The organism is Micromonospora sp. NPDC047730, assembly GCF_043204765.1.
GTDB lineage: Bacteria > Actinomycetota > Actinomycetes > Mycobacteriales > Micromonosporaceae > Micromonospora.
On the sequence record NZ_JBIDCU010000004.1, the window covers coordinates 166,164 to 281,506 of the forward strand.

General features: G+C 72.3%; 90 protein-coding genes and 1 pseudogene (2 of these 91 cut by a window edge). 34 read left to right on the forward strand and 57 right to left on the reverse strand.

What is annotated here, in order from left to right:
- The 13 genes from ACGF5G_RS12800 to ACGF5G_RS12860 form a co-directional block, all read right to left on the reverse strand.
- Positions 1 to 2,754: the 5' portion of a BTAD domain-containing putative transcriptional regulator gene (locus tag ACGF5G_RS12800; RefSeq protein ID WP_393262057.1), read on the reverse strand. The gene continues 384 nt to the left of window position 1, outside the view; 2,754 of the gene's 3,138 nt are visible here — the first part of the coding sequence; its start codon is at positions 2,752 to 2,754; its stop codon lies off the left edge, out of view.
- An 80-nt stretch (positions 2,755 to 2,834) separates the two neighbouring features.
- Positions 2,835 to 3,974, reverse strand: a complete 1,140-nt coding sequence (locus tag ACGF5G_RS12805) for a PucR family transcriptional regulator (protein WP_393262059.1) — start codon at positions 3,972 to 3,974, stop codon at positions 2,835 to 2,837.
- On the reverse strand, positions 3,967 to 4,755 hold the full coding sequence (locus ACGF5G_RS12810) for an ABC transporter permease subunit (protein WP_393262061.1): 789 nt from the start codon (positions 4,753 to 4,755) through the stop codon (positions 3,967 to 3,969). Before ACGF5G_RS12810 ends, ACGF5G_RS12805 begins: the two co-directional genes overlap by 8 nt.
- Positions 4,733 to 5,659 carry an ABC transporter ATP-binding protein gene (locus tag ACGF5G_RS12815; protein WP_393262063.1) on the reverse strand — a complete coding sequence of 309 codons (927 nt, stop codon included), beginning with the start codon at positions 5,657 to 5,659 and terminating at the stop codon, positions 4,733 to 4,735. Before ACGF5G_RS12815 ends, ACGF5G_RS12810 begins: the two co-directional genes overlap by 23 nt.
- 248 nt (positions 5,660 to 5,907) lie before the next feature.
- Complete coding sequence (locus ACGF5G_RS12820; RefSeq protein WP_393262066.1) at positions 5,908 to 6,591, reverse strand: potassium channel family protein; 684 nt, start codon at positions 6,589 to 6,591, stop codon at positions 5,908 to 5,910.
- Positions 6,584 to 7,945, reverse strand: coding sequence for a TrkH family potassium uptake protein (locus ACGF5G_RS12825; protein WP_393262069.1), 1,362 nt, complete (start codon positions 7,943 to 7,945; stop codon positions 6,584 to 6,586). Before ACGF5G_RS12825 ends, ACGF5G_RS12820 begins: the two co-directional genes overlap by 8 nt.
- 141 nt (positions 7,946 to 8,086) lie before the next feature.
- Positions 8,087 to 8,770: a response regulator gene (locus tag ACGF5G_RS12830; protein WP_393262071.1), complete on the reverse strand. Its 684-nt coding sequence runs from the start codon at positions 8,768 to 8,770 to the stop codon at positions 8,087 to 8,089.
- Positions 8,767 to 11,322, reverse strand: a complete 2,556-nt coding sequence (locus ACGF5G_RS12835; RefSeq protein WP_393262074.1) for a DUF4118 domain-containing protein — start codon at positions 11,320 to 11,322, stop codon at positions 8,767 to 8,769. Before ACGF5G_RS12835 ends, ACGF5G_RS12830 begins: the two co-directional genes overlap by 4 nt.
- A 92-nt stretch (positions 11,323 to 11,414) precedes the next feature.
- Positions 11,415 to 12,296, reverse strand: a complete 882-nt coding sequence (locus tag ACGF5G_RS12840) for a potassium-transporting ATPase subunit C (RefSeq protein ID WP_393262076.1) — start codon at positions 12,294 to 12,296, stop codon at positions 11,415 to 11,417.
- Positions 12,296 to 14,503, reverse strand: a complete 2,208-nt coding sequence (gene kdpB / locus ACGF5G_RS12845; protein ID WP_393262079.1) for a potassium-transporting ATPase subunit KdpB — start codon at positions 14,501 to 14,503, stop codon at positions 12,296 to 12,298. Before kdpB ends, ACGF5G_RS12840 begins: the two co-directional genes overlap by 1 nt.
- 20 nt (positions 14,504 to 14,523) lie before the next feature.
- Entirely contained in the window at positions 14,524 to 16,179 is a 1,656-nt protein-coding gene (kdpA, locus tag ACGF5G_RS12850; protein ID WP_393262081.1) for a potassium-transporting ATPase subunit KdpA, read from the reverse strand.
- Positions 16,179 to 16,268, reverse strand: coding sequence for a K(+)-transporting ATPase subunit F (gene kdpF, locus ACGF5G_RS12855; RefSeq protein WP_350704204.1), 90 nt, complete (start codon positions 16,266 to 16,268; stop codon positions 16,179 to 16,181). Before kdpF ends, kdpA begins: the two co-directional genes overlap by 1 nt.
- Before the next feature lie 876 nt (positions 16,269 to 17,144).
- A complete protein-coding gene (locus ACGF5G_RS12860) occupies positions 17,145 to 18,404 on the reverse strand; it encodes an RNA-guided endonuclease InsQ/TnpB family protein (protein WP_393262084.1) in 1,260 nt (419 codons plus the stop codon).
- Between the two features lie 42 nt (positions 18,405 to 18,446).
- Here ACGF5G_RS12860 and ACGF5G_RS12865 point away from each other — a divergent pair, with 42 nt between their 5' ends.
- The 5 genes from ACGF5G_RS12865 (at position 18,447) to ACGF5G_RS12885 (ending at position 29,407) form a co-directional block, all read left to right on the forward strand.
- Positions 18,447 to 21,344 (forward strand): AAA family ATPase, encoded by a 2,898-nt coding sequence (locus ACGF5G_RS12865; protein WP_393262087.1) that lies wholly within the window; start codon positions 18,447 to 18,449, stop codon positions 21,342 to 21,344.
- A 449-nt stretch (positions 21,345 to 21,793) separates the two neighbouring features.
- Positions 21,794 to 24,952, forward strand: a complete 3,159-nt coding sequence (locus ACGF5G_RS12870; protein WP_393262090.1) for a S8 family serine peptidase — start codon at positions 21,794 to 21,796, stop codon at positions 24,950 to 24,952.
- Positions 24,953 to 24,996: 44 nt separating this feature from the next.
- Entirely contained in the window at positions 24,997 to 27,432 is a 2,436-nt protein-coding gene (locus tag ACGF5G_RS12875; RefSeq protein ID WP_393262093.1) for a WD40/YVTN/BNR-like repeat-containing protein, read from the forward strand.
- Between the two features lie 374 nt (positions 27,433 to 27,806).
- Complete coding sequence (locus ACGF5G_RS12880; protein WP_393262096.1) at positions 27,807 to 28,559, forward strand: hypothetical protein; 753 nt, start codon at positions 27,807 to 27,809, stop codon at positions 28,557 to 28,559.
- 308 nt (positions 28,560 to 28,867) lie between these two features.
- Positions 28,868 to 29,407: a DUF1062 domain-containing protein gene (locus ACGF5G_RS12885; protein WP_393262099.1), complete on the forward strand. Its 540-nt coding sequence runs from the start codon at positions 28,868 to 28,870 to the stop codon at positions 29,405 to 29,407.
- A gap of 40 nt (positions 29,408 to 29,447) precedes the next feature.
- On the opposite strand, the gene ACGF5G_RS12890 is transcribed toward ACGF5G_RS12885, so the two are convergent.
- Positions 29,448 to 29,618 carry a hypothetical protein gene (locus ACGF5G_RS12890; protein ID WP_393262102.1) on the reverse strand — a complete coding sequence of 57 codons (171 nt, stop codon included), beginning with the start codon at positions 29,616 to 29,618 and terminating at the stop codon, positions 29,448 to 29,450.
- Positions 29,619 to 29,658: 40 nt separating this feature from the next.
- Between ACGF5G_RS12890 and ACGF5G_RS12895 the strand changes: the two genes are divergently transcribed.
- The 3 genes from ACGF5G_RS12895 to ACGF5G_RS12905 all read left to right on the forward strand — a co-directional run bounded on the left by ACGF5G_RS12895 (position 29,659) and on the right by ACGF5G_RS12905 (position 32,440).
- Positions 29,659 to 30,192 carry a M23 family metallopeptidase gene (locus ACGF5G_RS12895; RefSeq protein WP_393262104.1) on the forward strand — a complete coding sequence of 178 codons (534 nt, stop codon included), beginning with the start codon at positions 29,659 to 29,661 and terminating at the stop codon, positions 30,190 to 30,192.
- Between the two features lie 365 nt (positions 30,193 to 30,557).
- Positions 30,558 to 31,034: a DUF2231 domain-containing protein gene (locus ACGF5G_RS12900; protein ID WP_393262617.1), complete on the forward strand. Its 477-nt coding sequence runs from the start codon at positions 30,558 to 30,560 to the stop codon at positions 31,032 to 31,034.
- 65 nt (positions 31,035 to 31,099) lie between these two features.
- The gene (locus tag ACGF5G_RS12905) at positions 31,100 to 32,440 is read left to right on the forward strand and encodes a nicotinate phosphoribosyltransferase (RefSeq protein WP_393262107.1); all 1,341 of its coding nucleotides are present in this window, start codon (positions 31,100 to 31,102) and stop codon (positions 32,438 to 32,440) included.
- Between the two features lie 565 nt (positions 32,441 to 33,005).
- Here ACGF5G_RS12905 and ACGF5G_RS12910 read toward each other — a convergent pair.
- The 4 genes from ACGF5G_RS12910 to ACGF5G_RS12925 all read right to left on the reverse strand — a co-directional run bounded on the left by ACGF5G_RS12910 (position 33,006) and on the right by ACGF5G_RS12925 (position 38,566).
- Positions 33,006 to 35,186, reverse strand: a complete 2,181-nt coding sequence (locus ACGF5G_RS12910; protein WP_393262110.1) for an MMPL family transporter — start codon at positions 35,184 to 35,186, stop codon at positions 33,006 to 33,008.
- A gap of 166 nt (positions 35,187 to 35,352) precedes the next feature.
- Complete coding sequence (locus tag ACGF5G_RS12915) at positions 35,353 to 36,921, reverse strand: multicopper oxidase family protein (RefSeq protein WP_393262112.1); 1,569 nt, start codon at positions 36,919 to 36,921, stop codon at positions 35,353 to 35,355.
- The gene (locus ACGF5G_RS12920) at positions 36,918 to 37,391 is read right to left on the reverse strand and encodes a hypothetical protein (RefSeq protein WP_393262115.1); all 474 of its coding nucleotides are present in this window, start codon (positions 37,389 to 37,391) and stop codon (positions 36,918 to 36,920) included. Before ACGF5G_RS12920 ends, ACGF5G_RS12915 begins: the two co-directional genes overlap by 4 nt.
- An 11-nt stretch (positions 37,392 to 37,402) precedes the next feature.
- Complete coding sequence (locus ACGF5G_RS12925) at positions 37,403 to 38,566, reverse strand: amidohydrolase family protein (RefSeq protein WP_393262118.1); 1,164 nt, start codon at positions 38,564 to 38,566, stop codon at positions 37,403 to 37,405.
- A gap of 196 nt (positions 38,567 to 38,762) precedes the next feature.
- Here ACGF5G_RS12925 and sigJ point away from each other — a divergent pair, with 196 nt between their 5' ends.
- Entirely contained in the window at positions 38,763 to 39,680 is a 918-nt protein-coding gene (sigJ, locus tag ACGF5G_RS12930; protein WP_393262120.1) for an RNA polymerase sigma factor SigJ, read from the forward strand.
- Between the two features lie 358 nt (positions 39,681 to 40,038).
- On the opposite strand, the gene ACGF5G_RS12935 is transcribed toward sigJ, so the two are convergent.
- Positions 40,039 to 42,888 (reverse strand): DEAD/DEAH box helicase, encoded by a 2,850-nt coding sequence (locus ACGF5G_RS12935; RefSeq protein ID WP_393262122.1) that lies wholly within the window; start codon positions 42,886 to 42,888, stop codon positions 40,039 to 40,041.
- Positions 42,889 to 42,974: 86 nt separating this feature from the next.
- On the opposite strand from ACGF5G_RS12935, the gene ACGF5G_RS12940 reads away from it, so the two are divergent.
- Positions 42,975 to 43,748, forward strand: a complete 774-nt coding sequence (locus ACGF5G_RS12940; RefSeq protein ID WP_393262124.1) for an HAD family hydrolase — start codon at positions 42,975 to 42,977, stop codon at positions 43,746 to 43,748.
- 60 nt (positions 43,749 to 43,808) lie between these two features.
- Positions 43,809 to 44,525, forward strand: a complete 717-nt coding sequence (locus ACGF5G_RS12945) for a TetR/AcrR family transcriptional regulator (protein ID WP_393262127.1) — start codon at positions 43,809 to 43,811, stop codon at positions 44,523 to 44,525.
- A 49-nt stretch (positions 44,526 to 44,574) separates the two neighbouring features.
- Here ACGF5G_RS12945 and ACGF5G_RS12950 read toward each other — a convergent pair whose 3' ends face one another.
- Entirely contained in the window at positions 44,575 to 45,507 is a 933-nt protein-coding gene (locus ACGF5G_RS12950) for a diacylglycerol kinase (RefSeq protein WP_393262620.1), read from the reverse strand.
- A gap of 238 nt (positions 45,508 to 45,745) precedes the next feature.
- Between ACGF5G_RS12950 and lanKC the strand changes: the two genes are divergently transcribed.
- The 4 genes from lanKC (at position 45,746) to ACGF5G_RS12970 (ending at position 52,080) form a co-directional block, all read left to right on the forward strand.
- Positions 45,746 to 48,385, forward strand: a complete 2,640-nt coding sequence (gene lanKC / locus ACGF5G_RS12955) for a class III lanthionine synthetase LanKC (RefSeq protein WP_393262130.1) — start codon at positions 45,746 to 45,748, stop codon at positions 48,383 to 48,385.
- Positions 48,386 to 48,391: 6 nt separating this feature from the next.
- Complete coding sequence (locus ACGF5G_RS12960) at positions 48,392 to 48,511, forward strand: SapB/AmfS family lanthipeptide (RefSeq protein ID WP_357697056.1); 120 nt, start codon at positions 48,392 to 48,394, stop codon at positions 48,509 to 48,511.
- 72 nt (positions 48,512 to 48,583) lie between these two features.
- Positions 48,584 to 50,311, forward strand: a complete 1,728-nt coding sequence (locus ACGF5G_RS12965) for an ATP-binding cassette domain-containing protein (protein ID WP_393262133.1) — start codon at positions 48,584 to 48,586, stop codon at positions 50,309 to 50,311.
- Positions 50,308 to 52,080: an ATP-binding cassette domain-containing protein gene (locus tag ACGF5G_RS12970; RefSeq protein ID WP_393262134.1), complete on the forward strand. Its 1,773-nt coding sequence runs from the start codon at positions 50,308 to 50,310 to the stop codon at positions 52,078 to 52,080. Before ACGF5G_RS12965 ends, ACGF5G_RS12970 begins: the two co-directional genes overlap by 4 nt.
- A gap of 124 nt (positions 52,081 to 52,204) precedes the next feature.
- On the opposite strand, the gene ACGF5G_RS12975 is transcribed toward ACGF5G_RS12970, so the two are convergent.
- The 7 genes from ACGF5G_RS12975 to ACGF5G_RS13005 all read right to left on the reverse strand — a co-directional run bounded on the left by ACGF5G_RS12975 (position 52,205) and on the right by ACGF5G_RS13005 (position 57,925).
- Positions 52,205 to 52,780 (reverse strand): response regulator transcription factor, encoded by a 576-nt coding sequence (locus ACGF5G_RS12975; protein ID WP_393262136.1) that lies wholly within the window; start codon positions 52,778 to 52,780, stop codon positions 52,205 to 52,207.
- A gap of 148 nt (positions 52,781 to 52,928) precedes the next feature.
- The gene (locus ACGF5G_RS12980) at positions 52,929 to 53,534 is read right to left on the reverse strand and encodes a LuxR C-terminal-related transcriptional regulator (RefSeq protein WP_393262138.1); all 606 of its coding nucleotides are present in this window, start codon (positions 53,532 to 53,534) and stop codon (positions 52,929 to 52,931) included.
- A gap of 630 nt (positions 53,535 to 54,164) precedes the next feature.
- A complete protein-coding gene (gene tatC / locus ACGF5G_RS12985; protein WP_393262139.1) occupies positions 54,165 to 55,115 on the reverse strand; it encodes a twin-arginine translocase subunit TatC in 951 nt (316 codons plus the stop codon).
- 17 nt (positions 55,116 to 55,132) lie between these two features.
- Positions 55,133 to 55,420, reverse strand: coding sequence for a Sec-independent protein translocase subunit TatA (gene tatA / locus ACGF5G_RS12990; protein ID WP_393262142.1), 288 nt, complete (start codon positions 55,418 to 55,420; stop codon positions 55,133 to 55,135).
- A gap of 198 nt (positions 55,421 to 55,618) precedes the next feature.
- The gene (locus ACGF5G_RS12995) at positions 55,619 to 55,867 is read right to left on the reverse strand and encodes a hypothetical protein (RefSeq protein WP_357456897.1); all 249 of its coding nucleotides are present in this window, start codon (positions 55,865 to 55,867) and stop codon (positions 55,619 to 55,621) included.
- 10 nt (positions 55,868 to 55,877) lie between these two features.
- Complete coding sequence (locus ACGF5G_RS13000; RefSeq protein WP_393262144.1) at positions 55,878 to 56,930, reverse strand: helix-turn-helix transcriptional regulator; 1,053 nt, start codon at positions 56,928 to 56,930, stop codon at positions 55,878 to 55,880.
- Positions 56,927 to 57,925, reverse strand: coding sequence for a helix-turn-helix transcriptional regulator (locus tag ACGF5G_RS13005; protein ID WP_393262146.1), 999 nt, complete (start codon positions 57,923 to 57,925; stop codon positions 56,927 to 56,929). The genes ACGF5G_RS13000 and ACGF5G_RS13005 overlap by 4 nt, the downstream gene beginning before the upstream one ends.
- Before the next feature lie 124 nt (positions 57,926 to 58,049).
- On the opposite strand from ACGF5G_RS13005, the gene ACGF5G_RS13010 reads away from it, so the two are divergent.
- Together ACGF5G_RS13010 and ACGF5G_RS13015 are read left to right on the forward strand one after the other, a co-directional pair.
- On the forward strand, positions 58,050 to 59,012 hold the full coding sequence (locus ACGF5G_RS13010; protein ID WP_393262149.1) for a cation diffusion facilitator family transporter: 963 nt from the start codon (positions 58,050 to 58,052) through the stop codon (positions 59,010 to 59,012).
- A 131-nt stretch (positions 59,013 to 59,143) separates the two neighbouring features.
- On the forward strand, positions 59,144 to 60,229 hold the full coding sequence (locus tag ACGF5G_RS13015; protein ID WP_393262152.1) for a DUF3866 family protein: 1,086 nt from the start codon (positions 59,144 to 59,146) through the stop codon (positions 60,227 to 60,229).
- Positions 60,230 to 60,283: 54 nt separating this feature from the next.
- Here ACGF5G_RS13015 and ACGF5G_RS13020 read toward each other — a convergent pair whose 3' ends face one another.
- The 9 genes from ACGF5G_RS13020 to arc form a co-directional block, all read right to left on the reverse strand.
- Entirely contained in the window at positions 60,284 to 60,832 is a 549-nt protein-coding gene (locus ACGF5G_RS13020) for a carboxymuconolactone decarboxylase family protein (RefSeq protein ID WP_393262622.1), read from the reverse strand.
- A gap of 160 nt (positions 60,833 to 60,992) precedes the next feature.
- Positions 60,993 to 61,178, reverse strand: coding sequence for a hypothetical protein (locus ACGF5G_RS13025; protein ID WP_393262154.1), 186 nt, complete (start codon positions 61,176 to 61,178; stop codon positions 60,993 to 60,995).
- A 69-nt stretch (positions 61,179 to 61,247) separates the two neighbouring features.
- Positions 61,248 to 62,606, reverse strand: a complete 1,359-nt coding sequence (pafA, locus tag ACGF5G_RS13030) for a Pup--protein ligase (protein WP_350685647.1) — start codon at positions 62,604 to 62,606, stop codon at positions 61,248 to 61,250.
- Positions 62,607 to 62,953: 347 nt separating this feature from the next.
- Positions 62,954 to 63,784 (reverse strand): proteasome subunit alpha, encoded by an 831-nt coding sequence (gene prcA / locus ACGF5G_RS13035; RefSeq protein WP_393262157.1) that lies wholly within the window; start codon positions 63,782 to 63,784, stop codon positions 62,954 to 62,956.
- Between the two features lie 62 nt (positions 63,785 to 63,846).
- Entirely contained in the window at positions 63,847 to 64,686 is an 840-nt protein-coding gene (prcB, locus tag ACGF5G_RS13040) for a proteasome subunit beta (protein WP_172896527.1), read from the reverse strand.
- A complete protein-coding gene (locus tag ACGF5G_RS13045) occupies positions 64,605 to 65,048 on the reverse strand; it encodes an endonuclease VII domain-containing protein (protein ID WP_393262160.1) in 444 nt (147 codons plus the stop codon). The genes prcB and ACGF5G_RS13045 overlap by 82 nt, the downstream gene beginning before the upstream one ends.
- 264 nt (positions 65,049 to 65,312) lie before the next feature.
- Positions 65,313 to 65,528: a ubiquitin-like protein Pup gene (locus tag ACGF5G_RS13050; RefSeq protein WP_088993750.1), complete on the reverse strand. Its 216-nt coding sequence runs from the start codon at positions 65,526 to 65,528 to the stop codon at positions 65,313 to 65,315.
- A 104-nt stretch (positions 65,529 to 65,632) separates the two neighbouring features.
- Entirely contained in the window at positions 65,633 to 67,150 is a 1,518-nt protein-coding gene (gene dop / locus ACGF5G_RS13055; RefSeq protein WP_393262163.1) for a depupylase/deamidase Dop, read from the reverse strand.
- Between the two features lie 177 nt (positions 67,151 to 67,327).
- Positions 67,328 to 69,109 carry a proteasome ATPase gene (arc, locus tag ACGF5G_RS13060; protein ID WP_350685640.1) on the reverse strand — a complete coding sequence of 594 codons (1,782 nt, stop codon included), beginning with the start codon at positions 69,107 to 69,109 and terminating at the stop codon, positions 67,328 to 67,330.
- Positions 69,110 to 69,286: 177 nt separating this feature from the next.
- On the opposite strand from arc, the gene ACGF5G_RS13065 reads away from it, so the two are divergent.
- Positions 69,287 to 69,583, forward strand: a complete 297-nt coding sequence (locus ACGF5G_RS13065) for a ferredoxin (RefSeq protein ID WP_350685639.1) — start codon at positions 69,287 to 69,289, stop codon at positions 69,581 to 69,583.
- 53 nt (positions 69,584 to 69,636) lie between these two features.
- On the opposite strand, the gene ACGF5G_RS13070 is transcribed toward ACGF5G_RS13065, so the two are convergent.
- The 3 genes from ACGF5G_RS13070 to ACGF5G_RS13080 form a co-directional block, all read right to left on the reverse strand.
- Positions 69,637 to 70,209 carry a hypothetical protein gene (locus ACGF5G_RS13070; RefSeq protein WP_350704280.1) on the reverse strand — a complete coding sequence of 191 codons (573 nt, stop codon included), beginning with the start codon at positions 70,207 to 70,209 and terminating at the stop codon, positions 69,637 to 69,639.
- 81 nt (positions 70,210 to 70,290) lie between these two features.
- Positions 70,291 to 71,310 carry a tRNA (adenine-N1)-methyltransferase gene (locus tag ACGF5G_RS13075; protein ID WP_393262168.1) on the reverse strand — a complete coding sequence of 340 codons (1,020 nt, stop codon included), beginning with the start codon at positions 71,308 to 71,310 and terminating at the stop codon, positions 70,291 to 70,293.
- Entirely contained in the window at positions 71,307 to 72,458 is a 1,152-nt protein-coding gene (locus ACGF5G_RS13080) for a M50 family metallopeptidase (RefSeq protein ID WP_393262171.1), read from the reverse strand. The genes ACGF5G_RS13075 and ACGF5G_RS13080 overlap by 4 nt, the downstream gene beginning before the upstream one ends.
- Positions 72,459 to 72,540: 82 nt before the next feature.
- On the opposite strand from ACGF5G_RS13080, the gene ACGF5G_RS13085 reads away from it, so the two are divergent.
- From ACGF5G_RS13085 to ACGF5G_RS13105, 5 genes are all read left to right on the forward strand, one after another.
- Entirely contained in the window at positions 72,541 to 73,452 is a 912-nt protein-coding gene (locus ACGF5G_RS13085; protein WP_393262174.1) for a RecB family exonuclease, read from the forward strand.
- 295 nt (positions 73,453 to 73,747) lie between these two features.
- Entirely contained in the window at positions 73,748 to 74,944 is a 1,197-nt protein-coding gene (locus tag ACGF5G_RS13090; protein WP_393262177.1) for a sensor histidine kinase, read from the forward strand.
- 85 nt (positions 74,945 to 75,029) lie between these two features.
- Positions 75,030 to 75,719 (forward strand): response regulator, encoded by a 690-nt coding sequence (locus ACGF5G_RS13095; RefSeq protein WP_393262180.1) that lies wholly within the window; start codon positions 75,030 to 75,032, stop codon positions 75,717 to 75,719.
- 346 nt (positions 75,720 to 76,065) lie between these two features.
- Positions 76,066 to 76,833 (forward strand): ABC transporter ATP-binding protein, encoded by a 768-nt coding sequence (locus ACGF5G_RS13100; protein ID WP_350704290.1) that lies wholly within the window; start codon positions 76,066 to 76,068, stop codon positions 76,831 to 76,833.
- On the forward strand, positions 76,833 to 79,382 hold the full coding sequence (locus tag ACGF5G_RS13105; RefSeq protein ID WP_393262183.1) for an ABC transporter permease: 2,550 nt from the start codon (positions 76,833 to 76,835) through the stop codon (positions 79,380 to 79,382). The genes ACGF5G_RS13100 and ACGF5G_RS13105 overlap by 1 nt, the downstream gene beginning before the upstream one ends.
- Positions 79,383 to 79,433: 51 nt before the next feature.
- Here ACGF5G_RS13105 and ACGF5G_RS13110 read toward each other — a convergent pair whose 3' ends face one another.
- The 5 genes from ACGF5G_RS13110 to ACGF5G_RS13130 all read right to left on the reverse strand — a co-directional run bounded on the left by ACGF5G_RS13110 (position 79,434) and on the right by ACGF5G_RS13130 (position 92,818).
- Positions 79,434 to 80,087 (reverse strand): HAD family hydrolase, encoded by a 654-nt coding sequence (locus ACGF5G_RS13110; protein WP_393262186.1) that lies wholly within the window; start codon positions 80,085 to 80,087, stop codon positions 79,434 to 79,436.
- Positions 80,088 to 80,274: 187 nt separating this feature from the next.
- Positions 80,275 to 81,066: a neutral zinc metallopeptidase gene (locus tag ACGF5G_RS13115; RefSeq protein ID WP_393262625.1), complete on the reverse strand. Its 792-nt coding sequence runs from the start codon at positions 81,064 to 81,066 to the stop codon at positions 80,275 to 80,277.
- An 87-nt stretch (positions 81,067 to 81,153) separates the two neighbouring features.
- A complete protein-coding gene (locus ACGF5G_RS13120) occupies positions 81,154 to 82,254 on the reverse strand; it encodes a calcium:proton antiporter (RefSeq protein WP_393262189.1) in 1,101 nt (366 codons plus the stop codon).
- 104 nt (positions 82,255 to 82,358) lie between these two features.
- Positions 82,359 to 82,901, reverse strand: a complete 543-nt coding sequence (locus ACGF5G_RS13125) for a DUF899 family protein (protein WP_393262192.1) — start codon at positions 82,899 to 82,901, stop codon at positions 82,359 to 82,361.
- A gap of 251 nt (positions 82,902 to 83,152) precedes the next feature.
- A complete protein-coding gene (locus ACGF5G_RS13130; protein ID WP_393262195.1) occupies positions 83,153 to 92,818 on the reverse strand; it encodes a calcium-binding protein in 9,666 nt (3,221 codons plus the stop codon).
- Positions 92,819 to 93,135: 317 nt separating this feature from the next.
- Here ACGF5G_RS13130 and ACGF5G_RS13135 point away from each other — a divergent pair, with 317 nt between their 5' ends.
- The 5 genes from ACGF5G_RS13135 (at position 93,136) to ACGF5G_RS13155 (ending at position 95,706) form a co-directional block, all read left to right on the forward strand.
- Complete coding sequence (locus ACGF5G_RS13135) at positions 93,136 to 94,011, forward strand: alpha/beta fold hydrolase (protein ID WP_393262198.1); 876 nt, start codon at positions 93,136 to 93,138, stop codon at positions 94,009 to 94,011.
- 151 nt (positions 94,012 to 94,162) lie between these two features.
- Positions 94,163 to 94,636 (forward strand): hypothetical protein, encoded by a 474-nt coding sequence (locus tag ACGF5G_RS13140; RefSeq protein WP_393262201.1) that lies wholly within the window; start codon positions 94,163 to 94,165, stop codon positions 94,634 to 94,636.
- On the forward strand, positions 94,633 to 95,082 hold the full coding sequence (locus tag ACGF5G_RS13145; RefSeq protein WP_393262204.1) for a MerR family transcriptional regulator: 450 nt from the start codon (positions 94,633 to 94,635) through the stop codon (positions 95,080 to 95,082). The genes ACGF5G_RS13140 and ACGF5G_RS13145 overlap by 4 nt, the downstream gene beginning before the upstream one ends.
- A complete protein-coding gene (locus ACGF5G_RS13150; protein ID WP_393262206.1) occupies positions 95,066 to 95,374 on the forward strand; it encodes a hypothetical protein in 309 nt (102 codons plus the stop codon). Before ACGF5G_RS13145 ends, ACGF5G_RS13150 begins: the two co-directional genes overlap by 17 nt.
- Complete coding sequence (locus ACGF5G_RS13155; RefSeq protein ID WP_393262209.1) at positions 95,371 to 95,706, forward strand: YnfA family protein; 336 nt, start codon at positions 95,371 to 95,373, stop codon at positions 95,704 to 95,706. Before ACGF5G_RS13150 ends, ACGF5G_RS13155 begins: the two co-directional genes overlap by 4 nt.
- 110 nt (positions 95,707 to 95,816) lie before the next feature.
- Here the strand turns inward: ACGF5G_RS13155 and ACGF5G_RS13160 are convergent, their stop codons facing one another.
- Positions 95,817 to 96,650: a hypothetical protein gene (locus ACGF5G_RS13160; RefSeq protein ID WP_393262212.1), complete on the reverse strand. Its 834-nt coding sequence runs from the start codon at positions 96,648 to 96,650 to the stop codon at positions 95,817 to 95,819.
- Positions 96,651 to 96,688: 38 nt separating this feature from the next.
- Positions 96,689 to 97,693: an AraC family transcriptional regulator gene (locus ACGF5G_RS13165; RefSeq protein WP_393262215.1), complete on the reverse strand. Its 1,005-nt coding sequence runs from the start codon at positions 97,691 to 97,693 to the stop codon at positions 96,689 to 96,691.
- An 88-nt stretch (positions 97,694 to 97,781) separates the two neighbouring features.
- Here ACGF5G_RS13165 and ACGF5G_RS13170 point away from each other — a divergent pair, with 88 nt between their 5' ends.
- Entirely contained in the window at positions 97,782 to 98,615 is an 834-nt protein-coding gene (locus ACGF5G_RS13170) for an NAD(P)H-binding protein (protein ID WP_393262217.1), read from the forward strand.
- A 270-nt stretch (positions 98,616 to 98,885) separates the two neighbouring features.
- Positions 98,886 to 99,581, forward strand: coding sequence for a class I SAM-dependent methyltransferase (locus ACGF5G_RS13175; protein ID WP_393262220.1), 696 nt, complete (start codon positions 98,886 to 98,888; stop codon positions 99,579 to 99,581).
- A 34-nt stretch (positions 99,582 to 99,615) separates the two neighbouring features.
- Here ACGF5G_RS13175 and ACGF5G_RS13180 read toward each other — a convergent pair whose 3' ends face one another.
- Genes ACGF5G_RS13180 through ACGF5G_RS13195 form a run of 4 tightly spaced genes read right to left on the reverse strand, consistent with a single transcriptional unit; the run spans position 99,616 to position 101,889 of the window.
- Complete coding sequence (locus tag ACGF5G_RS13180) at positions 99,616 to 100,077, reverse strand: universal stress protein (protein WP_393262223.1); 462 nt, start codon at positions 100,075 to 100,077, stop codon at positions 99,616 to 99,618.
- A 5-nt stretch (positions 100,078 to 100,082) separates the two neighbouring features.
- Positions 100,083 to 101,327, reverse strand: coding sequence for an SLC13 family permease (locus ACGF5G_RS13185; RefSeq protein WP_393262628.1), 1,245 nt, complete (start codon positions 101,325 to 101,327; stop codon positions 100,083 to 100,085).
- A 14-nt stretch (positions 101,328 to 101,341) separates the two neighbouring features.
- Entirely contained in the window at positions 101,342 to 101,713 is a 372-nt protein-coding gene (locus tag ACGF5G_RS13190; RefSeq protein ID WP_393262225.1) for a DUF4158 domain-containing protein, read from the reverse strand.
- Entirely contained in the window at positions 101,710 to 101,889 is a 180-nt protein-coding gene (locus ACGF5G_RS13195) for a DUF4158 domain-containing protein (RefSeq protein WP_393262228.1), read from the reverse strand. Before ACGF5G_RS13195 ends, ACGF5G_RS13190 begins: the two co-directional genes overlap by 4 nt.
- Positions 101,890 to 102,072: 183 nt before the next feature.
- Here ACGF5G_RS13195 and ACGF5G_RS13200 point away from each other — a divergent pair.
- Positions 102,073 to 102,638: pseudogene (locus tag ACGF5G_RS13200) on the forward strand (IS5 family transposase); the annotation flags it as partial.
- A gap of 26 nt (positions 102,639 to 102,664) precedes the next feature.
- Here the strand turns inward: ACGF5G_RS13200 and ACGF5G_RS13205 are convergent.
- Entirely contained in the window at positions 102,665 to 103,699 is a 1,035-nt protein-coding gene (locus tag ACGF5G_RS13205; RefSeq protein ID WP_393262230.1) for a GlxA family transcriptional regulator, read from the reverse strand.
- A gap of 234 nt (positions 103,700 to 103,933) precedes the next feature.
- Here ACGF5G_RS13205 and ACGF5G_RS13210 point away from each other — a divergent pair, with 234 nt between their 5' ends.
- Together ACGF5G_RS13210 and ACGF5G_RS13215 are read left to right on the forward strand one after the other, a co-directional pair.
- Complete coding sequence (locus tag ACGF5G_RS13210; protein ID WP_393262232.1) at positions 103,934 to 104,758, forward strand: NADP-dependent oxidoreductase; 825 nt, start codon at positions 103,934 to 103,936, stop codon at positions 104,756 to 104,758.
- 61 nt (positions 104,759 to 104,819) lie between these two features.
- Positions 104,820 to 105,233 (forward strand): nuclear transport factor 2 family protein, encoded by a 414-nt coding sequence (locus ACGF5G_RS13215; protein WP_357696978.1) that lies wholly within the window; start codon positions 104,820 to 104,822, stop codon positions 105,231 to 105,233.
- A gap of 305 nt (positions 105,234 to 105,538) precedes the next feature.
- On the opposite strand, the gene ACGF5G_RS13220 is transcribed toward ACGF5G_RS13215, so the two are convergent.
- The gene (locus tag ACGF5G_RS13220) at positions 105,539 to 105,718 is read right to left on the reverse strand and encodes a hypothetical protein (RefSeq protein WP_393262235.1); all 180 of its coding nucleotides are present in this window, start codon (positions 105,716 to 105,718) and stop codon (positions 105,539 to 105,541) included.
- Positions 105,719 to 106,526: 808 nt separating this feature from the next.
- Positions 106,527 to 106,838 carry a hypothetical protein gene (locus tag ACGF5G_RS13225; RefSeq protein WP_393262238.1) on the reverse strand — a complete coding sequence of 104 codons (312 nt, stop codon included), beginning with the start codon at positions 106,836 to 106,838 and terminating at the stop codon, positions 106,527 to 106,529.
- A 423-nt stretch (positions 106,839 to 107,261) separates the two neighbouring features.
- Between ACGF5G_RS13225 and ACGF5G_RS13230 the strand changes: the two genes are divergently transcribed.
- Complete coding sequence (locus tag ACGF5G_RS13230) at positions 107,262 to 109,058, forward strand: glycoside hydrolase family 15 protein (RefSeq protein ID WP_393262240.1); 1,797 nt, start codon at positions 107,262 to 107,264, stop codon at positions 109,056 to 109,058.
- A 5-nt stretch (positions 109,059 to 109,063) separates the two neighbouring features.
- Here ACGF5G_RS13230 and ACGF5G_RS13235 read toward each other — a convergent pair whose 3' ends face one another.
- The 4 genes from ACGF5G_RS13235 to ACGF5G_RS13250 form a co-directional block, all read right to left on the reverse strand.
- Positions 109,064 to 109,507, reverse strand: coding sequence for a PPC domain-containing DNA-binding protein (locus ACGF5G_RS13235; protein ID WP_393262242.1), 444 nt, complete (start codon positions 109,505 to 109,507; stop codon positions 109,064 to 109,066).
- A 138-nt stretch (positions 109,508 to 109,645) separates the two neighbouring features.
- Positions 109,646 to 110,725, reverse strand: a complete 1,080-nt coding sequence (locus ACGF5G_RS13240) for an enolase C-terminal domain-like protein (protein WP_393262245.1) — start codon at positions 110,723 to 110,725, stop codon at positions 109,646 to 109,648.
- Positions 110,726 to 110,730: 5 nt separating this feature from the next.
- Complete coding sequence (locus tag ACGF5G_RS13245; protein WP_393262247.1) at positions 110,731 to 113,859, reverse strand: FAD-binding and (Fe-S)-binding domain-containing protein; 3,129 nt, start codon at positions 113,857 to 113,859, stop codon at positions 110,731 to 110,733.
- Positions 113,856 to 115,343: the 3' portion of a thiamine pyrophosphate-dependent enzyme gene (locus tag ACGF5G_RS13250; protein ID WP_357696970.1), read on the reverse strand. Its footprint extends 282 nt past the window's final position; 1,488 of the gene's 1,770 nt are visible here — the last part of the coding sequence; its start codon lies off the right edge, out of view; it ends in the stop codon at positions 113,856 to 113,858. Before ACGF5G_RS13250 ends, ACGF5G_RS13245 begins: the two co-directional genes overlap by 4 nt.

Sequence of the window (115,343 nt, forward strand, 5' to 3'; positions counted from 1 at the left end):
CAGAGCTGTCAGGACTCCGAGCTGCTTGTACGCCTCCTCGGCGTCACCGCTCCAGCGCGCGAACTCCGCCTTCGACAGCGCCAGCTCGGCCAGCGCGCCCGGCCACGTGACCCGTTCCGCGAACCGTTGCGCCTCGGCTGTGGCGGCCGCGCTGGCATCCTCATCGCCCAGCAACCAGTACAGCCGCGCCTGTCGCGATCGCATCCGGATGACGTCCTCGATGGCGCCGACTTCGGTGACGACCGCGATCGCCTCTTCGTAGTGCTCGCACGCAGCGGCGAACTCACCGCGTACGGCGATCAGCTCCGCCAGCTCGGTCAGGGCGAACGAGATCCCGAACCGTTCGCCGAGGGCCCGGAACTCGGTGAGCGCACGCTCGAAATGCGCGTCCACATCCCGCCCGTCCTGGCCGAGGATGATCCGCATCTTGCCGAGGTGCAGCCGGGCCAGTGCGCGTACCCAGGCGTCCTCGTGGTCCAGCAGTGTTTCCCAGGCGGGCAGGAGCGCGTCCGGCTCCCGCAACATGCGTTCCAGCGGGACGACGAGCGCCATCCCCGGGTGGCTGCCTCGACTGCGCCGGCTGAACTCGTACGCCTTGTGGATCCACTCCGCCGCATGGTGTGCGTCGCCCGGCCCGGAGTTCAGGAACAGCACCACGAGCGCGTACACCGTGGCCCGGATCTCGTCGGGCACCTCACCGGGCGTCTCGGTGGCCGCGGTGATCAGCTCCATGCCCTCGGTCCGGTGGCCGCCGAGCCACCAGTACCAGCCGGCGCCTGCGGCCAGCCGCATCGCCGCATGCGCCTCGCCGGCCGCGAGCGCACCGCGCATCGCCGAAGCGATGTTGTCGTGCTCGGCCTCGAGGAGGGCAAGCCATGTCACCTGGTCGGCGCGGCGAAGCTGCGGCTCCGCCTCCTCGGTGAGTTCGGTGAAGTGGACGAGATGCGCGTGGCGCGCCAGATCCGACTCCCCCGCCTCGGCGAGCCGGTGCGCGGCGTACTCCTTGATCGTGACGAGCATGCGGTAGCGCGGAGCGCCCTCGCCCTCGGCGACCAGCAGCGACTTCTCGGTCAGCGCGGTGAGCAGATCGAGCACCTCCTCCTGCTCGACCGCGTCGCCGGCGCAGACCCGCTCGGCCGCCTCCAGGCTCGCCCCGCCTGAGAACACCGAGAGCCTGCGCAGGACCGCTCGCTCGGCGTCGGTCAGCAGCTCCCAGCTCCAGTCGACCATCGCGCGCAGCGTCCGGTGCCGGGGCAACGCGGTACGGCTGCCGCCGGTCAGCAGGCGGAACCGGTCGTCGAGCCGGTTGGCGAGCTGGTCGACGGACATGGTGCGCAACCTGGCCGCGGCCAGTTCGATCGCCAGCGGCATCCCGTCCAGCGCCCGGCAGACGCGCGCCATCGTCGACAGCGTGTGGGCGTCGACGCCGAGATCCCTGCGCACCGCGCTCGCCCGGTCCCGCAGCAACCGGACGGCGGGAGAGGACGCGATCTCGCCGGGGCTGGCGTCCCCGTCCGGCAAGGCCAGCGGCGCGACCGGCCACAACGCCTCGCCGGTGATGCCGAGCGGTTCCCTGCTCGTCGCCAGGATCCGCAGCCGCCGGCACTCCCCGAGCAGCCGATGGGCGAACGCCGCCGCCGCCTCGATCACGTGCTCGCAGTTGTCCAGGATCAGCAGCGCCTCCCGCTCCCGGATCGCGGCGATGAGCCGGTCGATCAGCTCCACGTTCGGCGCCTCGCCGAGCAGAGCGTCCCGGAGGCCGAGCCCGGTGAGCGTCGCCTGCACCACGTCGCCGTCGGCGCCGACGGCGGCGAGCTCCACCAGCCAGACGCCGTCCGACAGGTCGTCGAGCAGCCTACGCGCGGTTTCCGTGGCCAGCCTGGTCTTCCCCGAGCCGCCCGGCCCGATCAGGGTGGTGAGCCGGTGTTCGGCGACGAGTGCGCCAACCGCGGCGACCGCGTCGTCCTTGCCGATGAAGCTGGTCAGCTCGGCACGCAGGTTGGTCCTCCGGCTTTCCTCCCGCCGTCCCAGCTCGCCCCGCAGCAGCGCGACGTGCAGTGCCGACAGCTCCGGTGAGGGGTCGACGCCCAGCGCGTCGGCCAGGGCTTCGCTCGTGCGCTGGTACACGAGCAACGCCTCGGTATCGCGACCGGTCGCGGCGAGGGCACGCATCAGCGCAGCGACGAGTCGTTCTCGCACCGGGTGCACGGCCACCAGGTCGGTCAGTTCCGTGACCAGCTCCGCACCGTGACCGAGGCTGATCTCCGCGTCGAACCGATCCTCCATGGCGGTCACGCGTAGCCTCTCGAGCCGGGTGGCCGCCGCGTCGAGCGCCGCGCTGTCGGGCAGACCGACGTCCTGCATGGCCGCACCGCGCCACAACGCGAGGGCCTCGCGCAGCCGCCGTACCCGCTGCGGGTCCTCGCCGTCGCGGGCCCGGCCGACGAGACGTTCGAACCGTACGGCGTCGACGGCGTCGGGCTCCACCGTCAACCGGTAGCCGTCCGTCTGCCCCTCGACCAACCCTTCCGGAAGCACCTTTCGCAGCCGGGAAACCAGGCGTTGCAGGGCGTTCGCCGCGTCAGAGGGCGGGTGTCCACCCCAGATCCAGTCGACGAGTGTCGCCTTCGGAACTACGTGACCTGGCCTGAGCGCGAGGGCGACCAACAGCCCGCGCAACCGCGCGCCCGGCACGTCGGCCAGGACGCCGTCGTCCGTGCGGACCTCGAACGGTCCAAGCATCCCGATCTGCACCTGGCAGATCTTGCCACGGGCGCTCGACAGGCTCACACCGCTGACACGGCGCAGCAGTCATGGAGTGCCGGCACGCCGACCTACCTTGCTGACACCCCCTCGGGCCAGCCGAGGAGTCGGGCGCCGAGCACGGCGGCGTGGAGTGTGAAGCGTTGGGTGGGTTCGTTGGGGTGGTAACCGGTCAGGTGGTGGATGCGGTCGAGGCGGTAGGTGACCGCGCGTACGGAGAGGTGCATCTGACGGGCGGTGGCGGTGTGGTTGCCCTGGTTGTCGAAGAGCACGGACAGGGTGTCCAGGTAGGGCTGCACGCCGCCGCGGGCGGTGGTGAGGGGACCCAGGACGGTGGTGACCAGGTCGGTGATCGCGTCGCGGTCGCGCAGCAGGACGGGGAAGACCAGCAGGTCGGCGGCGTTGAGGACGGGTGCGGTGAAACCGAGTTTGGCGGCGTGGTCGAGGGCGTTGCGGGCCTCGTCCAGCGAGGTGGCCAGGCCGCGCACGCCGGGGTGGGGGCGACCGACGGCCACCTGCCAGCCTTCAGCGCCGAGTTCGGCGAGGAGCAGGTGTGCCAGTTCGGCGTCGATGCCCCGTAGGCCCCCGGCGCTGATGCACACCAGGTCGCCTTCGCGCAGCGTGGTGAGGGTGTTACCTGCGCCGAACCGGGCGGCGAGCGCCGCGTCGACGCGGTGGATGAGGTCGGCGGTGAGGCGGGGCGTACGGGCGACCAGAACGGTGTGGGTGGCCGACAGGCGGATGCCGTAGCGGTGAGCGCGTTCGGCCAGGCTGCCGGGTTCGGCTCGGCCGGTGAGCAGGTCATTGACGAACGCGGCACGTTCGGTGTCGTGGCGAACCAGCTCAGCGCGGGCCTGGTCGAGGTAGCCGTCGAGGGCGGCCGACAGCACCGAATGTGCGGTGTCCAAGAGTGTCGCGACGCGGCTGTACACGGCGGTGGGGCTGTCGGCGGGGTCGAGGGGCGACGTGTTCCAGCAGACGCCGGCAGCGGCGAATACGCGGTCGACGAGGTCGTGCGGTTGCAGGTCCTCATCTGCGGCACGGGCGCCCAGCCGGGCGGCAGCCTCGCCCCGCTGGTCGCCGGCTGGGGCGCGCAAGAGGTCCTCGAAGCCTTGGGCCAGCCAGGTGTGAGCGCCCCTGGGCTGTTCCTTCTGGGCGTTGTGGTGGCCGCCCCGATACTGCTGGCGGCCACCACGGTCCGCTTCAGACACCGACGTCGCGGCGATCGAACATGAATACCCCGACGATCGTGGTCACAGCGCCGAAAGCCACGAGGGCGAGCAGTTGCACCGGGTGCCAGCCGGTGTGCAGCGGATCGGTGCCGATGAAGTAGTGAAACGGGGACAGCCAGCGCACCCATTGCCAGCCATCGGACATGCCGCCGATGGCGTTGGCCATGTACGTGGTGACGGCGAGCACACCGGTGACCGCCAGAACCGTACCCCGCTTTCCGGTGGCCGCGCCGGCGAGGAAGGCGACACCGGTGAAGCACCACACCAGGGCGATCAGGCCGACGCCGGCAGCCGCGACGTTGGACAGGGGAATGTCCATGCCCACCTGGGGAACGATGATCATCAGGAGGATCACCGGGATGGCCGCGACCAGCGTGATGGCGCTGCCCGTGGCCGCGAGGCGCTGTCCGGCGAAGGCGGCACGGGACAGCGGGTTGGCCAGCAGCAGTTCCATGCCCCCGTCCTCCTCGGGCCGGGCGATCGTGCGGGCGGTCAACGTGATCGCGCACATGAGGACCAGCAGCGGCCCGATCAGGCTGAAGATCGTCGCCTGCAGGTAGCCGGCCGGCGAGAGCATGTCGGCGATGCCGAGGAAGTCCAGCATTCCCTGGGGCAGGGCGTCCTGTTTCAGTTCCGCGGCTCCCTGGAACTGGCTGTAGAAGGAGGTGTAGATGACGGTGAAGAGGGCGACGCCGGCGGCCCAACCGATCAGCGCCCGGCGGTCGTCGCGCCAGGTCTTACGCACCAGCGCGGGAAGCATCGCCGGCTCCTTCCGAGTGGTAGTAGAACGACAGGAACGTCTCCTCCAGGTCGGGCTCGGCCGACAGCATGTCCACGACCTCGTGTCGTGCCGCCGCCTTGATCACGGGGTCGAGGCGGCCATCCACCGTGCACCGGAGCACCGGCCCGGACACCGCCACGTCACTGACCCCGGGGAGGACCCTGAACTCCGCCGGATCCACGGGATCGTCGAAGTGGATCTCCACCGATCGGACGGCCCGCTTGCCGAGCGACTCGACGCGTTCGACCGCGGCCAGCCTGCCGTCGCGGATGATGGCCACCCGGTCGGCGGTCTGCTGCACCTCGGCGAGGACGTGGGAGGACATGAAGACGGTCTGGCCGGCGTCGCGGGCGTCGCGGACCATGGCCAGGAACTCCTGCTGCATGAGCGGGTCCAGGCCGCTGGTGGGCTCGTCCAGGATCAGCAGCGCCGGTTGGTGCATGAACGCCTGCACCAGGCCGACCTTCTGCTTGTTGCCCTTGCTCATGGTGCGTACCGGGCGGGACAGGTCCAGGTCGAGCCGCTCGGCCAGATCGGTCACCCGCGACCAGGCCACGCCGCCCCGGGCGTCACCGAAGAACCGCAGCAGGTCTTCTGCCTTCTCCCTGCCGGGAAACGCCAGTTCGCCAGGTAGGTAGCCGATCTGCCGGTGCAGGGCGGCCTTGTCCCGGCGCGGGTCGAGCCCGAGCACGGTCGCGCGGCCGGAGGTCGGCCGCAGGAAGTCCAGCAGCAGCCGGATGGTGGTGGTCTTTCCGGCGCCGTTGGGCCCGAGGAAGCCCATCACCTCCCCGACGCGGACCTCAAGGGTGAGACTTTCGATGCCGCGGCGTTGGCCGTAGAACTTCGTCAAGTCCTCGGCGAGCAGGGCGAGGTCGTTGGTCATGCTCCACATCGTGGCGCTCACGCCCGTCCGGCATCCAGGGCCGCATTCGGCCGACATCGGGCAGGACAATTGCCGACACTCGGCAACCAGGAGGGGAAAGGCAACTCGGCGGGGATCCACAACCCACCGGAAACCCCGTGAACGTTGCCGGACGCAGCACCAACTGTCTGCTCATCCACCTGGCGACGAACGGCGACCTTCCACGGGCAGCGCGATCATGTGGGCCGACGCCCATTCCTGACCGGCTTCTAGTCACTGGTGGCGAAGCGTTCGACGTTGTCAACGGTGCCGACGACGAGGATGAGGTCGCCGTAGGCGAGGACCGTGTCGGGCGTGGCGTAGGTGAAGACGCGTGGTCTGCCGCCTGGTACGGCCGCCTCTGGCTTGACGGCCACGACAGTCACGCCCCACTTGCTACGGACCCGGGACTCGCGCAGTGGTACGCCGACGATGTCGCGGGGTGGGGTGGTCTTGACGACGGCGAAGTCGGCGTCGACTTCGACGTAGTCGAGGATCCGTCCGGAGAGCAGGTGGGCGACCCGTTCGCCCATGTCGTGTTCGGGTGCGACGACGTGGTGGGCGCCGACGCGCGTGAGGATGTTGCTGTGCTGGGCGCTGATGGCCTTGGCCCAGATGTCAGGGATACCGAGTTCGGACAACAGGCTGGTGGTGAGGATGCTGGCCTGGATGTCGGTGCCGATGGCCACCACGGCGCGGTGGAACTCGGCGACGCCGAGTTGCCGCAGGGCTTCGATGTCGGTGGAGTCGGCGGTGATCACGTGCGGAAGCTGCCCGGAGAGAGCCTGCACGACTTTCGGGCGGTGGTCGATGCCGAGCACCTCGGTGCCCCGATTGACCAGCTCCAGAGCCAGGGCGGTGCCGAACCGCCCCAGCCCGATCACAACGACCGGTTCGGTGGGTGCCTCAGCCAACGATCGTCCTCTCCTCGGGTAGCTCGAAGCGGCGGTTACGGTCGCGCAGCGCCAGCGCCGATGCCAGGGTGAGCGGACCGACGCGGCCGGCGAACATCAGCACGATCAGCAGTACGTCGGCCTCTGGTGGCAGGTTAGCGGTGATGCCGGTGGACAGGCCGACGGTGGCGAACGCGGACACCACCTCGAACAGCACGATGTCCAGCCGGTACGGGGTGATGGCCAGCAGCAGGAACGTGGCGGTGACCACGGCGCCGACGCCGAGCAGGGCGATCGCGAGGGCTTGGCGCTGGTTGCTGGCGGAGATGCGCCGCCGACCGACGTTGACGTGGATCTCGCCGCGCATCTCCGACCAGAGCACGAACGCCAGCAGCCCGAAGGTGGTCACCTTGATGCCGCCGGCGGTGCCGGCGCTGCCGCCACCGATGAACATCAGCACGTCGCTGGCGAGCAGGCTCTCCGGTCGCATCCCGCCGATGTCGACGCTGTTGAACCCGGCGGTGCGGGTCATGGCCGAGGCGAAGAATCCGGCCAGCAGCTTCTCCGGGCCGGCGAGCGGGCCGAGGGTGCGCGGATTGGAGAACTCGGTGAGGGTGAGAACGGCGGTGCCGAGAACGAGCAGCACGGCGGTCAGGCCGACGGTGATGCGGGTCAGCACCGACCACAACGCCGGGCGGCGCCAGCACTTGAGGAGTTCGAACACGACGGGGAATCCCAGCCCGCCCAGGATGACCGCGGCGGCGATGGTCAACGAGATCCAGGGGTCGGTGACGTAGCCGACGAGGTTGTCGGCGTTGGTGGAGAACCCGGCGTTGTTGAACGCCGACACCGCGTGGAACACCCCGTCGTACAGCGCCTCGCCGAACGGCATGTGGTAGGCGGTGGCGAAGCGCAGGGTCAGCACCACCGCGACGACGGCTTCGCTGACGAGGCTGAACAGCACGATCCGGCGGACCACCGCACGGATGTCGGTGAGGGTGAGGCTCTTCGTCTCGGCTTGGGCCAGGAACCGGGCCCGCAGGCCGAGCCGGCGGGACAGCAGCACGGTGAACAGCGTCGCGAGGGTCATGATCCCCAGCCCGCCCGCCTGGATGAGCAGGAGGATCGTCGCTTGGCCGAAGCCGGACCAGTAGCTGCCGGTGTCGACGGTGGCCAGGCCGGTGACGCAGACGGCGGAGGTCGCGGTGAACAGCGCGTCCACCAGGTCGGCCTGTTCGCCGGATCGGGTGGCCACGGGTAGTGACAGCAGGCCGGTGCCGACGGCCACCGCGACGCCGAAACCGACAGCGATCACCTGCGCCGGATGCCGCAGCCCGCTGCTACGCCGCTGCCATGTCGGTCGTCGGTTCAGCATGCGCCCGCCGCGCAGGTACGACGGCCATCCGCGGTACGTGCCCTCGGCGTTGCCCTCGGACGGGTCAGGGTCATGAACCGCATGCTCTCACGGCGCGGTTGCCAGCGACGTGGGACGGTCGCGGCGTCGCGTCCTGCCGGTTCAAGGCTGGTAGCGGTAGCCCATGCCGGGTTCGGTGATGAGGTGGCGGGGCCGGGTGGGGTCGGGTTCGAGCTTGCGGCGTAGCTGCGCCATGTACTGGCGCAGGTAGCTGGTCTCGGTCTCGTATCCCGGGCCCCACACGTCGTGGAGGAGTTGGCGCTGACTGATCAGCTTCCCGGGGTTGCGGAGCAGTGCTTCGAGCACTCCCCACTGGGTGGGGGTCAGTCTGATCTCGGTGCCGTCGTCGCGGGTTACGGTGTGGGCGCCGAGGTCGACGGTGTGCCGGCCGACCCGCGCGGTGGGGCTGGCCGCGTCCGCACCGGGTCCGTGCCGACGGGTGACGGCACGGATGCGGGCGAGGAGTTCGTCGACGCCGAAGGGTTTGGTGACGTAGTCGTCGGCACCGGCGTCGAGGGCGGTGACCTTGTCGTCGCTGCCGGCACGGCCGGAGAGCACGATGATCGGGACGGTGGTCCAGCCCCGGATCCCGCGGATGACGTCGACGCCGTCGAGGTCGGGAAGACCGAGGTCGAGTACGACGAGGTCGGGTGGGTGGCTGGCGGCGGCCCTGAGCGCGGCGGCGCCGGTGGCCGCGACGTCAACGTCGTAGCCGCGGGCGCGCAGGTTGATGCGCAGGGCGCGCAAGATCTGCGGTTCGTCGTCGACGACGAGGATCCGGTTCATTCCTGCGGGCCCTCCGTGGGTTCGGCCGGTGTGGCGGCGGGCAGCCGCAGCACCATGGTGAGTCCTCCGCCGGGTGTGGTCTCCGGGGTGATGCTGCCACCCATGGCCTCGGCGAGGCCGCGGGACAGGGCGAGGCCGAGGCCGACGCCGGTGGTGTTGTCGCGGTCGCCGAGGCGCTGGAACGGCAGGAAAACCTGTTCCCACTGGTCCTCGGCGATGCCGGGGCCGGTGTCGATGACGCGTAGTTCGACCTGGCCGGAGTGGGCGCTGGCGGTGATGGTGGGTGGCCGCCCGGGCGGGCTGTGGCGCAGGGCGTTCGCGACGAGATTGACCAGGACCCGCTCCAGCAGGCCCGGGTCGGCGGTGGCGGCCGGCAGGTCGGCGGGGATGTCGGCGGTGACATCGGCCGCCTGCGGGCCGAGTTCGTCCAGGGCCCGGGGCACGACGTCTTCCAGGCCGATCGCCGCGGCGGTGATGCCGAGGGCCCCGGCCTGCAGGCGGCTCATGTCGAGCAGATTGGCCACCAGCCGGCCGAGCCGGTCGAGTGACTCGTCGGCGGTGGCCAGCAGTTCGTCCCGGTCCTCGGCGTCGAAGTCGACGTCGCGGCTGCGCAGGCTGGACACGGCGGCCTTTGCCGATGCGAGGGGGGTGCGTAGGTCGTGGCTGACCGCGGCGAGCAGGGCGGTGCGCATTCGGTCGGCCTCGGCCAGGGGCCGGGCGGCGGCGGCCTCCTCGGCGAGGCGTTCCTGCCGGAGCGCGACGGCGGCCTGCGCGGCGAACGCCTCGATGATGCGCCGGTCGGCGGCCTCCAGCCGTCGGCCGGAGAGCACGACGGTGAGCCGGTCGTCGACGGGTACCGTCGTTTCGCCTGCGCTCGGGCTGCCGGCCGGCGCCTCGCCGACACTGGCCACGACTCGCCAGGCGTCTTCCTCCCGGTCCCGGCCGGGGCGCCCGGCGGCCTCGGCGACCAGTTCCAGGACGCTGACCGCGCGCAGCGCGAAGGTTTCCCGGAGCCGTTCCAGCAGCGCCGGCAGCGGGCGTTGCCCGCGCAGGACGTTGCCGGCGACGGTGGCGAGGGTCTGCGCGTCGGCGGACGCGCGGGCCGCCTCGCGGGTGCGCCGGGCGGCGAGGTCGACCACCCAGCTGACCGCCACGGCGACGCCGACGAAGACGCCGAGGGCGAGCAGGTTGTCCGCCTCGGCGATGGTCAGCGTGTAGAAGGGCGGGGTGAAGAACCAGTTCAGCAGCAGGGATCCGCCCAGCGCGGCGAGCAGCGCCGGCCAGAGCCCGCCGACGAGCGCGACGCCGACGACGGCGGCGAGGAAGATCAGGATGTCGTTGGTGAGGGTGAGGTCGGGCAGCGCCCTGAGCAGTGCGGTCAGGGCGGGCATGCCCGCGACGGTGAGCGCGAAGCCGTACAGCCGGCGTCGCCGGGACAGCGCGGCCGGCACCGTCGGTCCGGGCCGTCCGCGACGGACCTCGGCGTGGGTGACCAGGTGCACGTCGATGGGCCCGGACAGTGCGGTCGTGGTCACGCCGACCCCGCGGGAGAACAGTTGCGCGAAGCGGCCGCGGCGGCTGGCACCGAGCACGAGCTGGGTGGCGTTGACGCCCCGGGCGAAGTCGAGCAGCGCAGCGGGGATGTCGGTGCCGAGGACCTGGTGGTAGGTGCCGCCGAGGCTCTCCACCAGCACCCGTTGCCGGGCGAGCTGCGCCGGGTCGGCTCCGGCGAGCCCGTCGCTGCGGGCGACGTGCACCGCGAGGAGGTCGGCACCCTTGCTGCGGGCGGCGATCCGGGCCGCGCGCCGGATCAGGGTCCCCCCCTCGGGTCCGCCGGTGAGCGCGACGACGACCCGCTCGCGGGCTTCCCAGGTGGCGGAGATGCCCTGCTGGGCCCGGTACGCGTCGAGTTGCTCGTCGACCTTGTCGGCGAGCCAGAGCAGGGCCAGCTCGCGCAGGGCGGTGAGGTTGCCGACGCGGAAGTAGTTGCCGAGCGCGGCGTCGATCTTGTCCGGGCGGTAGATGTTGCCGTGGGCCATCCGCCGGCGCAGCGCCTCGGGGGTCATGTCGACCAGTTCGACCTGTTCGGCGGCGCGCACGATCTGGTCGGGGACGGTTTCGCGTTGGGTGGTCCCGGTGATCTGGGCGACCACGTCGTTCAGCGATTCCAGGTGCTGGATGTTTACCGTGGTGAGGACGGTGATCCCGGCGTCGAGGAGTTCCTGGATGTCATGCCAGCGCTTGGAGTTGCGGGAGCCGGGCACGTTGGTGTGAGCGAGTTCGTCGACCAGGGCGACCTCGGGGCGGCGGGCCAGAACCGCGTCGAGGTCCATCTCGGTGAACTCGGCGCCGCGGTAGGTGATCGCGCGGCGGGGGACGATTTCCAGTTCGCCGATCATGGCGGCGGTGTGCTTGCGGCCGTGGGTCTCGACGAACCCGATCACCACGTCCGTGCCGCGCTCGGCGCGGCGCTGCGCCTCCTCGAGCATGGCGTAGGTCTTGCCGACGCCGGGTGCGGCACCGAGGTAGATGCGCAGTTCCCCTCGTGGCACAGCAGGATTCCTCTCCACAGCGTGACCGGCGGGTCGGGTGACGGGGTGCCGGGCCGGGACCGTGCCAGCGTCCCAGCCCGGCGCCCTCGTGTTCAGCGTGCCGGGAATTGTTCGTCCAACGCGAGGTTCAGCTCCAGCACGTTCACCCCGGGCGAGCCCAGGAAGCCGAGCGACCGGCCGGTGGTGTGCTCCTGGACCAGGCGCCGGACCGCGGCCGGGTCCGCGCCGCGCTCCCCCGCCACGCGCGCCACCTGGAGCTGCGCGTACGCCGGAGAGATGTGCGGGTCGAGGCCGCTGCCGCTGGCGGTGACCGCGTCGGCGGGCACCGCGGGCTCGGCGGGGGCGTCGCCCCGGATGGGGACGATGGTCGCCCCGGCGGCCCGGTGGTCCTCGCCCGGCGTGGCCGGCTCGACCGGCACACCTTCGTAGCGGGCGAGGAACGGGGTGGCGGGTGCGGTCTGGTTGACGCTGACCACCCGGGTGACCGGGCCGGTCAGCCCGTCGCGGCGGAACACCGCCAGCACGGCCCCGACCCCGTCGGTCGTGCAGTACGGGCGGCTTCCGTCGACGCCGTTCAGCTCCCCGACGGCCCTGCTGCGTGCGCAGACCTGGGTGAGCAGGCTCCGCGTGCTGTCGTCGGGGTTGGTGGCGATGGTGTCGACGATGTCCTCCGGGCCGAGGTTGCTGGCCGAGGTGGCGGTGGGGTCGTAGCCGTCGCCGGCTGCCGAGGGGCGGGACTGGAAGTAGCGCGGGACGGGGTTGCCGTCGGCGTCGGTGAACGACTGCCCGATGAGCGTGCTACCGACAGGCCGGCCGTCCACCTCGATGAGCGATCCGTCGGCCTTGTGGGCGAGGACCGGGATCCGACCGACCGCGACCAGGGCCAGCGGATAGGCCAGGCCGAGCAGGACGGTGAAGACGAGCACCGCGCGCAGCGCGGCCAGGTGCTGGGCGAGCCAGGACGGTAGGCGCATCACAAGATCCCCGGGATGAACTGGACGAGCAGGTCGATGAGCTTGATGCCGATGAACGGCACCACGATGCCGCCGAGGCCGTAGAGCAGCAGGTTGCGGCTGAGCAACTGCGACGCGGCGGCGGGCCGGTAGCGGACGCCGCGCAGCGCCAGCGGGATCAGCGCGATGATGACGACCGCGTTGAAGATGACCGCGGACAGGATCGCCGACTCGGGGCTGGAGAGCCGCATGATGTTCAGCGCGTCCAGGCTCGGGTAGATGCCGGCGAACATGGCCGGGATGATCGCGAAGTACTTCGCGATGTCGTTGGCGATCGAGAAGGTCGTCAGCGCGCCGCGCGTGATCAGCAACTGCTTGCCGATCTCCACGATCTCGATGAGCTTGGTCGGGTCGGAGTCGAGGTCGACCATGTTGCCGGCCTCCTTCGCGGCCGACGTGCCGGTGTTCATCGCCACCCCGACGTTTGCCTGGGCGAGCGCGGGTGCGTCGTTGGTGCCGTCACCGGTCATCGCGACCAGCCGGCCGCCCTCCTGCTCCTTCCTGATCAAGGCGAGCTTGTCCTCCGGCGTCGCCTCGGCGAGGAAGTCGTCCACCCCGGCCTCGTCGGCGATGGCCTTCGCGGTGCGCGGGTTGTCGCCGGTGATCATGACCGTGCGGATGCCCATCCGGCGCATCTCGTCGAAGCGCTCCCGCATCCCGGCCTTGACCACGTCCTTGAGGTGGATGACGCCGAGGGCGCGGGCCGGCTGGCCGTCGAGGTGTTCGGCGACCACCAGCGGGGTGCCGCCGATGCCGCTGATCTCGTCGACGATCTGGCCGACCTGCTCGGTGGGGTGGCCGCCGTTGTCGCGGACCCACTTCATGACGGCGGCGGCGGCGCCCTTGCGGATCCGGCGCGCCGGCCCGGCGACACCGCCGTCGGCGGTCGCGTCGGGAGTCAGGTCGACGCCGCTCATCCGGGTCTGTGCGGTGAACGGCACGAAGGTGGCGTGCGGAATGAGCCCGGTTTCGCGTTGCCGTAGGCCGAACCCGTTCTTGGCCAGCACCACGATCGATCGGCCCTCGGGTGTCTCGTCGGCGAGGCTGGACAGTTGCGCCGCGTCGGCCACCGTGGCGACGTCCACCCCTTCGACGGGGACGAACTCGTCCGCCTGCCGGTTGCCGAGCGTGATGGTGCCGGTCTTGTCCAGCAGCAGGGTGTTGACGTCACCGGCCGCCTCGACGGCCCGACCGCTCATCGCGAGGACGTTGCGCTGCACGAGGCGGTCCATGCCGGCGATGCCGATCGCCGAGAGCAGCGCCCCGATGGTGGTGGGGATCAGGCAGACCAGCAGCGACACCAGCACGATCCCGCTGACGCCGGCGTCGGTGATCGCCCGCGTGTCCGGTGCGGCGGCCTGGTGGCCCATCGAGAAGATCGCGAGAGGCTGGAGGGTGACGACGGCCAGCAGGAAGATGACCGTGAGCGCGGCGAGCAGGATGTTCAGCGCGATCTCGTTCGGAGTCTTCTGCCGGTTCGCCCCCTCGACCAGGTTGATCATCCGGTCGAGGAAGCTCTCGCCCGGCTTCTGTGTGATCATCACGACGATCCGGTCGGAGAGGACCCTGGTGCCGCCGGTGACCGCGCTGCGGTCGCCCCCGGACTCCCGGATCACCGGGGCCGACTCGCCGGTGATGGCCGACTCGTCGACACTGGCGATCCCCTCGACGACGTCCCCGTCTCCGGGGATGATCTCCCCGGCCCCGACCACGACGACGTCGCCCTGCTTCAGTTGGGGTGCCGGGACGCTCTCGGTGCGACAGGTGCCGGGGGCGGCGCCCGGGGTCCAGCCGAGGGCGCGGGTAGCGACGGTGTCCGCCTTCGCCTTGCGCAGGGCGGCGGCCTGCGCCTTGCCGCGCCCCTCGGCGACCGCTTCGGCGAGGTTGGCGAAGATCACGGTCAGCCACAGCCACCCGGTGATCGCGAGGGCGAACACCGACGGGTCCGCGACGGCGAGGACGGTGGTGAACGCCGCGCCGATCTCGACGATCAGCATCACGGGGTTGTGCCACAGGGTGCGCGGTTCGAGCTTACGCAGCGCGTCGGGCAGTGATTGGACGAGCTGCCTCGGGTCGAGCAGTCCCCCGCCCCGGTCGCCCTGGGTGGCGGGTGTGCCGGAGGTGGGGGCGTCCGCCGTACCGTGCGGTGCCGGCGTGGAGGTCGTCATGTCCTTCTCTCTCATCGGTGTCACAGCCCCTCAGCGAGGGGACCGAGCGCGAGCGCGGGCAGGAAGGTCAACGCCACGAGGATCACCGTGACGCCGACGACCATGCCGACGAACAGCGGCCGGTGGGTCGGCAGGGTGCCCTCGGCGGCGGGCGTCGGCTGCTGGCGGGCCAGCGAGCCGGCCAGGGCGAGCACGAGGATGATCGGCAGGAACCGGCCGAGCAGCATGCACAGCCCCAGTGCGGTGTTCCACCACGGCGTGCTCACGGTCAGGCCGGCGAACGCGGAGCCGTTGTTGTTGCTCGCCGAGGTGAACGCGTAGAGCACCTCGGACAGAGCGTGCGGGCCGGTGTTGAGCGCGGTGGAGTTGTTGCCGGTGGCGAACGCCGCCGCCGTGCCGGTCAGGACCAGCGCGGGGGTGACCAGGAAGTACAGCGACGCCAACTTGATCTCGCGGGCGCCGATCTTCTTGCCGACGTACTCCGGTGTCCGGCCGACCATCAGGCCGGCGACGAACACGGTGATCACGGCGAGGATCAGCATCCCGTAGAGGCCGGCACCGACGCCGCCGGGGGCGACCTCGCCGAGCATCATGTTGACCAGCGGCATCATGCCGCCGAGCGCGGTGTAGGAGTCGTGGAAGGAGTTCACCGCGCCGGTCGAGGTGAGCGTGGTCGCGGCGGCGAAGGTGGCCGAGTTCGACACGTCGAACCGGATCTCCTTGCCCTCCAGCGCCGCCCCGGCCGCCTGCGGCACCGTGCCGTCGCCGGCCAACTCGAAGACGTTGGTCAAGGCGATGCTCGCGACCGCCAGGACCGCCATCACGGCGGCGATCGCGTACCCCTGCCGGTTCTGCCCGACCATCCGGCCGAAGACCCGGGGCAGGCTGAACGGAATCACCAGGATCAGGAAGATCTCCAACCAGTTCGTCCAGGTGGTCGGGTTCTCGAACGGATGGGCGCTGTTGACGTTGTAGAAGCCGCCACCGTTGGTGCCCAACTCCTTGATGACCTCCTGGCTGGCCACCGGCCCGCCGGTGATGGTCTGGCTGCCACCGGTCAGGGTGGTGACCTCGGTGCCGGCGGAGAGGTTCTGCACCGCCCCGCCGATCATCAGGGCGAGGGCGCCGAGCACCGAGATCGGCAGCAGGATCCGCAGCGTGACCCGGGTCAGGTCGACCCAGAAGTTGCCCAGGTCACCCGTGCGGCGGCGGGCGAACCCGCGCACCAGCGCGACGGCGACCGCGATACCGACGGCAGCGGAGACGAAGTTCTGCACCGCCAGCCCGGCCATCTGGACCAGGTGCCCCATGGCCGACTCACCCGAGTACCACTGCCAGTTGGTGTTGGTCACGAACGACACGGCCGTGTTCCACGCGCCGTGGGTCAGCACCGGGTCGAAGCCCAGCGAGAGCCACAGGTGGTCCTGCAGCCGCATGAACGCGTAGAGGAACAGGATCGAGATGGCGGAGAAGGCAAGCACGCTGCGGGCGTACACACCCCAGGACTGCTCGGCGCCCGCGTCGACCCCGACCAGGCGGTAGATACCCCGCTCGACGCGGAAGTGCCGCCGGCCGGACACCACGCGGAACATGTGGTCGCCGAACGGCTTGTGGACGGCGACCAGCGCCACCACGAGCGAGACGATGAACAGCACGCCGGCTGTCGTCACGGCCATCAGAAGCGCTCCGGGAACAACAGGGCGACCACCAGGAACACGGCCAGGCCGATCGCCAGCACCAGACCGATGACGTTGACGGCGCTCACAGCTTCTCCACTCCCCTCACCACCAGGGCGAGAGCCGCGAACAGCCCCATCGTCAACACCACGAACACCACGTCAGACACGTCTGACTCCTCATTCCGGACCAGCTCGACACGGCCGCCATCCGGCCGCGCCGAGCAATCACAACGCCACCCGCCCCTCACCGACAGGGGCTATAACGCGACCATCACGGCGATCCGGCGTTTCTTAACGCCCTTTTCACACCACCCCTGGATCGGGTGATCCCGACCACCGTCGGCAGGGCGGATCACACCGCTTGCCCCCAGGAAGCAGCGGTGGCAGATCCGCGGCATCGCCGCCGAGCGGCGGACCGGGCAGGGGCGACGGCGCGAAGAACCCGAACTCACCCCGACGGTCGACAAGCTCACCGAAGACCGCCAGCCGCACAGCGAGGCTCCCGGTCGGGGCATCGGATCCTGGCCGACTGCCGCCCCACCCGGAGCTTCGTCCAGTGTCGACACGGCTCCCCGCACCTACCCTGGCGGGGCTATCACGAAAGGCCTCAGTGGACCCCAGCATCTCCCCATGCGTCGGCCCGGGCCGCTCGCCCTGCCTCGACCAGGACACCGCACGGCAGCCCGACGCGACGCGTGCCCGCCTCGTCCGCTGAACAGGCCGTACCGATCGCCGGCCCGCTGCGGCAGAATGCCAGGCAGGCGGCCCCGGCGGCGCAGGCCGGGCGGGCAGCTCCGGCCGCCCTCAGCCGCCCGATCCCTCGGGGAGGACGACCATGCCGCACCATCGCCACTCCGCCCGCCGGCAGGTCGCCGGGAGCGCGGGTTCCCCGTGTCGGGCGGCCCGACGGCCGCGCGCCTAGCTCCGGTACGCCAGGCGCTGACGGTTGACATCCTCCCCCGCCTAAAGGCGAGGGATTCCCACCCTCGCGGGTTGGGGTTCCTGGTTCACCGCAGACCGCACGGAAGGTTGCCCCTCGTGTCTGACGTCCGCTCCGCAGGCGTTTTGTGTCTCGACCAGCCCGGCCGCGACAGCGATGTTCTGGGCGGCGTTGACGTCCCGGTCATGCCGGGTGCCGCAACCCGGACACGACCAATGCCGTGTGCCGAGGGAAAGCTGGGCGAGCAGGTGCCCGCACGCCGAACACGTCTTCGACGACGGGTACCAGCGATCCACGACGGCGAGGGTACGGCCGTCGCGGTGCGCCTTGTAGGTCAGCAGGGTACGGAACTCGGCCCAGCCGGTACGCGAGATCGCTTTGGCCAGGCAGCGGTTGCGGACCATGTTCGCCACCGCCAGATCCTCCACCGCGATGGCGGCGAACCGGCGCACCAGGGCGGTCGACTGCTGATGGAGGAAGTCCCGACGGGCATCTCGTACCCGCGAATGCGCCCGCGCCACCCTTTGCCTGGCTTTGGCGCGGTTGGCGGAGCCCTTCTGCCGGCGGGCCATCATCCGCTGGTACCGCTTGAGTCGGCGCTCGCGCCGCTCCATGTGCCTCGGACGCGGAATACGCTCGCCGGTGGACAACACCGCAAAATCGGTCAGGCCGAGGTCCACACCCACCACCCCGCCCGCCGGTTCGGGTGCGACGGGTGCCTCGACGTCGACGGCGAACGTCACGAACCAGCGGCCGTCCGGGTCACGCGACACCGTCACCATCGTCGGATCCAACCCCGCCACGTCCACGCCTGGCCAGGACCACACGAACCGCAGCACACCCGGAGTCTTTCCCAGCGACAGGTTCCCGCCGCGCAGCCGGAACGCCGACCGGGTGTAGGAGGCCGACTGGCGGCCGTGCCGCGACTTGTACCGCGGGTACCGGGCTCGTTTCTGGAAGAAGGCAGTCATGGCGGTGTGCTGGTGCCGCAGGGTCTGCTGCAACGGCACCGACGACACCTCACCCAGAAACGCCAGGTCGGGCTGCCTCTTCATCTCGGTCAGCGCCCGATCCGTCTGGGCGTACGAGGTCGCTCTGCCCTCAGCGTGGTAACGAGCATGACGGGCGGCGAGAGTGCGGTTCCAGACGACACGTACACACCCGAACGTGCGGTTCAGCACCGCCACCTGCTCCGGCGTCGGATACGCCCGACACCTGTACGCCGTCCGCACACGACCAGTCCTACCACAAAGGACAGTCATGGTTGACGACGCGTCCGCCATTCCTCCCCGCCCTGAAGGACGGGGCATCCTGGCGGTGATCCGGTGACGGGGAACCCGGTCGCGCGGCCTGGGCCGGCCCCTGGCCAGCGGCGGATCTCCTCCCCCAGGCTCATCGGGCGCATCCGGGAGCTCGATCTGCTGGTGTCGACCCTGGCGACGCCGCCCGCCGCGGTGGTGCTGGAGGGAGAGGCGGGAGCCGGCAAGACCCGGCTGATCACCGAGGTACGAGCCCGGCCTGAGCTTGCGGGACTGAGGTTCGTGCTCGGGGCGAGCCGGCGGATTCGCGAGCCGTTCCCGTTAGGCCCCATCATCGACGCGGTCCGCGGCCTCGACACGGAGCTGGCGGAAACCCGGCTGTCCCCGCTGGCCGGCGCGCTCCGGCCGTTGCTGCCCGAGCTCGCCGAGGCACTGCCACCGGCGCCCGAGCCACTGGCCGACCCGGCCGCCGAGCGCCATCGGGTGTTCCGTGCGCTGGCGGAGGTGCTGGGGTCGGTGGGTCCGGTGGTGCTGGTCCTGGAGGATCTGCACTGGGCCGACGAGCAGACCCTCGACTTCACGAGCTACCTGCTGGGCGATCTGCCAGCACAGCTGTCGGTGCTGCTGACGTTCCGCAGCGAGGAGGCGGCCCCGGGCGTACGGGCGTTGACCGCACGGTTGCCGGCGTCGACGAGGCACGCGCAGGTCGTGCTCGCCCCGCTGGACGCGGGGCAGACCGGTGCGCTGGCTGCGGCCATCCTCGGGCTGGCCCGGGTCTCCGAGGAGTTCGCCGACTACCTGTGCGAGTGGGCCTCCGGGCTGCCGTTCGCGATCGAGGAGCTGCTCGCGTTGCTGCAGGCGAACGGCCAACTGGTCCGCCGGAACGGCGGCTGGGCACGCCGGGAGCTGGGTGAACTCAACGTGCCCACCGGAGTCCGTGACCAGGTGCTCGAACGCGTGGCGCACCTGTCCGACGAGGCCAGGGCGGTTGTCGAGGCGGCTGCCGTGTTGCACACGTCCGCACCGATGTCGGTGGTGGTGGCGACCTGCCGGATACCGGCGGCCCGGGCGTTGCCGGGTCTGGAGGAGGCGCTGGAGTCGGGCCTGCTCGTCGAGCATGGCGAGTTGGTGGGGTTCCGGCACGTGCTGGCCGCGCAGGCGGTGGAGGAGGCGTTGCCCGGCCCGCGCCGGCAGCAGCTGCACGGCCGGGCGGCGGCCGCGCTCGGCGCGCTCGATCCGATACCGCTGGGGCAGCGGGCACACCACCTTCGCCACGCTCGCCTGCTGGAGGAGTGGGTACGCGCGGCCGAGCAGGCGGCGGACCAGGCGGCGGCGCTGCGGCACGACGCGGAGGCGGTCCGGCTGCTCGAAGACGTCGTACGCCATGGGCCGTTGTCCTCACAGGAGCGCGCGCGGCTGGCGGTGAAGCTGGGCTGGGCCGCCCTTGAAATGGTGCGTACGCACGAGGTCGTCGACCTGCTCTGGGCGGTGCTCAACGAGAACGGGGCGCCAGCGACGCAGGGGGAGCTGCGGTTCCTGCTGGCCTCGGCGCTCAACGTGGCTGGCGAGGATCCATCGGTGCAGCGCACGTTGTTCGCCACCGCCATCGAGCAGCTGCCGAGCCGGCCGGACCTGCGAGTGCGAGCGACAGTCGCGGTCGGGTTGCTGACCGCGTCCATCGGCACGGTCACCCGGGGTCGAGACTGGCTCTACCGCGCGCTGGAGCTCCTCGCGGAGGTCCACGACCCGATGGTCGGCGTGTTCGTGCTGGGCAAGGTAGGGATGGGGCTGGTGACCCTCGGCGACCCCCGCTGGCGGCAGGTGCTCGACCGCATCGAAGCTGCCACCGGAAGCTCACCCCGGTCGCTGGCCGAGGTCAACGCGTACTTTTCGGTCGGCACCCAGTGTTGCTACTTCGGGCACCACGAGGTCGGGCAGCGGCTGCTGACGAATGCCCTGACGGGAGCGGTCAGGTGCGGCAGCCGCCGGCTGGAGCTGCTCACCCGCTCCGCGCTGGTCCTGCTGCACTATCTCCGGGGCACCTGGGACGCGCTGAGCGACGGCACCGACGCCCTGCTCGACGCCCTGTCCGACTACCCGCTCGGCCGGATCGAAGCCGAGCTGGCGCTGGGTGGCCTGGCTCTCGGTCGCGGCCAGCTCGACGACGCCCAACACCGACTCGCCAGTGCCCGGCAACTGGCCGAGGATCTGGGTCTGGTGGAGTCGCTGGCGTTCCCGGCGAGCGGTCTGGCCCGCATCGCGCTCGCCCGGGGGGACGTCGACGCCGCGTTGACCGCGACGCAACGATGTCTCACCATGTTGACCGGCAAGGAGGCGTGGGCGGCTGCGGCACCGGTGCTGCCGGCCGCCACCGAGGCACTGGTCGCCGCGGGCCAGCTGACCGACGCCGACGTCCTGCTGACCGACTACGAACACCGGCTGGGTGACCTGGACGTCTCCATCGCCCCGGCCGTTCTCCAACACGCCAGGGGCCTGCTGGAGACGGCTGCCGGCCACCCGCCGCGAGCGGCCCGCCACCTCGTCGAGGCGGCTCACCGCTACGACCGGCTGCCCTATCCCTACCAGGCGGCCCAGGCACGGGAGCTGGCGGCGTTGGCGCTGCTCGGTGCGGGTGACCACGAGGCCGGTGCCGCCGAGCTGTCGGCGGCCCTGGCCACGTATCAGCGCCTGGGCGCCACCTGGGACTATGGCCGCGCGATCGGCGCGGCTCGGCAACGCGGCCTGTCGCTGCCCGGTCGCCGCCGGACCGGGCGGCCCAGCTACGGCAACGAGCTGTCACCGCGGGAGCGGGAGGTGGCCGAGCTGGCCGCCGCGGGCCGCACGAACAAGGAGATCGCCGCGGAGCTGTTCCTCTCCGTGTACACGGTCGAGCAGCACATCACGTCCGTATTGCGGAAGCTGCACATCCGTTCCCGAGCGGCCATCGCGAGCCGGTTGAGCTGAGTGGCAAGCCGTTAGTTGCCGGGTTTCCGGGATTGTTCCCGTGCTGCCTCGCGGCCAGGCTGCTGCCATGCATCATCCTGAGCCCGACGAGACCCCTGGACCGTCCGGGTCTCCCAGCGAACCAGCGTCACCTGCCGGTGCGGTACGGCCGGCTGCGGGCGCACCGTCGAGCCCGGCCGAGGACGAGAACGCACCGGCGGGCGAGACGGCGGAGGGGACCCGGCACGAGGGCGGATGGCGGTCGGTATGAGCCCTTCCGCCGCTACGGACTCAGGCCCGACAAGGGACAGCGGGCGAGACCGCACCGCGCGAGGACAGAGGAGAGTTCCTTGAAAGGATTGGCGACGGGTTTCCCGACGCTCGTGAGCGCCCCTCGGCGGCGAAGGCTCCGACTGGGTGCCGTCCTGGTCACGGCCATGCTGCTCGTCCTGGGGATGCCAGGAACGGCGGTGGCCGCACCCACCCGGACGGCATCGGTCGAGCCGGCGCTGCACACCACACTTGCCGCGGACGGTACCGCCACCTTCTGGGTGTACCTGCGGGACCGGGCCGACCTTTCCGGAGCGGCCAGGATCACTGATCGGGCCGCGCAGGGCCGATTCGTGTACGAGAGGCTGACCGGCACCGCCAGGGCCAGCCAGGCTGGTCTGGTGGCGATGCTGAAGGCCGCGGGAGCGAGCCACCAGCCGTACTGGATCGCCAACACGGTCCGGGTGACCGGCGACGCGGCGCTGCTGAAGCGGATCGCCGCCCGCCCGGAGGTCACCCAGATCACCGCCGACCAGGTCTACCAGCTTCCCACGCCGGAAGCAGCCGGCGAGGAATCGCAGGTCACGGCCGTCGAGTGGAACATCAGCCGGGTCAACGCCCCGCAGGTGTGGCAGCAGTACGCGGTGACCGGTGAGGACATCGTGATCGGCAGCATCGACACGGGGGTGCGGTACGACCACCCGGCGCTGGTGAAGCAGTACCGGGGCAACCTGGGCAACGGCACATTCGACCACAACTACAACTGGTGGGACCCGTCGAACGTGTGCGGTGCCCCGTCGTTGGTGCCGTGCGACAACAACAACCACGGCACCCACACCGTGGGCACCACGGTCGGCAACGATGGCGGGGCCAACCAGATCGGGGTGGCGCCCGGGGCGAAGTGGATGGCCGCGAAGGGCTGCGAGTCCAACTCCTGCACGTCCTCCGCGCTGCTGTCCAGCGGGCAGTTCATGCTCGCCCCCACCGACCTGCGTGGAAAGAACCCGAACCCCGCGCTCCGCCCGCACATCATCAACAACTCCTGGGGTGGCGGCGCCACCACCTCCCCCTGGTACCAGCCCACCGTCCAGGCCTGGGTGGCGGCCGGGATCTTCCCCCAGTTCTCCAGCGGTAATCCGGGGTCAGCGTGTGGGCAGGCGGGCAACCCCGGCAACCTTCCCGAGGCGTACTCGGCCGGTGCGTTCGACGTCACCGGCGCCCTGTACGTCAACTCCGGCCGCGGCCCCTCGGCCTGGGGCGCTGACCAGGTGAAACCGAACATTTCCGCCCCGGGTGTCGCGGTACGCTCGTCCTTCGCCAACGGCGGCTACGGCGCGCTCACCGGCACGTCGATGGCCTCCCCGCACGTGGCGGGCGTGGTCGCGCTGCTCTGGTCCGCCGCGCCCGCGCTGGAGCGCGACATCGCCGCCACCCGGTCCATCCTGGACGGCTCCGCCGTGGACACCGCGGATCTCACCTGTGGCGGTACCAGCGGCAACAACAACGTGTGGGGCCAGGGCAAGCTGGACGCCCTCGCCGCCGTCACCCAGGCGCCGCGTCCGGCGAAGGGACAGCTGACCGGCACGGTGCTCGCCGCCCCCACCAACACGCCGATCGCCGGTGCCACCATCACCATCGCCGGGTCGGTGAACCGGACCCGTACCACGGGGCCGGACGGCCGATACGCGATCACCCTGCCCGCCGGCAGCTACACCGTGACCGCCTCGGCGTTCGGATACCAGGCGGCGAGCGGCCCGGCGACCGTCGTCGAGGGCGGCACCGCCGCCCGGGACTTCGCCCTGGTACCACCGGACGGACGACAACTGAGCGTGGCACCCCGCTCGCTGGACTTCGGCGTGACGAAGATCGGCGACACGGCCGGGCCGTTGACGGCGACGCTGACCGGCACCGGCGCCGAACCGGTGACGGTCAGCGCGATCACCGAGCCGGGCGGCGGGTTCGCGCAGTCCGGCGGCACGTGTGGCGCGCTACCGGTCACGCTCTCGCACCTGCGGAGCTGCACCGTGGCGTACACGTTCACGCCCACCGTTGAAGAGCCGGCGACGGCGACGGTGACCGTGACCAGCGACGCGGTCGACGGTCCGCACGCGATCACTCTGGAGGGCACCGCCATCCGGGTCCCGCTGCGGGTCGACGCCGCGACGTTGGCGGCCGGTGAGAACGTGCTCTTCTCCGGGTTGGTCGATCCCGCCGGCCGGTACGCGTACTTCGGTACGCAGACGTCGCCGGGCCGGGTGGTGAAGGTCGACCTGGGCACCTTCCAGCGGGTGGGTGCGATCACGCTGGCCGAGGGTGAGAACTACCTCAACTCGGCGGTGATCGACCCGGCCGGCAGGTACGCCTACCTCGGCACGGGCACCGCACCCGGGCGCATCGTGAAGATCGACCTGGCCACCTTCCAGCGGGTCGGCACGATCACGCTCGACAGCGGCGAGAACTACCTGCGGTCGGCGGTGATCGACCCGGCGGGGGCATACGCCTACTTCGGCACCGGCACCGCGCCGGGACGGGTGGTCAAGATCGACCTGAACACCTTCCAGCGGGTGGACGCGGCCACGCTGAGCAGCGGCGTGGACAACCTGCGCTCCGCCGTGATCGACCCGGCGGGTGGGTACGCCTACTTCGGCACCGGCACCGCGCCCGGGCTCGTGGTGAAGCTCGACCTGACGACGATGGCGGAGGTCGGGGTGATCGCGATGGTGAGCGAGAGCCTCTTCTACTCGGCGGTGATCGACCCGATGGGCAGGTACGCCTACTTCGGCACCGGCACGTCACCGGGACGCATCGTGAAGATCGACCTGGCCGGCTTCCAGCGGGTCGAGGCGATCGAACTCGCGACCGGCGAGAACTCGCTGCTGACGGCGGCGATCGACCCGGCCGGTCGGTACGCCTACTTCGGCACCGGCACCGCACCCGGCGGCGTCGTGAAGATCGAGCTCGCCGGCTTCCAGCGGGTCGGCGCGGCCACGCTGGCAGAGGGCGAGAACTCGCTGCTGTCCGCGGTGATCGACCCGCAGGGTGGCTTCGTCTATCTCGGCACGGTGGGCTCGCCGGGTCGGGTGGTGAAGGTGAAGGTCGACACGGCGATCCAGCTCAGCGCCGCGGCACACCGGGTGCGAGGGAACGCCTTCGTGAATCTGGCCTGGGACGGAGCTACCTCGACCGACGCTGACGTCTTCCGCGACGGCACGCTCGTCGCCACGGTGCCCAACAACGGCACGTACGCCGACGCCGTCGACGGCTCAGGCGCCGTCACGTACACCTACCGGGTGTGCCACGCCGGCACGTTGAAGTGCTCGAACAAGAGCACCGTGCGGTTCGCAGGCCAGCAGGGATGACCGGTCACGTCGGCGCCCACCCCCAACGAAGGAGACAACGAGTCATGAGTACGAGTCGACTGCGACGTGCTCTGGGTGCCCTGCTGGCGCTCGGTCTCACCGGCGGCACGGTGCTGGCAGCCAGCACGGCCGCCGCCGATACGGCAGCCAGCGACAGCCAGTGGACGGACAGTTCGGGTCTGACCGCGGACGCGTACGGACACCACCCGGACGGCGTTGCCGTGACGCCCACGGCGGGCGAGACCGCGTCCGCGGTGACGTCCACGGCGGCGGCCTGGTCGCTGCTCGGGCCGCCCGGTGGCGACATCTACGACACCGCAGTGTCCACTGCGGATTCGAAAATCGTGCTGGCCGGTTACGCACCGGGCGGTGGATACAACGGAGGTCTGTACCGCTCCGGCGATGGCGGCGCCACCTGGTCCGAGGTGCCGGCGCTGCATGGCAGGAGCGTCTTCGCCATCGAGTTCACCGCTGGCGGAACGGCCTACGTCGGCACCCAGGACGGCGTGTGGCGCAGCAACGACGGTGGCCTGACCTGGGTCGCCGGCAACCTCAACATCGGCCTCAACGACCAGGTCCTGAGCGTCGCGGTCGACCCGGTCAACCCGTCGGTGCTGTGGGCCGGGATCGCCAATGCCCTGGGCTCCCAGAAGGTCAACCTCATGCGGTCGGCCGACGGCGGTGTGACCTGGACCAACCGGACCCCGGCGATGGGTGCCGCGCTGTCCGGCAGGGCGATCGCGATTGACCCGAACGACCCGAACACGGTGATCGTCGCGTTCGACGCCGGCCAGGTGTGGGTCACCCGGGACAGCGGGGTCACCTGGACGAAACGCTCCGCCGGCCTTCCCACCAGCCCGTTGTTCGACATCGGGTACGACGGAACGCGGCTGCTTGTCGGTGGCGGCCAGCTCTTCTCGAACCAGCACCTCGGTCTCTACCAGTCGACCGACCTCGGTGTGACCTGGACCCCACTGCACAACAGCAGCTGGCCGACTCCGGTGGTCCACGGCATCGCCGTGGATCCGCACGACCGGGACACGATCCTGGTGACCACGGCCGGTACCGGTGTCCACCGCACCACCGACGGCGGCGCGACCTGGGAGATCAGTGTCGGCGGCACCAACACCCTGACCGGGCGGTCGATCCGCTTCGCGCCCGGCAACTCGCGGCAGGTCATCCTCGGAACCGACGCGGTGGCTGTCTTCCGCTCCACCGACGGCGGCACGTCGTTCGCCCAGTCGTCGAACGGCATCGCCGAGATCGACCTCCGCTCCATCCACGTCAACCCGCGTGACCCGGACGAGATCGCGATCGCCTTCCAGGGCCAGAACACCGGCGGTGTCTACTCCACCGTCGACGGTGGTGCCAACTGGAAGCGGGAGCCGCTGCCGCCGACCCGGTACGGCACCGTCCGATTCGCCCCGGACGGCACGCTCCACGCCCTCTCCAACGGCCCCTCGACAGTGGCCCAGGAGGGGCTCTACCGGCGCGGAGGTGACGGGAACTGGACCGTACTCGGCCCCGACCAGGGGGCCTACTACGAGTCCGACCTCACGACGATCCGGTTCAGCCGCACCAACCCGGACCTGATCCTCCTCACCGGCGCCGACTTCGGGTACGCCGGCACCGAAGCCACGATCTGGCGCACGCTGGACCGCGGCAGGACCTGGGCCAAGGTCCACGAGGGAACGTCCGGCCAGGCGGCACTCGACATCGAGATCGTAGAGAACGGCACCGACCAGGAAATGATCGCGTCGATCAACGACCGGAGCGGTGCCTACGCCAGCAGCGTCCTGCGCTCGGAAGACGGCGGCACGTCGTGGTTCACGTCGATGATCGGCCTGTCCGGAAGGTACATGAATCCATACCTGTGCGCGTCGTCCCACGACCCGCGCGTCGTCTACCTGGCGGCCTGGTTGACCTCCAGTTCCACCGGCGTGTACCGCAGCCTGGACGGCGGCGTCACGTGGGAATCCACCGGCTGGACGAGCAACGCCACCGTTGCCGACCTGGCCTGTGACCCGGCCGACGGGCGGACTCTGTACATGTCGCTGAACACCGACCCCCGGGTCGTCCGCTCCGCGGACGCCGGCACCACGTTCTCCCCGTTCGACAGTGGCATCGAATCGGTACGGCAACCTCGGACGCTGACCTTCGCCGGCCCGTCCCGCCTGCTGCTGGCGACCGCGAAGGGAAGCTACGCGACCAACCTCGACCGCGACATCATCACCGTCGGCACCTCGGTACGCCGGGACAGGGGCCAACTCGCGGTGGATCTGACCTGGCAGGGGGCAACCTCCGTCGACGTCGACATCTACCGCGACGACACGCTGGTCGGCACGGTGCCGAACGATGGCGCCCACACCGATCCCCTCGACGTCCAAGGCCGCGGCACCGCTACGTACCAGGTGTGCCGGGCGGACAGTTCGACCTGCTCAGCCAGGACGACGGTGACGTACGGCGGGCCACCGGTCTGAGCCGTCCGGGTCGCGAACAACCGCGTGGTGATGGCCAGTGCGGGCCATCACCACGCGGGGCGGCCATGACCCAACTGTGACCTGCATAGATGAGAAGCCGCAGGAGGGCGGGCGCAGTTGAGCGCCGTCACGTGCTGTTGGTTGCGGTTCGACGCCGTTCAGCGCACCCGACTGCTCCCCACGTGCTCCCCGATCCACGGCGCGACAGCGGCGTCGCCCGGCGCCTCGGGCACTTCGCTGCGGCACGTCTCCGAGGAGAAGCACCGAGGTTGACGTCTACTCGGTGACCGGTGCGCTGAGACACAGCGCGCCCGGCCGGCGGCACGGGCGAATGCGGCTGTCCGCCGGAGAGAGGCCACGACTACGGTGATGCTGTGGCGGTGTGGGAGCTCTGGCGGCAGGACGACAACGGCAACCGGGTCCGGATGGGCACCTTCGCTGACCGAATCGAGGCGCTGGCCAAGGTCCTGGCGCTGGAGTCGGGTGTGGCGCACAAGCAGACCTACTGGGTCGACGGGCCACCCGGGCCGGTCTGCCGCACAGACCGCGACCTGTACCGGCGCCTTGTCCGGGAAGGCGAACGCATGAACGCGGCCGCGCTTGGTTTGGACGTGTTCCTGCGTTCGTGGTGGCGGGTAGCCCGGCCGCTGTCGGGTCGGGTCTCGCTGGACCTGGACACGGTTGCCGCGATGGTCGTGGCGGCGGGCATGGTCGAGCCGGCGCCACCGCAGGCCTCCTGGCGTTCCGCCTCGTTTCGCTACACGGACGAGCCGACATCGTATGCCGACTGGGAAGCCATCGTGCTGTCTCAGATCGCGGACCTGGCCGACTTCGCCGATCAGGGACCCCTGGACGAGTACGCCCGGTTCGGCATTGACGCCCCCCGCACGACGGGATGTGTGCGAGCCACGGGCATCCGCTGGTACAACTTCGATCCGCAGGCGTACCTGGAATGCGGGATGGCCGGGGCACTGGGCGGCTGGAGCGAAGACGACGGCCTACGGAAACAAGTTCCTGGCCCCGTCGTGCCGTTGGTGAACGAACCGGAGCCGGGCGAGCACACCATCGGCTTCCTCGGCTGGGCCGATCTCGCAGAACTGGCCCGGTGCGGGCAGGAGTACGAGTAGCACCACCGCGGCCGAGGGGTTGGCAGCCGACGCTGCTCGACGTCAGAAAACCGTTTGAGGCTTCCTTCCGCGTTCCCTTAGGTTGCCTGCGGCCCGTCGCTGTGAGGACAGAGGACAAAACGCGTGACCCCGCCTGCTCTTTAGACCTGACACCTTCTTCCGCTCACCTGTAGCCGACGCTCCCGTCGGTTCTGCCGGGCTGCCCTTGTGCGCCCGGTAATTGCAGCGTTGAGGCCGCGCGTAATCGGCCTCGTGTCAGGTCTAGAGAGATCAGGTCTAGAGAGATCATGTCTTCACAACCTCATACCGTGCTGTCCTGGGTCGTTCGTCGGACCAGGCTGCCTCTGCTGTCGTTGCGGTGCGTGGACTGCCGGTCGGAGTCGGCCACCACCGGCGCGGGCAGGTTCCGCGTCAACGCCAACGGCAAACTGCTGGACGTGTGGCTGCTGGTCCGCTGCGCATCCTGCGATCGGACGAGCAAACTCACCGTGCACGAGCGAGTGCCAGTCAGATCCTTCGACCCGGCCGAACTCCACGGCTACCGTGTCAACGATCCGGACCTGGTGGCGTCCAGGCTGTTGGATCCGCTGCTCGCCCGGCGCAACCGCTTCACCCTGGACTGGACGGGGGCCTGGCGGCTGGACACCCCGTCGACATGGCTCGACGAGGCGTGGCCGGTCCAGGTGGAGGTCGTCTTCGAGGATTCGGTACCGGTGCGCCCGGAACGGCTCATCGCGCAAGGGCTCGGCCTCAGCAGGAACGAGGTACTGCGCCGGATCAAGTGCGACATTCCCCGGCGCCGTCCGACGAGCGCCGGATTCACCTTTACCGTGATGGCTGGGGCTTAGCGGGGATGTAGCCGCGGCGGGCCACCCGGCCCGCCCGGCTTCACCCCCGAACCCATGCCAATACCGGTCGCACAAGCACGATCGCGGTGAGGACCAGGCCGAGCGCGGCGATCTGGTCCTCGATGCCCTGGGTGATCCGGCCGTCGCGCGACAGCATCCGGATCGCGTCCGTGCGTGGATCGACCCGACGCTCCGCAGGTCTTTCAGCCATCGGAACTTTCTGACATCATCCGGCAGAGGGATCGAAGATTATGACCGTGGAGGTTCGGATGCGCTCCCGCCTGACGAGTTCCCTCAGCGTCGCCCTGCTGGCGACCGCCGCGTTCCTGGTTCCGGCGTCACCCGCCGCCGCCGCGCCCTCGTTCCGAACGCCTTTCCCGTGCAACCAGACGTGGTCCGGTCAGACCCGCACCACGCACAGCCCGCAGTACGCAATCGACTTCAACCGGACCAACGACCACGGCGATCCGGTCAAGGCCAGCGCCCCGGGCACGGTGGACGTGGTCGCCAACCTCGGTGACACCAGCTACGGCCGGTACGTGCGGATCAACCACGGCAACGGATATACCACCTACTACGCCCACCTCAGCGGGTTCAACGTCGCGGTCGGCCAGTCCGTCGGCTACAGCACCACCATCGGGTACGTGGGCAACAGCGGCGGCTCCTCCGGATCGCACCTGCACTACGAACAGCGCCTGAACGGCAACGACATCAAGGTGCGCTTCAGCGGCAACCTGGCTCTCTACTTCGGGACGCGGAACTACACGCGTACCGCCGGCTGCTGATCCCCCGATCGACTGCCCCGGTTCTCGGGCACGGGCGACGGCCCTCCGGTTGGATCCGGCCGTCGCCGCTACCCGGCAGGGGAGTTGTCGGCCCGGCACGTGACCGGCCAGCGAACGGGTGGCCGCGGGAACCGGAGGGCCCGCTGGCCGAGACGCAAAACGCCTGCGGTGCGGACGTCAGACACGAAGGGCAACCTTCCGTGCGGTCTGCGGTGAACCAGGATCCAACCCGCGAGGATGGGAACCCTCCGCCTTCAGACGGAGGAGGAAGTCAAGCCCGGTAGGTGTACCAGCGAGCCGAAGGGGTACCCGCGCCCAACATCCCGCCAGAGAGGGAGGCTGTGTTGGAAAGTCGAGCCAAGGCGATGGGCCACGGGATCCACCCCATGCTGATCGTTTTCCCGCTGGGGCTGCTCGCCACGGCGGTGATCTTCGACATCCTGTATCTGATCACGGATCGGGCCGGATTCCAGATCTCCGCCGGGTACATCATCGGCGCCGGCATCATCGGCGGCCTCGTCGCCGCGGTCTTCGGATACACCGACTGGCGGGCCATCCCGTCCGGCACCCGCGCCAAGCGGATCGGCGCGATCCACGGCATCGGCAACGTCGTCGTCGTGCTGTTGTTCGCGGTGAGCTGGCTGGCGCGGGCCACCGCGACGAACTGGGAGCCGAATGCCCTGGCCCTGATCTGCAGCTTCGCGGGCATCGTCCTGTCCGGGATGACGGCCTGGCTCGGCGGCGAACTGGTCGAACGGCTCGGCATCAGTGTCAGCGACGGCGCCGGCGTCAACGCGCCGAGTTCCCTGTCCCGCCGCCCCGCGCGCCGCTCCCGCGCCTGACCGGACCGGGGCGGCATCACCACGGCGCCACCGGCCCGTCGACCCACGTGCCGACGGAGGAACCCATGACCGGGTTGCGTACCGACCTGTACGAGCTGCGGATGGCGGCCAGCTACCTGCGCCGGGACATGGTGGAGCGCGCCACGTTCAGCCTGTTCGTCCGCCGCCTGCCGCCGCAGCGCGGCTTCCTGGTGGCCGCCGGACTGGCCGAGGCGCTGGCCTTCCTGGAAGGCTTCGCGTTCGACGAGGACGACATCGGCTATCTGCGCGACACCGTCGGGCTCGACCAACCGACCCTGGCGGCGCTGGCCGGGCTGCGGTTCACCGGTGACGTCTGGGCCGTACCGGAGGGTCGCCTGGTGTTCGCCGACGAGCCGCTGTTGGAGGTCACCGCGCCGATCGCGGAGGCGCAGCTGGTGGAGACCGGCGTGCTGAACCTGATCACCTTCCACACCACGGTGGCCAGCAAGGCGGCCCGATGCCGCCTCGCGGCCGGCGGCGCGCAGTTGGTCGACTTCGCGTTCCGGCGGACGCACGGGATCGAGGCCGGGGCGGCCGTGGCGCGGGCGTCGGCGATCGCCGGCTTCGCCGCGACCAGCGACGTCGAGGCCGCGCGACGCTATGGGCTGCCGCCGTCCGGGACGATGGCCCACTCGTACGTCGAGGCGTTCCCCGACGAGCGTGCCGCGTTCCGCGCGTTCGCCACCGACTTTCCCACCAACCCGGTGTTCCTCGTCGACACCTACGACACGCCCGCCGGAGTGCGGGCCGCCGTCGAGGTCGTCGCCGAGTTGGGCCTGACCGGCCCGGTGGCCGTGCGACTCGACTCCGGGGATCTCGCCGCACTGGCCGTGCAGGCCCGCGCGATCCTCGACGACGCGGGGCTGACCCGGGCCCAGATCGTGGCCAGCGGCAGCCTCGACGAGGACGTCATCGCGGCGCTCGTCGCCAAGGGCGCACCCATCGACGCCTACGGCGTCGGCACCCGCATGGGCGTCTCCTTCGACGCGCCGTCCCTGGACAGCGCCTACAAGCTGGTGGCCGTCGGCGACCGGCCGGTGCTCAAGCTGTCGCCCGGCAAGGCCACCCTGCCCGGTCCCAAGCAGGTCTTCCGTGATCCCACCGGTGCCAGCGGCGACGTGGTGGGGCTGCGCGACGAATCGCCGCCGGGCAACCGCGAGCCGCTGCTCGTGCCGGTCATGCGCGGCGGTCGTCGCCTCGACGCTGCCGACCCGGCCGGTGAGGTACGCGCCGCGCGTCGCCGATTCGACGCGGACCTCACCTGGCTACCGGAGACGGCGCGTCGGCTGGCGGACCCGACGCCGCTCACCGCCACCGTCAGCCCGGCCCTCACCGCGCTGCACCACCGGGTGACGGCGCAGGTGGCGCGGGGCGCGACCTACTGAGCTGTCTCAACCTGAGTAGCGCTGTTCCTCCGCGGTGAAGAGCCAACCATCTGCCGGACCAGGTCTCTCCCCCGCCTGAGCGCTCGCACGGGCGTGCTGGACCAGGCTCGCCGGGGTGGAACCCCGCAACCGTCGAGCGGCGCTGGTCCTGCTGCTGGGGGCGGCGACCGTGATCGGTGCCGGCGCGGCCACCGGAACCCTCTTCGGCTACGGGTTCGCGTTCGCCTGGGTCGTGCACTTCGCGCTGATGGCCTGGATCGCCGGCTGGATGCAGCAGGCGCAGCCTGCTCCAGCGGGCGTTGTGGGCCCGCGTCGAGCGGATCGCCACCGCCGCCGAGCGGGTCTGACAGCCTGTCCGACCGGGCCCGCGCCGACTCGCACCTGGTCGAGTTCAGGCTGCGTGAGCGCGCAGACAAGAATGACGACACCGGTGATGCGTAGCCCTGCCGAAGCACGCGTGTGCGGAGGACGGCGACGCGCCGCCGGCGGTCTGAACGGGCAACAGGAATACGGAGAACGGCGTCGGCCGGTGTCCCCACCCGGCCGACGCCGTTCACGCGGAACGTCAGTGCTTCTCCAACTCCACCTTCGGCAGCAGCCTCGCCAGCGGCTCGGGCATCCACCAGGCGCGCCGGCCCATCAGCTGCATCGCGGCCGGCACGATCAGGCAGCGGATGATGACCGCGTCCACGAAGATGGCCACCGCCATGCCGAAGCCGGTCTGCTGGAGCAGCCGCTCCGGGCTGAGCATGAAGGCGCCGAAGACGACGATCATGATGGCACCGGCGGCGCTGATGACCGAGCCGGTGTGGCCGAGGCCCTGACGGACGGCGAGTGCGTGGTCCTTGGTGTGCACCCACTCCTCGTGGATCCGGGAGACCAGGAAGATCTCGTAGTCCATGGAGAGACCGAAGACGACCGCGAAGATCATCACCGGCAGGTACGCCTCGATCGGGCCGGGCTCGATGCCGAACCAGCCCTCCTGGAAGACCAGGGTGATCGCGCCGAGCGCCGCGCCGATGCTGAGCAGGTTGAGCAGCGCCGCCTTGAGTGGGATCAGGACCGACCGGAACACGGCCATCAGCAGGATGATGGACAGTCCGACGACGATCGCCATGAACAGCGGCATCCGGTCGGAGACCTTGGCGGAGTAGTCCTCGGCGGCCGCGGTCGAACCGCCGACCAGGTAGCTGGCGCCGGTGAGCTCGGAGACGCCGGGCAGTACGTCGTCGCGCAGGTGCGCGACGAGCGCGGAGGTGTCCTGGTCCTGCGGCGACGACTCCGGGAACGTGATCATCGTGGCGACGCCGGGGTTCTTGGTCGGCATGGCCGGGGAGACGGCCTGGACGCCGGGGGTGCCGGCCAGGACGCTGCTCGCCGCCTCGGCGGCCTCGGCGGCGTTGCCGCCCGTCGTGTCATCGACGACCACGATCAGCGGCCCGTTGAAGCCGGGGCCGAAGCCATCGGAGAGCAGGTCGTACGCCTGGCGGCTCGTGCTGTCGGGGTTGTCGCTGCCCGCGTCGGCGAAGCCCAGCCGCATGGTGAACGCCGGCAGGCACAGGGCGCCGAGCGCGACCACGGCCACCAGCATGGCGGTGAGCGGACGGCGCTGGACCGCGGCGGCGAGCTTGCGCCAGAGGGTGCCCTCGGGCGCCCTGCCCTTCGCCTCGCGCTTGGCGGCGCGGGCGGTGAACTGGCGGGCGAAGCGCGCGCCGAAGATGCCCAGCAGCGCGGGCAACAGGGTCAGCGAGGCGGCCATGGTGACCAGCACGGTCAGCGCCACGGAGAGGGCCATACCCTTGAGCGAGCCGAGGCCGAGGGCAACCAGGCCCAGCAGGGCGAGAATGACGGTGCAGCCGGCGAAGAACACCGACCGGCCGGCGGCGTCGAGGGCGTCTACCGTGGCCCGCTCAGGGGAGGCGCCCTTGACCAGTTCGGCCCGGTAGCGGGCGAAGATCAGCAACGCGTAGTCGATGCCGACGCCGAGGCCGACCAGCATCATCACGTACGGGGTGTAGGCGGCGATGGTGAACAGGTGCGAGGCGAGGATGATGATGCCGAGAGTGGAGCCCACGGCGAAGACGGCCGTGATGATCGGCAGCCCGGCGGCGATGACGGTGCCGAACATGAAGACCAGGATCACCAGTGCCGCGAGCAGTCCCGCGCCTTCGGCCGCGCCGCCCGAGCTCTGCCCGAGCAGCCGGGCCGGCCCGCCGCCCAGCTCGACCTGGAGGCCGTCGCCGGCCGCCTCCTGGGTCACGTCGTAGACGCGCTTGGCGTCCTCCTTCTCCATGTCCTTGGCGGGCATGTTGAGCATCACCGTGGCGTAACCGATGGTGCCGTCGGGCGCGATGGCGGCCGCATCCGCGTAGAGGCTGCGTACCTGCGCGACGTGGGGCTGCTCGGCGACATCGGCCAACATCGTCTCGACGCGCTGCCGGACGGCGGGGTCGCGCAGTCCGCCCTTGGCGTGCAGGACGATCTCCATGGTGTCCCCGGCGCGGGCCGCGCCGCTGGCCGCCAGCAGGTCGGCGGCGGCCTGGGACTCGGTGCCGGGTAGGGAGAAGTCCTCGCGGTAGTCGTTGCCGGCCATGACGGCCGAGGTCCAGACGCCGATCATCACGGCGAGCCAGAGCAGCAGGGCGAGCCAGCGGCGGCGGTGGGAGAAGCTGGCGACGCGCGCGAACACGCCCGGCCGGCCGCGTGAGTGCGGTGTTGCCTGGACGGTCTCTTCGGTGAGGGTCATGGTCTCTTTCAGGGTCGGATCAGCAAGGGGAGTCGGTCCGTGCGTTCACCACGGGGTGGTTCTGTACGGCAGGTGCGCGGCGGACGCGTCCTCGCGGGCCTGACAAGCCCGCCCGGGGTTGTGCGGTCCTGACTCGAAGCCGTGTACGGGGCGGCAGCGGGCGTGGTCAGGTGGTGGTGAAGTCGGCCATCATGGCCATGTCTTCGTGTTCGAGGTTGTGGCAGTGCAGCATGAAGGTCCCGGCGTAGTCGGTGAACCGGATGGCGATCTCGACCGCTTCGGACGGGCGTACGTCGACGGTGTCCTTCCAGCCGGCGTCGTACGGGCCGGGTGCCCGGTTGTTGCGGCTGATCACCTGGAACGGGTCGAGGTGCACGTGTACCGGGTGGTGGAAGTCGCTGATCAGTCGCCAGACCTCGGTGGTGCCGAGGCGCGGCCGGGCCAGCGGGCGGCCGGGCCGGTAGGGCTGGCCGTTGATGGTCCATCCGTGGTCGGGGCGCAGCTGGAAGTGGAACGTCCGCGTCACTGCGGCGCGGGCCGGGTCGAGGGGCTCGATGTGGCTGAGTCGCTCGGGCAGGCCTGGGTCGTCGTGGGTCGCGCCGGTGATGTCGAAGGCCATCACGTGGGCCGTGCGGCCGGTGCCGAGGCGGTTCACCAGCCGTACGCGTGTGCCGGGACGGTAGCGAGAGAAGTCGATGACCACGTCGAAGCGTTCGGCGGGTGCGATGTCGATGGTGTGGTGGGTCAACGGGCGATGCAGCAGACCACCGTCGCCGCCGATCTGCACCAGGCCGCCGCCGGGAGCCGGCGGGTCGAGTGCCAGCCGGTATCGCCGGGCGTTGGAGGCGTTGAGCAGCCGCAGCCGGTACCGGGCCCGGTCAGTCCGCAGCACCGGCCAGGGCGCGCCGTTGACCAGGATGACGTCGCCGAGCACGCCGTTCATGTACGGATCGGTGACGCCGGGGCTGCGCAGGTCCGGATCGATCAGCGGATAGCTGAGCGAACCGTCCGCGGCGAACGACCGGTCGGCGATCATGATCGGGATGTCGCGGTCACCGGCGGGTAACCGCAGCGCGTCCTCCTCGTCGTCGTGCACGAGGTGGAAGCCGGCCAGCCCGCGCCAGACCGCCACGCCGGTGTGCCCGTGCCGATGGTCGTGATACCAGAGCGTCGCCGCCCGCTGCCGCATCGGGTACGTGTAGTCCCGCTCGCCGACGCTGATCCGCCCCGGATCGTGGCCGCCGTGGTGGCCGGCGTGGTGGCCGACGTGCGCCGGGGTGCTTCCTCCGGCCGGCATGATGAGGTCCGCGGGGTAGCCGTCGCTGTCGGCGGGGGTGTGCCCGCCGTGCAGGTGGACCACGGTCGGGTGGGGCAGGGTGTTGCGGTGCCGGACGACGGTGCGCCGGCCGGCGCGGGAGCGGATCGTGGGGCCGGGGAAGCTGCCGTGGTAGGTCCACGCCTCGGTGGGCAACCCCGGCAGGATGCTCAGCGTGGCCGGCCGTTGGGTGATCTCGTGGTAATCCGTCGTGGCGTCGGAGCGTACCGGCGCGAGCACCGGAGGAACGGGCAGCGGCACCTGGTACGGCCGGGGCAGCGGCACCTGGCTCGGCAGCAGCCGGCCCGGTTCGCCGGGGCCGAGCAGCCCGCTGCGGGCGAGCCAGCCACCGCCGGCGGCCGCCGCCACGGCGGCCGCGCTCGTGCCGAGCAGTCGACGGCGGGTGATTCGTGGACTCATGCGGCCTCTCCCGTGGTCAGGTCCGGTGTCGGCGTGCCGGTCGCCGTCCGCCGGGGACGGGTTGGTGCCGCGCCCCATGACTTGACGAGCAGCAGCGCCACGCCCACGGTGAGTCCGACGGCGACGGGAACGTGGACGGTCAGGACCCGCTGCTCGCCGAGGGGGATCAGCGCGCCGGCGATCAGGAGTTGGATCAGGCTGGCCCGCACCGGCCAGGACGGGCCCCTGCTGGCCCGCCACCAGACGATGGCGGTGATGCACTGCACCAGCAGGGCCAGCGCCAGCAGCCCGCCGTTGAGGCCGTGGGCGGCGAGGGCGTCGTAGTGCCCGGAGAGGAACCCGCCGGCGAGGGCGGCCTGGCCGAGGATCAGCACGGCCACGCAGGTGGTGATCGCGCGGAAGACCAGCCACGACCGGGAGCGTGCGGCCCCCGGAGTGGCGTCGGGTGCGTGGTGGTCGAGGATCGTCACGTCACTCGTCCTCAGATCTGGGCGTCGGCGACGGCCGGCTGCCGGTTCTGGCGTACGCCGCGACGCCAGACGTCGACGACGGCGCTGACGGCGGTGATGTCGGTGGTCGGATCCCCGTCGACGAGCAGCAGGTCGGCGCGGAGCCCGGGCGCGATGCGGCCCCGGTCGGTCAACCCGAAGTGCCGGGCCGGCACGCTCGTGGCCGCCGCCAACGCTTCGGTCCGGGTCAGTCCGGCCTTGACGAGCAGCGCCAGCTCGCGGTGCATGGCGGTGCCGTGCTGCGGGGCGAACGGGGTGGCATCCGTGCCGGCCAGCAGCGTGACGCCGGCCCGGTGCAGCACGCCGGCGGCGTGCACCGCGTTGGCGGCGCTGCCCGCAGCGACGTGGTCCAGGGCGGCGCCCTGGCTGATCGCTTCGAAGTAGGCGAGCGTGGTGACCACGAAGACGCCGTCACCGGCGATCCGCTCCGCGAGTCGCCAGCCGGTCGGGTCGTCCGACCCGGCGTCGGCGTAGACGTGCGCGAGCCCGTCGACACCGCCGTCGAGGGCGATGGTCACCTCCCGGGTCGTGATGGCGTGTGCGATCACTGTCAGGCCGGCGGCGTGTGCCGCCTCGACCAGGGCGGACACGACGTCGGGGGTCAGCACGGGAAGGTCCGCGCCGTGCATCGCCCCGTCGTCGACAACGATCTTGATGTAGTCGGCGCCCTCGGCGACCCGGGCGGCGACGAACGGCGCGGCGTCCGCCACCTTTGCGACGGTGGGGAACGGGCCGGCGGCGTCGCCGAGCGCCGCCATCGTCTGCGGGTCGAGACCGGTCATCAGTTGGCTCGGGTGGCCGCCCGGGGCCGTGGCGAGCAGGCCGCAGCTGCGCAGGTCGGCCACGTCATCGCAGTCGGCCGCCAGCCGACGCTGGCGGGCCAGGTTGTCCGGCAGACAGAACATGTCCAGTTCGGTGGTGACGCCGGCGGCCAGGGCCTGGGCGAGGCTGCCGTCGAAGGTGTGGGTGTGGGCGTCGATGAGGCCGGGCAGCAGGGTCCGGCCGGCGCCGTCGACCTGCACGTCGGCCGGTCGGCCGTCCGGTTCGGCAATCCGGTCGCCGTCGATGAACACGTCGGCTCGTTCCACGGTGTGCTGCCCGTCGAACACCCGCACGTCACGGATCACGGTACGCATTGCGGCCTCCAAGGCGATGGGAGTGGCTCGGCCGGGACGGGATCGTCCCGACTCGGCAACCAGGAGGGCGCTCGCGTCGCCAACTGTGACAGCGATGGTGCTCGGCTGCGGAATGGATCACATTTCCCCACCGGGGATGTCACACTCCCGGGCGCCGGTGTCCTCTCAGAGGTGAACCCGACCGGAGGTGACACCCGTGTCCGACGACGTGCAGCCGGCGCCGACCGCCGACCCGACGACTACTTTCCTCGCCCACCGGGAGCTGCTGTTCTCGGTGGTCTACGCGATGCTGGGCAGCGTCGCCGACACCGACGATGTGCTGCAGGAGACCTGGCTGGCCTGGGCGGCGAGAAACCACACCGACGGTGCGTCGATCGAGAACCCACGCGCCTATCTGACGCGGGTCGCCGTCAACCAGGCCCTCGCCCAGCGCGCGGCCCTCGAGCGGCGCCGGGAGTCCTACGTCGGCCAGTGGCTGCCCGAGCCCCTCGCCACCCTGCCCGCCAAGGACGGCGACGCGGGCGACGCCGTCCTGCGCGCCGAGTCCTCGTCGATGGCGCTGCTGGTGGTGCTGGAGACCCTCACCCCGGCGGAGCGGGTCGTCTTCGTCCTGCACGAGGTGTTCGGCTACCCGCACACCGAGATCGCGACCATCATCGGCCGCTCACCGGCGGCGGTGCGCCAACTCGCCCACCGGGCCCGTGAGCATGTGCAGGCCCGCCGCCCCCGGTTCCAACCCGATCCCCGACTCCAGCAGCAGGTGACCGAGCGGTTCTTGACCGCCGCGCTCGGCGGTGACCTGCGCGGCCTGCTCGCCGTTCTCGCCCCGGACGTCACCCTGTGGACCGACGGCGGCGGCAAGGGACCCGCCACCAGCCTGCACCCCGTGCACGGGCGCGACGAGGTGGCCCGGCTGCTCGTCGCGGTCGCCGCCGGTGTCCCGGCCGGGCTCGACATCCGCTACCGGCCGGTCAACGGCGATCCCGCCGCGATCCTGTTCGAGCGCGGCGTCCCGTTCGCGGTCCTCGTCCTCGACCTCGACCCCGAGCGGGAGGCGGTGCGCCGGGTCTTCTCCGTCACCAACCCCGACAAGCTCTCCCGGGTCGGCGGATGAGGCAGCGGAACGCGAGCCGGCCCGGTCGTGCCGACGAGCGGTCGTCGTGCCGACCGAGTCCTTGCGTCCGTTGAGGAGCCTTTGCCAAAGGCGCTCCTGCCACAGGTTTCGGCGCGGCGCGCAGTGCTCCGGCTTTGGCTTCGGTGTGATCCGTGCGGACCCGGCTACCTGGCGACCTCGAAGATACTCAGCCGCCTCGTGCAGCGCCCGGAACTGGCGCAGTTCCAGCCACGAGACGGCACGACCCGACCGGCGCTCAGTGGGCGGCGCTTCGGCCGCTGCCGCCAAGGATCGTCACCGAGCTGCCGATCCGCGCCGCCGCGCAGGATTCCGAGGCGCCACCACGGAGAGTGACCGGTCAGGCCGGGGCGTGGTAGGCCAGCACGCCCCGGTTGACCGCGGCGATCGCCTGCCTGGCAGTGGACCTCAGCTCCGACGAGGCGCCGCCGGAGTCGGCGAGCTGACCGAGCAGGTCCACCACCTGCCGGGCCCACCGGACGAAGTCGCCGGCCGGCATCTCGCCGTCGATCTCGTGGCCGCTCGCGAGCACCTTCGCCAGGGCCTCGCCCCGGGCCCAACGGTAGACCGGCCAGGCGAAGCCCAGATCCGGCTCGCGGGTGACCGCCAGGCCACGGGCCGCCTCATCCGCCTCGATCTCGCTCCACAGCTTGAGCGTCTCGTCGACCGCCTCGGCCACGGGGCCGCGCGGCAGCGACGCCCGCTCGTCGACGTCGCGGCGGGCCTCGAAGACCACCACCGACACGGCGGCGGCGAGTTCGGCCGGGGAGAGCCCGTCCCACACCCCCCGGCGCAGGCACTCGGCGACCAGCAGATCCGCCTCCGTCCAGATCCGGCCGAGCATCCGGCCGGCGTCGGTCACCGTGCCGTCGGGCGCGAGGTAGCCGCGGGCGGTGAGCAGCGCGACGATCCGGTCGAACGTACGGGCCAGCGAACCGGTCCGGCCGGCCACCCGTTGCCGCAGCTCCTCCGTATCCTTCTCCAGGCGGCGGCGCCGCTCCGCCCAGCGGGCGTGCTCCTCCCGGTCGGGGCAGGCGTGGCAGGGGTGGCGACGCAGCTCGCCGCGGAGCTGGCTGAGCCGGTGGTCCTCGCCGACGGCCTGGCGGGAACGGCCGCCCCGGCGCCCGCCGTGCCGGTCCAGCCCGGTGCCGCTGACCTCGGCGGCCAGGTCTCGCCGGGCGGCCGGCGACCGGTGGTTGAAGTGCTTCGGCACCCGGATCCGCGCCAACACCTCGGCGGGGGTGGTGAAGTCGCCGGGGCTGACGCGGCCGGCCCAGCGGTCCTGGGTGAGCACCAGCGGCCGGGGCTCACCGAAGCCGCCGGTGGCCGGGTCGAGCACGACCGCCAGGCCGGCCCGCCGGCCCGACGGCACCCGGATCACGTCGCCGACGCGCAGCCGCTCCAGCGAGGCCACCGCGGCGGCCTTACGCTGGCTCTGCCCCTGCCGGGCGATGGCCCGTTCCCGGTCGGCGATGGCGACCCGCAGCGCGAAGTACTCGTCGAAGTCGCCGTGGTGGCAGGCCGCCTCCACGCCGTACGCCTCGATGGTCTCGGTGTTGCGCTGCACCTGGCGGGCCAGGCCGACCACCGAGCGGTCCGCCTGGAACTGCGCGAAGGAGGACTCCAGCAGCGCCCGGGCCGGCTCGGCGCCCACCGTGCCGACCAGGTTGACCGCCATGTTGTACGACGGCCGGAAGCTGGACCGCAGCGGGTAGGTGCGGGTGGAGGCGAGGCCGGCGACGTGCCGGGGGTCGGTCTCCGGGGACCAGACGACGACGGCGTGCCCCTCGACGTCGATGCCGCGCCGGCCGGCGCGGCCGGTGAGCTGGGTGTACTCCCCCGGCGTCAGGTCGACGTGCGCCTCGCCGTTGTACTTGACCAGGCGCTCCAGCACCACGCAGCGGGCCGGCATGTTGATGCCCAGGGCGAGGGTCTCGGTGGCGAAGACCGCCTTCACCAGGCCCCGGACGAACAGCTCCTCGACGACCTCCTTGAACACCGGCAGCATGCCGGCGTGGTGGGCGGCCAGGCCGCGTTCGAGGCCGTCGAGCCACTCCCAGTAGCCGAGCACCGACAGGTCCTCGCCGGGGATCGCGGTGACCCGGGACTCGACGACCCGGCGGATCTCCGCCCGTTCCTCGGGCGAGGTGAGCCGCAGCCCGGCGGCGAGGCACTGCTGCACGGCGGCGGCGCAGCCGGCGCGGCTGAAGATGAACAGGATCGCCGGCAGCAGGCCCTCCCGGTCCAGCCGGTCGACGATGTCGGGGCGCATCGGGCCGCGCCAGCGGGGCCCGCGCCGCCCGCCGCCCGGGCCGGCGCTGCGACCCTCGCCCAGCTCCAGCCGGCGCATGGTGTCGCGGGTGTAGCGCAGCAGCTCGGGGTGCACGTCGTGCTTGCGGGCGGCGTCGGCGTCGTGGAACAGGTCGAACATGCGCTTGCCGACCAGCATGTGCTGCCACAGCGGCACCGGGCGGTGCTCGCTGACCACCACGGCGGTCTCGCCGCGCACGGTGACCAGCCAGTCGGCGAACTCCTCGGCGTTGGACACGGTGGCCGAGAGGGAGACCAGGGTGACGGAGGCGGGCAGGTGGATGATCACCTCTTCCCAGACCCCGCCGCGGAACCGGTCGGCGAGGTAGTGCACCTCGTCCATCACCACGTACGCCAGGCCCTCGAGGGTGGCCGAGCCGGCGTAGAGCATGTTGCGCAGCACCTCGGTGGTCATCACCACCACCGGGGCGTCGCCGTTGATGGCGTTGTCGCCGGTGAGCAGCCCGACCTGCTCGGCGCCGTAGCGGTCGACCAGGTCGTGGTACTTCTGGTTCGACAGCGCCTTGATCGGGGTGGTGTAGAAGCACTTGCGCCGCCGGGGCGCGGCCGGGGCCGGGGCGGCCTCGCCGCCGGCCGCGGGCACCACCTCGTCGCCCGCGCCGCCGGGACCGCCGGCCTCGCGCCCCGGCGCGCCGCGCAGCGCCAGGTGTACGGCGAACTCGCCGACCACCGTCTTGCCGGCGCCGGTGGGGGCGCAGACGAGCACGCCGCTGCCCCGTTCCAGTGCCTGGCACGCCTCCCGCTGGAAGTCGTCGAGATCGAACCCCAGATCGAGGGCGAACTCGTCCAGCGCCGGGAACTGGGAGGCCTGCGCGGCCCGGCGGCGCGCCGCGGCGTACCGCTCGGCGGGGCTCGACATGTCCTCAAGATTAATGCGTGCCGGCGGCGGCCACGTGACAAGGCCAACCGACAGCGGGGTCGGGGGCGGTCGGTAGGGTGCACGGCGTGCCGGACCATGCCGAACCGCCCCACGCCTCACCCGGGGCCGACGACGCCGTCGTCCCGGGCCCGTCCCGCCGCCCCGTGGAGGCGGTTCTGTTCGACTTCCACGGCACGCTGGCCCAGGTGGAGGAGCCCCGCGAGTGGGTGCTCGCCGCCGCGGCCTCCTGCGGCGTGACGCTGGAGCGGATGCGGGCCACCGCGCTGGCCGACCGGCTGTTGACGGCGGGCCGGGCGGGCGGCCCCCTGCCGGCCCGGGTGCCGCCCCGGCTGGCCGAGCTGTGGGCCGATCGGGATCTCTACCCGCACGCCCACCGCGGCGCCTACACGGGGCTCGCGGAGACGGTCGACGCGGGCATCGAGGGCTTCGCCGAGGCGCTCTACGAGCGGGTGCTGGTCCCCGACGGCTGGGTGCCGTACCCGGACACCGCGCCGACCCTGGCCGCCCTGCACGCCGCCGGCGTGCCGGTGGCCGTGGTCAGCAACATCGGCTTCGACATCCGGCCGATGTTCGCGGCGTGGGGGCTGGCCGACCTGGTCGACGCCTTCGCCCTGTCGTACGAGGTCGGGCGCTGCAAGCCGGACCCGGGGATCTTCCTGCGCGCCTGCGGGATGCTCGGCGTCGACCCGGAGCGCGCGCTGATGGTGGGCGACACGCCGGCCGATGCGGGAGCCGTCGCGGCCGGGTGCGGGGTGCTGGTGCTGCCGGCCGCCGAGGCGGGGCGCGCCAACGGCCTGGGCACCGTGCTGGACGTCGCCGGCGTCGACCAGCACCGCTAACGACAAGCCGACAGCAGCGTTAACCACCGCCGCTAACGCGAGGGCGTTATCGTCGTTGCCATGATCACCGAGACGTCGCCCCGGGACCGGATCGTCCGGGCCGCCGCCGCCCTGCTCGCCGAGGGCGGCCGGGAGGCGGTCTCGACCCGTGCGGTGAGCCGGGCGGCCGGGGTGCAGGCGCCGACCATCTACCGGCAGTTCGGCGACATGCGCGGCCTGCTGGACGCGGCGGCCAGCTACGGGTTTGCCGCGTACCTGCACGCCGAGGCGTCCCGGGACCTCGCCGGCGACCCGGTCGACGACCTGCGCCGGGGCTGGGAGCTGCACGTCGGCTTCGGCCTGGCCAACCCGGCCTGCCACGCCCTGATGTACGGCGACCCGCGTCCCGGCGAGACCCCGACCGCGGCCCGGGTCGCGGCCGACATCCTGCGCCAGCTCGTGCACCGGGTGGCCGAGGCGGGCCGGCTGCGCGCGGGCGTCGACGAGGCCACCGAGATGCTGCACGCCGCCGCCTGCGGGGTGACCCTCGCCCTGATCCGCACCCCGCCGCCGCGGCGCGACCCCGCCCTGTCGGCCCGGACGCGGGAGGCGGTGCTCGCCGCGCTGGTCACCGACTCTCCCGCCGCCCGGGCGACCTCCCGGGCCGGCAACCCGGTCCGGCACGCGGTGGCGCTGCGCGCCGCCCTCGACGGGCTGACCACCGACCTCTCCCCGGCCGAGCGCGCCCTGCTCGCGGAGTGGCTGGACCGCATCGTCCGCACCACCCCCACCCCCTGACAGTGCGGATGCGGGAGCGGGGCGGGAACGGGCGGGGTGACGGGGTGGGTCAGCGGAGCAGGTGGACGGCGGCCGGGACGGCGGTCACGGTCACCGGGAGGTCCAGTGCCCGCTCGCCGTCGGCGTACGTGGTGATGCCCTCGGCGCTCAACTCGACCGTGCGGGCGCGGTAGCTGCGCACCAACGGATGCGCCACGTGGGTGCCCCGGTAGATGCGCGGCTTGACCCGCATCAGGGTGCGCCGGTCGAACCGGCCGCCCACCACCACGTCGAGCAGCCCGTCGGCGGGGTCCGCGTCGGGGCAGATCCGCATGCCGCCGCCGTAGCTGGCGCAGTTGCCCACCGCCACCAGCACGGCGTCCACCTCGTGCGCCACCCCGTCGAGCCGCAGCGTGTAGCGGCGCGGGCGCAACCGGGCCAACTCCACCAGGATCGCCAGGTCGTAGCGGCGCGGCCCGCGCGGCCGGCGCATCCGGTTGGCGCGCTCGTTGACGATCGCGTCGAAGCCGGCCGCGAGCACCGCGCCGTACCAGCGGCGCACGCCGTCGGCTCCCGTCAGCCGCGCCAGGTCGACCGGGTGGGTGCGGCCGTCGCGCAGCGCCGCCGCGATCACGTCGACGGCGGCGAGCGGGTCGGCCGGAAAGCCGGTGTCGACCGCGAAGTCGTTGCCGGTGCCGGCCGGCACCGGACCGAACGGCACCGCCGTGCCGGCGACCGCCTGCAACGCGCGGTGCACCGTGCCGTCGCCGCCCACCGCGACCAGAGCGGACGCGCCGTCGCCGACCGCCGCGCGGCAGGCCGACTCGGCTTCGTCGGCGGTGCGCGCGTGCAGCAGGCGCACCGGCCGGCCGGCGGCCGCGAGCCGGTGCAGGACCTGCGGCAGCAGCCCCTGGTGCCGCCCCCGGCCGGCGGTCGGGTTGGCCAGCACGGCGACGGGTCCGCCGGCGGCGGAGGGGTGATCGTCTGCGGTCACGGCGAGCACCGTACCGCCACCCACCGGGGCGGCCGCACCACCCGCCCCGGCGACGGCGACACCGCCCGCAACCCGCCGCCGCGACCGACGAGCACCCCGGGCGCGCCTGACATTTGTCACGGCCGGCCGTGCGGCACGCATTCACCGTCATGACTGATCGCACTGGATCCGCCATGGCCCGAACGGACAGACTCAGATCAGCCAGCAGGACCGAGGGCTGGACCGAACAGCGGAGGGAGTGGTCACGGTGGACGATCGCTACGACAGCTACTGCGCCGCCGACCGGCTGTTCTACGACTCGCTCGGCAGCGCGGTCGAACAGCCCACCTTCGCGGCGGCCCGGCGGCCCGTGCCCGACGGCTGGCGCTCGGAGCCGCTCGACGACTGGCTCATCTACGCCCCGGAGGGCGGTACGCTGCCCCAGCAGGGCTGGAAGATCCACGTGTCGGCGACCCTGGCCAACGCCGAGCGGGTGCTGGACACCGTCTGGGACTACTGCGTCCCGCGGGAGCTGTCGTTCAAGTTCCTCCGCGGCCCACGCACCCTGCTGCTGCGCAACTCCAAGTACGCCTCCCGCGGGGCCAGCGGCAAGTTCGTCACCGTCTATCCCCGTGACGACGCGGAGCTGGAGCTGGTCTGCAAGGAGCTGGACGAACTGCTCGCCGGCGAACCCGGCCCGTACATCCTCAGCGACCTGCGCCACGGCGCCGGGCCGGTGTACGTGCGCTACGGCGGCTTCGCGGCCCGCTACTGCCACTCCCCCGACGGCCAGGTCGTCCCGGCGATCGAGGACGACACCGGCACCCTCGTGCCGGACCGCCGCGACCCCGTCTTCCACGTGCCGTCCTGGGTGACGCTGCCCGACTTCCTCGGCCCGCACCTGGCCGCCCGCAACGCCACCAGCACCGACGAGGTGCCGTACCGGATCGAGAAGGTCATCCACTTCTCCAACGGCGGCGGCCTCTACGTCGGCCGGGACCTGCGCAGCGACACCCAGGTGGTGCTGAAGGAGGCCCGACCGCACGCCGGGCTGGACGCCGACGGCACCGACGCCGTCGCCCGGCTGGGCCGGGAGGCCGAGGCGCTGCGCCGCCTCGCCGACCTGCCGCAGGTGCCCCGGGTGCACGACGAGTTCACCCTCGGCGAGCACCGCTTCCTCGCGCTGGAGTTCGTCGAGGGCCGCGCGTTGAACAAGGTCCTGGTCGACCGGTACCCGCTGATCGACGCCGACGCCACGGACGCCGACCGCGCCGACTACACCCGGTGGGCGCTGGACGTCCACCGGCAGGTCGAGGAGGTCGTGCTGGCCATCCACGAGCGCGGCCTCGTCTACGGCGACCTGCACCTGTTCAACGTCATGGTCCGCCCCGACGACCGGATCGCGCTGGTGGACTTCGAGGTCGCCGCCCCGATCGACGGGCACCGCCGGCCGGGCCTGCGCAACCAGGGCTTCGCCGCGCCCCGGGACCGCACCGGTCCCGCCGTCGACCGGTACGCCCTGGCCTGCCTGCGACTGGCGCTGTTCCTGCCGCTGACCCAGCTGGTCCGGCTGACGCCGGCCAAGGCCGCGCACCTCGCCGACGTGATCGCCGCCCACTTCCCGGTGCCGAGGAAGCTCCTCGACGCCGCCGTGGAAGAGATCACCGGCGCCCCCGCCGCCGCGACGGCCGGCACGACCGGCACGACGACCGACGAACGGGCCGACGGAGCGGAGGCCGACCTCACCGTCGGCGTCGGGCCGGCCCACCGCGACCGGCTCGCCCGGGCGATCCTCGCCAGCGCGACACCCGACCGGGACGACCGGCTCTTCCCCGGCGACATCGAGCAGTTCCGCAGCGGCGGGCTCAACCTCGCCCACGGCGCCGCCGGGGTCCTGTACGCCCTGCACGCCAGCGGCGCCGGGCGCTGGCCCGACCACGAGCAGTGGCTCGTGCGCCGGGCCACGGTGCCCGCCTCCGGCACCCGGTGCGGCTTCTACGACGGCCTGCACGGCGTCGCGTACGCCCTGGAGCTGCTGGGCCGCCGGCAGGACGCCCTCGACGTGCTCGACATCTGTCTGCGGCAGCCGTCGGATGGGCTGGACCACAGCCTGGCCAGCGGCCTGTCCGGGATCGCGCTCAACCTCGCCGAGCTGGCCGGGCGCACCGGTGAGACGGCCCTGCGCGACGCGGCCTGGCGGGCCGCCGAGCGGGTCGTCGACCGGCTCGCCGACGACCCGGGGCCGGACGTCAGCGGGGGGCGGCACCCGTACGCCGGGCTGCTGCGCGGCCGGACGGGCCCGGCGCTGCTGCTGGTGCGGCTGCACGAGCTGACCGGCGACCCCGCCCTGCTGGAGCACGCCGCCACCGCCCTGCGCCAGGACCTGCGCCGCTGCGTGGTCCGCCCCGACGGCGCGCTGGAGGTCAACGAGGGCTGGCGCACCATGCCCTACCTCGGGCAGGGCAGCGTCGGCATCGGGCTCGTGCTCGACCAGTACCTGCGGCACCGCGCCGACGAGCGGTTCGCCGAGGCCAGCGCCGGCGTGCGCCGCGCCGCCCGGTCCCCGTTCTACGCGCAGTCGGGCCTGTTCGCCGGTCGCGCCGGCATCGTCGCCTACCTCGCGGCGTACCCGGACGACCCGGAACGGCGCCGCGAGCGGGACGCCCAGGTGCGGCGGCTGGCGTGGCACGCCCTGCCGTACGCGGACGGGACCGCGTTCCCCGGCGAGCAGCTGCTGCGGCTGTCCATGGACCTCGGCACCGGCACCGCCGGCGTGCTGCTGGCGCTGGCCGCCGCGCGGCACGACGCGCCGGTGGCCCTGCCGTTCCTCGCGCCCCTGGCGGGCGCCCCCGACTCCCTCGCCGACGCGAGGGCGACCGACCCCACCGACCAGCACGGAAGGAGGTGACACGACATGGCGCTTCTGGACCTCCAGGGCCTGGAGATGGCCCCCGCCGACCGCTCCGGCGGCGGCAGCAACGCGAGCCTGCTGCTCTGCGGCGACAGCTCGCTGTCCATCACGACCTGCAACTGACCAGGTCACCACGCGAGGCCCTGGGCGGGTAGACGTACCCGCCCAGGGCCGCACGTCTTTCCGGGAGGTCCGATGCGGACGCTGACCGGCTCCGACCGGCTGCTGCGCCGGGTGGTCCGCGACGGCGGCGGCTGGACGGTCCTGCTCGGGGCGGTCGCGCTCGCCGGCGCGGCCGCCGAACTGGCGCTTCCCGCGACGCTCGGGCTCGCCGTCGACGCCGCCGTCGGCGGTCACGGCTCCTGGTGGCCCGCCGCCGCCTGCGGGCTGGTCGCCGTCCTCGTCGTCACCGACGTCCTCGGCGACCTCGCCGGCGGGTACGGCGCGGCCCGCGCCACCGCCCTGCTACGCCGGCGCCTGCTGCGTCACCTGTTCGCCTCCGACGTGCGCACCGTCCGCCGGTACCCGGTGGGCGACCTGGTCGGTCGGCTCGTCGGCCAGGCCGCCGACGCCGGACAGGCCGGCACCGCCGTGGTGCTGGGCGTCGTCGCGCTGCTCCCCCCGGTCGGCAGCGTCGTGGCGCTCACCCTGATCGAGCCGCTGCTCGGCGTCACCCTCCTCGGCGGGCTGGCCCTGCTGGCGGTGCTCATGCGCGCGTTCGTCACCGACGCCTCCGCCGCAGTCGGCGGGTACCAGCGGGTGCTGGGCGCCATCGCGGGCCGCCTGCTGGAGGCGCTGGGCGGCGCCCGCACCATCGCCGCCGCCGCGACCGTCGACCGGGAACGCGACCGCGTCCTGGCGGCTCTGCCGGAACTGCGCGGGTACGGTCTGCTCGGCTGGCGGCTGCTGGCCCGGGCGAGCGCCCGCACCGCCGCCGTGGGTCCGGCGCTCCAGGTGGCCGTGGTGGCCGTCGGCGGGTACGCGCTCACCGCCGGCTGGCTCACCCCCGGTCAACTGGTCGCCGCAGTGCAGTACGCCGCCCTCGGCGCCGGGCTGGGCGCGGTGCTGGCCACCCTCAACCGGCTCGTCCGCAGCCGCGCGGCGGCCGGCCGGATCGCCGAGCCGCTTGCCCACCCGGTGCGCCGCGACGGCACCGAACCGCTGCCGCCCGGCCGCGGCGAACTGCGGCTGCGCGCCGTCGGCGTCCACGCCGAGGACGGCAGAGCGGTCCTCGACGGGGTCGACCTGACCGTGCCGGCCGGCGCCACGGTGGCCGTCGTCGGACGCTCCGGCGCCGGCAAGTCGACCCTCGCCGCGGTGGCCGGCCGGCTGCACGACCCGGACTCCGGCGAGGTGCTGCTCGACGGGGTGCCGCTGCGCCGGTTGCGCCCCGCCGCGCTGCGGCGGGCCGTCGGGCACGCCTTCGACCGGCCGGCCCTGGTCGGCGAGACGGTGCACGACGCGATCGGGCTCGCCCTGCCCGACGGGTCGGCACGCCCGCCCGCCGGCGGCGCCCCGGCCACGCCGGCCGTGCTCGTCGCGGCGCGGGCGGCGCAGGTCGCCGACGTCGTCGCCCGGCTGCCCGACGGGTTCCGCACCCGGCTGGTGGACGCGCCGCTGTCCGGGGGCGAGGCGCAGCGGCTGGGGCTGGCCCGGGCATTCCCCGCCGAACGGCTGCTGATCCTGGACGACGCGACGTCCAGCCTGGACACCGCCACCGAACACCGGATCGCCCGGGCGGTGGCCGACGGCGCACAGGGGCGTACGCGACTCGTGGTGACCCACCGCGCGACGACGGCGGCAGCGGCCGACCTGGTCGCCTGGCTCGACGGCGGACGGCTGCGGGCCGTGGCGCCGCACCGTCGACTGTGGGCCGACCCGGACTACCGGGCGGTCTTCGCACCCGGCGGTGCCGCCCCGTGAGCGGCGTACGCGGCACGACCTGGGGGGCGCTGCGCGCCCGCCGCCGGGCGCTGGGCCGGCTCGCCGCCTGGTCGGTGGCCGAGTCCCTGCCGGCGCTGCTCAGCGGGCTGCTCGTGGCCCGCGCCGTCGACCGGGGCTTCCTGGCCGGTCAGTTCGGCACCGGCCTGGCCTGGCTGGCCGGGCTCGCCGTGGCCGTGCTGGTCGGCGCGTCCGCCACCGGGCAGGTGTACCGCAGCCTCGGCGACGTGGTGGAGCCGTTCCGCGACGAACTGGCGGCCAGGGTCGTGCACGCCGCGCTGCGCGACGCCACCCGGGCCGGCGGCCGACCGGACAGCGCCGCCGTGACCCGGCTGACCCACCAGGTGGAAGTCGTCCGGGACACCTTCGGCGGGCTGCTGCTGGTGGTCCGCGGGTTCCTGTTCACCGCCGGCGCGGCGCTGCTCGGCCTGCTCGCCCTGGCGCCACCGCTGGCGGGCGCGGTGGCCGCTCCGCTGCTGGTCGGGCTGGCCGTGTTCGCCGCGGCACTGCCGGCGATGGTGGCGCACCAGCGGGCCCAGGTGGCCGCCGGGGAGGAACTCGGCCGGTCGGCGGCGTCCGCGCTGGCCGGGCACCGCGACGTGGTCGCCTGCGGCGCGCAGGACCGGGTCGTGGCCGGGGTCGCCCGGCGGGTGTCGGCGCAGGCCGACGCCGAGCGGACCCTCGCGCGGATGGCGGCGCTGCGCAGCCTCAGCCTCGGGCTCGGCGGCTGGCTGCCGGTGGTGGTGCTGCTGCTGGCCGCGCCGTGGCTGGTGCGGCACGGGCTCAGCACCGGCGCCGTGCTGGGCGCGCTGGTCTACGTCACCACCGGCCTGCAGCCCGCCCTGCACGCGGTCGTGCAGGGCGTGGGCGGCGGCGGCCTGCGCTACGCCGTCACCCTCGACCGGATCCTGCGCACCTGCCCGCCCCCCGGGCCGGTGCCGCGCCCGCCCGTCGTACCCGGGCCGGTGCCGCGCCCGCCCGCCGTTCCCGGCCCGGCGGCCGCCCCGCCCGCGGTCCGGCTGCGCGGGCTGACCTTCCGGTACGGCCCACACGCCCGGCCCGTCCTGGCGGACCTCACCCTGACCGTGGCCCACGGCGAGCACCTGGCGGTGGTGGGGCCCAGCGGCGCCGGCAAGTCCACGCTGGCCGCCCTGGTCGCCGGGCTGGTGCCGCCGGAATCCGGCACGGTGCACCTGGCCGGCACGCCCGTCGCCACCACCCCGCCCGAGGCGCTGGCCCGACTGCGGGTGCTGGTGCCGCAGGAGGCGTACGTGCGCAGCGGCACCCTCGCCGACAACCTGCGCTACCTGCATCCCGAGGTGGACGACGCGACCGTGGCGGCCGCCGTGGACGCCCTCGGGGCCCGCCCCCTGGTAACTCGCCTCGGGGGGCTCGACGCCGAGATCGACCCCGCCGCCCTGTCCACCGGGGAACGGCAGCTCGTCGCCGCGGTGCGGGCCTACCTGGCCCCGGCGCCGCTGGTGATCCTCGACGAGGCGACGTGCCACCTGGACCCGACGCTGGAGGCGACCGTCGAGCGCGCCTTCGCCCGCCGCCCCGGCACGCTGGTGGTGATCGCGCACCGGATCAGCTCGGCGACCCGCGCCCGCCGCGTGCTGGTGTTCGACGGCGACCGGCCGCTCGTCGGCACCCACGACGACCTGCTGGTCCGCTCCCCCACCTACCGCGAACTGGTCGGCCACTGGCAGGACGTCGCACCGCCGACCCGCGTGCCTATCGGCCGGGGGTGACCGCCCGCGTGACCGGTCACGCCCGGGACGCCACCGGCGATGCCGGATCGTGGTGAGCTGCGGCTCCACGCTCGGTCGGCGTCGTCGGTCTGCGCGCTGGTGAGCGCGGCGGGCCGGGGCGCCGTCAGATCCAGCCGGCCTCGCGGGCGACCCGCACCGCCTCCACCCTGGTGCGCGCGCCCGCCTTGCGGGTGATCCGCCCGAGGTGGTTGCGCACAGTCCCCGGCGAGAGCCCGAGCGTCCGGGCGATCTCCACGACCGGCGCCCCGGCCGCCGTCAGGTCGAGGATCTCGGTCTCTCGCACGGTCAGCGGGCTGTCCCTGACCAGCGCCGCCATCACCAGGTCGGCGTCGATCACCGACTCCCGCCGGGCCAGCCGCCGGACCCCGTCCACCACCCGCTGCGGAGCGACGTCGTTGCCGAGGATGCCGACGGTCCGACCCGGCGTGAGGACCCGGTGCAGGCTGCGCGCGCGGCGGTGGTCGGCGAGCACCAGCAGGGGGCACTGCCCGGCCACCCCCGCCCCGACGAGATCAAGGTCGACGACCGCCACGTCGGGGCGCTGCGCCCGGACCGCCGACGGGAGGGCGTCCTCCCGGTCCAGCTCCGCCACCACACTGATGTCATCCTCGGCGGCGAGGACGAGTGAAAGGGCGCCACGGACCAGGGCACCGTCGAGGGCCAGCAGGGTACGGATCACCGTTGACCTTCCCGAGCGTCGTCAGACCGAGCACGGACCGTCCGCATTCAAACACGTACCGAGCGGCGCCGCTCGGCTCAGGCGCCGCACGCTGTTCCGCGCGCAGCGCGGAACAGCATCGCTGTCCTCCGGGGCGGCGGAGAGAACGTCAGATCCACCCGTCGCGCCGGGCGCGCCACACCGCCTCCATCCGGTTGCGGGCCCCCGTCTTGCGCATGACCGCCGACAGGTGGTTGCGCACCGTGCCGTGCGCGAGGAACAGCCGGCGGGCGATCTCCTTGAGCGGCAGGCCCTCGGCGGCCACCCGCAGCACCTCCACCTCCCGACGGGTCAACGGGCTGGACGGGGGTAGCAGCACCGTCACGGCGACCGCCGCGTCGATGACCTTCCCGCCGGCGGCGAGTTCCCGGACGGCCTCGACCAGCGCCTCGAGCGACGCGTCCTTGCCGACCAGGCCGCGTACCCCGGCGGCCAGCAGGTCCCCGACCGCGGCCTGGCTCCACCGGCGCCCCATGCCCAGCACGGCCGTCTCGGGCGCCGCCCCGATGATCTCGGCAACCACCTCGACCGGCTGCGGCGCGTCCGACGCCAGGTCCACCACCACCACGTCGGGCCGGTGCCGACGCACCACGGCGGACAGCTCCGCCAGCCCGGCCACCTCGGCAGCGACCTCGATGTCCTCCTGGCTCGACAGCGCGGCGCACAGCGCGGTGCGCAGCAGCCCCATCTCCTCGGCAACGACAACGCGGATCAACGCGTAGCTCCGATCTCGGGTACGTGGTGGCCACCGAGTCCCCTGAACGGGACTGTGCGGGCCGGCCGCGTGGACGGATTGGGGGTCCCGCCCGCGACGTCGGACGTGGCGACGCTCACGGGCACCGTGTGACCACGCACCGGACGGTGCGACCGGACGGGCCGGACGACCGCGCGGGCGGGTCCGCCGGAACTCAGCCGGGGTGTGCGCTCATACCGTGGAGCCGGTCGCCGGATGCCACCGCTGGCTCTGCGGAGACGGCCACGCCGGGCCGAGAGCGGCACGGGCGAACGGCGGCGCGCCCCGCCCGGCGGCCCCCATCAGGGCGGTCGAGCGGGCGACGGGCAGCCTGCGCCGCCCCGGCGAGGGGGCGGCCCCCGGCACGGCGACGGGCGAAGGACGGAAAGTCGGGCGACGCACTGGGCAGCGACCTCCCCGTGTCGGGAACGTCGACACATCGTAAAGACGCGATCACTCGACCGCAGCTTGTGAACGCCTGGTGACGGATTGCCGACTGGATCGCCCACAACGGGGGTGGCGTGCGCTAGGCGCGCGGCACCCGGCCGGAAACGACGCAAGCCCCCGGCGAAGGGGGCTTGCGTCGTACGCGGGTGGTGCGGTCGGCCGCGATCAGGTCATGTCGTCGTAGCGGCGGTCGATCGGGGCGGGCGCGGCGACCGGCTCCGGGGCCGCGATCGGCTCGCTGGCGTTGACCCGCTGCCCGGCCTCGACCGGGTCCGCGTCGAACTCCAGCGGCGACACCTCGTCGTCGTCGATGCCGGCGTAGATCTCCTTGCCGCGGCCCTTGCGCTTGTCGTTGAGGTACGCGACGCCGACGGCGGCGAAGTAGAGCGCGCAGAGGCAGATCGCCAGCGCCGTCATCCCGAACGGGTCGGGCGTCGGGGTGACCACCGCGGAGAAGGCGAAGAAGACGAAGACCGCCACCCGCCACCAGCCCAGCAGCCGCTTCGCGCTGGCAATGCCGACGAAGTTCAGCATCAACACCAGCAGCGGGAACTCGAACGCCACCCCGAACAGCAGGATCAGGTTCGTCACGAACGAGACGTACCTGGTGATGTCCAGCGTCGTGTTGATGTCGCTGCCGGAGATGTCCAGCAGGAACTCCAGGCCCTTCGCGGTCACGAAGTACGCCAGCACCGCCCCGGCGGCGAACAGCGGCGCCGCCAGCCCGGTGAAGACGTACGCGTAGCGCCGCTCGTGCCGGTGCAGGCCCGGCGCGATGAACGCCCAGAGCTGGTAGAGCCAGACGGGCGCGGCGATGATCAGCCCGACCCACAGACCGATCTTCAGGTTCAGCAGGAACAGGTCGGCCGGGCCGAGCTGGACGAAGTCGCACGCGCCGTTCGTCGTCTGCGCCTGCGGCAGGTCACAGTACGGCCGCTTGAGCACGTTCAGCACCGGCCCGGCGAGCCAGATGCCGAAACCGAACCCGACCAGGATCGCCAGGGACGCCTTGAACAGCCGGTTGCGCAGCTCGCGGATGTGCTCGACCAGCGTCATCGAGCCGTCGGCGGCCCGCTTGAAGTTGCTCGGACCGCGCTTACGGAGAGCGAAGGCCACGGTGTTCGGGCCCTCGGTCAGTTGTCGCGGACGCGGTGCACCGGGTCAACGACCGGCTGCTGCTGCGGCGGGGCCTGGTGCGGAGCCTGCTGACCGGTGTGCGGCGGGAGCGGCTGGTAGCCGGCCTGCGCGTCGGCCTTCTCGGCGAGGTTGCGGTCGTCGTCGTGCAGGCTCTTGGTCTCGGCCTTGATGATCCGCAGCGACCGGCCCAGCGAACGGGCCGCGTCGGGGAGCCGCTTCGCGCCGAAGAGCAGGATCAGCACGACCACGAGTACGGCGATGTGCCACGGCTTGAGGGCACCCATGGGAAGCTCCAGTCGCTCTGTGTCGTCGTGAGGGGTGTACCGCAGCCATCGTACGTGCGCCGACGGCCGTTGCCACCCGCCGGGTTCGTCCCGGCCGGTGAAGTCTTGACCAACCCGGGATGTCCCGTCAACACTCCCCCGACGGACCGTTCCTGCGCGGTACCGGACCGGATCGCGCAGGGACGCGACACCGATCGATCAACCGCCGCGCTTGGCCTTGATCAGCTCGACTCGCCGGTGGGTGACGTCGAGCTGCTGCTGGAGGGCCTCGGCCCGCTGCTGGAGGGCCTCCGCGGTGTCCCGCAGCGCCTCCGCCTCGGTCGCCCGTCGTTGCAGGGCGACGGCCGCGCGGCGCAGCCGGGGCAGCCGCGCCAGCACCGGCCGGACGGCCAGGGCCAACACGACGAGCGCGAACAGCACCACCGCGAGCACGATCCACTTCACCACGGCGGCCAGCCTACTGGGTGCCCGCGGTCACCGCCGGGTCGGCCGAGGGCGTGTCCGACCCGTCCGCCGGGCGTCGGGGCGCGGCCGGGGTCGGCGTCGCGTACGCGTCGAGCGCGGCGGTCGCCGCGGCCCGGACCTGCTCGGCCAGCTCGGCCGGGGCGACCACGGCGACGTCCGGCCCCAGCCCCAGCACGAAGCGACGGGCCCAGCCCAGGTCGGTGACCCGCAGCGAGACCAGCCACTGGTCACCGGCGCCGGCCTCGACCCGCTCGCACGGGTAGTACTCGGTGATCCACCGCTCGCCCCGGCCGACCCGCAGGGTGATCAACGGCAGGTCCGGCGAGGGCCGGAACACGCCGTCGGTGAGGTCGTGCGGGCGGGCCTGCGGCGGCACCATCGCCGGCTCGTCCAACTCGGTGACCGCGTCGATCCGGTCGACCCGGAACAGCCGCACCGCCTCCGCCCGGCGGCACCACGCCTCCACGTACGCGCGGCCACCGACCATCAGCATCCGCAGCGGATCGACGACGCGGTCCGTGGTCTCGTCCCGCGCCGCCGTGTAGTAGGTGATGCGCAGCGCCCGGCCGCTCTCGACGGCGGCCCGCAGCTCCTGCACCCGGCGGGTGTCGGCGGGCAGCCGGACCTCGACGGGCGCGGCCACCAGGTCCCCGGCCGCATTCTCGATCTTGGCGAGGGCCCGCTCGACGGCCTCCCGGTTGGCCACCCCGGGCGTCTCGGCGAGCATCCGCAGCGCCACCACCAGCGCGAGGGCCTCGTCGGGGGTGAGCCGCAGCGGCCGGTCGATGCCGGCGTCGTAGGTGATGGTCACCCGGTCGCCGTCGAAGGCCATGTCGATCAGGTCGCCCGGGCCGTAGCCGGGCAGCCCGCACACCCACAGCAGTTCCAGATCCTCGCGCAGCTGCCGCTCGGTGACGCCCAGGTCACCGGCGGCCTCGGCGATCTCGATACCGGGCCGGGCGAGCAGGTAGGGCACCAGGTTCAGCAGCCGGGCCAGCCGGTCGGCCGACGCGCGGGAGCCGCCACGGGCGGCCGGCCGGGTCACCGGGCACCCCCGACGACGGCGAGGTCGTCGTGCCGGGCCGCGATCTCCTTGAGCCGCTGGATGACCGCCTCCCGCACCTCGGGCGGGTCGAGCACCCGCACGTCCGGACCGTAGCCGACGAGCTGGCCGGCGAGGACGTCCACGTCGGCGTACGGCAGGACGAGCCGGTCGCCGTCGGGCCCGGCGGTGACGCCGACCGCCCAGCGGCGCAGCCCGGCGGCGCGGCCCGGGGCGGCCAGCACGGTGGCCCGCCCGGTGCGCTCCACCGGCCCCGACCAGCGGGCCACGTGGCTGATCAGGTCGACCCCGGCCGGCGGCTCGTAGCCGCCCGGCGCGCCCGTCACCCGGACCGCGCCGACCACCCGCGACAGCCGGAAGCAGCGGGTCGCCTCGCGGTCGAGGTCGTGGCCGACCACGTACCACCGGCCCCGCCAGCAGACCACACCCCACGGCTGCAACCGGCGGCGGTTCGGCTCGTCGCGGTCGGGCACCCGGTAGTCGAAGGTGACCTCCCGCCGGTCCCGGGCGGCGGCGGTGAGCGGCGCGAACGCCGGGTCCACCGTCACCATCGGCTCCAGGCCCAGCGTGGCCTGCGGATCCACGTCGACGCCGGCGGCGCGCAGCTTCGCCAGCCCGGAGGAGGCGGCGGCGGCCAGCCCGGCGTGCTGCCACAGCCGCGCGGCGATGCCCACCGCGGCGGCCTCGTCCGGTTCGAGGGGGATGTCCGGCAGCGCGTACTCGCGGTGGGCGATCCGGTAGCCGGGCTCCGCGTCGAAGACGCTCGCCGTCCCGGTCTCCAGCGGTACGCCCAGCTCACGCAGCTCGGCCTTGTCCCGCTCGAACTTGCGCTGGAACGCCTCGTGGTCGCGCGCGTCCTCCGGATCGTGCTCGTAGCCGGGCACGGTCGCGGCGATCTGCGCGGCGGTCAGGAACCGTCGCGTGGACAGCAGGCAGATCACCAGGTTGACCAGGCGTTCGGTGCGGGTCCGCGACACGGGTAGACGCTAGCAGCCCGCGCGTCGGGCACGTGCACCCACGCGGGCACCACGTGGGTCGCGTCGCACCGGCCCCGCGTCCGGTCCGCCCGCACGGCACGTCCGGCGGTCATACAGTGACCTGGTGGCGCGGCCGGAGGTCAAGACGGAGAGCGTCGGCACCGTCGTGGTCGCCGGGGCCGCCAACCTCGCCATCGCCGTCGCCAAGCTGGTCGCCGGGCTGATCTCCGGGTCGGCGGCGATGCTCTCCGAGGCCGTGCACTCCGTCGCCGACACCACCACCGAGGTGCTGCTCTACCTCGCGCTGCGGCGCGGGGCGCGGCCGGCAGACGCCCGCCACCCGTTCGGGTACGGAAAGGAGAGCTACGTCTGGGCCTTCCTGGCGGCGGTGTTCACGTTCGTCGCCGGCGCCGGCTTCGCCATCACCCACGGCGTCACCACCATCCTGGTGCACGAGCACCGGAACGACTACCTGGCCGCCTACGTCGTGCTGGCCGTGTCGTTCGCCATCGAGTCGGTCTCGCTGGCCCGCGCCGTACGCCAGATCCGCACCGAGTCCCTGCAGTTGCACACCACACCACGCCGGTTCCTGCGGCTGACCGCCGACCCCGCCGTCAAGGCGGTGTTCTTCGAGGACGCCGCGGCCCTGATCGGCTTGGTGCTGGCCGCCGTCGGGGTGGCCCTGTCCCAGCTCACCGGCGAGGAGGTGTGGGACGGCCTGGCCTCCATCCTGATCGGGGTGCTGCTGCTCGTGGTCGCCACCGTCCTGGCCCGCAGCAACATCTCGCTGCTGGTCGGTCGGGCGGTGCCCGAGCGGGTGCACCGCGAGATCGCCGGCGAACTCGCCGGGCTGGCCACCGTGCGCCGACTCGACACGCTGCTGACCATGCAGCTCGGGCCGGACGACGTCCTGGTCGCCGCGAAGCTGGACTTCGACGACGCGGCGAGCGGCGCGACCATCGAGGCCGTTGCCGACGAGGCCGAGCGCCGCCTCACCGCCCGCTACCCGCAGATCCGGTACGTCTTCCTCGACCCCACCGGCACCCCACGCGGCGGCGCCCGGCGGCCGGACGACCCCGCCGGCTGACCCGCCCTGCCCTCCCCGGCCGCCCGCCCTTGCCCTCCCCGGGCCGCCCTGCTCCAGCCGCCCCGCCCGGCGGCATCGCCCGGCCGCCCCCGGGCGCGGCCGACCGGGGCGGCGACGCTAGCGTGCCGGGCATGGTGCGATGGCGGTCCGGAACGGTGACGGCGCTGCGGCGGCAGTGGACCGGGGCGGTGGAGCTCGACGTCGACCTGCCCGACGGCGCCACGGTCCGCGCCCTGGCCTACCCCGAACTGGTCGGCCGACCCGAGCCCGGCGATCGGGTGCTGCTCAACGCCGGCGCGCTGCTGATGGGCCTCGGCACCGGCGGGTACGCCCTGGTCGTGGCACTGCCCGACCGGCTGCCGCCGGACCCGCCGCAGGCCCTCGACACCCGCGACGCCGGTCACCTCGTCAAGGCCCGCTACACCCCGCTGCAGCCGATCCTGCTCGGCGTCGACGAGGAGGCGTCCCCACACCGCGAGGTCCTGGCCGCCGCCGACGACCTGGGCGGCCTGCCGGTCGTCACCGCCGACCTGCACTCCGCGCTGCCGGCGGTCCTGGCCGGCATCCACGCCGACGCCCCGGACTCCCGGGTCGCGTACGTGCTGACCGACGGCGGGGCGCTGCCCGCCTGGTTCTCCCGCACCCTCGCCGGGCTGCGCGACCACCTCGCCGGCACGGTCAGCGTCGGCCAGGCGTTCGGCGGCGACCTGGAGGCGAGCACCGTGCACAGCGGCCTGCTGGCCGCCCGCCACGTCCTGGGCGCCGACGTGGCGATCGTCGCCCAGGGACCCGGCAACCTCGGCACCGGCACCCGGTGGGGCTTCTCCGGCGTGGGCGTCGGCGAGGCCGTCAACGCCGTCGCCACGCTGGGCGGGCGCCCGGTCGGGTCGCTGCGGATCTCCAACGCCGACCCCCGGCCCCGGCACCGGGGCGTGTCGCACCACAGCCTCACCGCGTACGGCCGGGTGGCCCTCGCCCCCGCCGCGCTGGTGGTGCCCGCCGGACTGGACCCGGCGCTGGCCCGCGAGGTGGACGCCGCGCTGGCCCCCCTCGCGGCACGGCACACCGTCGTCCGGGTGCCCACCGACGGGCTCGACGCCGCGCTGCGGGCGACACCGGTGCCGCTGTCCACCATGGGTCGGGGCCTCGACGCCGACCACGCGTACTTCCTGGCCGCCGCCGCGGCCGGCCGGCACGCCGCCCGCCTGCTGACCTGACCCGGCCCGAGCCCGACCCGGACGCCGGACGACCGACGTGCCCGGCGGCCGCCCTCAGGTCGCCAGGTAGCCCTGCCGCACGATGCGCTCGGCGGCCTTCTCGTACACCGCCGGGTCGTCCGGGACCAGGGTGCCCAACCCGTCAACGTAGCGGTTGTACATGCAGAACGCCGCCGCGATCAGGACCGCGTCGTGGATCTCCAGGTCCGTCGCGCCGGCACCCCGGGCGGCCTCCACCAGCTCCACCGTCACGTCCCGGCCGCTGCGCTGCACGGCCTCGGCGATGCGCAACAACGCCCGCAGCTTCTCGCTGACCTCCGCGTCCACCGGATCGACGAGGACCCGGTCCACCAGCGGCATGCCGGAGGGGAGCTGCGCCGCCGCGAAGGCCGAGTGCGTCGCGCAGCAGAACCGGCACTCGTTCAGCCCCGACACGTACGCCGCGATCAGCTCCCGCTCCCCGGGCGTCAGCGTCGGGTGCGGGGCGCGCAGCAGCGCCTCCGCCAGCGCGTTGAGGGGCTTGGCCGTCTCCGGCCGGAACCGCATCGGGCCCCGGATGCCCGGATGCTCCCGCTCGTCGATACCGAGGTCGATGTGTGCGATGACGTCACCATCCCTTGCCGCCACGGCGGGCGTGCCCGGTCCACGGACCGACAACGCCGAACGGGACGATCGTCCCAGCGCCGCCGGGCCGAGGCCACTTCAAGCTTGCGGTGCCGCCCGGGCCCGGTCAGGCCGTGCCGACCAGCGCCGCCCGGGAGGGTCAGGCCATGAAGATCAGGGCGAGCCAGGCACCCACGATCAGCACCAGCGCGAGCGCCAGCACCCAGGTGGGCACCGTGTACTCGCCGCGCCGGTTGCGCTCGATCTCGGCGCGGATCTTCTCGCGGCGGCGCTCGACCCAGTTCTGCCGCGCCCGGCCGCTGTCGGGAGGTTCGGAAGTCGTCATGGCGCGGTCAGCCTACCGGGCCGGCCGACCCGGCAGGCGGTCACCACCACACCGGGCCGGCCCACACCGTCACATGCTGGCGATCAGCCGCTCCACCCGCTCGTCGTACGCCCGGAACGGATCCTTGCAGAGCACCGTGCGCTGCGCCTGGTCGTTCAGCTTCAGGTGCACCCAGTCGACGGTGAAGTCACGCCGCTTCTCCTGGGCGTGCCGGATGAACTCGCCGCGCAGCCGGGCCCGGGTCGTCTGCGGCGGAGTCTCCTTCGCCTCGAAGATCTCCGGGTCGGTGGCCACCCGGTCCACCTCGCCGCGCCGCTCCAGCAGCCCGTAGAGGCCCCGGCCCCGACGCAGGTCGTGGTAGGCGAGATCCATCTGGGCGACCCGCGGATGCGACAGCGGCAGGTCGTGCTTGCGCTGGTAGCGCTCGATCAGCCGCAGCTTGGTCACCCAGTCAATCTCCCGGGCCACCGGCTCCAGGTCGCCGGTCTCCACCGCGCGCAGCACCCGACCCCACAACTCCACCACCCGCTTGGCGGTCTGGTCGCCGCCGCGGCGCTCCACGAACTCGGTCGCCTTCGCCAGGTATTCCTGCTGGATCTCCAGCGCGCTGACCTCCTTGCCGGAGGACAGCCGCACCTTGCGCCGGCCCGTGATGTCGTGCGACACCTCGCGGATAGCCCGGATCGGGTTCTCCAGCGTCAGGTCCCGCATCACCACCCCGGCCTCGATCATCCGCAGCACGATGTCGGCGGTGCCGACCTTGAGCAGCGTGGTGACCTCGTTCATGTTGGAGTCGCCGACGATCACGTGCAGCCGGCGGTAGCGCTCCGCGTCCGCGTGCGGCTCGTCGCGCGTGTTGATGATCGGCCGGCTCCGGGTGGTCGCCGACGAGACGCCCTCCCAGATGTGCTCGGCCCGCTGCGACAGGCAGTAGACCGCCCCGCGCGGCGTCTGCAACACCTTGCCGGCGCCGCAGATCAACTGCCGCGTGACCAGGAACGGGATCAGCACGTCGGCCAGTCGGCCGAACTCGCCGTGCCGGGAGACCAGGTAGTTCTCGTGGCAGCCGTACGAGTTTCCGGCCGAGTCGGTGTTGTTCTTGAACAGGTAGATCTCGCCCGCGATGCCCTCGTCGTGCAACCGCTTCTCCGCGTCGACCAGCAGCCCCTCCAGGATTCGCTCGCCGGCCCGGTCGTGCGCGACCAGGTCCACCACCGAATCGCACTCCGGCGTGGCGTACTCCGGGTGCGAGCCGACGTCGAGGTAGAGCCGGGCGCCGTTGCGCAGGAACACGTTGCTCGACCGGCCCCAGGACACCACTCGGCGGAAGAGGTACCGGGCGACCTCGTCGGGGGACAGCCGCCGCTGCCCGCGGTAGGTGCAGGTGACGCCGTACTCGGTCTCAAGGCCGAAGATTCGCCGCTCCATGATGAGACATTAGCCGCCCGAGGCCCCAGATGGGCAGCCTCACCACGTCGTCTCACGCCAGGGACGCCCGCCGGCCCGCCGGGGGCCATGCCGCGCGCGCCGGCCCCGCCGTCACCCGGGCACGACCTCGCCGTACGCCCGCCGGCGGCGTCCCAGGTGGACCGTGCCGCCGCACGGGCGCACCGGCACGAAGACGGCGTCACGCCGGTGCGGGCGTCGTCCGGCCCGGTCGATCCACGCGGGTCGGTCGGGACCGGCCCGCCGCGGCCGGCCCGCCGACCTGCGGGCGTACGACGACCGCGCGGGCGCCCGGGCCCACGGCCCCGACGCCCGCGCGACCGACTCCGCTACGCCTCGGGGGCCTCCGGCTGCTGACCCTCCAGGTCCGCCGAGCCGGCCGACGTGGTGGGCTTCCCCGCCTCCTCGGTCGGCGCGGTTGGGGTCTCCGGACGGGCCGGCACGGCCGGCTCCTCGGCCTTGCCGCCGTCGAGCAGGGCGGTCAGCGCCGCCCCGGTGATGCGGCGGAACGTCCGTCCCACCCGGCGCCGGTCCAGGACCGCCACCTCCAGCTGGTTCGCGGCGATGGTGCGGGACGCGCCGCCCTCGCCCCCGACGCTGCCCAGCGCCTGCACCGCGACCTTCACCGCCTCGCTCAGCGACATGTCCGGACGGTGGTGGGACTTCAGCACGCCGGTGATCGCCTCGGCCTGCCCGCCCATCGCCATCCGGCCCGGCTCGTCGTTGACGGAGCCGTCGTAGGTGAGCCGGTAGAGCTCGTCGTCCTCGGCGGTGGCGCCGACCTCGGCCACGCAGATCTCCACCTCGAACGGCTTCGACTGCTCGGTGAAGATGGCGCCCAGGGTCTGCGCGAACGCGTTCGCCAGGGCCCGGCCCGTGACGTCGCGCCGGTCGTAGCTCAGGCCGTTCAGGTCGGCCATCCGCACGCCGGCGCGGCGCAGGTTCTCGAACTCGTTGTAGCGACCGACGGCGGCGAAGCCGATCCGGTCGTAGATCTCACTGACCTTGTGCAGGGCGCTGGAGAGGTTCTCGGCGACGAAGAGCACCCCGCCCTCGTAGCTCAGGACGACCGCGCTGCGGCCCCGGGCGATGCCCTTGCGGGCCAACTCGGAGCGGTCGCGCATGATCTGCTCGGGCGAGGCGTAGAACTGCATGGCCACGGCGGCGGTTCTCCTTCAGGGCGCTGTGTCGACGGCTGCTGACTGGTGCGGGCGGGAGCGGATCAACCGCCCGGATTCTCCATCCGGCCGGAGACCACGCTCTCGGCGATCGCCGACATCTCCTCGTCGGTGAGCCGGTGGGTACCCTCCGCCGTCGCCGTCATCACCACCGGGTAGATCCGGCGGATCAGATCCGGCCCGCCGGTGGCGGTGTCGTCGTCGGCCGCATCGTAGAGCGCCTCGACCGCGAGCCGGACCGCCTCGTCGATCGAGAGACCCGGCTGGAAGCGCTTCTTCAGCGCGGAGCGGGCGAACAACGAACCGGAGCCGATCGCGTCGTAGCCGGTCTCCTCGTACGGACCGCCGGTGACGTCGAAGCTGAAGATGCGGCCGGCCCGCGCCGGGTCCTTCGCGGCCAGGTCGAAGCCGGCGAAGAGCGGGATCACCGCCAGGCCCTGCATGGCGGCGCCCAGGTTGCCGCGGATCATCGAGGCGAGCCGGTTGGCCTTGCCGTCGAGCGAGAGCATCGCGCCCTCGATCTTCTCGTAGTGCTCCAGCTCCACCTGGAACAGTCGCATCAGCTCGATGCCGATGCCCGCCGTGCCCGCGATGCCCACCAGGGAGTACGCGTCGGCCGGGTGCACCTTCTCGATGTCGCGCTGGGCGATCAGGTTGCCCATGGTGGCCCGCCGGTCGCCCGCCATCACGACGCCGCCGGCGGCCGAGATGGCCACGATGGTCGTCGCGTGTGGCGCCATGTCGGCGGCCATGCCCGGCGGCAGCGGCCGTCGGCCGGGCAGCATCTCGGGGGCCACCTTGCTCAGGAACGAGGTGAAGGAGGACGTCCCCGCGTTGGTGAACACATCTGGTAGACGCCCGGATGGATCAAAACCCGCTGCCACGTGGTTCCTCTCAGATATGTGATCGCCCCGGCCAGCCGCGACTGATCGTCACGGAACTGGCCGAGACCACCGTTGCAGTTGAAGCACAATATCCCGCGCACCCAGCCGGTGCGATGATCGTGGTCCAGATGTTGGGGGTCCGGCGTGCCGCAGATTGCGCAGACACCGCCCTGCTCGGCCAGGAGCTCGTCGAACTCCTTCTGCCCCACTCCGTAGCGCCGCCGCAGGTGGTACTCGCGGCTGCCGCCGTGAAGCCGCGTCCGCGACTCCTTGCCCTTCTCGTTGTGACAGGGCTTGCAGTATCGGCCGTAGCCGCTCCGCCCGGAGCGGTTACGAGGGAAGTCCTCCAGCACCTTGGTCACGCCGCACGCCGGGCACCGGCGGTGCCCCTCCGGCACCGCCGGCGGTTGACGCACGTCGCGGCCGTGCTGTTCGCGAACCCGCTTGGCGTAGCTCGCCTTCGAACGCGCGTTGAAGCACGGCTTGCAGTAGCTACCGCGGCCGTCGGGTCGCCGGCTGTTGGCGCAGAATTCCGCTAGCGGCTTCCACGCGCCGCAGTCGCGGCAACGGCGCTCTCCGTCTCGGTCATCCAACCGTCGGGGCATGTCCGAAATGCCAGATAGGCCCTATTCTCCCCCTTTTTGGACATAGCCGCGGACAAATTCCTCGGCGTTCTCCTCCAGGACGGAGTCGATCTCGTCGAGCAGGTCGTCGACGTCCTCGGTGATCTCGGCGTGCCGCTCGGCGACCTCCGGGTTCGCCTCGGTGGTGACGTCCTCGATCTCCTCGCCCTGCCGGGACTTGCCCGACTGCGACTGCCCGCCGCTGTCACGAGTGGCCATTGCTGCCTCCTCCACGATCGCCTGCGATCAACTTACCTCGCGCAGGCGACGAAAAGCCCGCCGCGCGCCGGCTTCGGCACGCGGCGGGAATCCGTCCACGCCGATCAGCCGCCGGTGAGGGTCTCGAGCAGGTCCTTCGCGCTCGGGCAGCGGTCGAAGAGCGCGCCGACGTGCTTGCGGGTGCCGCGCTCGGGCTCCATCATCGGCACCCGCACCAGCGACTCCCGGCCCACGTCGAAGATGACCGAGTCCCAGCTGGCCGCGACCACCTCGGAGGCGTACTGGGCCAGGCAGCGGCCGCGGAAGTAGGCGCGGGTGTCCTCCGGCGGCTCGGTCATCGCGGTGCGGGTCTGCTCGTCGTCGAGCAGGGTCTTCATCGCGCCCCGGGAGACCAGCCGGTGGTAGAGCCCCTTCTCCGGGCGGACGTCCGAGTACTGCAGGTCGACCAACTGGAGCTTGTGCGAGCCCCAGCCGAGCTTCTCGCGCTCCCGGTAGCCCTCCAGCAGCCGCAGCTTCGCCACCCAGTCCAGCTCGTCGGCGCAGAGCATGACGTCGCGGCCCAGCCGGTCCAGCACGCCCTCCCAGCGGGCGAGCACGTCCAGGGTCTGCTCGTCGGCGTCGGCGCCGTAGCGGTCGTCCACGAAGGACCGCACCCGCTCGTAGTACGCCCACTGCACGTCCAGGGCGGTGAGTCGCCGCCCGTCGCGCAGCCGCATCAGGTGGGTGAGCGACGGGTCGTGGCTGACCGCGCGCAGCTCGCTGACCGGGTCGGCGATGCCCAGGTCGGAGCCGAGCGCCTTCTCCTCGATCATGGTGAGGATCAGCGCGGTGGTGCCGACCTTGAGGTAGGTGGAGATCTCCGACAGGTTCGCGTCGCCGATGATGACGTGCAGCCGCCGGTACTTGTCGGCGTCGGCGTGCGGCTCGTCGCGGGTGTTGATGATCGGCCGCTTGAGGGTGGTCTCCAGGCCGACCTCGACCTCGAAGAAGTCGGCGCGCTGGGAGATCTGGAAGCCGCTCTGCCCGCCGTCCTGCCCGATGCCGACGCGGCCGGCGCCGCAGACGATCTGCCGGGTCACGAAGAACGGCGTCAGGTACGCCACGATGTCGGCGAAGGCCGTCTGGCGGCGCATCAGGTAGTTCTCGTGGGAGCCGTAGCTGGCGCCCTTGTTGTCGGTGTTGTTCTTGTAGAGGTGGATGGGCTGGGTGCCGGGGATGGTGGCGGCGCGGCGGGCCGCCTCGGCCATCACCCGCTCCCCCGCCTTGTCCCAGCGCACCAGGTCCCGGGGGTTGGTCACCTCGGGTGTGGAGTATTCCGGGTGGGCGTGGTCGACGTAGAGCCGCGCGCCGTTGGTGAGTATCACGTTGGCCAGCCCGAGGTCCTCGTCGGCGAGCGCCTCGGCCGGGTCGTACGCGGCGCCGGAGTAGGTGAAACCGCGCGCGTCCCGCAGCGGCGACTCCTCCTCGTAGTCCCAGCGGGCCCGGCCGCCCCGGTTGAGTTCCGGGCGCGCCCCGTAGGCGTTGACCACCTGGGAGGAGGTGACCATGGGGTTGGCGCCGGCCTGGCCGGGCACGGAGATGCCGTACTCGACCTCGGTGCCCATGATCCGTCTTACGCTCATCGACCTACCTGCTTCGCTCGCCCGACCCGGTCCCCCGTCACGTCGAGCGTAGTCGGCCGCGCGGCGGATGGGGGCGCGCCGGACCGGGGCGGCAGGCGCGGGCCGGGCGGGGACGGGTGGGTCCGGACGGGACGGGGCCCGCGGCGCGTCGCGCCGCGGGCCCCGTGCGGGTGTGGGTCAGAGGTACTGACCGGTGTTGCTGGCCGTCTCTATCGACCGGCCGGCCTCCGCGCCCTTGCCGCCGGAGACGAGCGTGCGGATGTAGACGATCCGCTCGCCCTTCTTGCCGGAGATGCGGGCCCAGTCGTCGGGGTTGGTGGTGTTGGGCAGGTCCTCGTTCTCCCGGAACTCGTCGACGCAGGCGTCGAGGAGGTGCTGCAGGCGCAGGCCCTTGCGGCCGGAGGTGAGGAACTCCTTGATGGCCATCTTCTTGCCCCGGTCGACGATGTTCTGGATCATCGCGCCGGAGTTGAAGTCCTTGAAGTAGAGGACTTCCTTGTCGCCGTTGGCGTAGGTGACCTCGAGGAAGCGGTTCTCCTCGGTCTCCGAGTACATCCTCAGCACGACCGCGTCGATCATGGCCGCGACGGTGGCCTGGGGGTCGCCGCCGTGCTCGGCCAGGTCGTCCGGGTGCAGGGGCAGCCCGGAGAGGATGTACTTGGAGAAGATGTCCTTGGCCGCCTCGGCGTCCGGACGCTCGATCTTGATCTTCACGTCGAGCCGGCCGGGGCGCAGGATCGCCGGGTCGATCATGTCTTCCCGGTTGGAGGCGCCGATGACGATGACGTTCTCCAGGCCCTCCACGCCGTCGATCTCGCTGAGCAACTGCGGGACGATCGTGTTCTCCACGTCGGAGGAGACACCGGAGCCCCGGGTCCGGAACACCGAGTCCATCTCGTCGAAGAACACGATGACCGGGGTGCCCTCGCCGGCCTTCTCGCGGGCCCGCTGGAAGATCAGCCGAATGTGCCGCTCGGTCTCGCCGACGTACTTGTTGAGCAGCTCCGGGCCCTTGATGTTGAGGAAGAAGCTGGTGTGCCGCTCCTTGCCCTCCCGCTCGGCGATCTTCTTCGCCAGCGAGTTGGCCACCGCCTTGGCGATCAGCGTCTTGCCGCAGCCGGGCGGGCCGTAGAGCAGGATGCCCTTCGGCGGGCGGAGCTGGTGCTCCCGGAACAGATCGGCGTGCAGGAAGGGCAGCTCCACCGCGTCGCGGATCTGCTCGATCTGGGCGTGGAGGCCGCCGATGTCGGTGTAGTCGACGTCGGGCACCTCCTCCAGGACCAGCTCCTCGACCTCGCTCTTCGGGATCCGCTCGTAGGCGTACGCCGAGCGGGGCTCGATCATGAGCGAGTCGCCGGCCCGGATCGGCGAGCCGATCAGGGTCTCGGCGAGGTGCACGATCCGCTCCTCGTCGGAGTGCGAGACCACCAGCGCCCGGTCGCCCGGGCTGCCGTCGGGACCCGCGAGGATCTCCTTGAGCATGACCACCTCGCCGACCCGCTCGTAGCCGAACGCGTCGACGATGTTGAGCGCGTCGTTGAGCAGGACCTCCTGGCCGCGCCGCAGCTCGGCGACGTCCAGCGAGGGCGAGACGGCGACCCGGAGCTTGCGTCCGCCGGTGAACACGTCCACCGTGCCGTCGTCGTGCCGCGCGAGGAAGACGCCGTAGCCACTCGGTGGCTGCGCGAGGCGGTCGATCTCCTCCTTGAGCGTCACGATCTGCGCGCGGGCCTCCTTGAGGGTGCTCACGAGCCGGTCGTTGTTCTCGGTCAGCCGCGCCAACTGTGCCTGGGTGGCCGCCAGCCGCTCTTCGAGCTGCCGGACGTGTCGGGGGCTTTCGGTCAACTTGCGCCGCACCAGAGCGAGTTCCTCTTGAAGGAACGCGACCTGCGTGGAGAGATCGTGGGCCTCCTTCTCCCACCGTGCGGCGCGCGAGTCCGCGTCGTCGCTGCGTGCCACGTCCCACCTCCCCGGGGGGCTTGAACGTTCTGCCCTAACACTAGCCGCTATGAGGCCGATTCGGTCCCACGCAACGCGCTCGTCACCGAACCTTGATCGCCAAGGGTGGCCCCGGGGGCCGGTCCGGGCGTTCGGGTACCGTCGGGGCGTGGGACGGGAGAACATGGGGGGTGCGCCGTGGCGGAGGTCATGACCGACCAGCTACAGGTCTGGGTGGACCAGGATCTCTGCACGGGCGACGGGCTCTGCGTGCAGTACGCGCCGGAGGTCTTCGAGTTCGACGTCGACGGGCTCGCCTACGTCAAGGGCCCCGACGGTGAGCTGCGGCTCGCGCCGGGCAGCCGGGTCGACGTGCCCGAGCACCTGCGCCTCGAGGTGATCGACTCGGCGAAGGAGTGCCCGGGCGAGTGCATCCACGTCGTACGCGGCAGCGACGGCGTCGAGGTCGCCGGCCCGGAGGCCGAGGAGGACTGAGCGCCCCGCCCTCCCGCGCCGCCGAGGGGCGGGAGGGCTGCCGGGCGTACGCCTCAGAGCATCGGGCGGCCGACCACCGAGGCGACCAGGCGGGCGAACTCCTCCAGCCGGGCGATCTGCCCCGCGCCACCGTCGTCGAGGGTCTTGCCGAAGCGCAGCGCGTCGTGCCGGGGCGCGCCCACCGCCTCGTCGCTGGGCGGCGCCTCGTCGAGCGAGGTCAGCAGCAGGTAGACGTCGATGCTGTCGACCCGGATGCCGCCGTTGTCGTCGCGGGTGAGCCGGCGCCGGCAGCCGACCTCGGTGACCGTGGAGACCGGCACCACCCGCAGCGAGGACGTCATCGACCCGGGTGGCCCCTCCCCCGGCGGCACGTCCTCGCCGTGCCAGAGGACGAGCCGGCTGCCGTCGCAGACCACGACCTCCTGCCACACCCCGTTGACCTCGTTGACGAAGCGTTCCAGGGTGAAGCCGAGCACCGACGCACCGCGCAGCACCCCGCCCAGCGCCTCCAGTGCGACGTCGGGGTCGCGCAGGTAGGCGCGGGCCGCCGATTCGAGGTCCTGGTAGGGCGACCAGTCCGGGAACACCGCCGGCAGGTCTCCGCCGCCGAAACCCGGCCGGTTCATGCCACCTCCCCGTAGCCGTGCCACCGGCCCGCACCGGCCGGCAGGTTCCGTCCGCTCACTCCCAGCCGCCCCGTTCCACGGTCACGGCTGCGTCGTGTCCCCGGCCGCGGCCGGCTCCGCCGCGGCGGCCCGCGCGGCGGCGGCCTGTCGGACCGCCTCCGCCTCGCGCAGCGCCTGCCGACGTTCGGCGTACGCCTCGGCGCCCTTGCTGGGCTTGCGGCGTCGCGGCGGCGCGGTGACGCCCGGAGCGAGCTTACGCGCGGACACCAGGAACGCGGTGTGCGCGATCATGCGGTGGTCCGGGCGCACCGCCAGCCCTTCGGCGTGCCAGTCGCGCACCAGCGACTCCCAGGCGCGCGGCTCGGTCCAGCCGCCGCGCTCGCGCAGCGCCTCGACCAGCTCGGACAGCTGCGGGGTGGTGGCGACGTAACCGATGAACACGCCGCCGGGCACCAGGGCCCGCTCGACCATGTCGAGGGTCTCCCACGGGGTGAGCATGTCGAGGATGATCCGGTCGAAGCCCGTCTCGGTGCAGGTGGCGACGTCGCCGACGTGCAGGTGCCACGCCGGGTGCGGCCCGTTGAAGAAGGCCTCGACGTTGCGCTTGGCGATCTGGGCGAAGTCGTCGCGCACCTCGAACGAGTGCAGCTCGCCCTCGGTGCCGACCGCGCGCAGCAGCGAGCAGGACAGCGCCCCGGAGCCGGCCCCGGCCTCCAGGACCTTGGCGCCCGGGAAGATGTCGCCCATGGCGACGATCTGGGCGGAGTCCTTCGGGTAGATCACCTGCGCGCCGCGCGGCATGGAGAGCACGTAGTCCGAGAGCAGCGGGCGCAGGGCCAGGAACGCGGTGCCGCCGCCGGAGGTGGTGACCACGCTGCCGTCGGGCAGGCCGATCAGCGTGTCGTGCTCCAGGATGCCCCGGTGGGTGTGGAACGCCTTGCCCGGCTCCAGGGTGACCGTGTGCATCCGCCCCTTGGGGTCGGTCAGCTGCACCCGGTCGCCGGGCCGGAACGGCCCACGGTGCACGGGGGGCAGCGCCCGGGTGTCGGCGGGCACCGCGGTGCCCGGGTCGGCCGGGGCGGCGGGGGGAGTTGCGGTCACGTGTTCATCTTCCGTTGAGGTTCGAGGAGCTGAGCCAGATCCGCGATGTGCAGGATGCCGACGACATCTTCGCCTGAGGTCACCACGTACTGCGCGCCCGGGTGGGTCTGTACCGCCTCCATCACCCGCTCCCCGTCGAGCCCGACCGGCATGGCGGGCAGGTCGGCCAGCGACCGGGCGACCGCGTCGACGGCCAGCCAGGGGCGGCGTTCCGCCGGCACGGCCTCCGCCGCGGCGGGGTCGACCAGGGCGACCGGCCGCCCGGCGGAGTCGGTGACCAGGAGCGCGGCGCCCGGCGTGGCGCCGGCGGCCCGCCGCTGCGCCTCGGCCAGCGGCGTGCCGGTGGGCACGGCGAGCACCGGCCGGGACAGCCGGGACAGGTCGATCAGCGGGAAGCGGCGGCTGATCCGCGCCATCCGGATCGACTGCCCGGCGCCGCGCCAGAGGGTGAACGCGACGAGCAGCATCAGCGGCAGCGCCAGCGGCGCCAGGTCGCCGGTGAGGGCGAACAGGGTGACCAGCGCGGCGGTGCCGACGGCGACGGCGCGCCCCACCCACCCGGCGACCTCGGTGCCCCGGTGCCGGTCGTGGGTCACCGCCCAGACCGCCGCCCGCAGCGCCCGGCCGCCGTCGAGCGGCAGCCCCGGCAGGATGTTGAACAGCGCGACGATGACGTTGCTCACCGCCAGCTGGAACGCGAGCTGGTTGGCCAGGGTGCGGTCGGGCAGGGCGAGGGTGGCGGCGACGGCGACCGCGCCGAGCACGGCGGAGACGGCGGGGCCGGCGAGCGACACCAGCAGGTCGACGCGGGGAGACGGGGCGTCGCGGTCCATCTCGGTGTAGCCGCCGAGCAGCTCCAGGGTGATGCCGCGCACACCGATGCCGTACCGGCGGGCGGTCAGGGCGTGGCCGAGCTCGTGCAGGAGCACCGAGCCGAGCAGGGAGACCACGAAGCCGAAGCCGATCAGGTAGCCGGCGAGCTGGGACAGGTCGAGCTGGCGGCGGGCGAACTCCGCGTACAGCACGGTCACCAGCAGGGTGAGCAGCACCATCGAGCCGTTGAGGTGCAGCGGCACCCCGAAGACCCGGCCCACGGTCAGGCCGGGCCGCGGGTCGGGCCGGCGCCGCGGTTGCCTCGTCTGCTCCATCGGACCGATGCTACGCGGCGGGGGATCATGCGCCGGAGCGGCGACGGCGGAGGTGTCACACCGGTGCCCTAACCTTCCGGGCATGACGGCGGAACCGGTGACCACGCAGCAGCCCGCGACCCCGGCCGAGGTGCCGGCGACGGTGCGGGCCTCGCTGTCGCCGTCGCGGGCGGCGGATTTCAAGACCTGCCCGCTGCTCTACCGGTTCCGCAGCATCGACCGGCTGCCGGAGCGGCCGACCGTCGAGCAGGCCCGGGGCACGCTGGTGCACGCCGTGCTGGAGCGGCTGTTCGACCTGCCCGCCGGCGCGCGCACCCCGACGGCGGCGGGCGACCTGGTGGCCCCGCAGTGGGACCGGCTGGTCACCGAGCAGCCGGAGCTGGCGGGGCTGTTCGCCGACGGCGACACCCCGGCCGCGGCCGAGTTCCTCCGCTCGGCCGCCGCGCTGTTGGAGGGCTACTTCGCGGTGGAGGACCCGCGCCGGCTGGAGCCGGCCGAGCGGGAGAGCCTGATCTCGGCGGTGGTCGACGAGGAGCTGCTGATCCGGGGCTATCTCGACCGGCTCGACGTGGCGCCGGACGGCGCGCTGCGGGTGGTCGACTACAAGACCGGCGGCGCGCCCCGGGAGGCGTTCGAGGCGCGGGCGCTGTTCCAGCTCAAGTTCTACGCGCTGGTGCTGTGGCGCACCCGGGGCGTGGTCCCCCGGGTGCTGCGGCTGCTCTACCTCAAGGACGCGGAGGTCTGCGACTACGCCCCGGACGCCGAGGAGCTGCTCCGCTTCGAGCGCACGGTGGTGGCCCTGTGGCGGGCGATCGAGCAGGCGACCGCCCGGCAGGACTTCCGTCCCCGGCCGAGCCGGCTCTGCGACTGGTGCAGCCATCAGGCCCTCTGCCCGAGCTTCGGTGGCACCCCGCCGCCGTTCCCGACGCAGGTGGCGACGGATCCGCTGCGCGACGCCCGGTCCCGCCCGGCGGCCCCCGGCGCCGACGAGTGACGCCGCCGCACGCGACGCGGCCCCACGTCGTCAGGGGGATACCCACGGTCGACCGGTGGCGCAGCGACCGCACGGACCGGTGAGCGACCGGGTGCGCGGGCCGGCGGACCACCGGGCGCACGGCCCGGGGAGCCGGCGGGCGCGAGGGCCGGCGAGCCGCCCGGGTGCCCGGATCGGGGAGCCGGCGGGCGGCGGGCGGGCCCTGGCGCGGTGGAGGCGGTCTCCTCCTCAGGGATGAGGCCGGGCTCACCGTCGGCGACGATCAATCCGGCGTGGCGGCGGCTAGCGTCGCGGTATGACTTCGGGCCCGAAGGCGTGGCTGCGCCGGCACCCGCTCGCCGCGGACGCTCTCCTCGCCGTCGGGCTCGTCGGGGCGGAGATCGTGTTCACCTTCCTCACCCCCCGCGATTACTGGCCGCCGCACCTGCTGGCGACGCTGGCCTGGAGCCCGGTCTGCGCCGCGCCGGTGGCGCTGCGCCGGGTCGCGCCGTGGCCCGCCGTCGCCGCGGCGGTGGCGACGCTGGCGCTGCCCGTCCTGCTCGACCTGACGCCGGCCGCGCAGGGCCTGACCTTGCTGGTGCTCACCTACACGGTGGCCGCGACCCGGCCGCTCCGGACGGCGGTCGCGGCGGCCCTGGCGCTCTGGCTGCCGGCCGCGGTGGTGAACGCAACCGCATCCCTGGACGGGGTGATGGAGGGCGTCAGCTCCGCGTACCTGGTGGTGAACAGCTTGCTGACGGGGGCGGTGTCGTACTCGGTGGGCCGGGCCGTGCACGGGCGCCGGGCCGCCACGGAGGCGCTGCGGGAGCGGGCCCGGGCCGCCGAGGAGAACCAGCGTTCACTCGCCGAGCAGGCGGTCGCCGACGAGCGCCGCCGCATCGCCCGGGAGCTGCACGACGTCGTCGCGCACCACGTCAGCGTGATGGGGGTGCTGGCCACCGGCGCCCGCCGGGTGCTGCCGAAGGACCCGGACGCGGCCGACGGGGCGATCGCCACCATCGAGGCGACCAGCCGGGCCACCCTGCGGGAGCTGCGCCGGCTGCTGGACGTGCTGCGTACCGACGCCGAGCCGGCCGCCGACCTGGCCCCGCAGCCGGGACTCGCCGGCATCGAGGCCCTGGTCGACCAGGTGCGCGAGGCCGGCCTGCCGGTGACGCTGCGGGTCGAGGGCACCCCGGGGGCGCTGGAGGAGGGGGTGGCGCTGACCCTCTACCGGATCGCCCAGGAGGCGCTGACCAACGCGCTCAAGCACGCCGGCACGGCCACGGCGGAGGTGCGGCTGACCTTCGACGAGGGCGCGGTCGGCGTCGAGGTGGCCGACACCGGGCGCGGCCCGGGGCCGGGCGGCGACCGGATCGGGCACGGCCTGGTCGGGATGCGGGAACGGGTCGCCCTCTACGGTGGGGTCCTGCGCACCGGGGCACGCCCCGGCGGCGGCTTCCGGGTTTCCGCGCGGATCCCGGTGGAAGGCCGTGGCGCGGTGGCGGCATGACCGGCTCGGGGGCGTACGGGAGAATCGCGGCCGGGCCGCGGAACGGGGTGACGGCGTGGCCGGGGACCAGGGACGGGGGCAACAGGTGACCGAGGCGACGGTGCCGGCGCGGCGGCCGGTGCGCATCCTGCTCGCCGACGACCAGCCGTTGCTGCGTACCGGCTTCCGGATGGTGCTCGGCACGGAGGACGACCTGGACATCGTGGCCGAGGCCGGGGACGGCGTCGAGGCGGTGGACCTGTCGCGCCGGCTGCTGCCCGACGTGGTGCTGATGGACATCCGGATGCCGCGGATGGACGGGGTCGCGGCGACCCGGGCGATCGTCGACGCCCGGCTGCCGGTGCGGGTGCTGATCCTGACCACCTTCGACCTGGACGAGTACGTGGTGGGGGCGCTGCGGGCCGGGGCGAGCGGCTTCCTGGCCAAGGACGTGCCGGCCGACGACCTGGTCACCGCGATCCGCACGGTGGCGGCCGGGGACGCGGTGGTGGCGCCCCGGATCCTCAAGCGACTGCTGGACCGGTTCGCCGACCTGCTGCCGGACCCGGCGGCGGCCCCGCCCAAGGGCCTCGGCGCGCTGACGGAGCGGGAACGGGAGGTGCTGGTGCAGGTGGCCCGGGGGCTGTCCAACGCCGAGATCGCCCGGGCGCTGTCGGTCAGCGAGACCACCATCAAGACCCACGTGGGGCACGTGCTGACCAAGCTGGGGCTGCGCGACCGGGTGCAGGCCGTGGTACTGGCGTACGAGTCGGGTCTGGTCCGCCCCCGGGCGTAGTGGCGCCCGCCCTGGCTGTTTTCGCAGGCGTACCCGAAGATTCCCCGCGGCCGGGAGGCGCCGTTGCCGTCGTCACCTACCGTGACCGGAGATGGCGCGGCGCGGTTGACCCTGACGTGGCGTCACTGTGCAGGATCGGTCCCCGACGGGCGGGAAATGCGATCGACCGGACGCCGGGTCAGGGGCAACCCTGAGCCGGGGTCGGGGGCACCCGCACCGCGAAATAGGCACCGGCTCCGCCCGGAGTCGGACGGATCGGCGCCGACAAGCACCGATGATGGAGACTGCCGCGCCGGACCAGCGGGGGCGGGGCGGATATCAAAAACAGACGGAAGAGGTAGATGACGTGACCGCGACGGTAGGCCAGCAGGCGCAGGCCGCGGCCCGGGCGAACGACGTGTGGAAGGTGTACGGCAGCGGCGAGGCGCAGGTCATCGCGCTGCGGGGGGTCAGCGCGGAGTTCGAGCGGGGCCGGTTCACGGCGATCATGGGCCCGTCGGGCTCGGGCAAGTCGACGCTGATGCACTGCCTCGCCGGCCTCGACTCGGTCACCCGCGGCACGGTGTCGATCGGCGACACCACCGTCACGGGCCTGGGCGACGCGGGCCTGACCAAGCTGCGCCGGGACAAGGTCGGCTTCATCTTCCAGCAGTTCAACCTGCTGCCGACCCTGACGGCGAAGGAGAACATCCTGCTGCCGCTGTCGATCGCCGGGCGCAAGCCGGACCCGGCCTGGTACGACACGGTCATCGCCACGGTGGGGCTACAGGACCGGCTGGGCCACCGCCCGGCGCAGCTCTCCGGCGGGCAGCAGCAGCGCGTGGCCTGCGCCCGCGCGCTGGTCTCCCGCCCCGAGGTGATCTTCGCCGACGAGCCGACGGGCAACCTCGACTCCCGCTCCGGCGCGGAGGTGCTCAACTTCCTGCGCAACTCGGTGCGTGAGCACGGGCAGACGATCGTCATGGTCACCCACGACCCGACCGCCGCCGCGTACGCCGACCGGGTGGTCTTCCTCGCCGACGGGCAGATCGTCTCCGAGCTGATCGAGCCGACCGCCGACACCGTGCTGGACACGATGAAGAAGCTGGACACCCCCACCGAGGTGGCCCGCTGATGTTCCGGGCGACTCTGAAGAGCCTGCTGGCCCGCAAGGTCCGGCTGATCCTCTCCGGCCTGGCCGTGGTGCTGGGCGTCATGTTCGTCTCCGGCGCGTTCGTGCTCACCGACACGCTCGGCCGCTCGTTCGACTCGATCTTCGCCGACGCGTACGAGGGGGTGGACGTCAACGTCGCCGCCAAGCCGAAGATCGACGTCGCCGAGGCCGAGGGCATGCAGGCGGCCCAGCCGTTGCCGGCGGCCACCCTGGACAAGGTCCGGGCGGTGCCCGGCGTGGCCGAGGCGACCGGCGTGGTCGGCGTCGACGGGGCACGGCTGATCGGCAGCAACGGCAAGGTGGTCACCTCGTTCGGTCCGCCGCAGATGGGCGAGAACTGGACCGGCGAGAACGACCTGGTGCAACTGCGCGAGGGACGGGCGCCGCAGGCCGACGACGAGATCGTGGTCAACAAGGCGCTGGCCACGGCCGGCAAGGTGAAGGTCGGTGACCGGGTCGGCGTGCTGACCCTCCAGCCGAAGCAGGAGTTCACCATCGTCGGCGTCTTCGGCTACAGCGGCGGCCGGGACTCCATCGGCGGCGCCAACGAGATCATGTTCACCACGCCCGTCGCGCAACGGCTGATGCTCGGCGCGCCGGACACCTTCAGCAGCATCACGGTCACCGCCGCCGGCGGGATGTCGGACGAGGCGCTGCGCGACGCCGTGGCCGCCGCGGTGGGCGCCGACTACGAGGTCAAGACCGGCGAGCAGCTCTCCGAGGAGGCGGCGGCCAGCATGAAGGAGGCGCTGTCCTTCTTCAACCGGATCCTGCTCGGCTTCGCCGCGGTGGCGCTGCTGGTGGGCACCTTCCTGATCCTCAACACCTTCTCGATCATCGTGGCGCAGCGCACCCGCGAGCTGGCGCTGATGCGCGCCATCGGGGCCAGCGGCCGGCAGATCATCGGGTCGGTGGTGCTGGAGGCCATCGCGGTGGGGCTGATCGCCTCGGTGCTCGGCCTCGGCGCCGGCATCGGCATCGGCGCGCTGCTGGCGTACCTGTTCAGCACCTTCGCCGGCGGGCTGACCCTGGCCGGGGTCGGCGTGCCGCTGTCCGCGGTGATCGGCGCGTTCGCCGTCGGCCTGGTGATCACCGTGGTGGCGGCGCTGCTGCCGGCGCTGCGGGCGTCCCGGATCCCGCCGATCGCGGCGATGCAGGACGTGGCCAACCCGGACCGCCCGCTGACCAAGGTCACCGTGGCCGGCGGGATCGTCACCGCCGTCGGCGCCGGGCTGCTGGCCCTGGGGCTGACGGGCAACGCCGGGGGCAACACGCTGGCCACCATCCTCGGCGGCGTGCTGTTCGCCTTCATCGGCGTGGCGCTGCTGACCCCGCTGATCAGCCGCCCGGTGGTGAGCCTGCTCGGCGCGATCTTCGCCTGGTCCGTGCCGGGCAAGCTGGGTCGGCTCAACTCCGGCCGCAACCCGCGCCGCACGGCCATCACCGCCGCGGCGCTGATGGTGGGCATCGCCCTGGTCACCGGGGTGACCGTGATCCTGGACTCGGCGAAGAGCAGCATCAGCGCGCTCACCCAGGACACGCTCAAGGCGGAGCTGGTGATCTCCGGGGCACAGAGCGGCCCCCGGCCGCCGAGCTTCGACTCGGGGGTGCTGGAGAAGGCCGCGGCGATCCCCGGAGTGCGCCTCGCCGACGGCGAGTACGGCGACATGGCGGTGGTCGGCGGCAAACGCACCTGGGTGGGGGCGAGCAGCGACGTCGCCGCACTGCGCACGATCTTCGGCGCCGAGGCCACCGCCGGGAACATCGACCGGCTCGCGCCGGACGAGATGCTGGTCAGCTCGGACACCGCTGAGTCGCGCGGGCTCTCCGTCGGCTCCCAGGTGCCGGTGCAGCTGGCCCGGGGCGAGGCGCGGACCTACACGGTGACCGGCATCTACGCCAGCTCCGAGCTGACCAACCAGGTGGTGCTGCCGCCGCAGGCGGCGCGCGACTTCGCCATCCCGCAGCCGATCCAGGGCTTCATCCAGCTGGCCCCGGGCACCCGGGTCGCCGACGTGCAGCCGCAGATCGAGGCGCTGCTGGCCGACTCCCCAGAGGTGTCGGTGGCCGACCGGGAGGCGTTCATCGACCAGCAGGCCGGCCAGCTCGACGGCCTGCTCACGATGATCCAGATCCTGCTGGCGCTGGCCATCGTCATCGCCGTGCTCGGCATCATCAACACCCTGGCGCTGTCGGTGCTGGAGCGCACCCGGGAGCTGGGGCTGCTGCGGGCCATCGGTCTGCGCCGGGCGCAGACCATGCGGATGGTCACCGTGGAGGCGGTGGTGATCTCGGTCTTCGGCGCGCTGCTCGGCGTCGCCGTCGGCAGCGGCCTCGGCGCGGCCGTGGTCGAGGCGCTGCGGGACGAGGGGATCACCGACCTGGTGCTGCCCTGGTCCCAGATGGGGGTCTTCCTCGGCCTGGCCGCGATCATCGGGGTCATCGCCGCGGTGCTGCCGGCGGTCCGGGCCGCCCGGATCAACGTCCTGGGCGCCATCGCCCACGACTGACCCACCAGGCACGACGAGGGGCCCCGCCGACCGGCGGGGCCCCTCGTCGCGTCAGACGCCGGCCGGCGGCGCGCCGAGCAGGGCCGCCAGCAGCTCCAGGTCCGCGCCGGTCAGGCTCTCCAGCTGGTGTACGCCGTCCAGCCGCCCGATCGGCACCTCCGCCGGCACGGCCAGCACCGCCGCGCCGGCGGCGAGCGCGCTGGCCACCCCGGTCGGCGAGTCCTCGATCGCCACGCAGCGGGCGATCGGCACGTCGAGCAGCCGGGCGGCGGTCAGGTACGGCTCCGGGTGCGGCTTGGCCGCGTCGACCTCGTCGCCGCAGACCACCACGTCGAAGCTGTCCCGCCCGAGGGTGTCCAGCGCGACCTCCACCAGGGGCCGGACGCTGGAGGTCACCAGCGCCGTCGGGATGTCCGCCGCGCGGACCGCCCGCAGCAGCGTCAGCGCGCCGGGACGCCAGCGCAGCCCGGTGCGGAACAGCTCCAGGATCCGGGCGTTGATCCACGCCGCGCTGACGTCGGGGTCACGGTGCGGCTGGCCCAGGTCGTCGTGCAGAATACGCATCGACGCGGCCATGCTGGTGCCGACCATCGCCTTGCGGGCCGCCTCGGAGAGGGTGGCGCCGTACTCGGCCGCCAGCTCGCGCAGCGCGACGTCCCACAGCTTCTCGCTGTCGACCAGGGTGCCGTCCATGTCGAAGAGCACGGCGGCGGGGTGGTGGCTGCTCAGAACATCCTCCCTCGGGTGGCGTACCCGGGAATCCTCTCAGCCGGGACGCCGGCGGCGCGCCCAGGTGCCGCCGGCGTGACCTGGCCGACGGGTTGCGGGCGGCGTCGAGGCCGGACGACGCCGGTCGCCGTCGCCCCGGTGCCGGGCGAACTTCGGGTCCCGCTCAGCCGAGGCCGCAGGCGCCCAGGGACTGCTCGTAGCCGCGGAAGAAGGCCTCGGTGCGCTGCTCGGCGGTGCCGTGCGAGCCCTCGGCGAACCATGGCTGACCGGGGTCGTCGCCGACGGCGAGCAGCCCCTCGCGGAACTCCTCCAGGTCGCCGTCGTCGAGCTCCAGCGCCCCCGAGCGCACCGAATCACCCAGGTACGCCCCGGCCATGCAGTCGGCCTGGAGTTCCTGCTCGATGGTGAAGCGGTACTGGATGCCGAGCCGGGTCTGGATGCCGTGGGCGTACTCGTGGCCGAGCAGGTAGAACACGAACGCGTCGCCTACCTGGCGGAACGCCCCGACCGACCAGTTCACGTCATAGGCGATGAAGTCGCCGGCCGAGCAGTAGATCGCGTTGTTGCGCGGCAGGACCTGCCCGCCGCAGGACACCTCGCCGTCGCGCTGGTACGGGACGACCTGCCGGATCGGGCGGAACCGTTCCCCCGAGGCGCGGAACCGGTCGGCCCAGTACCGCTCGGCGATGCGCCGCGCGTCCGTGACGTCCCGCTGGAACTCCTCGACGCTGGTGGTGCCGTCGGCGCGGGTCTGCGCGGCGCCGGGCGGGGCCGTCCCGTCGGGGTCCTGCCCCGCAGGCTCGGACGTCCCGCCGACCACGCACCCGGCCGCCACGACGAGAGCCACCGCGAGGCCGGCGAGCGCGCTCGGCGGCCGGCGTCCCACGCGCGTCGTCACTGCGCCCTCCCGGCTTCGGCGATGCCGTGTGCAGTACCCCGGCGGTCCGCGGGTCATGCCCGGCCGCAGCCCGCGACGCCGGTCGGGCATGCCCGCGCCGCCCGCCTCGACGACGCCTGAGCCCCACCGCCGGGGCCGGGGTGGTCAGGGGCTGGCGGCCAAAAACACGAACGCGGCGAGCAGCACCAGGTGCACGCCGCCCTGGAGCACGGTGGCCCGCCCCGGCACCACGGTCAGCACACCCGTGACGACGGTGAGGGCGAGCAGGGTGAGCTGGGTGCCGCCGAGGCCGAGCAGGAGCGGCCCCTCCAGCCAGATCGAGGCCAGCGCTATCGCCGGGATGGTCAGCCCGATGCTGGCCATGGCCGAGCCCAGCGCCAGGTTCAGGCTGATCTGCACCCGGTCGCGGCGGGCCGCCCGGGCGGCGGCGATCGTCTCGGGCAGCAGCACCAGCAGCGCGATGACCACGCCGACGAAGGACTGCGGCAGGTTCGCCCCGGCGACGGCGGACTCGATCGCCGGGGACACCGCCTTGGCGTCACCGACCACGGCGACCAGCGCCACCAGCAGCAGGCCGAGGCTGAGCAGGGCGGCCCGGTTCGACGGCGGCGCGGCGTGCCCGTCGGCATCCACCACCCGCCCCTCGGTGGTGACCGGCAGGAAGTAGTCGCGGTGGCGGCCGGTCTGCACCATCACGAACAGGCCGTAGAGCGCGAGCGACGCCACGGCGGCGAAGGCCAGCTGGGCGGGGCTGAACTGTGGACCCGGCCGGCTGGTGGTGAAGGTCGGCACCACGAGGCTCAGGGCCGCGAGGGTGGTCACGGTGGCCAGCGCGCCACCGGTGCCCTCGGAGTTGAACACCGCCACTTTGCGGCGCAGCGCGCCGATCAGCAGCGACAACCCGAGGATGCCGTTGCACGTGATCATGACGGCGGCGAAGACGGTGTCCCGCGCGAGGGACTGCGTCTTCTCGCCGCCGCTGATCATGAGGGTGACGATCAGCGCGACCTCGATGACGGTGACGGCCACGGCGAGGAGCAGCGAGCCGTACGGCTCCCCTACCCGGTGCGCGACCACCTCGGCGTGGTGGACGGCTGCCAGCACCGCTCCGGCCAGGAACGCGGCCACCACCACGACGACAGGACCGGGTAGGTCGCGTCCCCAGGTGAGGATCAACGCCACGACCGCGAGCAGCGGTACGGAGACGGTCCAGTCGGTCAGACGTGAGCGGAGCAGCGCGGCCATGCCCCAACCCTGCCAGGATTCACGATCATGTGACCACCGACCGGTGTACGCAGTGGCGATCGGCCCACCGCCACGCTGTCCAGGTGCGCCGCCGGCCCGAGCCGTCAGCCGTAGGTGGGCTGCTGCGGCCAGCCGGGCGGGGAGTCCTCCCAGTCCTCCTGGCGGCCGTACGGGGTGAGGTCGAGGATGCTGTTGACGAAGACGAGCCGGTCGACGCCGCGCGCCGTCGTGTTGTACGTCCGGTAGACGTCCGCGCCGTCGCGCAGGAAGACGCTGAGCATGAAGCCGCGCTCCGCCCCGCAGTCCGCCGCGAACGACGTGCCGTGCGACGAGACGAACGGCAGGGTCCAGCCGCGACGCGCCTTGTACGCCTCGATCTGCGCCAGCGGCATGTCCGACACGGTCGCCCAGCTGATCCCCCGCTCCGCCAGCCGCGCCAGCCCGGTCACGGGGACGCTGTCGGTGAACCAGGTGCACCCGGGGCAGTGGTGGTCGGGGCCGTTGTCCATGAACTGGTAGACCACGAGCTGGCTGCGGCCCTCGAACAGGTCGAGCAGGGTGGCCGGGCCGCTCGTCGGAGGCGCGCCGCGTCCCACCTGGACGGCGCCGGGCGGGCGACCGACCGGGGTGGAAAGCCATCCGTCCACCCCGGCGGCAACACCGACCGGATCCGCGGCGTCGACCGGCGCCGCGGATCCCTGCGGCGCCGCGGATCCGTCCGATCCACGGGACGACCCTACCGACGTCGCGCTGACGATGCCCGCCGCGGCGCGGACGGCAGCGCCGGTGTCGGCCCTGAAGGGACGGCGACGACGGATCGGCCGGCCGGCCCAGGGACCGGCGACGAGCGGGGCCCGACCCTCCCACGGGAGAGCCGGGCCCCGATCCGGTCGGACGGTCAGTCCGTGCAGGACGGCTGGTCGAAGTGCCCCGGGGTGCCGGGGAACGCCACCCCGGCGCCCTGCTCGCGGTTGTCGCGCGGGTAGACGTACGACAACTCGAGGAACGCCGAGGTGCCGGCCGTGGTCACGTCGGTCGCGCTCCGACCGGCGCCGGAGGCCCAGGCCAGGCTGGTCAGGAACTCCTGCATGGCCGGGCTGTGCTGGCGGACGTCGTTGAACCCGCCGTAGGCCGAGTTGCAGTGGGTGAACAGGTTGTAGGCGCCGTTCCAGTCGAAGAGCCGGTCACCGTTGTTCGGGCCGTTCGCCGTCACGTCACCCTGCAACACGTCCCGGTCCCAGCCGCCGTACATCCAGTCGGTGCCGTGGTGGTGCTGGTTGTCGGCCACGGCGTCGTTGTCCAGGTTCGTCATCTCGAACCAAAGGCACGGGTCGACCGTGCCCGAGGCCAGGTCCACGGGCCAGGCCCCGGCCGCGCAGTTGTCCGGGTACGACCCGCGGGGACGGAAGTCCAGCAGGTCGGAACTGAGCACCGCGGTCACGGCCGGGCCGTCGGTCGCCCCGGCGCCGCCGAAGAGGTGGTCGACGTACTGGTCGCTGTCACCTCGGGCGGCGGCGCTGAAGACGCCGTCCACCTGGCACTGCGGGTTGGCCGCGTCGAGCACCGGGTCGCAGCCCTTGCCGCCCCACAGCACGTCCGACCCCTCCGACCCGAACAGCTGGTCGCCGCCGCTGTCGCCGTTGGCGACGTCGTCACCGAACCCGGTGTGGATGTTGTCCGCCCCGGCACCGCCCCGGACGCGGTCCCCCGAGCCGGCGGTCAACCCCGAGTGCGGCATCGGCGCCGAGGTGGAGCTGCCGATCCAGGCGTCCCCGTCGGTGTCGTGCAGCAGATCCACGCGCCGGTCGTAGGCACCGGCCCGGAATCCGGTGTACGTCTCCTGCGGCACCGACGACAGCGTGGTGGTGAAGCCCAGCGCCGCCACGTCGTCGGGGTTGAGGTACTGGCTCACCACGCCGCCCCGGTCGCCGAGGATGGCGTCCCGGCCGTCGTCGCCGTACAGGGTGTCGGCGCCGAGCTCACCGAGGAGGTCGTCGTCGCCGTCGCCGCCGCGGATCGTGTCGTCGCCGTCCTGGCCCCAGACGCCGTCGTTGCCGGCGTCGCCGTAGAGCTGGTCGCCGCCGAACGCGCCGGCCGGCTCGCAGGTGGCCTGGGCGGTGGTGCAGAACCGGGTGGACGGGCCGGGCAGGGCCGGATCGTGGGTACGGGCCCGGGTGGCGTCGGCCGGCACGGCGCCGGTCGGGTACCGCTCGGTGTAGACCCGCTCGGTCGGGCTGCCCTGGACCACGGTCACGGTCCGCAGCAGCGACCCGTTGTCGCCGAGGAGCACGTCGTCGGCGCCGTTGCCCTCGATCACGTCCCCGGTGTCCCGGAAGGCCGGGGCCGAGCTGCCGCCGATCAGGTCGTCCTGCCCGGCCGGCGTGCCGTCGCCGACGAGGTCGGCCACGGCCGCCGGGTCGCCGGGCCAGCCCGGGTCGGGCAGCGGGACGATCGTGGCCCGTCCCGCCGCGCCGAGGGCGCTGTCCCCACGCAGGACGTCCGCCCCGCCGTTGCCCTCCAGGTAGTCGCCGTCGCCGTCACCGGTCAGGGCGTCGTCGCCGTCCTGGCCCCAGAGCGTGTCGACGCCGTCGCCGCCGCTGATCCGGTCGTCGCCGTACCGGCCGGCGGTGGCCGCCGCCCGGTCCAGCAGCACCACGATCCGCGGGCCGAAGAGGGTGCCGCCGGCACCGACCCGGACGGTCGCCGAGGTCGGCTGCTCGCCGGCGAGCGGGCGCAGCACCGCGCCGTTGTCGCCGATGACGGCGTCGGACCCGGGGCCGCCGAAGACGGCGTCCGCGGTGTCCGGCTGACCCGTGGTGGCCGCTCCGGTTCCGTCGTACGCGGTGCTGGAACCACCCACGAGGTCGTCGTCGCCGTGGTTGCCCTCGACCCAGTCGGTGCCGGGGCCGCCCTCGGCGAAGTCGGCGCCGCCGTCGGCGTGCACCCGGTCGGGCCCGCCCTGGCCGAAGATGACGTCGTCGGAGTCCCCACCGAAGATCAGGTCGCCGCCGCTGGTGCCGGTCGCCGGGGTGAACCCGAGGTCGAGCAGGGTGACCTTGCGCGGCGGGCCGGCCCGGCCCTGGGTCACCCGGGTCGCGTCGGCGTCCGCCGGCGCGAAGCGGGCGTTGTCCCCGGCGATCAGGTCGCTGTCGCCGTCACCGTGGAGCTGGTCGCCGACGTCGGGCCGGCCCGTGCCGGCGGTCGGCTCCTGGCCGGAGCCGCCGACGATCTCGTCCCGGCCGTGGTCGCCGTGGATGAGGTCGGCGCCGTTGTTGCCCTCCAGCCGGTCGTGCCCGACGTCACCGTTGATCCGGTCGTCGCCGAGCCCACCGTAGGCGAGGTCGTCGTCCCCGCCGCCGGAGATCACGTCCCCGGCGCCGGCCCCGGCCGCGTCGCCGGTCAGGTCCAGCGGGTACGGCCCGACGTCGCCGACGCGCGGGGTGCCGTTGTCGCCGACGATCCGGTCCGTCCCCTCCTCGCCGTAGAGGCGGTCTCCACCGTCGGCCGCGCCGGCGGTGCGCCCACCGCCGTAGAGCACGTCGCCGTCCCGGCCGCCGAAGACCTGGTCGCCGCCGGCGTTGCCCTCGGCGGTGTCCGCGCCGGTGCCGCCGAAGAGGCCGTCGTCGCCGGCGTTGCCGAAGAGCAGGTCGTCGCCGTCGTCGCCGTGCAGCTGGTCGACGCCCGCCGCGCCCCAGGCCCGGTCGGCGCCGCCGCCGAGGTGCAGGGTGTCGTCGCCGAGCTGGCCGCAGGCGCGGTCGTCGCCGCCGCCGAGGTCGGCCCGGTCGTTGCCGCCACCGGCCGAGACCACCTCGACCCCGGCGCCGCCGAGGACGAGGTCGGCGGCGCCCTGGTCGGCGGGGGCCGGCTGGGCGTCGGCGAGGGTGGCGTCGGCGCAGGTCTCAGCGGGCAGGTGCCGGTCGCCGAAGACCGTCGCGCCGCCGTCGCCGCCGATCACGTGGTCGCTGCCGAGTCCGCCGACGAGCAGTTTGGTCTGCGACTGCGTGCCCGCGGGCAGCGGCTCGTGGGTGACCTGGCGGAACGGACCGTAGCCGTCCGACCCGTCCGGCTCGCCGACCTGGGAGGGCTCGGCGATCACGTAGTCGTCGTCGGGGCCGCCGAAGAGCTCGTCGGTGCCGTAGCCGCCGACCAGCACGTCGTCGCCGCCGTAGCCGTAGACGCGGCCGGTCTGGCCGTTGGCCGAGTGCGAGACGACCAGGTCCACGCCGGCGCTGCCGTGCACGACGTCCTGGCCGGCGCCGGTGTCGACCTGGTTGACCAGCCCGGCGTCGCCGGTGCCGGCCTGGTCCGCGTCGACGGGGACGTCGGTGTCGTACGTGTGGATGGTGTCGTCGCCCCTACCGCCGTTGACGGTGTCCGCGCCGGCTCCGCCGACCAGCGTGTTCGCGCCGTTGGGCCGGTCGTCGACGAGCACGCCGAGCACGTCGTCGCCGCCGTTGCCGTAGACGGTGCTGGCGCCGTGCCCGACGGTGACGTGGTCGTCCGCGCCGGCGTGGTCGCCGGTGGGGGCGTCCAGGGTCGTCCAGTCGACCAGCCCGTTGAGGGTCTTGTCGCCGGCCCCGGTGCGCACGGTGGTGGCGCCCCGGTCGGTGCCGCCGAGGCCGCTGTCGCCGGCGACCACGTTGTCCCCGTCGCCGGTGGTGATGCTGTCCTGCCCGGCGCCGCCGGCGACCCGGCTGACCGTGCCGGCCGCCTCGGCGGTGACGATCACGTCGTCGCCGCCGCGGCCGTCGACGTACGCCGGCCCGGTCCCGGTGCGGATCCGGTCCTTGCCGTCGGAGCCGAGCACCACCGCGGTCTTGTCGAACGCGGAGGTCCTCGTGCCGTCGCCGCTGGTGTCGCCGTCGCCGAGGAGCAGCACCGACAGGGACGTCTTGTCCGGGTCGGCGACCTCGTAGCCGCGCCCGTCGACGACCACCCGGGTCAGGGCCGGGTCGAGGAACTCCTGCCGCCGGCCCAGGGCCTCCACCGCGAAGCCGTCGAAGTCGTCCGTGGCGCCCGGGGTGTCCGCGTCGGCGTAGTGCAGCGCGTACACCTTGACCACGTCACCTGCGTAGGTGTCGGCGCCGTTGTCCCACGCCTTGTCGCCGCGCTGGTCCTTGGTGCCGAACTTGCCGGCGAAGACGACCAGGGTGTCCCCGGCGGTGCCGGCGAGTTCCGGTGGCGGCGGGGAGCAGTCCGGTTGCGCCCGGAAGTCGAGCAGGGTCGCGTCGACCAGGGTGAAGGCGAATTTCTTCTTGAACAGGAACAGGTCGATGGTGACGTAGACCCGCAGGAAGACCGAGAGCCGCCCGCTGGTGGTGAACAGGCAGATCGGGTTGACCAGGAGCGCCTGGAGGAACTCGCTGGTGCGGAACTTCCCGTCGTTGTTCGGGTCGTTCCAGCTGAAGCCGACGGTGAGCTGGATGCCGCCCTCGATGCCGACCTTGACGATCAGCACGCTCACTTCGGCCCCGGCGGCGATCTCACCGCGCAGGGTGACCACCGGGACCGCCTTGCCGCTGCTGTCGGCCGTCTTGAAGTACAGCCCGTCGAGCAGGCTCACCGCGTCGACGGACGTGCCGTCGGTGGCCGCCTCGACCGCGTGTCGGATGCCGGCGGTGTCCAGGCCGGCGATGAACCGGGCGGTCACCGAGGCGCTGCCGGACAGCGTGACGAAGACCGGCGGCGGCGCGTAGACCGGGCCGAACGACTGCCGCCAACTGAAGCCCAGCGCCAGCGGGCCCGAGTCGAAGCTGATCAGCTCGACGTCCTGGCCGAGCAGCAGCCCGAACAGGGAGCCCGGGTTGTCGAAGATCGGGAAGCTGAAGCCCGTCTTCTGGGCGTTGCTCCTGCCGTCGGCGGCCGGGGTGAACAGCTTCTCGCCGTCGTCGCCCGCGGCGTCGTCGACGCGCGCCTTCACCTGGGCCCCGGAGGCCGGGTTGTACTCGGAGGTGCGGTCGATCAGGCTCTCGGCCGAGGCCGGCGAGACCTCCGTGGTCAGCGCCTTGGCGCTGTCCATCTTGAACCCGCCGAGCGGGATGGAGCAGCCGGAGTCGCAGTCGGGTATCCGGTTGATGAACGTGACCACGGCGCGGACGGTGTCGATGAAGTCGAGCTTCGGACCACCGTTGAGGGTGCTGAAGGTCTTGGCGAGCCAGACCAGGGTGATGTCGGGGCCGCCGGTGGCCTTCGACAGGTCCGACAGCACCGGGATCGGCGCGTACAGGGTGTCGATGACCGGCTGCAGCGGCCCGGTGACGGCCTTGAGCTTCTCCACCACCGGCTTGAGGATCTTGTCGAAGAAGGCGCCGGCGTCCAGGGCGATGTCGGTGAACGTCACCTTCAGCGGCGTGGTGACGCCGTCGCCCGTGGCGGTGAGCCCGCCCCGCTTGTGCTTCAGGCCCCACTGCAGGCCGAAGGTGGCGCTGATGCCGGGCAGCGCGGAGTCCTCGCCACCGGTGTCCACCGCCGCCGCCAGCTTCCAGTCGATCTTGACCTCGGCGGTGAGGTCGGTGGCGAGCAGCGAACCCAGGTCGGCGAACTCGGCCAGGGTCAGCCGGTCGTCCGGGTTGGCCGTGCAGTCGGCGGTGACGGTGGGGTCGAAGCAGCTCTTCTCCCCCGGCGAGCCCTTCAGGTCGATGCCGAAGTACGCCTTCACCAGCGGGTCGGTGGCCCGCTTCGTCGCCTTCACCTGGATGAAGGCGAGCTGGGCGGCGAGGTCGCCGGTCATGTCGAACTGGGCGCCGACCTGCACCTCTGGCGAGGTGTCCCCGTCGTGGGTGGGGACGTAGAAGCCCTCGTCCCGGTCCAGGACCAGGTCCAGGTGCAGCTTCCAGCCCAGCTTGGCCTGGATGCCGTCCGGGGCGCCCTTCTTCGCCTTCAGCGACAGGCCGGGGATGCCCAGGTCGAGCGGCACGTTGAGCTTGAGGCACTCGTCGGACGCGCTCGCGTCCTTACACCCGTCGGCCGCGGAGGGCGCGCCCTTGGAGGTGGTGAGCTTGATCCGGATCGCCTGGAAGTCCTCGGGCGCGCAGGGCGCCGTGACGCCGCTGCGGCAGCTGACCACCGCGCTCACGCCCGGGTCCAGGTCGGCGAGCACCTCGTTGAGGGCCGCCTGCACACCCGCGCTGTTGAGCGTGGCGTTGGCCAGCACCGGCCCGATCGCGGCCTTGACGTCCTCGCGCAGTTGCGCGACGAAGCGCTGGCCCTGCTGCAGGTCGTCGCCGACCAGGGGCAGCTTGCCGTCGAAGCTGGCCAGCCGCAGCGCCTCCTCGACCTTGGCCAGGTACCCGTCGATTCCGACGTTGAAGTCGGTGAGCTTGAGCGACAGGTTGGCGAAGCAGGAGTCGAGGTTCGGGATGCCGGCCGTGGGCGTCAGGTCCAGGCCGACGGTGAAGGTGAGCAGGTTGGTGTCGTCGTCCGGGTCGCAGTTGTTGACGAACAGCGGCGCCTTCGCGCAGAGCGGCACGTCCGCGCCGCCGATCCCGTCGCCGCAGTCGACGCCCGCGGTCGTGAACTTCGGCGTCAGCCCGAGCAGCCCGCTGATCGGCCCGTCCTCCGTCAGTCCGTTCAGGCCGACGCTCAGGTTGGCCTTCACGGTGGCAAAGTCGGGGTCCTTGCCAAGGTCGAGGGCGAGCGGCCCGACCCGCGCGGCGATCGCCGCGTCGGTGACCCCGCCCGCGACGGTGACGCTGGCCGAGGAGCTGCGGTCCAGCAGCGGCCCGGCGTTCAGTCGCAGGGGCAGCAGCAGGCCGAGCTGCGCCCGGGCGTCGACGTCGACCGCGAACGTGCCGGAGCTGTCCAGGGTGATCAGCTCGCGGTGGGCGTCCCAGGCGAAGTTGAGCGGCCCGCCGGTGTGGAACTTGCGCTTCCAGTCCAGCCCGAGCCGCAGGAACGGCCCGCCCGCGCGCTGGTCCAGGGTGAAGCTGATCCCGCTGTCCTCGCCGATCGCCGCGTTGAGCTTGTCGAGGGCGTCCTGGAGGTTGTCGGGGGGCGAGGCGAGCAGCTTGTCCAGTGCGTCGGCCAACTCCGGGCGCAGGGCGTACGCGCTGCCGTCGGCCGGCTTCGGCGTACCGGCCGCCTCGACGCGCAGCGTCTGCCCGTCGATCTGCTTCAGTACCCGGTACGCCTTGCTGCCGATCACGACGGTACGGCCCTCGAGCCGGGCGTCGAAACCGGAGTCGCCGTCGCGGGAGGCGTCCTTGAGCAGGAAGTTCGCCCCGTCGGCGACGAACGTGACGTCCTTGCCGACGCCGCTCTCGTCGGCGCCGAGCAGCTGCCGCGCGGAGCGGCCGAGCAGCGGGATCTCCTTGTCCAGCGGGCCGCTGCCGCCGGGCTGGGACAGCGCGACGTTGATCAGCCGCAGCGCCTCGACGACCACCGCGAAGAGCGCCTTCGGGTCGTCGGGGTTGAAGTCGACGGCGAACAACTCGGACAGCGCCGAGGTGTCCACCACCGGCTGCCCACCTGCCGTCCAGCTCACGTCGACGCCGATGCCCTCGCCGAGGGCGCCGGTGGCGCCGGGCACGCTGACCGTGACCCGGCCGGTGGTCTTCACCGACGACGACACGGCCAGCAGGTTCCCCGGGTCGGACTTCAACCGCGCGAAGAGCGTGCCGAGGCTGATCTCCTGCGCCTGCTTGAAGCTGACCTGGAGCATCCGCTCGCCGGCGGCGGCCGGGCCGACGGCGAGGTCGCCGGCCAGCTTGACCTTGAGGAAGCCGGCGGTGGCGAAGAAGTCCACCCCGGTGGTGATCGGGAAGTCGGCGGCGAACAGCGGCGTCGCCGGGTCCGTGCGCAGCAGCACCCGGTCGACGTTGGCCTTCGGGTCGGTGATGCCGTCACGCAGGTCGAGCACGAGCGTCACCGACGCGCTGTAGCGGGGCTTTACCTTGGCGAAGCTGGCCTGCGCGTTCGCCGCCCGCAGGCCGACCTTCTTGTCGTCGCCGACGGGCTTGGCGAGCGTGCCGGCCAGCTCGACGGCGCCGATGTTCGGGCTGGAGCCGCTGATCACCCACACGCTGTCGTTCGGCGGCTGCCCGCCGATCCAGTCCTGGGTGAGGGTGACGGAGTTGGCGGTGTTGGCGGCGACGGTGCCGGCGGAGGTGCCGGCCACCACCCGCTGGCCGACGAGCTGGCCGGGCGTGAACCGGTCGCCGCTGACGCTGAAGCCCTTGGCGGCGAAGGTCGCCCCGCGCCCGGACAGCTCCGCGGCGCCGGGGTCGAGCGGAACCTCCACCGTGGACTCCCGCTCCAGCTTGACCCGGAACACCAGCTTGTCGTTCTCGAAGGAGAGGTTGTCCACCGGCAGCCCCTCGGCGGCGAGCAGGGCGAGCAACTGCTGGATGGAGCTGAACTTCGGCTGCCCGGCCAGGGCCGGGTCGTCAGTGTCCGGGTCGAACTGCGGGTCGTCCGGCCGCGGGTGGACGTACTTGCGGAGGAAGTCGGTGAGCTTCTCGTTGACCTTCACCGCGTCGGCGAACGTGCCGCGCAGGAAGGGCAGGTTGAGGTTGCCGGCCGGGCCGCTCTGTTGCACGCCGCTGAGCAGGGTGGCGAGCTGCGCGAGCCCGGAGGCCAGGTCCAGCGGGCTCATGTTGCGGAACTTGGCGATCGTCTCGTCCAGGCCGGTGGTGGTCACCGTGGGGGTGCCGACGGAGATGTCGTTCCAGTCGACGTTCACGGTCGCCGCCACGGCGGGCAGCGCGAAGGGCGCGCCGGAGACGGCCGCGCCGAGCTTGACCACGCCGTGCACCGAGCCGGGGCCGGGCTCGGTCTCGGTGTCGGAGATCTTCCCACCACCGGAGTTGTCGAGGGCCACCTGCAACAGGCCGGCGAGAGAGCCCGCCGCGCCGAGTTCGCCGGTGTTCGCGCCGGCGGCCGTGTCGAAGGCGAGCCGGCCGTCGCCGTTGGGGTCGGTCACGGTGACCTTGAGGTGGGTCCGCGCGGTGAGGGTGCTGCCGGCGGTCAGCGTGACCCCGAGGATGCCGACCGAGGCGGTGGCCTGGTCGAGGTCGGCGCGCAGCCGCGCCGCCGCGTCGATGTCGATGCGCGGGGTGTCCCCGTCGCGCACCAGGTAGGTCTCCCCGGCGGCGGTGTGCCGGGCCCGCAGGTGGAGGGTCGCCCAGCCGGTGACGCTGACCGCCTTGTCCAGCGTCACCCCGGCCAGGGTGAGGTCCTTGTCGACCACTTCGCGCTTTGTGGTCAGCAGCACGTCCAGCAGGTGGTCGCCGCCGCTGGTGCTCACCGAGCTGGTGAGCCGGGTGCCGCCGCCGAGGTCGACGTCGTCCTTGGTCAGGCCGCTGGCCAACGCGTCGGACGCCCTGTCCACGAGGGTGTCGGCGTCGACGAGCGCGCCGGGGCTGACGCCGAGCAGAGGCAGCGGCTGGCCGAGCAGCCCCAGCTGGGAGAGTCCGCCGTCGGCCCAGGCGGCCGTGCGGGACATCAGGTTCTTGAACCCGCTCTCCCACGCCTCGTCGGCCTGGGCTGGGGCCGCCGTCCACACCAACCCCATCGCGGCGGTCACCGCCGTCGCGATCGCCACGGCTAGCAGCCGTCGTAGAGCCACCATGAGCCACCTCGTTCTTCCGATGGCCGTCACCGACGGCGCTGGTCCGCGCCAGCACATCGATCGCGGGAAATGCTCACAACTCGTGTGTCGGCATGGTGACAGTGCGTCAGACCGAACGGTCGGCACCACCGGACCGGGTGGCCCGGGAAGACTGTGCTGCGGGCCGTACCGCCCGGCCATGTCGCGCCCGTCCCCGCCCCCACCGTCACCGCCACCCCGGCCGAGGGACGCGCCAGCCATCGGCCTCGGGGTGCGTCCCCGTTTCTGGCACCGTCGGAGGAGCCGCCCGTACCGCGCCCGGTGAGGAGACGATCGTGGGCCACGCCGCCGTGCACCACCGGACCGTCAACGTCGACGGGATCAGGATCTTCTACCGGGAGGCCGGGCCGGCGGAGGCCCCGGCGGTGCTGCTGCCGCACGGCTATCCCGCGTCGTCGTTCCAGTTCCGTCACCTCCTGCCCGCCCTCGGCGACAGGTGGCGGGCGATCGCGCCCGACCAGCCCGGCTTCGGATACAGCGACGCACCCGAACCGGCCCGGTTCGCGTACACCTTCGACGCCCACGCCGAACTGCTCCGCCGGTTCGCCGAGACACTGGGCCTGACCCGGTACGTCATCTACCTCCAGGACTACGGCAGCCAGTTCGGGCTGCGCCTCGCGATGTCCGCGCCGGAGCGGGTCGCCGGCCTGGTCATCCAGAACGGCGACATCTATCCCGACCAGCACGGCCCCAAGTACGAGCCGCTCAAGCAGTTCTGGCGCAGCCCCACCGACGAGGGCCGGGAGCGCCTCGCCGCGGCGGTCGGCGAGGAGGGCTTCCGCAGCGAGTTCCTGGGCGAACTGCCCGACCGGCTCAGGGACCGGGTGAGCCCCGACCTGTGGCGACTCGCCGCGGCTTCCGCCGCCACCCCGCAGCGCCGCGCCAATCTGGTCCGCCTCCTCGCCGACCAGGGCAGCACCGTCGCCTGGTTCCCCCGGCAGCAGGCGTACCTGCGCGACCATCAACCGCCGACGCTGATCGTCTGGGGACCGCACGACGGCTACATGCCCGAGGGTGCCGCGCGCGCCTATCTGCGCGACCTGCCCAACGCGGAACTGCACCTGCTCGACGGCGGGCACTGGCTGCTGGAGACGCACCTCGACGAGGTGGTCCCACTCGTCCGCGACTTCCTCGGGCGGGTCCATCCCTGACCACCCACGCGGCCGCACGCCGCACCCCGCCGGGCCGGTCGGCCCGACGGAGTCCGCTGAGTGGTGGGCTCCCAGGCCAAGGCGAGCACCTCGGCCTCGCGGTGTCAGACCCAGTCAGCTCGCCAGCCCTGGCGCTACCTGCGCATACGTCGTGACCGATGGTGTCCGTGGTCGGCCGTGGTCGGCCTTCGACGGCCTGGACGCCTTCATCGGGGCGGGCAACATCGGCCTTGCATCCGGTACCTGGGTACAGGCTTACCGTCTAGGTATGAGCGACCAACACATCACGACGGACAGCGCCTGGGTGCCTGATGCATGCACCCTGCCGACGGCGGAACGACCGCTGCGGCTCGCCGAGTTCGATCAGTTCTTCCGCGACGCGGTACGGGGGATCGACCGGCTGTCGGCGCAGCATCTGCGGTTGCAGCTCGCCGGTGCCGTGCAGGCGGAGGAGACGGCGCGGGATCTGACGGCCCGGGAGTCGTCCTGCTGCTCGTTCTTCACCTTCGACCTTTCCCGGTCCGGCCCCGACGCGCTGGCGTTGGACGTCCGGGTACCGGCAGCACACGTCGACGTGCTCGATGGCCTCGCCGATCGTGCCGCGTCAGCGACGGACCTACGGTGAACGACTCACGGCTCCGCAGCGGCCAACTGGCCGACGCCGCCGGCGTGAACGTGCAGACCCTGCGCTACTACGAACGGCGTGGCCTGCTTACCTCCCCGCAGCGTTCCCCGGGCGGGCATCGGCTCTACCCCGCCGACTCGGTCACCCTGCTGCGGGTGATCAAGACCGCCCAGCGTCTCGGCTTCACCCTCGACGAGGTCGCCGACCTGCTCGACACCGGCCGACACCGCCACGGCAGCCGGCCCGACACCGGCCTGATGGCGCGGGCCAGAGAAAAGCTGGTCGAGGTGGAACAGAAGTTGGCCGACCTGACCGTCATCCGCGACACGCTGCGGGCCGCCATCGCGGCCGGCTGCGACGACCTGGTCGCCTGCGCCGGCAACTCCTGCTGTCCCCTGCCGTTTGCTGAACTCGCCGGAAGGAACGATCGTGCCGACCATTGCTGACCGGCTGCGCCGCCTGCTCCCCTCCGGCATGACGGGCCTCGCGGCGACCGCCTGCGCCGCCTGCTGCGTACTGCCGCCGCTCCTCGCCGCCGGGATTCTCGGGGGTGCCGGGTGGGCCGCGGTCAACCGCTTCATGCCCGGCGTCGCCGTCGCCCTGGCCGTGCTCGCCGGCCTGTCCTGGTGGTGGGCCAGCAAGCGCACCCGCACCGCCGGCTGCGCCGGCGGCAACTGCTCCTGCGGCCAGCCCGACCAGCACGACCGGGAGGTGCTTCCGCTACGGTCCGACGCATGACGGTCGCCCGCTCGATCCTGCTGTTCCTGCTCGCCGCGCTCGCCGAGATCGGTGGCGCATGGCTGGTGTGGCAGGGCTGGCGCGAGCACCGAGGGCTGCTGTGGATCGCGGCCGGAGTCATCGCGCTCGGGTGCTACGGCTTCGTCGCCACCTTCCAACCCGACCCGAACTTCGGCCGCGTCCTCGCCGCCTACGGCGGCGTCTTCGTCGCCGGCTCCCTCGCCTGGGGCATGGTCGTCGACAAGTTCCGCCCCGACCGCTACGACATCATCGGCGCAGCCATCTGCCTCGTCGGCGTCGCCGTCATCATGTACGCCCCTCGCAGCGGCTGATCCCTGGTACTCCGCGACCCAGACCTTGAAGCGGAACCACGAGTCGCTATCCCGCGACCAGCGGCAACGGTGGTCGGCACCTGCTCGGCCCCTGCCCGTGACCGGCTAGATCAACGGCTGCGTCCGGCACCGTCGGGCCGCGCGTCGCCCACCGTCGCCGTGGCAGCGTTCAGCACGGCCCGGAGCGGGGCGTGTGGAAACCTGTCGCCCGTGCCGGTGTCCGGCCCTAGCCGGGTGCTGTAGAAGGGTTCGTCGTGGCGGTCGTCCTGACGGGCCCACAGGTTGCCGGCCTCGTCCCGCTGCCAGATGACGTTCTGACCACGGAAGTCGGCGCGTTCGAGCCAGTCGGCGCCGCACGGCCAGTAACCCTCCCACTGCGGAGGGCGCAGTGCGGCGTATGCCTCGTCGACGGCGGCGACGGCCTGGTCCACGTCGTCATCGTCAAAGACGGCCGCGAATCGGCACAGCAGGGCCAGCGGCGCCCCGGGGTGCTGTAGCTGCGGATCCCGCGCGGCGATCGCCCGGCAGATCAGGTCGAGCTCGGACCAGCGCAACGCGTACGGGTGCCAGTGTGCGAGATCGTCCCATCCGAGCTCGGCCGGCTCGGCCGAGTCAGGGGTGGTGACCTCCAGGCTGTAGGAGTCGACCGAGGCGTCCATGCTCAGGACGACGTGGTGGCCGTCGCCGACCTCGAAGGCCACGTCGAGCGACGAGTCGTCGGAATCCTCATCCGCATCGTCGTCATCGTCGTCGTCCAGCAGGTCTTCGAGGTCACCGAGCCGATCCGCCCCCGGTCCCTCCTCGTGGGCGAAGGTGTACCGCGCCCAGAACACCGGATCACGCAATGACTCTTGCAACACTGATGGAGCCGCCACCACGAGAACTATAGGGACCGCACGAGCGGCATCCCGACCGGGGCCAGCGGCGTGGTGGGCCTCTGCCATGGGCACACCCTGAGACTGGACGCTGGTCCAGAGACAGGTCAGCGGCTGCCATAAGGGGGCGGCTGGTCGTGCGCGCCAGCGGGAGAGGTCTGTCGAGGGACCTGTCCCGGGGGCGGCTGACCGCTCGCCACCGGGGATCGTGCGAGCGTGCGGTGCTTGCCGGGGCTCACGCCGTGGATCCGTTTGAAGGCCGCGCTGAAGCCGAAGGCGTCCGCGTACCCGAGCCGGCGCGCCACGGCCGCGACCGTCTCGGTGGTCTCGGCCAGCATGTCGGCGGCGAGTGTCATTCGCCAGTCGGTCAGGTAGGTCAGCGGTGGCTCGCCCACCAGTTCGGTGAACCGTTTGGCCAGCGTCGTGCGGGACACCCCGGCCCGGGCGGCCAGGGAGGCGAGCGTCCACGGCTCACCCGGCGCGTCGTGCATGGCGCGCAGCGCCGGGCCCACCGTGCCGTCGCTCAGCGCCCGATACCAACGGGGTGCCTCGGCGCCCGGCTGGTCGAACCAGTCCCGGATCGTGCAGACCAGCAGCCAGTCCAGCAGACGGTCCAGCACGATCTGCCGACCCGGGCGGCACCCGCCGAGCTGGAAGTCCAGATAGTCGCGGAGCGATGAACAGTCGTGTTCATCCGGTACGACCAGCACCGGCGGGAGCACTCCGAGCAGCCGCTGCGGCGTCTGGCTCCGGACGTGGTACGCCCCGGCCAGCAGCACCATCTGCTCGGCCGGGCCGGTGTCCGGTGGCTGGGCCACCAGTGACTGGCCACAGCTGACGTCCCGCAGCTCGTCCGGCCGGAAGCTCGACCGGGGCTCGGCGGAGAAGACGAACGGTTCCGGTCCCCGCACCACGACGGCCTCGCCGACCCGTACCAGAAGTGGCTTGTCGCTCTCGGGGTGGACGATCCAGCCCTCGCCACGCAGCGGCACGCAGAGCGTCAGGGGCGCGCCGTCGGTGAACCGCAGCGCCCACGACGGTGACAGCACCGACCGACCGAAGGCGGCACCCTCCGCGCGTACGTCCCGCAGCAGACTGTCGAACGGGTCCATTCCTTCACGATAGGGCGCGGACGATCACACATGCCCGGCGTACGACCAGCCATGTCCGGCCGGCGGTCGGGCCGGTTGACTCGTGGCCATGACGAAAGAAACGACCGAGATCCTCGTCATCGGGGCAAGCGGGAAGACCGGACGCCGGCTGGTGCGCGTGCTGCGGGCGGCGGGCGCGCGCGTCCGGGCGGCTTCCCGCTCGGGCGAGGTGCGATTCGACTGGACGCAGCCGACCACCTGGCGGCCGGCCGTGGAGGGAGCGTCGGCGGTCTATCTCATCGCTCCGGCGGACCCCGAGACGGCTGACGACTTCGTGTCGCGGGCGGTGAAGGCGGGCGTCGGCCGGTTCGTGGCGCTCTCCGGACGCGGAATCGACAAGATCGACGGGGATTTCTCGCCGAGCATGGTGGCCGCGGAGCAGGCCGTGCGCGACTCCGGCGCGGAGTGGACGATCATCCGCCCGAACAACTTCAACCAGAACTTCGACGAGGACGTGTGGCGCCAGCCGCTGGCCGACGGCCGCCTGGCCCTGCCGATGGGCGCCACGCCGGAGCCCTTCATCGACGCCCAGGACGTCGCCGACGTCGCCGCGACCCTGCTGACCGAGGACGGCCATCACGGGCAGGTGTACGAGCTGTCAGGCCGCCACGCGCTCACCTTCGCCGAGGCGGTGACGACGATCGCCAGGGCGGCCGGTCGATCCATCCGGTACGTGGAGTTGACGCCGGAGGAGTACCGGACCGAACTGCTCGCCGAGGGTTACTCGACGGCCGACGCGACGGCGCTCAACGCCATGTTCGCGGGGATGCGCGCCGGGTATCTCGCCGAGCCGACCGACGCGGTGCGGCGACTCCTCGGACGCGACCCGATCGACTTCGACGCCTACGCCGCGAGGGCTGCCGCGGCCGGCGGATGGTCGTGACGCAGCCGGGACAGCAGCCGATCCAGTAACCCAGCCCGGGTGAGTCGACGGATGAGCCGTGGACGGTGGTTGAGGCGTTGCTGCCCGCGCCGGGTCGGCGTTCGGGTCCGGTGGCGGGATCACCGGCAGGTGATCAACGGGATCTGTGGAAGCTGCTGACCGGGACGTGGGATCGGATCCTGGCCCACGCGCACGAGCCGGTGCTTGTTTGTCGCACCCACGCGGCTTTGGTAGGAATGCACTCTTGCCTCTCGTCGGAACGGGGTCACGGTGACAACAACCGACTACGACAACTTTGCGGACGCCTACTCGGCGGAGAACGAGTCCGGCCTCTTCAACGCCTACTACGAGCGACCCGCAATGCTTCGCCTCGCCGGCAACGTCTCGGGCCGCCGAATCCTCGACGCGGGGTGCGGTTCCGGCCCGTTGTCAGCTGCGCTGCGCGCCAAGGGAGCCGTGGTCACCGGCTTCGACGTGAGTGCGGCCATGGTCGACCTGGCCCGTCAGAGGCTGGGTGAAGACGCCGACTTGCACGTGGCGGACCTGAGCGCGCCGCTGCCGTTCGCAGACGCCGAGTTCGACGACGTCGTCGCGTCCCTGGTCCTGCACTACCTGGAGGACTGGTCCGGCCCTCTCGCCGAGCTGCGTCGCGTGCTGAAGCCAGGCGGTCGCCTGATGCTCTCGGTCAACCACCCCGCCGGCTATGCGATCGAGTATCCCGAGGCCGACTACTTCGCGCTTACGAAGTACTCCGAGGACTACATCCTGGACGGCCAGACTGTGTGGCTGACCTTCTGGCACCGGCCGCTGCACGCCATGGCAGATGCTTTTGCTGCTGCTGGGTTCCGCATCGCGACGATCAGCGAGCCGCCCCCTTCTCCGGACACTCCTGCAGAGCTGCTTCCACCCGTCAAGGGCTCCGGGTCCTTCATGTGCTTCCTCTTCTTCGTCCTCGAGTCCGCCTAAAGGCGTGTTTCCTAAGCCGCTCAGAGCCACTCGGTTATGAAACGCCGGGGGCGGCTTCGGGCCAGACGAGCAGGACGGGACAGGGGGCATGGTCGACGATGAAGCGGCTGGCGGGGCCGATACTGCGAGGCCCGAGGTGGTTACGGCCGCCATCGCGGGCGAGGATGAGCAGGTCGGCGCCCTCGGCGGCGGCCACGACCTCCCGCTCGACGCGGCCGGTGCGCTCAACACGCTTACAGGGGCGCCCCAGGCGCTGCGCGGCTTCGGCGAGGAGTCGTTCGGCGGAGGCGGTGGCCAGGTGCTCGACCGCGGTGCCGGGGTCGCGTTCGGGATGGCCACGGCCGAGCAGCCCGGCAAAGGCGCCGTGCGCGGCGCCGGGGGCTTCGGGGCCGGTGACATGCAGCAGCACGATGTCGGCGGCCTCGGGTGCGTGGCTGCGGGCGGCGTCGATGCAGGAGGGCCAGGTGCCCTCGGTGATCCAGGCGATGACTCTCACGGTGATCAGCCTCCGATAGCGGTGAGCGAGGCCCACAGTGCCACCACCGCGAGCAGCAGGGCGGCAGGCACGGTGAACAGGCCGAGCCGGGTGAACTCACCGAACTCGACGTCACTGTCGTGTTCGTGCACGATGCGCCGCCACAGCAGGGTGGCTAGGGAACCGGCGTAGGTGAGGTTGGGTCCGATGTTCACCCCGAGCAGCACCGCGAGGACGGCACCGGGCCCGGACGGTGCGGTCAGCGGCAGCAGCACCAGCACGGCGGGCAGGTTGTTGATGACGTTCGCCAGCACCGCGGCCAGCACCGCGATAGCGAGCAGGGCCGCAAAGCCGGTGCCGCCGGGGACCAGATGGCCCAGGCCGGTGGCAAGGCCGTTGTCGACGACCGCGCGGACCACGATGCCCAGGGCCAGAACGAAGGCGAGGAACGGGACCGCGGCGGCGCGCACGATGGCGGTGGGACTGGTGCGGCGCTGCGCCAGAGCACGCACGGCCAGTACGACGGCACCGGCGAAGGCCGCCCAGGCAGGATTGACTCCGAGCGCGGAGGTCAGGACGAACCCGGCCAGTGTGCAGGCCACGGTGGCCAGAGCGAACACCGGCAGCTCACGGGGTTCGGCGGTGGGTGGGGCCTGGGCTCCGGCGTCCAGGTCGGTGGCGAAGAACCGGCGGAAGACCACGTACTCGGTACCGATGGCGGCCAGCCAGGGCAGGACCATCAGGGCGGCGAAGCGGGTGAAGCTCAGTCCGCTGGCAGCGAACGCGAGCAGGTTCGTGAGGTTGGAGACCGGCAGCAGCAGCGAGGCGGTGTTCGACAGGTGGGTGCAGGCGTAGACGTGCGGTTTGGGCCGGGCACCGAGCCTGGCGGCGGTGGCGAAGACCACCGGGGTGAGGAGCACGATGGTGGCGTCCAGGCTGAGCACCGCGGTGATCACTGATGCGGCTGCGAACACCTGGACCAGCAGGCGGCGCGGGCGACCTGCCGCGGTACGGGCCATCCATGCTCCGCACGCGTGAAACAGGCCCTCGTCGTCGCACAGCTGGGCCAGGACCAGGACGGCGGCGAGGAAGCCGATCACCGGTCCGAGCCGCGCGGCCTCGTCGCGGGCATGATCCAGCGAGATCGCTCCGGTGGCAATGACCACGCCTGCGGCCGGGACGGCGACGACCGCCTCCGGCCAGCCGAACGGGCGGACAACGGCGCACGCCAGCACCGCCAGGAGCAGAACGACGGAGACAGCCTCCGCCAGCGAGGAATTCACGATCAGGTCTTCTCCGCGGTGGTGCGGACTTCGGAGACCTGCCGGGCCAGCACGCTCACCCCCGGCTGCAGCACCCGGTTCCGGCGCAGCCAGCCCACCGAGTGATCGAACAGCGCCTTCGGCCCCTCCGCGTACGCCGCCCACGCCCGGCCGTGCAGGAACGCCCTGAACCGCCGGCCCTGGGCATGGTCCTCGTACGGGTGGTAGCCGTACGCGTCACGGATCTCCCACGCGTGCTCATACGCCGTCTTCAGCCGCTCGGTGTACTCCTTGACGCAGGAGACATCCTCAATCTCCATCTGATCGGCCAGACGCTCCACCACCGGCCACGGAACGGCCAGGGAGTCCTCCAGGAACAGCCCGATGTACCTCACCCCGTGCACATCTCAAGCGCGAAGCCGAGACGGTTGTGGTCACCGCGCCGGTTCGCGATCAGCTTCCGGTCCTCGTCGTCGAGAAAGAAGAATCGCTCCAGCCCGGGCCTCGCCGGCTCCTCAGCGAACTTCCCGTACGCCTCAGCCTGCTTATCAGTCAGAAATTCCACCGGCATGCGGCGGACGGTAGCCACTCCTCGCCAGTGATCGAGGATCTTCCGGCGAACCCCCGAAGAAGACCGATCACCTGTGCTAAACGTGTTTCGTAAGCCAGGCTGACGGCATCGAGGTCACGGCGTGGCCGCCGAAGTGGGAGAAACGACAACTCATCGACGGGATCCGGTGGCGAATCCGGATCGGTGCCCCCCTGGCGTGACGTCCCGGCCGAGTACGCGCCCTGGCCCACCGTCTACGGCCTGTTCCGCCGCTGGCAGCGTGACGGGACCTGGGACAGGATCCTGTCCGCGTTGCAGGCTGCCGGCGAGCCGGCCGACCACGCGCTGGGCCGATCGAGAGGCGGGCTGACCACCAAAAAACTCATCTGGCCTCCGAGCAGGGACAGAGAGTCCTCGCACTGATCGTGACCGCCGGGCACCGTGGTGACAGCCCGCAGTTCATCCCCGTCCTGCGCCGCATCCGCGTGACCCGCCTCGGTGTCTGCCGGCCCCGCACCTGCCCCGACCTGGTCCTGGCAGACAAGGCCTACACCAGCCGCGGCAATCGCAGCCATCTCCGCTCACGCGGAATCAACTCCTGCATCCCCCGCAAGACAGACCAGGACGCCTACCGCAAGGCCAAAGGCTCCAAGGGCGGGCGTCCACCCACGTTCGACAAGGACCTCTACCGGCTACGCCACGCCGTCGAGAACGGCATCAACAGGCTCAAACGCCACCGTGGCGTCGCCACTCGCTACGACAAGCTGCCGGTCCGCTTCCAAGACCATCACCATCATCACCGGGTGGCTCTGACCGGCTTATGAGACACGCCTTGGTCGCCCACCGGCGCCGCCCGGAACGTTCGCCGATACGCACGCGGCGACACCCCGGTGGCGGCCAACAGGTGCTGCCGCAGCGAACCACCCGATCCGAACCCGGCCTGCTCCGCGATCCTGTCCACCGGGAGGTCCGTGCTCTCGAGCAGTTCCCGGGCGCGTTCGACCCGCTGCTGGGTGAGCCAGGTCATCGGGCTCACCCCCACTTCGTCCTGGAACCGCCTGCTGAATGTCCGCACGCTCATGTTCGACCGGGCGGCAAGCTCGGCCAGGACCAGCGGCCGATCAAGGTGTTCGAGCGCCCACGCTCGGGCCGGTGCCGTCGTCGTCGTGTCCGCTTCGACCACGGGCCGCCGGATGTACTGGGCCTGGCCCCCGTCGCGCCAGGGTGGGACGACGCAGGAACGCGCCGCCTCGTTGGCGATCTCACTGCCGTGGTCCCGTCGGATCACGTGCAGACACAGATCGATTCCCGCCGAGACGCCCGCCGAGGTGAGCACGCTGCCGTCGTCGATGAAGAGAACATCGGCATCGACCATGAGGTCCGGGTAGAGGCCCTGAAGGTGGTCGGACTCACGCCAGTGAGTGGTCACCCGGCGTCCGTCGAGGATGCCCGCCGCCGCCAGGACGAAGGAACCCGTACAGATCGCCATCACGCGCGCGTCGGGGCGGACAAGCCCCAGCGCGTCCCGCAGCGGCGCAGGAAGTTCCTTCTGTTCACCCCATTCTCGCCCGCTGGCCGAGGGAGGGATCACCAGGGTGTCCGCCTGGGCCAGCACCGTGTGGTCGTGGTCCACGGCGATCGCGAAGTCGGCCGAGGTGCCGACCGGGCCGCCATCGAGCGAACAGGTGGTCACCGAGTACAGCGGCTTGCCGTCGGGGCCGAGGGCGGCGCCGAAGAGCCGCGAGGGGATGGCCAGCTCGAACGGGACGACGCCGGGAAGCGCGAGCACAACGACGCGATGCATGGCCAGATCCTGACACATGTTGTCCATCTGGCCACTGTAGGGGCCCTGCCCCTCCGGAGATGCTGGACGGGCGCGGCCGCCCGATGCGGCCGGGACGACAGGTGAGGAGCACAGTGACAACCAGCTCAGGGCGAGCGCCGGACCGCATGCTCGCCGTCAGCCAAGACGTGGCCGGGGCACCCGACGTACTGAAGATCATCGAGATGGAGCGTCCGGTCCCCACACTCGGCGAGATCCTCGTCCGCGTCCAACGCCGCTGGGGTGAACCCCACCGACTGGAAGACCCGCGCTCGAGGCCAGTTCGCCACCGGCGCGCTCCCCCCGTTCGTCCTGGGGTTCGACGTCTCCGGGGTGGTCGAGGAGGTGGGGCCCGGGGTGACCCTGTTCGCGCCGGGCGACGAGGTGTTCGGCATGCCGCGCTTCCCGCATCCGGCGGGCGCGTACGCGGAGTTCGTGACCGCCCCCGCCCGGCACTTCTGCCGTAAACCGACAAACATCGACCACACGACCGCCGCGGCGTTGCCGCTGGCGTCCCTGACCGCGTGGCAGGCTCTCGTCGACACCGCCGACGTCCGGCCGGGCCAGCGCGTCCTCGTCCATGCCGCCGCCGGCGGAGTCGGGCACCTGGCGGTGCAGATCGCCAAGGCGCGCGGCGCACGGGTCGTCGGCACCGCAAGTGCCGGCAAGCACGACCTTCTTCGCGGGCTGGGCGCGGACGAGTTGATCGACTACACCACGGAGGACTTCGGCGTCCTCCGAGACATCGATGTCGTGCTCGACACCCTCGGCGGGGACTACACCCCGCGCTCACTCCGGACCCTGCGCAGGGGCGGGATCCTCATCTCGCTTCTGCCCATGGCCCCCGACTTCCCCGCCGACCTTGCCGAGGAACTCGACGTCCGCGCCACCCGAATCCTCGTCGAACCCGACCATGCGGGCATGAAGGCGGTCGCGGATCTCGTCGCTCGTGGGCAGCTGCGGCCACTCGTCGACACCACTCTCCCGCTGAGGGAGGCGGCTCAGGCCCACGAGCGCGGCGAGACCAACAGCACCACCGGGAAGATCGTCCTCTCCGTCGTCGCCTGAGGCCCGCCCTCGCACGCGACGCTGCTCCCACCACGTCACTCACTGAAGGAGTTCCATCCGCATGAGCAACGCGACACCTCCCAGCACGGCCGCCGTCGTCGAATCCTTCTTCGCGCGATTCGGCGCCGGTGATGTACCCGGACTCGTCGACCTCTTCGCCGACACGTTCGACTTCGCGGTCAACGGGACCCCCAACATCCCCTGGTCCGGGCAGCGCTCCACCCCGGCCGAGCTGCCGGACTTCTTCGGCTCGTTCGGACGCGTACTCGGACCGGCTCAGGAGTACAACGTCACGGCGACGGTCGTCGACGGGGAGAACGCGGTCGTGCTCGGGCACAACAAGTTCGAGGTCCTCGCCACGGGGAAGACGTTCACCAACCACTTCGCGCTGCACATCGGAGTCAAGAACGGCAAGATCACGACCTATCACATGTACGAAGACACCTATGCGATCGACGCCGCGTTCGCCGCGTGAGCCGCGGACGAGCTGACCACGGTTGAGCCGTGCGGTGATCGGAATCGACTGTCCGGATACCGATCACCGCACGCTGTGCCTCACCACCCGTTGCCGAGCAGCGAGAACCGTGCCGCCGTGCGATCGGCGCAGCCTGGTGGCGATCCGGAAAAGCTCAAACAGCAGTACCGGACTCTGTTTGCTCCCTTGCGGCTGGCTCGGTTGCCGCATTTCCCCGCTGCGCAGCCGGCCAGGGCTCTCCGCCATGAAGACCGGCCACCTCGCGTTCCGGGATCCGTGCCACGAGAACAATCACCCGCTCGGGCTCAGCCGGTGCCCCGTCCGAGCACGCGCACTTCGGCCTGCTCGGCGAGGGTTGCGTCAGCCAGGATGGAGAACACGAGGTCGCCGTCCGTCCGGCTGTACCCATCGGCCGCCAACTCGACGACCGCGCCAGAACGCAGCTCAACGACCCAGCGGGTCGGTGGTCCGGCAGCGAACCTCACGGCTCGAAGGCTAACGCCCGGAACAGCTGGGCCAACGCCGAGTCGGAGGTCCATGCCAGCGGCACACGGTTTAGGAATGAAGTACGGCTAACGCCCGTGCTGGGCGTATGACCTGCTGCTACGGCCGAGCACAAGACAGCTCTTCCAAGATCAGTCCGTGGATGGTCCGTGAGTTCGGCCCAACTTGCTGAGCGAGCGCCATAGACGGCGGTCCAGTCCTGGACGGCCTGACTTGGCCCCTGGTAGCACCCGCTATGGCCCGTGGAGGCCCGACAGCTTCGACTGCGGTCAGGGCTCAGCGACGCTTACGGCGGGCCGCCCAGACCCCGCCAACGATCGCCGCAGCAGTCGGCAAGAGGCAGCAAAGCGTCAGGACGAACAGATGCCACGGCTTGATTGCTCCCATGGCAAGAGGATAGGCACCGCTTCCCAACACCGGCTGTCCCTGTCAGCGTCAGTTTGAAGATCGCTTTCGGCTGAAGTGACCGCCTGAGACCGGACACCTCCTGAATTGGGATCCTGCCGAGGAGGAGAAAACCGCTGTGGCTCGACAGAGCAAGTACCTCGCGACGGCAGCCCGCCCGATGACCTGGCCGCTGACGAGCGAGCCGAGCTGATCCGCTTGCGGCGTCAGGTCGCGCAACTGGAGCTGGAGAAGGAGATCTTGAAAAGCCGCAGTCTTCTTCGCACGCGAGACAGAGCGGTGACCCGTACTGAGGAGTACCAGGTGGAACCGCAAGGCGGCGCACCGTCCAAATCTCGGCAACTCCGTCGACAGCCGCGACGGCGGACCGACCGGAGTGCTCGATCACGGTCTACGCCGCGCGGAATCCAGCGCTGCCCGACGCACACTGATCTGGATCGCGCAGATACCCCGCTCCGGACCGAGGTAGAAGTGATCGATCTTGATGTCCGTGTCCGCAATGCCAGCGGCCCAGAGATCTCGGCGAGTCGGTCGCGGTGGCAGATCGACGCCAAGGTCAGCCAAGCGCCTCCATGCCTGAGCCACTACGGCGGCCTGGTCCTCGGACCAGGCCAGCGACACCCAGTCCGCGTCGCGCTCCTCCTGCAAACGGCGCCCAGTCTCCGCCAGGCGCTTTTGTTTACTGCTCTTGCCCACACTGCGACAGTGGCGCACCGAACCAGCCAGGACAAGAAAGATCCCCGCACCGCCAGTTGGAAATCGTCCTCACTGGCACGTAGCCGGCACGGCTGGGCGGCGGGCGCGCGGCTGTCCGGCGGCGTCCGGCCTACCGCCCCGGCCTTCGAATCGGGGGCGCCTTGCCGTGTCGGCGGCTCTCCGCGCGCCTGGACCCAGGTACCCGGTGGCAACCCGCGAGTCGGCGCGGCAGCGACCTAGCAGACATCCTCAGGGCGGCCTGCGGCTACGAGTAGTCGAGACCGATCCGTGCCGCAGCCGCACGTAGTCATCGACGGAGACCCAGGGCTACCCGCTGCGCGACCGGGTAGTCGGGAGTTGAGTGGAGGGTGCAGGGGCGGGCGGGGCGGGTAGGCCCCGCGACGCAGGTGGGAGGTGCAGCCGGTGCGCGGGGGCGACGATGAGCCGAACGGACCGGAGGCCGCTGCCGATCGTGGGCCCCATGTGCTGCGGGAGTACGCGCTGCTCGCCGACGGGCGCCGCGGCGCGCTCGTCGGTCCGGACGGGAACGTGAGCTGGCTCTGCGCCCCGGGCTGGGCCGACCCTCCCCTCTTCAGCCGGCTCATCGGCGGCCGGGGCGACTACCTCGTGACCCCGGCGAACCCGCGGTTCGTCTGGGGAGGGCACTACGAAGCGGCCTCCCTGGTGTGGGTGAGCCGCTGGGTGACCACGAACGGGATCATCGAGTGCCGCGAGGCGCTCTTTTTTCCCGGCGAGAAGCATCGGGTGGTGCTGCTGCGCCAGATCCGCGCGGTGGACCGGGAGGCGGTCGTCCGGGTCCGGCTGGATCCTCGGGCCGACTTCGGCCGCGAGCCGTTGCGCGACGTACGGCGGGAGGGCCCCCACTGGCTGGCCCGCTCGGGCAGCCTGCACCTGCGGCACAGCGGTGGCGAGATGCTCGACCGGACCGAGGACGGCCCGCTCTGCGGCGAGATCACCGTACCGGCGGGCGGGCGGCACGATCTGGTGCTGGAGATCGCCACCCGCCCGCTCGACGAGGCGTCGCCCGAGCCCTTCGAGCTGTGGCGGACGACCGAATTCACCTGGCGGCAACTGGCGCCCCCGCTGGCCGGCGGCCCCGCCCAGCGGGACGCGGTTTTCGCGTACGTCGTGCTGCGCGGCCTCACCCAGCCCGGCGGGGGGATGGTGGCGGCGGCGACCACGGCACTGCCGGAGCGGGCGCTGGCCGGGCGCAACTTCGACTACCGGTACGCCTGGCTGCGGGACCAGACCTTCGCCGGCCGGGCGTCGGCGCTGATCGGCCGGTACGACCTGCTGGACTACGCCGTCGCGTTCCTCACCGAACGGGTGCTGGCCGACGGCGACCGGCTCTCCCCCGCCTACACCGTTGACGGCGACCCGGTCCCGGACCAGGAGGAGCTGGGTTACCTGGCGGGCTATCCAGGGGCGCCGCCGAGGGTCGGCAACTGGGTCCGCGGGCAGTTCCAGCTCGATGTCCTCGGCGAGACGCTGCTGCTGCTGGCCGTCGCCGGGCGGCACGACCGGCTGGACCAGGCCTCGTGGCGGGCGTTGGAGCTGACGGTCCGGATCATCGGGAAACGCTGGCGCGAGCCGGACTCCGGCATCTGGGAACTGCCGCCCCGCCAGTGGACCCACTCGAAGCTGATCTGTGTGGCCGGGCTGCGCGCGGCGGCCGGGGTCGCGTCGGGCGGACAGGCAGGACGATGGTTGGCCCTGGCCGATGCGATCCTCGCCGACGCGGCAGCCCACGGGCAGCATCCGTCCGGGCGCTGGCAGCGGGCGTACGACGACGGGCGGGTCGACGCCGCGTTGCTCTTCCCCGGCATCCGGGGCGCGGCGCCGGCAGGGGACGCGCGGACCGAGGCGACCCGGCGGGCGATCCTGGCGGAGTTGGAATGCGACGGATACCTGTACCGGTTCCGCCCCGACAGCCGCCCACTGGGGGACGCCGAGGGAGCGTTCCTGCTCTGCGGTTTCGCGGCCGCGATGGCCGCCTGGCAGGCCGGCGACGTCGTGGAGGCGAACCGGTGGTTCGAGCGTAGCCGGGCCGCCTGCGGCCCGGCGGGCCTCTTCACCGAGGAGTACGACGTGCAGCAGCGGCAGTTGCGCGCGAACCTGCCCCAGGCGTTCGTGCACGCGCTGATGTTGGAGACGGCGGTGACCCTGGGTCAGGCGGTACCCTGCCCATCGCCCGGCTGAGCGGTCTACCCGCCGCCCGTGCCCGAGATGAGTGCCAGCCCGGTCTCCGGGTCCACCCGCTTGGCCAACTCAGGCGCCACCTCGGAGATCATCAGTTCCAGTGTCGGCCAGACCCGGCCCCGGAGCAGGTGCCCGCCCATGGTGCTGCCGTCGGCGCGGCCGAGCACCGCGTGCACGTGCAGCGCCGGCGCCCCGTCCCGCTCGGCAACGTCGCCGAGCAGGGAGAGCACCTCGACCTGCTCGCGTACCGGGATCCGGCGGTAGTCGCCGGTGTCCCGGTCGAACCACCCGACCTCGGCGTCGGCGAAGCCGCCGACGGCGGTCACCCGGGCGGCGTGTATCCGCTGCTCGCGCAGCGCCGCCCCCACGGCCTCGACCGCCTCCTCCCCCTTGTCGCAGACCACCACGAGGACCCGTCCGGTCTGGTGGTGCAGCTCGTGCGCCCTCATCGCCGACCGCCCCGCCGCCAACCGGCCGGCAGGGCGGTCACCGTGCTGCCCCGACCGGTTTGGGCGACCACGCTGGTGTGCCGGGCCGGCACCGCCGTCGTCGCGTCCATCGCACCCTTTCCTCTCTCCGGCGCGGCCTCAGCCCACCCGGTACCGCTCCGCCTCGGCGGCACGCAGCTCCAGCCCGTGGCCCGGCCGGTCCAGCGGCACCGGGGCGCCGCCTCCCGCCGCGGACACCGCACCGTCGAAGAGCATCGCCTCGATCCGGACGTGGTCGTGGAACCACTCGATGTGGCGCAGGTTCGGCGTCGCTGCCGCCACGGCCAGGTGCTGGTGGGGCGCGCAGTGCGCGGACACCTCCAGGCCCGAGGCGGCGGCCACCGCCGCCGCCCGAAGGAATTCGGTGATGCCACCGCACCGGGTGACGTCGATCTGCAGGCAGTCGACGTACGGGGCCATCCGATGGAAGTAGACGAGGTCGAAGCCGTACTCCCCCGCCGCGACGTCGGGCAGCACCTGGTCGCGGACCAGCCCGAGGCCGACCAGGTCGTCTGAGCTGACCGGTTCCTCGTACCAGCGCACGTCGAGGTCGGCCGCGGCCCGGGCCATCCGTACCGCCTGCTTGCGCTGGTACCCGCCGTTCGCATCGACGTACAACTCGGCGTCGTCGCCGATGGCGCGTCGGGCGGCCACCATCCGGGCCAGATCCTGCGGCGCGTTGGTGCCCCCGGACTCGCCAATCTTGATCTTCACCCGGGGGATGCCCTGGTCGTGCACCCAGCCAAAAAGCTGCCGGTGCTGCCGCTCGGCGTCGTAGGTGGTGAATCCGCCGCTGCCGTAGACCGGCACCTGCCGGCGGGCAGTGCCGAGCAGCCGGGCCAGCGGCAGGCCGTGCCGGCGGGCCATGAGGTCCCAGATCGCGCAGTCGGCTGCGGAGAGCGCCAAGCCGGCGATTCCGGGCCGCCCGGCGTTTCTCAGCCGCCGCCGCATGGCCGACCACGCAGCCGGTACGTCGTCCGGGTCGAGCTCGGCCACCACGGGCGCGAGCAGGTCCGTGACGACCGGGACCACCGCTGCGGGCCCGTACGTCCAGCCGGTGCCCACCTGGCCGTCGGCCTCCGCGCGGACCAGCACCATGGTGGTGCTGTCCCAGGCGAAGGTGCCGTCGCCCTCGGGCGCGTCGGTCGGCACCCGGTACGCCGCCGCGCTCAGCCGCACCGCCGTCACCGCCCCCGGCGGCGGCTGGCCAGCGCGGCGACCGGCGCCAGCGCGGCCAGCCCGACGAGGCTGGTGGCGAGTACGCGGGCAGCCCGGGAGGGCCGCTCCGGACGTTGCCCCCACCGCTGCTCGGGGCGGGCGGTCACCCGCTCACCACGCAGGCCGGCCCGCAGCAGTTCGGCGAGGTGGATCGCGGAGCGACCGCCGGTGGCGCTCTGCTCGACCTGCGTACGGCAGCTGAAGCCGTCGGCCAGGATGACGTCAGTGTCGGCGGCGCCCCGGACGGCCGGCAGCAGGACCCGCTCGGCGCAGGCCGCGGAGACCTCGTAGTGCCCCGCCTCGAAGCCGAAGTTGCCGGCCAGCCCGCAGCAGCCCGAGTCGAGGAGTTCGGCCTGGACCCCCGCCTCGGTGAGCACCGCCTGGTCCGCGGTGGTGCCGAGGATGGCGTGCTGATGGCAGTGGGTCTGGATCAGTGCGTGCGCGGGCAGCTTCGGCGCCTGCCATCCGGGGCTGTGCTCGTGCAGCAGCTCGGCCAGGGTGACGGTCTGCTGCCGCAGACGGTGTACGTCCTCGTCGCCGGGGAAGAGTTCCCGGGCGTCGCCGCGGAACACCGCGGTGCAGCTCGGTTCCAGCCCCACGATCGGGGTGCCGGCCCGCAGGTGGGGTCGGAGCACCTCCACCGTTCGCCGTAACACCTTCTTCGCCATGCCGAGCTGTCCCGTGGAGATCCAGGTGAGCCCGCAGCAGACCGGCTGCTCCGGCACCCGGACCCGCCAGCCCGCCGCCTCCAGCACCTCGACGGCCGCCTGGGCGATGCCCGGCTGAAAGTGGTTGGTGAAGGTGTCCGGCCAGAGCATGACCTCGCCGCGCCAGCCGTCGCCGGTCGGCCAGCGGTCCGCGAACCAGTGCTGGAAGGTCTCGGTAGCGAAGACCGGGATCTCCCGGCGCTGGTCGATGCCGCCGACCAGCTTGGCGAGCCGGCCCAGCCCGGGCCCCTGGGCCAGCGCGTTCACCACCCGGGGCGCCCGGGCGGCGACCGCGGCCACCACCGGCAGCCAGCCCATCGAGTAGTGCGGGCGGGGTCGGAGCCGGCCCTGGTAGTGATGGGACAGGAATTCCGCTTTGTACGTCGCCATGTCCACGTTGACCGGGCAGTCGGACTTGCAGCCCTTGCAGGCCAGGCAGAGGTCGAGCGCGTCGCGAACCGCCTCGGAGCGCCAGCCGTCGGCGATGGTGCCGCCGCGGGCGGTGCCGTCGAGCATCTCGAACAGCAGGCGTGCCCGGCCCCGGGTGGAGTGCTCCTCCTCCCGGGTGACCATGTAGGACGGGCACATCACCCCGCCGTGCGGTCGCCGGCACTGGCCGACGCCCACGCAGCGCAGCACCGCCCGGCCGAAACTGCCGTCGTCGTCGGGATAGTGGAAGTGGGTTGCCACCTGGCCGTGGTTGTAGTCGACGCCGAGCCGCAGGTGACTGTCCAGCGGGTAGGGGGCCGCCACCTTGCCCGGGTTCATCCGGTCGTCCGGATCGAAGATCGCCTTGAACTGCCCGAACGCGCGAACAAGCCGGTCGCCGAACATCTTCGGCAGCAGTTCACCGCGGGACTGCCCGTCGCCGTGCTCTCCGGAGAAGGAGCCCCCGTAGGAGACCACCAGATCCGCGGCGCGCTCGACGAACGAGCGGAACTGCCGTACCCCCTCGGCGGTCGTCAGCTTGAACGGGATACGGGTGTGGACGCAGCCCTGCCCGAAGTGCCCGTAGAGCGAGGCCTGTTCGAAGCCGTACTCGTGGAGCAGCGCGTCGAGATCGCGCAGGTAGTCGCCGAGCCGTTCGGGAGCGACGGCCGAGTCCTCCCAGCCCTCCCAGGTGTCGGGTTCACCCGGCACCCGGGCGGTGGCACCGAGTCCGGACTCGCGGACCAGCCACATCTGGTGCTCGTCTGCCTCGTTGTCGAACCGGTGCGCGGTCGGCCCGCCGTCGCGGCACAGATCGTTGATCATCCGCTCGGCCGCAGCGTCGGCCTCCTCGCGGGTGTCGCCACCAAACTGCACCATCAGCCAGCCGCCGCCCGCGGGCAGCTTGTGCAGCGCCTCCGGGTGCAGGTGCTTACGCTTCTCGAAGTTGATCAGCTTGTCATCGAGCCCCTCCAACGCGATCGGGTCGTACGGCAGGACCCGCGGTACGTCGTCTCCGGCGGCGGCGATGTCCGGGTAGGACAGGAACACCATCGACTTGGCCCGTGTCACCGGCACCAGCGTCAAACGGGCCCGCAGCACGGTGACCAGTGTCCCCTCGGAGCCGACCAGCGCCTGTGCGACGTGAAAATTGTTCTCCGGCAGCAGGCTGTCCAGGTTGTATCCGGAGACCCGGCGCGGGATGTGCGGGTAGCGGGTACGGATGTCGCTCTGGTACTCGTCCCGCAGCGCCCGCAGCTGGCGGTAGATCTCGGCCTGCCGACCGCCCCGTCGCTCGATCTCGGCGTACTCCTCGTCGCTGGTCTCGCCGACCCACATCCGGGTGCCGTCGTAGAGCAGTACCTCCATCTCGACGAGGTTGTCGACCACCTTGCCGGTGCGCTGCGCGGTGGAGCCGCAGGAGTTGTTGCCGATCATCCCGCCGATGGCGCAGTGGCTGTGGGTGGACGGGCGCGGCCCGAACTCCAGCCCGTGCGGTGCCAGCAACTCGTTGAGCGTGTCGAGCACGATGCCGGGCTCCACCAGGCAGGTGCCGGCCTGCGGGTCGACCTCCAGCAGCCGGTTGCAGTACTTCGACCAGTCGATGACCACGGCCACGTTGGTCACCTGTCCCCCGAGGCTGGTACCACCGCCCCGGGAGAGCACCGGCGCGCGGTGGCGGCGGCAGACGGCGACCGCGGCCACCGCCGCCTCGACGGTCCGGGGCACCACCAGGCCGAGCGGCACCTGGCGGTAGTTGGAACCGCCGGTGGCGTACGCGGCCCGTGAGCCGGCGTCGAAGCGCACCTCCCCGTCCACCTCGGCGCGCAGGTCCGCGGCGAGCGCGGCCAGGTCGACGTGGTGCGCCGGCTCGGGCGGCCGCAGGACGGGCGCGGGCAGGGACACCGGCTCCGTGGCCGGAGCTGCCCTCCGTGCCGTGCCCGTGACTCGCCGGGTCATGACCGCAGCTCGTTGATCTTGTCTCGGGCCACGGTGGCGAGGGTGGCGACCTTGTGCGGCTGGCCCCGCAGGAACGCCTCGGTGAAGTGCTTGGCCTGTTCGTACCGGACCTTGCCGGGCATCGGCGGCTCGTCTGGGTTGACGTCACAGTCGACCAGCGCCGGGCCCGGATAAGCCAACGCCTCACGGATCGCGTCCGGCACCGCCTTCGGGTCGGTGACCTTCACGCCGTACCCACCGCAGGCCCGTGCCCACGCGCCGAAGTCGGCCTCGGGCTGCCGGTGCCGCACCGCGTACTCCGGGTAGCCGAGGACGATCTGCTCCCAGAGGATCTGGCCGTACGAGTTGTTGTTGTTGACCACCACCTTGATCGGCAGCTCGTGCCGCACGGCGGTGAGGAACTCGGCCATCAACATCGCGAAGCCGCCGTCGCCGACGAACGCGATGACCTGCCGGCCGGGGAACGCGTGCTGCATGGCGATCGCGTACGGCAGGCCTGGCGCCATGGTGGCCAGGTTGCCGGAGAGGTAGAACTCGCGGCCGCCGCGGATGGTCCAGTGCCGCGCCGCCCAGGTGGCGATCGTGCCGGAGTCGCAGGTGAGGATGGCGTCCGAGGTGGCGGCCGCGTCGATGCAGCTGATCAGGTACTGCGGGGCGATCGGATCCCGCCCCGGGTCCTGCAGGGCGATCATGTCCGCGCGCCAGGCGTCCCGCGCCTGCTGGTACTTCGTCAGGAAGGACCGGTCCGATCGGGCCTGGATCATCGGCAGCAGTTGCTGCAACGCCAGCTTCGCGTCCGCGGTCACCGCCGCGTGCACCGGCAGGCGCAGGCCGATCAGGCTCGCGTCGATGTCGATCTGGACCACCTTGGCCTGCCCCGGCGCGGGCAGGTACTTCCCGTACGGGAAAGAGGTGCCCACCATCAGCAGGGTGTCGCACTCCTCCATCAGCTCCTCGCTCGGCTTCGTGCCGAGCAGGCCGAGGCCGCCGGTGGTGAGCGGGTGGTCGTCCGGCACCACCAGCTTGCCGGGCAGGGTCTTGACGATCGGGCTGGCCAGTGCTTCGGCCACCGCGAGCACCTCGTCCCGGGCGTGGCGGGCGCCGACTCCCACCAGCATGGCCACCCTCTTCCCGGCGTTGAGCACCTCCGCCGCCCGGGCCAGGTCGGCCTGCGCCGGCGCCACCGGCGGCTGCGACACCGCGGCGCTGCTCGCCGGTGGCACCCCCGGGCTGACGTGCCGGTAGGGGTCCTCGCCGACGGCGGCGACCTGCACGTCGTTGGGAAAGGTCAGATGGGCGACGCTGCGCCGCGCCAGGGCGTGCCGGATGGCGATGTCGACCACGCCGGGCACCTGCTGGGGGTTGGTGACCATCAGGTTGTACGCGTCCGCCACGTCCTGGTAGAGCAGCGCTGTGTGTACCTCCTGCTGGTAGTGGGAGCCGAGCACGGACGTCTCCTGCATGCCGGTGATGGCGAGCACCGG

Excerpts from the sequence above, each read along its gene's own strand:
- ACGF5G_RS12900 (WP_393262617.1), top strand. The coding sequence starts at position 30,558 with ATGGGCCACGGGATCCACCCCATGCTGATCGTTTTCCCGCTGGGGCTG.
- ACGF5G_RS13090 (WP_393262177.1), top strand. The coding sequence starts at position 73,748 with ATGACTTCGGGCCCGAAGGCGTGGCTGCGCCGGCACCCGCTCGCCGCG.
- ACGF5G_RS13205 (WP_393262230.1), bottom strand. The coding sequence starts at position 103,699 with ATGGACAACATGTGTCAGGATCTGGCCATGCATCGCGTCGTTGTGCTC.
- ACGF5G_RS13215 (WP_357696978.1), top strand. The coding sequence starts at position 104,820 with ATGAGCAACGCGACACCTCCCAGCACGGCCGCCGTCGTCGAATCCTTC.
- ACGF5G_RS12910 (WP_393262110.1), bottom strand. The coding sequence starts at position 35,186 with ATGACCCTCACCGAAGAGACCGTCCAGGCAACACCGCACTCACGCGGC.
- ACGF5G_RS13085 (WP_393262174.1), top strand. The coding sequence starts at position 72,541 with ATGACGGCGGAACCGGTGACCACGCAGCAGCCCGCGACCCCGGCCGAG.
- ACGF5G_RS13155 (WP_393262209.1), top strand. The coding sequence starts at position 95,371 with ATGACGGTCGCCCGCTCGATCCTGCTGTTCCTGCTCGCCGCGCTCGCC.
- ACGF5G_RS12890 (WP_393262102.1), bottom strand. The coding sequence starts at position 29,618 with ATGGCTGAAAGACCTGCGGAGCGTCGGGTCGATCCACGCACGGACGCG.
- ACGF5G_RS13080 (WP_393262171.1), bottom strand. The coding sequence starts at position 72,458 with ATGGAGCAGACGAGGCAACCGCGGCGCCGGCCCGACCCGCGGCCCGGC.
- ACGF5G_RS12830 (WP_393262071.1), bottom strand. The coding sequence starts at position 8,770 with ATGAACCGGATCCTCGTCGTCGACGACGAACCGCAGATCTTGCGCGCC.
- dop (WP_393262163.1), bottom strand. The coding sequence starts at position 67,150 with ATGAGCGTAAGACGGATCATGGGCACCGAGGTCGAGTACGGCATCTCC.
- kdpA (WP_393262081.1), bottom strand. The coding sequence starts at position 16,179 with ATGGCCGTGACGACAGCCGGCGTGCTGTTCATCGTCTCGCTCGTGGTG.
- ACGF5G_RS12860 (WP_393262084.1), bottom strand. The coding sequence starts at position 18,404 with ATGGCGGACGCGTCGTCAACCATGACTGTCCTTTGTGGTAGGACTGGT.
- ACGF5G_RS13195 (WP_393262228.1), bottom strand. The coding sequence starts at position 101,889 with ATGCCGGTGGAATTTCTGACTGATAAGCAGGCTGAGGCGTACGGGAAG.
- ACGF5G_RS12965 (WP_393262133.1), top strand. The coding sequence starts at position 48,584 with ATGCGGACGCTGACCGGCTCCGACCGGCTGCTGCGCCGGGTGGTCCGC.
- ACGF5G_RS13115 (WP_393262625.1), bottom strand. The coding sequence starts at position 81,066 with ATGACCCGCGGACCGCCGGGGTACTGCACACGGCATCGCCGAAGCCGG.
- ACGF5G_RS13160 (WP_393262212.1), bottom strand. The coding sequence starts at position 96,650 with ATGGCAGAGGCCCACCACGCCGCTGGCCCCGGTCGGGATGCCGCTCGT.
- ACGF5G_RS12815 (WP_393262063.1), bottom strand. The coding sequence starts at position 5,659 with ATGACCAACGACCTCGCCCTGCTCGCCGAGGACTTGACGAAGTTCTAC.
- ACGF5G_RS13165 (WP_393262215.1), bottom strand. The coding sequence starts at position 97,693 with ATGGACCCGTTCGACAGTCTGCTGCGGGACGTACGCGCGGAGGGTGCC.
- ACGF5G_RS12915 (WP_393262112.1), bottom strand. The coding sequence starts at position 36,921 with ATGAGTCCACGAATCACCCGCCGTCGACTGCTCGGCACGAGCGCGGCC.
- ACGF5G_RS12960 (WP_357697056.1), top strand. The coding sequence starts at position 48,392 with ATGGCGCTTCTGGACCTCCAGGGCCTGGAGATGGCCCCCGCCGACCGC.
- tatA (WP_393262142.1), bottom strand. The coding sequence starts at position 55,420 with ATGGGTGCCCTCAAGCCGTGGCACATCGCCGTACTCGTGGTCGTGCTG.
- ACGF5G_RS13235 (WP_393262242.1), bottom strand. The coding sequence starts at position 109,507 with ATGAGGGCGCACGAGCTGCACCACCAGACCGGACGGGTCCTCGTGGTG.
- ACGF5G_RS13070 (WP_350704280.1), bottom strand. The coding sequence starts at position 70,209 with ATGAACCGGCCGGGTTTCGGCGGCGGAGACCTGCCGGCGGTGTTCCCG.
- kdpB (WP_393262079.1), bottom strand. The coding sequence starts at position 14,503 with ATGACGACCTCCACGCCGGCACCGCACGGTACGGCGGACGCCCCCACC.
- ACGF5G_RS13025 (WP_393262154.1), bottom strand. The coding sequence starts at position 61,178 with ATGACGACTTCCGAACCTCCCGACAGCGGCCGGGCGCGGCAGAACTGG.
- ACGF5G_RS12810 (WP_393262061.1), bottom strand. The coding sequence starts at position 4,755 with ATGCTTCCCGCGCTGGTGCGTAAGACCTGGCGCGACGACCGCCGGGCG.
- ACGF5G_RS12945 (WP_393262127.1), top strand. The coding sequence starts at position 43,809 with ATGATCACCGAGACGTCGCCCCGGGACCGGATCGTCCGGGCCGCCGCC.
- ACGF5G_RS12905 (WP_393262107.1), top strand. The coding sequence starts at position 31,100 with ATGACCGGGTTGCGTACCGACCTGTACGAGCTGCGGATGGCGGCCAGC.
- ACGF5G_RS13050 (WP_088993750.1), bottom strand. The coding sequence starts at position 65,528 with ATGGCCACTCGTGACAGCGGCGGGCAGTCGCAGTCGGGCAAGTCCCGG.
- ACGF5G_RS12825 (WP_393262069.1), bottom strand. The coding sequence starts at position 7,945 with ATGCTGAACCGACGACCGACATGGCAGCGGCGTAGCAGCGGGCTGCGG.
- ACGF5G_RS12840 (WP_393262076.1), bottom strand. The coding sequence starts at position 12,296 with ATGCGCCTACCGTCCTGGCTCGCCCAGCACCTGGCCGCGCTGCGCGCG.
- ACGF5G_RS12925 (WP_393262118.1), bottom strand. The coding sequence starts at position 38,566 with ATGCGTACCGTGATCCGTGACGTGCGGGTGTTCGACGGGCAGCACACC.
- ACGF5G_RS13245 (WP_393262247.1), bottom strand. The coding sequence starts at position 113,859 with ATGACCCGGCGAGTCACGGGCACGGCACGGAGGGCAGCTCCGGCCACG.
- pafA (WP_350685647.1), bottom strand. The coding sequence starts at position 62,606 with ATGGAGCGGCGAATCTTCGGCCTTGAGACCGAGTACGGCGTCACCTGC.
- ACGF5G_RS13120 (WP_393262189.1), bottom strand. The coding sequence starts at position 82,254 with ATGGCCGCGCTGCTCCGCTCACGTCTGACCGACTGGACCGTCTCCGTA.
- ACGF5G_RS12875 (WP_393262093.1), top strand. The coding sequence starts at position 24,997 with ATGAGTACGAGTCGACTGCGACGTGCTCTGGGTGCCCTGCTGGCGCTC.
- ACGF5G_RS12935 (WP_393262122.1), bottom strand. The coding sequence starts at position 42,888 with ATGTCGAGCCCCGCCGAGCGGTACGCCGCGGCGCGCCGCCGGGCCGCG.
- ACGF5G_RS13170 (WP_393262217.1), top strand. The coding sequence starts at position 97,782 with ATGACGAAAGAAACGACCGAGATCCTCGTCATCGGGGCAAGCGGGAAG.
- ACGF5G_RS12895 (WP_393262104.1), top strand. The coding sequence starts at position 29,659 with ATGACCGTGGAGGTTCGGATGCGCTCCCGCCTGACGAGTTCCCTCAGC.
- ACGF5G_RS13015 (WP_393262152.1), top strand. The coding sequence starts at position 59,144 with ATGGTGCGATGGCGGTCCGGAACGGTGACGGCGCTGCGGCGGCAGTGG.
- ACGF5G_RS13105 (WP_393262183.1), top strand. The coding sequence starts at position 76,833 with ATGTTCCGGGCGACTCTGAAGAGCCTGCTGGCCCGCAAGGTCCGGCTG.